Origin of the sequence: Corynebacterium sp. ACRPS, assembly GCF_022346005.1 — a bacterium.
Lineage (GTDB): Bacteria > Actinomycetota > Actinomycetes > Mycobacteriales > Mycobacteriaceae > Corynebacterium.
Genome location: NZ_JAKRMY010000002.1, coordinates 57,004 through 172,346, shown reverse-complemented (window position 1 = coordinate 172,346; position 115,343 = coordinate 57,004). Strand labels below are relative to the sequence as shown.

General features: G+C 59.6%; 107 protein-coding genes and 1 tRNA gene (2 of these 108 only partly in view). 82 read left to right on the top strand and 26 right to left on the bottom strand.

Annotated elements, in window-relative coordinates:
• The 8 genes from aroC to MHX65_RS02000 all read left to right on the top strand — a co-directional run.
• On the top strand, positions 1-293 hold the final stretch of the coding sequence (gene aroC / locus MHX65_RS02035) for a chorismate synthase (protein ID WP_239268236.1). 919 nt of this gene lie to the left of the window's left edge; only the last 293 of its 1,212 coding nucleotides appear in the window; its start codon lies beyond the left edge, outside the window; it ends in the stop codon at positions 291-293.
• Entirely contained in the window at positions 294-833 is a 540-nt protein-coding gene (locus MHX65_RS02030) for a shikimate kinase (protein WP_237799516.1), read from the top strand. It abuts the gene before it with no gap.
• A gap of 63 nt (positions 834-896) precedes the next feature.
• On the top strand, positions 897-1,967 hold the full coding sequence (aroB, locus tag MHX65_RS02025) for a 3-dehydroquinate synthase (protein WP_239268234.1): 1,071 nt from the start codon (positions 897-899) through the stop codon (positions 1,965-1,967).
• Between the two features lie 2 nt (positions 1,968-1,969).
• Positions 1,970-2,398, top strand: a complete 429-nt coding sequence (gene aroQ, locus MHX65_RS02020) for a type II 3-dehydroquinate dehydratase (protein ID WP_237791867.1) — start codon at positions 1,970-1,972, stop codon at positions 2,396-2,398.
• Positions 2,399-2,533: 135 nt separating this feature from the next.
• Positions 2,534-3,640 (top strand): aminopeptidase P family protein, encoded by a 1,107-nt coding sequence (locus tag MHX65_RS02015; RefSeq protein ID WP_239268232.1) that lies wholly within the window; start codon positions 2,534-2,536, stop codon positions 3,638-3,640.
• A 140-nt stretch (positions 3,641-3,780) separates the two neighbouring features.
• The gene (gene efp / locus MHX65_RS02010; protein ID WP_023017433.1) at positions 3,781-4,344 is read left to right on the top strand and encodes an elongation factor P; all 564 of its coding nucleotides are present in this window, start codon (positions 3,781-3,783) and stop codon (positions 4,342-4,344) included.
• A gap of 36 nt (positions 4,345-4,380) precedes the next feature.
• The gene (gene nusB, locus MHX65_RS02005; protein WP_370657778.1) at positions 4,381-4,992 is read left to right on the top strand and encodes a transcription antitermination factor NusB; all 612 of its coding nucleotides are present in this window, start codon (positions 4,381-4,383) and stop codon (positions 4,990-4,992) included.
• Positions 4,993-5,082: 90 nt separating this feature from the next.
• Complete coding sequence (locus MHX65_RS02000) at positions 5,083-5,937, top strand: PPK2 family polyphosphate kinase (protein WP_239268228.1); 855 nt, start codon at positions 5,083-5,085, stop codon at positions 5,935-5,937.
• A 100-nt stretch (positions 5,938-6,037) separates the two neighbouring features.
• Here MHX65_RS02000 and MHX65_RS01995 read toward each other — a convergent pair whose 3' ends face one another.
• The 3 genes from MHX65_RS01995 to MHX65_RS01985 form a co-directional block, all read right to left on the bottom strand.
• Positions 6,038-6,559 carry a YbjN domain-containing protein gene (locus MHX65_RS01995; protein ID WP_005283188.1) on the bottom strand — a complete coding sequence of 174 codons (522 nt, stop codon included), beginning with the start codon at positions 6,557-6,559 and terminating at the stop codon, positions 6,038-6,040.
• On the bottom strand, positions 6,552-7,043 hold the full coding sequence (locus MHX65_RS01990) for a YbjN domain-containing protein (RefSeq protein WP_005279056.1): 492 nt from the start codon (positions 7,041-7,043) through the stop codon (positions 6,552-6,554). Before MHX65_RS01990 ends, MHX65_RS01995 begins: the two co-directional genes overlap by 8 nt.
• Positions 7,044-7,117: 74 nt before the next feature.
• Positions 7,118-8,470: a TIGR01777 family oxidoreductase gene (locus MHX65_RS01985; RefSeq protein WP_239268226.1), complete on the bottom strand. Its 1,353-nt coding sequence runs from the start codon at positions 8,468-8,470 to the stop codon at positions 7,118-7,120.
• A 144-nt stretch (positions 8,471-8,614) separates the two neighbouring features.
• Here MHX65_RS01985 and pyrR point away from each other — a divergent pair, with 144 nt between their 5' ends.
• The 25 genes from pyrR (at position 8,615) to whiA (ending at position 36,258) form a co-directional block, all read left to right on the top strand.
• On the top strand, positions 8,615-9,223 hold the full coding sequence (gene pyrR / locus MHX65_RS01980; RefSeq protein ID WP_239268224.1) for a bifunctional pyr operon transcriptional regulator/uracil phosphoribosyltransferase PyrR: 609 nt from the start codon (positions 8,615-8,617) through the stop codon (positions 9,221-9,223).
• Positions 9,220-10,176, top strand: coding sequence for an aspartate carbamoyltransferase catalytic subunit (locus MHX65_RS01975; RefSeq protein WP_239268222.1), 957 nt, complete (start codon positions 9,220-9,222; stop codon positions 10,174-10,176). The genes pyrR and MHX65_RS01975 overlap by 4 nt, the downstream gene beginning before the upstream one ends.
• A 37-nt stretch (positions 10,177-10,213) precedes the next feature.
• Complete coding sequence (locus MHX65_RS01970) at positions 10,214-11,551, top strand: dihydroorotase (protein WP_237800885.1); 1,338 nt, start codon at positions 10,214-10,216, stop codon at positions 11,549-11,551.
• 42 nt (positions 11,552-11,593) lie between these two features.
• Positions 11,594-12,754, top strand: a complete 1,161-nt coding sequence (gene carA / locus MHX65_RS01965) for a glutamine-hydrolyzing carbamoyl-phosphate synthase small subunit (RefSeq protein ID WP_239268220.1) — start codon at positions 11,594-11,596, stop codon at positions 12,752-12,754.
• Positions 12,755-12,779: 25 nt separating this feature from the next.
• On the top strand, positions 12,780-16,121 hold the full coding sequence (carB, locus tag MHX65_RS01960) for a carbamoyl-phosphate synthase large subunit (RefSeq protein ID WP_239268218.1): 3,342 nt from the start codon (positions 12,780-12,782) through the stop codon (positions 16,119-16,121).
• On the top strand, positions 16,105-16,944 hold the full coding sequence (gene pyrF, locus MHX65_RS01955; RefSeq protein WP_239268216.1) for an orotidine-5'-phosphate decarboxylase: 840 nt from the start codon (positions 16,105-16,107) through the stop codon (positions 16,942-16,944). Before carB ends, pyrF begins: the two co-directional genes overlap by 17 nt.
• A 259-nt stretch (positions 16,945-17,203) precedes the next feature.
• Positions 17,204-17,527: an integration host factor, actinobacterial type gene (mihF, locus tag MHX65_RS01950; protein WP_023017443.1), complete on the top strand. Its 324-nt coding sequence runs from the start codon at positions 17,204-17,206 to the stop codon at positions 17,525-17,527.
• 8 nt (positions 17,528-17,535) lie between these two features.
• Complete coding sequence (gene gmk, locus MHX65_RS01945; protein WP_005283138.1) at positions 17,536-18,105, top strand: guanylate kinase; 570 nt, start codon at positions 17,536-17,538, stop codon at positions 18,103-18,105.
• Positions 18,106-18,145: 40 nt separating this feature from the next.
• Complete coding sequence (gene rpoZ / locus MHX65_RS01940) at positions 18,146-18,448, top strand: DNA-directed RNA polymerase subunit omega (RefSeq protein WP_005279075.1); 303 nt, start codon at positions 18,146-18,148, stop codon at positions 18,446-18,448.
• A gap of 138 nt (positions 18,449-18,586) precedes the next feature.
• On the top strand, positions 18,587-19,840 hold the full coding sequence (coaBC, locus tag MHX65_RS01935; protein ID WP_239268214.1) for a bifunctional phosphopantothenoylcysteine decarboxylase/phosphopantothenate--cysteine ligase CoaBC: 1,254 nt from the start codon (positions 18,587-18,589) through the stop codon (positions 19,838-19,840).
• Positions 19,841-19,938: 98 nt separating this feature from the next.
• Positions 19,939-21,171, top strand: coding sequence for a methionine adenosyltransferase (gene metK / locus MHX65_RS01930; protein ID WP_023017445.1), 1,233 nt, complete (start codon positions 19,939-19,941; stop codon positions 21,169-21,171).
• 11 nt (positions 21,172-21,182) lie between these two features.
• A complete protein-coding gene (locus MHX65_RS01925) occupies positions 21,183-23,213 on the top strand; it encodes a primosomal protein N' (RefSeq protein ID WP_239268212.1) in 2,031 nt (676 codons plus the stop codon).
• A gap of 52 nt (positions 23,214-23,265) precedes the next feature.
• On the top strand, positions 23,266-23,781 hold the full coding sequence (gene def / locus MHX65_RS01920) for a peptide deformylase (protein ID WP_023017447.1): 516 nt from the start codon (positions 23,266-23,268) through the stop codon (positions 23,779-23,781).
• A 75-nt stretch (positions 23,782-23,856) separates the two neighbouring features.
• The gene (gene fmt, locus MHX65_RS01915) at positions 23,857-24,798 is read left to right on the top strand and encodes a methionyl-tRNA formyltransferase (protein ID WP_023017448.1); all 942 of its coding nucleotides are present in this window, start codon (positions 23,857-23,859) and stop codon (positions 24,796-24,798) included.
• Positions 24,795-26,420: an RsmB/NOP family class I SAM-dependent RNA methyltransferase gene (locus tag MHX65_RS01910; protein ID WP_239268210.1), complete on the top strand. Its 1,626-nt coding sequence runs from the start codon at positions 24,795-24,797 to the stop codon at positions 26,418-26,420. Before fmt ends, MHX65_RS01910 begins: the two co-directional genes overlap by 4 nt.
• Positions 26,421-26,430: 10 nt before the next feature.
• Entirely contained in the window at positions 26,431-27,099 is a 669-nt protein-coding gene (gene rpe / locus MHX65_RS01905; RefSeq protein WP_239268208.1) for a ribulose-phosphate 3-epimerase, read from the top strand.
• 11 nt (positions 27,100-27,110) lie between these two features.
• Entirely contained in the window at positions 27,111-28,133 is a 1,023-nt protein-coding gene (gene ribD, locus MHX65_RS01900; RefSeq protein WP_370657777.1) for a bifunctional diaminohydroxyphosphoribosylaminopyrimidine deaminase/5-amino-6-(5-phosphoribosylamino)uracil reductase RibD, read from the top strand.
• A gap of 38 nt (positions 28,134-28,171) precedes the next feature.
• Positions 28,172-28,786: a riboflavin synthase gene (locus tag MHX65_RS01895; RefSeq protein WP_239268204.1), complete on the top strand. Its 615-nt coding sequence runs from the start codon at positions 28,172-28,174 to the stop codon at positions 28,784-28,786.
• A gap of 11 nt (positions 28,787-28,797) precedes the next feature.
• Positions 28,798-30,075 (top strand): bifunctional 3,4-dihydroxy-2-butanone-4-phosphate synthase/GTP cyclohydrolase II, encoded by a 1,278-nt coding sequence (locus MHX65_RS01890; RefSeq protein ID WP_126319096.1) that lies wholly within the window; start codon positions 28,798-28,800, stop codon positions 30,073-30,075.
• Positions 30,072-30,545, top strand: a complete 474-nt coding sequence (ribH, locus tag MHX65_RS01885) for a 6,7-dimethyl-8-ribityllumazine synthase (RefSeq protein WP_023030700.1) — start codon at positions 30,072-30,074, stop codon at positions 30,543-30,545. The genes MHX65_RS01890 and ribH overlap by 4 nt, the downstream gene beginning before the upstream one ends.
• 31 nt (positions 30,546-30,576) lie before the next feature.
• Positions 30,577-31,125, top strand: a complete 549-nt coding sequence (locus tag MHX65_RS01880; protein ID WP_005279101.1) for a PH domain-containing protein — start codon at positions 30,577-30,579, stop codon at positions 31,123-31,125.
• A gap of 3 nt (positions 31,126-31,128) precedes the next feature.
• Positions 31,129-33,198, top strand: a complete 2,070-nt coding sequence (gene uvrC, locus MHX65_RS01875; protein WP_005279102.1) for an excinuclease ABC subunit UvrC — start codon at positions 31,129-31,131, stop codon at positions 33,196-33,198.
• Between the two features lie 44 nt (positions 33,199-33,242).
• The gene (gene rapZ, locus MHX65_RS01870) at positions 33,243-34,124 is read left to right on the top strand and encodes an RNase adapter RapZ (protein ID WP_172596749.1); all 882 of its coding nucleotides are present in this window, start codon (positions 33,243-33,245) and stop codon (positions 34,122-34,124) included.
• A 23-nt stretch (positions 34,125-34,147) separates the two neighbouring features.
• Entirely contained in the window at positions 34,148-35,125 is a 978-nt protein-coding gene (locus MHX65_RS01865; RefSeq protein WP_023030703.1) for a gluconeogenesis factor YvcK family protein, read from the top strand.
• A gap of 155 nt (positions 35,126-35,280) precedes the next feature.
• Positions 35,281-36,258 (top strand): DNA-binding protein WhiA, encoded by a 978-nt coding sequence (whiA, locus tag MHX65_RS01860; RefSeq protein ID WP_084538544.1) that lies wholly within the window; start codon positions 35,281-35,283, stop codon positions 36,256-36,258.
• Between the two features lie 176 nt (positions 36,259-36,434).
• Here whiA and MHX65_RS01855 read toward each other — a convergent pair whose 3' ends face one another.
• On the bottom strand, positions 36,435-38,081 hold the full coding sequence (locus tag MHX65_RS01855) for an L-lactate permease (protein ID WP_239268202.1): 1,647 nt from the start codon (positions 38,079-38,081) through the stop codon (positions 36,435-36,437).
• Between the two features lie 545 nt (positions 38,082-38,626).
• On the opposite strand from MHX65_RS01855, the gene gap reads away from it, so the two are divergent.
• The 4 genes from gap (at position 38,627) to secG (ending at position 42,244) form a co-directional block, all read left to right on the top strand.
• Positions 38,627-39,634 (top strand): type I glyceraldehyde-3-phosphate dehydrogenase, encoded by a 1,008-nt coding sequence (gene gap, locus MHX65_RS01850; RefSeq protein WP_239268200.1) that lies wholly within the window; start codon positions 38,627-38,629, stop codon positions 39,632-39,634.
• Positions 39,635-39,762: 128 nt separating this feature from the next.
• Entirely contained in the window at positions 39,763-40,980 is a 1,218-nt protein-coding gene (locus tag MHX65_RS01845) for a phosphoglycerate kinase (protein ID WP_239268198.1), read from the top strand.
• Positions 40,981-41,026: 46 nt separating this feature from the next.
• A complete protein-coding gene (tpiA, locus tag MHX65_RS01840; RefSeq protein ID WP_239268196.1) occupies positions 41,027-41,809 on the top strand; it encodes a triose-phosphate isomerase in 783 nt (260 codons plus the stop codon).
• A gap of 198 nt (positions 41,810-42,007) precedes the next feature.
• Positions 42,008-42,244, top strand: coding sequence for a preprotein translocase subunit SecG (secG, locus tag MHX65_RS01835; protein WP_005279116.1), 237 nt, complete (start codon positions 42,008-42,010; stop codon positions 42,242-42,244).
• A gap of 145 nt (positions 42,245-42,389) precedes the next feature.
• On the opposite strand, the gene pgl is transcribed toward secG, so the two are convergent.
• The 5 genes from pgl to tkt all read right to left on the bottom strand — a co-directional run bounded on the left by pgl (position 42,390) and on the right by tkt (position 48,971).
• Positions 42,390-43,151 carry a 6-phosphogluconolactonase gene (gene pgl, locus MHX65_RS01830; RefSeq protein WP_239268194.1) on the bottom strand — a complete coding sequence of 254 codons (762 nt, stop codon included), beginning with the start codon at positions 43,149-43,151 and terminating at the stop codon, positions 42,390-42,392.
• A 47-nt stretch (positions 43,152-43,198) separates the two neighbouring features.
• Positions 43,199-44,134, bottom strand: coding sequence for a glucose-6-phosphate dehydrogenase assembly protein OpcA (locus MHX65_RS01825; protein ID WP_239268192.1), 936 nt, complete (start codon positions 44,132-44,134; stop codon positions 43,199-43,201).
• Positions 44,135-44,148: 14 nt separating this feature from the next.
• Positions 44,149-45,681: a glucose-6-phosphate dehydrogenase gene (gene zwf / locus MHX65_RS01820; RefSeq protein ID WP_237800863.1), complete on the bottom strand. Its 1,533-nt coding sequence runs from the start codon at positions 45,679-45,681 to the stop codon at positions 44,149-44,151.
• Between the two features lie 99 nt (positions 45,682-45,780).
• Positions 45,781-46,866, bottom strand: coding sequence for a transaldolase (tal, locus tag MHX65_RS01815; protein WP_239268190.1), 1,086 nt, complete (start codon positions 46,864-46,866; stop codon positions 45,781-45,783).
• A gap of 32 nt (positions 46,867-46,898) precedes the next feature.
• Complete coding sequence (tkt, locus tag MHX65_RS01810; RefSeq protein WP_239268305.1) at positions 46,899-48,971, bottom strand: transketolase; 2,073 nt, start codon at positions 48,969-48,971, stop codon at positions 46,899-46,901.
• A gap of 364 nt (positions 48,972-49,335) precedes the next feature.
• Between tkt and MHX65_RS01805 the strand changes: the two genes are divergently transcribed.
• A complete protein-coding gene (locus MHX65_RS01805) occupies positions 49,336-50,280 on the top strand; it encodes a heme o synthase (RefSeq protein ID WP_239268188.1) in 945 nt (314 codons plus the stop codon).
• A 53-nt stretch (positions 50,281-50,333) separates the two neighbouring features.
• Here MHX65_RS01805 and MHX65_RS01800 read toward each other — a convergent pair whose 3' ends face one another.
• The 5 genes from MHX65_RS01800 to mptB all read right to left on the bottom strand — a co-directional run bounded on the left by MHX65_RS01800 (position 50,334) and on the right by mptB (position 55,967).
• Positions 50,334-51,302: a quinone oxidoreductase family protein gene (locus MHX65_RS01800; protein ID WP_239268186.1), complete on the bottom strand. Its 969-nt coding sequence runs from the start codon at positions 51,300-51,302 to the stop codon at positions 50,334-50,336.
• Between the two features lie 57 nt (positions 51,303-51,359).
• Positions 51,360-52,388: a COX15/CtaA family protein gene (locus MHX65_RS01795; RefSeq protein WP_239268184.1), complete on the bottom strand. Its 1,029-nt coding sequence runs from the start codon at positions 52,386-52,388 to the stop codon at positions 51,360-51,362.
• 70 nt (positions 52,389-52,458) lie between these two features.
• On the bottom strand, positions 52,459-53,223 hold the full coding sequence (locus tag MHX65_RS01790) for an ABC transporter permease (protein WP_239268182.1): 765 nt from the start codon (positions 53,221-53,223) through the stop codon (positions 52,459-52,461).
• Between the two features lie 83 nt (positions 53,224-53,306).
• A complete protein-coding gene (locus MHX65_RS01785; RefSeq protein WP_239268180.1) occupies positions 53,307-54,236 on the bottom strand; it encodes an ABC transporter ATP-binding protein in 930 nt (309 codons plus the stop codon).
• 6 nt (positions 54,237-54,242) lie between these two features.
• Positions 54,243-55,967 (bottom strand): polyprenol phosphomannose-dependent alpha 1,6 mannosyltransferase MptB, encoded by a 1,725-nt coding sequence (gene mptB / locus MHX65_RS01780; protein WP_239268178.1) that lies wholly within the window; start codon positions 55,965-55,967, stop codon positions 54,243-54,245.
• A 215-nt stretch (positions 55,968-56,182) separates the two neighbouring features.
• On the opposite strand from mptB, the gene MHX65_RS01775 reads away from it, so the two are divergent.
• The 9 genes from MHX65_RS01775 (at position 56,183) to MHX65_RS01735 (ending at position 65,513) form a co-directional block, all read left to right on the top strand.
• Positions 56,183-56,920, top strand: a complete 738-nt coding sequence (locus MHX65_RS01775; RefSeq protein WP_239268176.1) for a helix-turn-helix transcriptional regulator — start codon at positions 56,183-56,185, stop codon at positions 56,918-56,920.
• Complete coding sequence (gene sufB, locus MHX65_RS01770) at positions 56,917-58,356, top strand: Fe-S cluster assembly protein SufB (protein ID WP_005283048.1); 1,440 nt, start codon at positions 56,917-56,919, stop codon at positions 58,354-58,356. Before MHX65_RS01775 ends, sufB begins: the two co-directional genes overlap by 4 nt.
• Positions 58,357-58,360: 4 nt before the next feature.
• The gene (gene sufD / locus MHX65_RS01765; protein ID WP_239268174.1) at positions 58,361-59,515 is read left to right on the top strand and encodes a Fe-S cluster assembly protein SufD; all 1,155 of its coding nucleotides are present in this window, start codon (positions 58,361-58,363) and stop codon (positions 59,513-59,515) included.
• A 28-nt stretch (positions 59,516-59,543) separates the two neighbouring features.
• Positions 59,544-60,302: a Fe-S cluster assembly ATPase SufC gene (gene sufC, locus MHX65_RS01760; protein WP_005279139.1), complete on the top strand. Its 759-nt coding sequence runs from the start codon at positions 59,544-59,546 to the stop codon at positions 60,300-60,302.
• Positions 60,303-60,348: 46 nt separating this feature from the next.
• Positions 60,349-61,593 (top strand): cysteine desulfurase, encoded by a 1,245-nt coding sequence (locus MHX65_RS01755; protein WP_239268172.1) that lies wholly within the window; start codon positions 60,349-60,351, stop codon positions 61,591-61,593.
• On the top strand, positions 61,593-62,045 hold the full coding sequence (sufU, locus tag MHX65_RS01750; RefSeq protein ID WP_005279143.1) for a Fe-S cluster assembly sulfur transfer protein SufU: 453 nt from the start codon (positions 61,593-61,595) through the stop codon (positions 62,043-62,045). The genes MHX65_RS01755 and sufU overlap by 1 nt, the downstream gene beginning before the upstream one ends.
• Positions 62,046-62,453 carry a metal-sulfur cluster assembly factor gene (locus tag MHX65_RS01745; protein WP_239268170.1) on the top strand — a complete coding sequence of 136 codons (408 nt, stop codon included), beginning with the start codon at positions 62,046-62,048 and terminating at the stop codon, positions 62,451-62,453.
• 94 nt (positions 62,454-62,547) lie between these two features.
• The gene (locus MHX65_RS01740; protein WP_239268168.1) at positions 62,548-64,179 is read left to right on the top strand and encodes an ABC-F family ATP-binding cassette domain-containing protein; all 1,632 of its coding nucleotides are present in this window, start codon (positions 62,548-62,550) and stop codon (positions 64,177-64,179) included.
• A gap of 5 nt (positions 64,180-64,184) precedes the next feature.
• Complete coding sequence (locus MHX65_RS01735; protein ID WP_239268166.1) at positions 64,185-65,513, top strand: DUF2254 domain-containing protein; 1,329 nt, start codon at positions 64,185-64,187, stop codon at positions 65,511-65,513.
• A 59-nt stretch (positions 65,514-65,572) separates the two neighbouring features.
• Here MHX65_RS01735 and MHX65_RS01730 read toward each other — a convergent pair whose 3' ends face one another.
• Positions 65,573-66,937 carry a PFL family protein gene (locus tag MHX65_RS01730; protein WP_239268164.1) on the bottom strand — a complete coding sequence of 455 codons (1,365 nt, stop codon included), beginning with the start codon at positions 66,935-66,937 and terminating at the stop codon, positions 65,573-65,575.
• Position 66,938: 1 nt separating this feature from the next.
• A complete protein-coding gene (locus MHX65_RS01725) occupies positions 66,939-67,208 on the bottom strand; it encodes an ACT domain-containing protein (protein WP_239268162.1) in 270 nt (89 codons plus the stop codon).
• Between the two features lie 115 nt (positions 67,209-67,323).
• Here MHX65_RS01725 and MHX65_RS01720 point away from each other — a divergent pair, with 115 nt between their 5' ends.
• The 5 genes from MHX65_RS01720 (at position 67,324) to MHX65_RS01700 (ending at position 71,695) form a co-directional block, all read left to right on the top strand.
• On the top strand, positions 67,324-67,992 hold the full coding sequence (locus MHX65_RS01720; RefSeq protein WP_239268160.1) for an NAD(P)H-binding protein: 669 nt from the start codon (positions 67,324-67,326) through the stop codon (positions 67,990-67,992).
• Positions 67,993-68,010: 18 nt separating this feature from the next.
• Complete coding sequence (locus MHX65_RS01715) at positions 68,011-68,988, top strand: nucleoside hydrolase (protein ID WP_239268158.1); 978 nt, start codon at positions 68,011-68,013, stop codon at positions 68,986-68,988.
• A 123-nt stretch (positions 68,989-69,111) separates the two neighbouring features.
• On the top strand, positions 69,112-69,858 hold the full coding sequence (locus MHX65_RS01710; protein WP_126319066.1) for an ECF transporter S component: 747 nt from the start codon (positions 69,112-69,114) through the stop codon (positions 69,856-69,858).
• Complete coding sequence (locus tag MHX65_RS01705) at positions 69,858-70,550, top strand: energy-coupling factor transporter transmembrane component T family protein (protein WP_239268156.1); 693 nt, start codon at positions 69,858-69,860, stop codon at positions 70,548-70,550. The genes MHX65_RS01710 and MHX65_RS01705 overlap by 1 nt, the downstream gene beginning before the upstream one ends.
• Entirely contained in the window at positions 70,541-71,695 is a 1,155-nt protein-coding gene (locus MHX65_RS01700) for an ATP-binding cassette domain-containing protein (RefSeq protein ID WP_239268154.1), read from the top strand. The genes MHX65_RS01705 and MHX65_RS01700 overlap by 10 nt, the downstream gene beginning before the upstream one ends.
• Positions 71,696-71,769: 74 nt before the next feature.
• Here the strand turns inward: MHX65_RS01700 and MHX65_RS01695 are convergent, their stop codons facing one another.
• Together MHX65_RS01695 and can are read right to left on the bottom strand one after the other, a co-directional pair.
• Positions 71,770-72,345 carry a TetR/AcrR family transcriptional regulator gene (locus MHX65_RS01695; RefSeq protein ID WP_239268152.1) on the bottom strand — a complete coding sequence of 192 codons (576 nt, stop codon included), beginning with the start codon at positions 72,343-72,345 and terminating at the stop codon, positions 71,770-71,772.
• Positions 72,346-72,539: 194 nt separating this feature from the next.
• A complete protein-coding gene (gene can, locus MHX65_RS01690; protein WP_239268150.1) occupies positions 72,540-75,356 on the bottom strand; it encodes an aconitate hydratase in 2,817 nt (938 codons plus the stop codon).
• Between the two features lie 374 nt (positions 75,357-75,730).
• Between can and MHX65_RS01685 the strand changes: the two genes are divergently transcribed.
• From MHX65_RS01685 to MHX65_RS01675, 3 genes are all read left to right on the top strand, one after another.
• On the top strand, positions 75,731-76,204 hold the full coding sequence (locus tag MHX65_RS01685; protein ID WP_239268148.1) for an Rv1476 family membrane protein: 474 nt from the start codon (positions 75,731-75,733) through the stop codon (positions 76,202-76,204).
• Between the two features lie 1,687 nt (positions 76,205-77,891).
• Entirely contained in the window at positions 77,892-79,274 is a 1,383-nt protein-coding gene (locus MHX65_RS11585) for an NlpC/P60 family protein (RefSeq protein ID WP_239268146.1), read from the top strand.
• A 32-nt stretch (positions 79,275-79,306) separates the two neighbouring features.
• The gene (locus MHX65_RS01675) at positions 79,307-80,380 is read left to right on the top strand and encodes a ferrochelatase (RefSeq protein ID WP_239268144.1); all 1,074 of its coding nucleotides are present in this window, start codon (positions 79,307-79,309) and stop codon (positions 80,378-80,380) included.
• A gap of 19 nt (positions 80,381-80,399) precedes the next feature.
• On the opposite strand, the gene MHX65_RS01670 is transcribed toward MHX65_RS01675, so the two are convergent.
• The gene (locus tag MHX65_RS01670) at positions 80,400-81,173 is read right to left on the bottom strand and encodes a hypothetical protein (protein WP_239268142.1); all 774 of its coding nucleotides are present in this window, start codon (positions 81,171-81,173) and stop codon (positions 80,400-80,402) included.
• Positions 81,174-81,206: 33 nt separating this feature from the next.
• Here MHX65_RS01670 and MHX65_RS01665 point away from each other — a divergent pair, with 33 nt between their 5' ends.
• Positions 81,207-82,046 (top strand): DUF3097 domain-containing protein, encoded by an 840-nt coding sequence (locus tag MHX65_RS01665; protein ID WP_023017483.1) that lies wholly within the window; start codon positions 81,207-81,209, stop codon positions 82,044-82,046.
• 26 nt (positions 82,047-82,072) lie between these two features.
• Here the strand turns inward: MHX65_RS01665 and MHX65_RS01660 are convergent, their stop codons facing one another.
• From MHX65_RS01660 to MHX65_RS01650, 3 genes are all read right to left on the bottom strand, one after another.
• Complete coding sequence (locus tag MHX65_RS01660) at positions 82,073-82,645, bottom strand: hypothetical protein (RefSeq protein WP_005282991.1); 573 nt, start codon at positions 82,643-82,645, stop codon at positions 82,073-82,075.
• A 29-nt stretch (positions 82,646-82,674) separates the two neighbouring features.
• A complete protein-coding gene (locus tag MHX65_RS01655) occupies positions 82,675-83,415 on the bottom strand; it encodes a TVP38/TMEM64 family protein (RefSeq protein ID WP_239268140.1) in 741 nt (246 codons plus the stop codon).
• 102 nt (positions 83,416-83,517) lie between these two features.
• Positions 83,518-83,603, bottom strand: a tRNA-Leu gene (locus tag MHX65_RS01650).
• A 238-nt stretch (positions 83,604-83,841) separates the two neighbouring features.
• Here MHX65_RS01650 and MHX65_RS01645 point away from each other — a divergent pair.
• Complete coding sequence (locus MHX65_RS01645; RefSeq protein ID WP_239268138.1) at positions 83,842-84,381, top strand: YbhB/YbcL family Raf kinase inhibitor-like protein; 540 nt, start codon at positions 83,842-83,844, stop codon at positions 84,379-84,381.
• Positions 84,381-84,773: a hypothetical protein gene (locus MHX65_RS01640; protein ID WP_023022374.1), complete on the top strand. Its 393-nt coding sequence runs from the start codon at positions 84,381-84,383 to the stop codon at positions 84,771-84,773. Before MHX65_RS01645 ends, MHX65_RS01640 begins: the two co-directional genes overlap by 1 nt.
• Before the next feature lie 65 nt (positions 84,774-84,838).
• On the opposite strand, the gene MHX65_RS01635 is transcribed toward MHX65_RS01640, so the two are convergent.
• Complete coding sequence (locus tag MHX65_RS01635) at positions 84,839-85,954, bottom strand: quinone-dependent dihydroorotate dehydrogenase (RefSeq protein WP_239268136.1); 1,116 nt, start codon at positions 85,952-85,954, stop codon at positions 84,839-84,841.
• Positions 85,955-85,957: 3 nt separating this feature from the next.
• Positions 85,958-87,010: a hypothetical protein gene (locus MHX65_RS01630; RefSeq protein ID WP_239268134.1), complete on the bottom strand. Its 1,053-nt coding sequence runs from the start codon at positions 87,008-87,010 to the stop codon at positions 85,958-85,960.
• A 66-nt stretch (positions 87,011-87,076) separates the two neighbouring features.
• Between MHX65_RS01630 and MHX65_RS01625 the strand changes: the two genes are divergently transcribed.
• The 9 genes from MHX65_RS01625 to MHX65_RS01585 all read left to right on the top strand — a co-directional run bounded on the left by MHX65_RS01625 (position 87,077) and on the right by MHX65_RS01585 (position 96,809).
• Positions 87,077-87,931 carry an undecaprenyl-diphosphate phosphatase gene (locus MHX65_RS01625; RefSeq protein ID WP_239268132.1) on the top strand — a complete coding sequence of 285 codons (855 nt, stop codon included), beginning with the start codon at positions 87,077-87,079 and terminating at the stop codon, positions 87,929-87,931.
• 33 nt (positions 87,932-87,964) lie between these two features.
• Positions 87,965-89,203, top strand: coding sequence for a cysteine--1-D-myo-inosityl 2-amino-2-deoxy-alpha-D-glucopyranoside ligase (gene mshC / locus MHX65_RS01620; RefSeq protein ID WP_239268130.1), 1,239 nt, complete (start codon positions 87,965-87,967; stop codon positions 89,201-89,203).
• 24 nt (positions 89,204-89,227) lie between these two features.
• Positions 89,228-89,611: a hypothetical protein gene (locus MHX65_RS01615; RefSeq protein WP_023022364.1), complete on the top strand. Its 384-nt coding sequence runs from the start codon at positions 89,228-89,230 to the stop codon at positions 89,609-89,611.
• A gap of 124 nt (positions 89,612-89,735) precedes the next feature.
• Entirely contained in the window at positions 89,736-90,458 is a 723-nt protein-coding gene (locus tag MHX65_RS01610) for an HAD family hydrolase (RefSeq protein WP_239268128.1), read from the top strand.
• A 43-nt stretch (positions 90,459-90,501) separates the two neighbouring features.
• Complete coding sequence (locus MHX65_RS01605) at positions 90,502-90,765, top strand: phosphoribosyl-ATP diphosphatase (protein WP_023022360.1); 264 nt, start codon at positions 90,502-90,504, stop codon at positions 90,763-90,765.
• Positions 90,766-90,808: 43 nt separating this feature from the next.
• The gene (hisG, locus tag MHX65_RS01600) at positions 90,809-91,654 is read left to right on the top strand and encodes an ATP phosphoribosyltransferase (RefSeq protein ID WP_023022358.1); all 846 of its coding nucleotides are present in this window, start codon (positions 90,809-90,811) and stop codon (positions 91,652-91,654) included.
• A gap of 111 nt (positions 91,655-91,765) precedes the next feature.
• A complete protein-coding gene (gene aspA, locus MHX65_RS01595; protein ID WP_023022356.1) occupies positions 91,766-93,325 on the top strand; it encodes an aspartate ammonia-lyase in 1,560 nt (519 codons plus the stop codon).
• A 359-nt stretch (positions 93,326-93,684) separates the two neighbouring features.
• Positions 93,685-94,992, top strand: coding sequence for an anaerobic C4-dicarboxylate transporter (locus MHX65_RS01590; RefSeq protein ID WP_239268126.1), 1,308 nt, complete (start codon positions 93,685-93,687; stop codon positions 94,990-94,992).
• A gap of 149 nt (positions 94,993-95,141) precedes the next feature.
• Positions 95,142-96,809, top strand: coding sequence for a formate--tetrahydrofolate ligase (locus MHX65_RS01585; protein WP_239268124.1), 1,668 nt, complete (start codon positions 95,142-95,144; stop codon positions 96,807-96,809).
• A gap of 6 nt (positions 96,810-96,815) precedes the next feature.
• Here the strand turns inward: MHX65_RS01585 and MHX65_RS01580 are convergent, their stop codons facing one another.
• Positions 96,816-97,643 carry a RecB family exonuclease gene (locus tag MHX65_RS01580; protein WP_023022351.1) on the bottom strand — a complete coding sequence of 276 codons (828 nt, stop codon included), beginning with the start codon at positions 97,641-97,643 and terminating at the stop codon, positions 96,816-96,818.
• Positions 97,644-97,689: 46 nt separating this feature from the next.
• Between MHX65_RS01580 and MHX65_RS01575 the strand changes: the two genes are divergently transcribed.
• From MHX65_RS01575 to MHX65_RS01515, 13 genes are all read left to right on the top strand, one after another.
• Positions 97,690-98,943 (top strand): M18 family aminopeptidase, encoded by a 1,254-nt coding sequence (locus MHX65_RS01575; protein WP_239268122.1) that lies wholly within the window; start codon positions 97,690-97,692, stop codon positions 98,941-98,943.
• Positions 98,944-98,971: 28 nt separating this feature from the next.
• Positions 98,972-99,808 carry a tRNA (adenine-N1)-methyltransferase gene (locus tag MHX65_RS01570; RefSeq protein ID WP_239268120.1) on the top strand — a complete coding sequence of 279 codons (837 nt, stop codon included), beginning with the start codon at positions 98,972-98,974 and terminating at the stop codon, positions 99,806-99,808.
• A gap of 82 nt (positions 99,809-99,890) precedes the next feature.
• Positions 99,891-101,471, top strand: a complete 1,581-nt coding sequence (gene arc, locus MHX65_RS01565) for a proteasome ATPase (protein ID WP_239268118.1) — start codon at positions 99,891-99,893, stop codon at positions 101,469-101,471.
• Complete coding sequence (gene dop / locus MHX65_RS01560) at positions 101,456-103,000, top strand: depupylase/deamidase Dop (RefSeq protein ID WP_239268116.1); 1,545 nt, start codon at positions 101,456-101,458, stop codon at positions 102,998-103,000. Before arc ends, dop begins: the two co-directional genes overlap by 16 nt.
• A gap of 31 nt (positions 103,001-103,031) precedes the next feature.
• The gene (locus MHX65_RS01555) at positions 103,032-103,223 is read left to right on the top strand and encodes a ubiquitin-like protein Pup (protein ID WP_005279201.1); all 192 of its coding nucleotides are present in this window, start codon (positions 103,032-103,034) and stop codon (positions 103,221-103,223) included.
• A gap of 38 nt (positions 103,224-103,261) precedes the next feature.
• Complete coding sequence (gene pafA / locus MHX65_RS01550; protein ID WP_239268303.1) at positions 103,262-104,641, top strand: Pup--protein ligase; 1,380 nt, start codon at positions 103,262-103,264, stop codon at positions 104,639-104,641.
• Positions 104,642-104,676: 35 nt separating this feature from the next.
• The gene (locus tag MHX65_RS01545) at positions 104,677-105,663 is read left to right on the top strand and encodes a helix-turn-helix transcriptional regulator (RefSeq protein WP_239268113.1); all 987 of its coding nucleotides are present in this window, start codon (positions 104,677-104,679) and stop codon (positions 105,661-105,663) included.
• Between the two features lie 4 nt (positions 105,664-105,667).
• The gene (locus MHX65_RS01540) at positions 105,668-106,621 is read left to right on the top strand and encodes a helix-turn-helix transcriptional regulator (protein WP_239268111.1); all 954 of its coding nucleotides are present in this window, start codon (positions 105,668-105,670) and stop codon (positions 106,619-106,621) included.
• Between the two features lie 114 nt (positions 106,622-106,735).
• Positions 106,736-107,005, top strand: coding sequence for a Sec-independent protein translocase subunit TatA (gene tatA / locus MHX65_RS01535; RefSeq protein ID WP_023022332.1), 270 nt, complete (start codon positions 106,736-106,738; stop codon positions 107,003-107,005).
• 127 nt (positions 107,006-107,132) lie between these two features.
• Positions 107,133-108,242, top strand: a complete 1,110-nt coding sequence (gene tatC, locus MHX65_RS01530) for a twin-arginine translocase subunit TatC (RefSeq protein WP_232208515.1) — start codon at positions 107,133-107,135, stop codon at positions 108,240-108,242.
• 21 nt (positions 108,243-108,263) lie between these two features.
• Positions 108,264-111,080: a DEAD/DEAH box helicase gene (locus MHX65_RS01525; protein ID WP_239268109.1), complete on the top strand. Its 2,817-nt coding sequence runs from the start codon at positions 108,264-108,266 to the stop codon at positions 111,078-111,080.
• A 35-nt stretch (positions 111,081-111,115) separates the two neighbouring features.
• Positions 111,116-112,237 (top strand): M24 family metallopeptidase, encoded by a 1,122-nt coding sequence (locus tag MHX65_RS01520; RefSeq protein WP_239268107.1) that lies wholly within the window; start codon positions 111,116-111,118, stop codon positions 112,235-112,237.
• Positions 112,238-112,984 (top strand): SDR family oxidoreductase, encoded by a 747-nt coding sequence (locus MHX65_RS01515; RefSeq protein ID WP_239268105.1) that lies wholly within the window; start codon positions 112,238-112,240, stop codon positions 112,982-112,984.
• On the opposite strand, the gene MHX65_RS01510 is transcribed toward MHX65_RS01515, so the two are convergent.
• Positions 112,981-113,793 (bottom strand): precorrin-3B synthase, encoded by an 813-nt coding sequence (locus MHX65_RS01510; RefSeq protein ID WP_239268103.1) that lies wholly within the window; start codon positions 113,791-113,793, stop codon positions 112,981-112,983. The genes MHX65_RS01515 and MHX65_RS01510 overlap by 4 nt on opposite strands.
• A gap of 64 nt (positions 113,794-113,857) precedes the next feature.
• On the opposite strand from MHX65_RS01510, the gene MHX65_RS01505 reads away from it, so the two are divergent.
• Both MHX65_RS01505 and lnt read left to right on the top strand, forming a co-directional pair.
• Positions 113,858-114,460 carry an FxsA family protein gene (locus MHX65_RS01505; RefSeq protein ID WP_239268101.1) on the top strand — a complete coding sequence of 201 codons (603 nt, stop codon included), beginning with the start codon at positions 113,858-113,860 and terminating at the stop codon, positions 114,458-114,460.
• Positions 114,461-115,343, top strand: partial view of an apolipoprotein N-acyltransferase gene (gene lnt, locus MHX65_RS01500; protein WP_239268099.1) — the 5' portion only. Its footprint extends 635 nt past the window's final position; 883 of the gene's 1,518 nt are visible here — the first part of the coding sequence; the start codon lies at positions 114,461-114,463; its stop codon lies off the right edge, out of view.

The following is a 115,343-nucleotide window of genomic DNA, read 5'->3' as shown; positions in this document are numbered from 1 at the left end:
TGACTAACGGGCAGCAATTGCGGGTCCGGGCCGCCATGAAACCGATTTCCACGGTGCCGCGCGCTTTGCAGACGATCGATATGGAATCGGGTGCCGATGCCACCGCAATTCACCAGCGTTCAGATGTTTGCGCCGTGCCGGCAGCAGGAGTTGTGGCGGAGGCCATGGTCTCCCTCGTGCTAGCGCGCGCAGTTTTAGATAAATTTGGCGGGGATAGCTTGAGCGAGACTTCCCGCGCCATTGCTGCGTATGAAGAATACGTTTCGCAGCGCCTCGCCTTTAACCAGGAGTAAATGATGACAACGCCCACCGATGTAACGGGACAACCGCATCCTTGCGTCGTATTGATTGGCCCGCCCGGGGCGGGAAAGTCCACGATTGGCCGCCGGCTTTCGCACGCGCTGAATTGCGATCTGGTGGATTCGGATCACCTGATCGAAATGGCCGAGGGAAAACCCTGCGGCGAGGTCTTTAGTGAGAAAGGCGAACCGGCGTTTCGCGAGCTCGAGGCCGAACATGTCGCTGAAGCCCTGCAGAAGGGCGGGGTAGTAAGCCTGGGCGGCGGGGCGGTGATGACGGCCTCCACGCGCGAGCTTCTAGAGCGCCACACCGTCGTATTTCTCGATATTTCCGCAGAAGAAGGCGCGCGCCGCACGGCCGGCGATCGCAACCGTCCGGTATTAGCGGCGGATAATCCGGTTGAACATTATCGTTCCATCGTGGAAACGCGCAGGCCCTTCTACCTGGAGGTAGCCGATTTTCGCGTGCGCACGGATGCTCGCTCCCCGCAGCAGGTCGTGGGCGATATCCTGGGCTTTTTAGAAACCCTCTAGGCGGGGCAGTTACACCTATCCGCGCAATCCTGCAGGCTGAAGCTCCGTAGAAAGGACACCATCATGCCTACCATCGCCGTTAACGGACCGAGCCCGTATGAGGTCCGCATTGGAGCGGGTCTTAGCGAAGATATCGCGCGGCGCTGCGCGGACACGGGGGCTGATAAGGCAGCAATCATCTTCCAGCCTGCCCTGCGCACCGCCGCAGAAGAACTCGCGAAATCCGTAGAACTACAGGGCGTCGCCCCCGTCTTGTGCGAGGTGCCGGATGCTGAGGCGGCCAAGCAACTGAGCGTGGTGGGAGGCGTATGGGACCGCCTTGGTGAGGCCGGCTTTAGCCGCAGCGATATCGTCATTGGTGTAGGCGGCGGGGCAACCACGGACATGGCAGGCTTTGTCGCCGCCGGATGGATGCGCGGCATTAAGGTCATTCAGGTTCCTACGACCCTTCTCGCCATGGTTGATGCCGCGGTGGGCGGGAAAACCGGAATCAATACTAAGGCCGGGAAGAACCTCGTCGGCGCCTTCCACGAGCCGGATTCTGTATTCGTCGATCTGGAGCGCCTAGAGACCCTCCCGCAGGCGGAGATCGTGGCTGGTTCCGCTGAGATCATCAAGACCGGGTTCATTCATGATCCGGTCATCGTGCAGCGCTACGTGGAGAATCCAGCGGCTTGCCTTGACCCAGGCGGTGTCCTGCCCGAATTGATTGAGCATTCCATCGCGGTGAAGGCAGCTGTGGTGGGAGAGGATCTTAAGGAAGCCGGGCTGCGCGAGACCCTCAATTATGGGCATACCTTTGGCCACGCCATAGAAAGGCAGGAAAACTATGCGTGGCGCCACGGCAATGCGGTAGCCGTAGGCATGATGTTCATTGCCCATCTTTCCCATCAGCGGGGCCTGATAGATGCGGAACTCGTGGAATTGCACCGCAGCATCCTGACCAATATCGGCCTGCCTACGACGTATCAATTCGGGAAATTCGCGGAACTATATGAGGCGATGACCCACGATAAGAAAAACCGCGACGGCAAGATCCGCTTCGTGGCGCTAACCGGAATCGGCGCGACGACGCGGATAGAGGGTCCGACGCGCGAAGAACTAGAAGCGGCATATGCCGCTATCACGGAGTAGATATGAAAATCGTTGTTCTCAATGGCCCGAACCTCAATAGGTTGGGCAAGCGCCAACCAGACGTATACGGTTCTACGACGTTAAGCGATGTTGAAAAGCTCGTGTCCGAGCGTGCGGCGAAGCACGGGGCAGAGGTCGAGTTTTTCCAGTCTAATTTTGAAGGCGAGCTCATTGAGAAGGTCCATGCGGCCGCCGATGCTGGAAGTGCCGTCATCATTAACCCAGGTGGGCTGACGCATACCTCCGTTGTCCTGCGTGATGCCCTGGCGGAAATTGCCGATGGCGCCGGTTTCGTGGAGGTGCATATCTCCAACGTGCATGCCCGGGAAGAATTCCGCCATCATTCTTATCTAAGCCCCATTGCCCGCGGCGTCATCGCCGGCCTAGGGGTTTTTGGATACTGCGCCGCGGTGGACTATCTGTGCCAATAAGTACCGGCCAGATCCATGCCCCTCGGGCGCGGATGGAAAGAAGGCATCGAACCTAGCCACCTGCGCCGCGGAAATAGTTATAGTGGAAGAATAAATTTTTCTAAGCTTCACTACGTTCCCGCAAAGGATGATTTTATGGCACTTGCAGATACCCGTTTCAGCGACCGCCGCCGGAAGCTAGCCGCGGAATTAGCCGGTCAGCGCATTGATGCGGTATTGGTAACCCACTTGATCCACGTCCGGTACCTGTCCGGATTCTCCGGCTCCAACGGTGGGCTTTTGCTGCGCAAGGATCTCTCCGCGCTCATGGCTACCGATGGCCGCTATACCACCCAGATTGCCCAGGAAGTCCCGGATCTTGAGGCGGTCGAGGGCCGCGCTGTGGGTAAGGTGCTCCTGCAGCAATTCGACAAGGATGAGACACCGGTTCGCGTCGGCTTCGAAGCCGACTACATGTCCGTATCGGAACTGGAAGATCTGAAGGATTCCGCACCGGATGGGGTCACCTTGGTGCCGATTTCTGGAATCATCGAGGACATCCGCATCACGAAGGATCCGGTAGAGCTAGAAAAGCTCGAGGAGGTTGCGGCGCTTGCTAACCAGGCGTTGGAAGACCTCATTTCCGCCGGCGAGTTGCGGGCGGGCCGTACGGAGCGCGAAGTTGCCGCCGATCTGGAATTCCGCATGCGCATCCTAGGTTCCGAGCGGGTGAGCTTCGATACCATCGTGGCCTCTGGCCCGAACTCTGCCATGCCACACCACGGCGCGGACGATCGTGTGATCGAGGATGGGGACTTGGTTACCATCGATTTTGGCGCTCACCTGCGCGGATTTAACTCTGACTGCACCCGCACCTATGTCGTGGGTACGGCAAACGACTTTGCCAAGGAGATCTACGATGTGGTGCTGCGCGCCCAGCAGGCCGGCGTCGAGGCTGCGGTAGCGGGCACGTCGCTTTCCGATGTCGATGCCGCCTGCCGCAACGTTATCGCCGATGCCGGATACGGCGACTACTTCGTCCACTCCACCGGGCACGGCGTGGGCTTGGACGTGCATGAAGCACCCTTTGCCGCCACGACCGGTAAGGGCGAGCTGGCGCCAGGGATGACGCTGACCATCGAACCGGGCGTGTATGTGCCGGGCAAGGGCGGCGTGCGCATCGAAGATACGCTGATTATCACCGATGGAGCCCCGAAGATCATTACCGCCGCCTCCAAGGACTTTACTGAGCTGCCCGCATAGGTAGGCTTGGCCCCTGCGGCTCCTCCCTTTCCTGGGAAGAGATTTTAGGGGGTACCGGTGGGCCAGCGGGTGCGGGCTATCCGGTAGGCTTATACTTTGCTTTCAACCTTTCAACCACAATATTCGGGAGTTTAACCGCAATGGCTGATACTACTGATTTCAAGAACGGACTCGTTCTCAAGATTGACAATAAGCTGATGCAGATCACCGAGTTTCAGCATGTTAAGCCGGGCAAGGGCCCAGCATTCGTGCGCACCAAGCTGAAGGACGTCGTCTCCGGAAAGACCGTGGACAAGACCTGGAACTCGGGTGTCAAGGTAGAAACCGCCACGGTGGACCGCCGCGACATGACCTACCTGTACAACGACGGCACCAGCTATGTCGTCATGGATGAAAAGACCTTCGAGCAGTTTGAGCTTTCGCCGGATAAGTTCGGCGATGCCGCACGTTTCCTGCTGGAAAACATGCGCGTGCAGGTCTCCTTCTACGAGGATGAGGCATTGTTCGCGGAGCTTCCTATCTCCGTCGACCTCAAGGTAGAGCACACCGAGCCAGGCCTGCAGGGTGACCGTTCCTCCGGCGGCACCAAGCCCGCCACGCTCGAGACCGGCGCCGAGATCCAGGTCCCGCTGTTCATTGAAATCGGCAATGTACTAAAGATCGATACCCGCACCGGCGAGTACCTGTCCCGCGTCAACAACTAGGGCCTTATCTTGTCTGATAACACTGCTAAGCGGGATATCAATCATAAACGGCATACCGCGCGCTACCGGGCGCGCCGGCGCGCAGCGGATATCCTCTATGAAGCGGAGAACCGGGACGTCGATCCCGTCGCCATTGTTGAGGATCGCGTTGCTTTGGCGCGCGAGGAACGCCACGCTGTAGCGCCCATCGCGGACTACACCAAGGTCATCGTCCAAGGCGTAGCAGAAGAGCTAGACGCTATCGATGACACGATCTCGCGTTACCTTTCCCAGAATTGGGAGTTGCACCGCATCCCCGCCGTCGACCGCGCTATCCTGCGCCTTTCGGTCTGGGAGCTATTGTTTAATCCGGATGTTCCCACCGCGACGGCCGTCGTGGAGGGCGTGGAGCTGGCCTCGCAGTATTCTCACGATCAAGCCGCACCGTATATCCACGCGGTCTTGGATGACGTCGCGCAATCTCGTTCCGAGCTAAGCCCGATGAATAACGACGGCGATGAGGAAGAAAGCGACGCCGCGGAAGCCGAGAATTCCCAAGAGGACTCTGCGGCCTCGACGCGCGCAGCGGCGCCAGGGGAGACAGAGGAGCCCGAAGAGTCGGCCCCGGCTGCGGAAGCGGAAGCAGACGCGGAAGAGGAAAACTCCTAAATCAAACCGTTCCCCGTCTCCCGCTGCGCTATGCCGCGGGAGACAGCCGGTTCGCACGGCCCCAACCGTGGCGTTTGTACAATAATTGCCATGGGTAAATTTAAGATCAAAGATGCGCTCGACCTGCGCGCCGGAAAAACCTTTCGGCTTGCGGATGTCGATCCCACGGCGACTCCAGGATTCGATGGCTCAAAGTCTGACTTAGAGGACCGCTTTAAACGCTATGACGATGAGCTTTATGACTTGCAGGAGCGCCTATTTGCTAACGGCAGGGCGCATAGTGATGACGCACCTTCGCTCTTAGTGGTCCTGCAAGGAATGGATACCTCCGGCAAAGGCGGGGCTATTCGCCATGTCTTTTCTGTCTTTGATCCGCAGGGCACGAAGACCGTGGGCTTTGGCAAGCCGACGGAAGAGGAAATGAAACACGATTTCCTGTGGCGCATCCGCAAACACGATCCGGTTCCTGGCCAAGTAGTGGCCTTTGATCGTTCCCACTATGAAGACGTCTTGATCCAACGCGTGCACGAGTGGGTAGATGAGGAAGAGATCGATCGCCGCTTCGAGGCGATTCGTGAGTATGAGCAAGAGCTCGCCGGAAAGCGGGTAAAGATCTTGAAGGTCTTTTTGCACATCTCGCCGGATTTCCAAAAGGAAAACCTCATCGAGCGGACCGAGCGCGAGGACAAGTACTGGAAGTACGACCCTTCAGATCTTGAAGAGCGCGGCTATTGGGATAAATACATGGCCGCCTATGAAGATGCCATCCGCCGGACGGATGAGCTCTGGGCACCGTGGTTTGTTATCCCCACGGATAATAAGAAGTACGCGCGCATGGCCTTGAAATATCTCATCGTCGATGCACTGCGGCACCTGAACCTGTCGTGGCCCGCGCCCGAATTCGATCCGGAGGCAGAAAAGCAGCGCATTCTAGATGCGGACTAGGCACTAGCCGCCCAAAAACCCGCACCGTCGCCGCGCCATAGCACGCGAGTGCGCGAGGCGGGCGAAACAAGTGCGGGGAGGCGCTTAGAGAAAAGGCAGGCTAGGCGTTTCCAGACGGCGTGGAGTTGTCCTCGCCGTTATTGCCAGCCTTCGCCGCGGTTTCAGAACCGAGCTTGGCCATTTCTTCGGCGGCAGAAACCATGGCGTCCTGGCCGTTGATGACGGCATCGACGGCCTTCTTCAAAGCGGTGGTGAGCTGCTCATCGGTCATTCCGGCGGCGGCGGGAATATCGCGCTCGGTGCGGACGACGAGCATATCGTCGTGCTCAGAAATAACTGCTCGCGCGCCGAATGCTACAGAGTTGATCTGGTTGGCGGCGAGGAAGAGTCCGGCATCGGCCTTGGAGAACGAGGCATCGGTTGGCACATCGCAGCGCACGATGACAACGGAATCCAGGACCGCAAACATGGTGGGCAGGCCATTGAGGTTGGCGGTGGCGGCGTCAATTTCGCCTTCCACCTTGGTCAGCTCAATGTCGAAGGTGCCCATGGCAGCTACGACGCGGTCTAGATCGACCTCAGGCAAATTGTTTTCGGTAGATGCGGTGGATGCATTAGTCATGGTTATGCTCCTCCCAGGTGACAAGCTGTGGGTAGTGCTCTTCAACAAAAGCCATGGACTGCAGCATGGAGTCCAAGGTGGACATCACGAAGGCACCGATCTGGTTGCGGGACAGGCCATGGGAAATGTTGATTTCGCGCACGCCGGAGACAGCCAGATTATTTTCGGCCGATTCAAAAAAGCGCAGGGTGGGCGCGAAGTGCTGCTGGTTCCACTTATTGAGGACCATGAGCAGTTGCGGGCCTTCCGAGGCTGGGGCGTTGCCGCGCCAGACGGAGTCTGCCACGAGGACATCGTCACGCACTTGCAGGGCAATGGCGATATTGGAAAAGCCGGTGCGCAGGATCTTTACCGTCTCGCCTTCGCCGACGGTCTGTTCTTCTACGCGGTACTCGAGCTTTTCGGAGTCAAAAATTTCACCGATGCGCTCGAGGGTGACATCCTCAATGGGCGTATCGGGATACAGGGTTGGTTCTTCAGACACGTAAGTAGTCTCAATCCATGTACTAATCGGGGATAATGGTCAACCCTGCCTAGTTTACCTAACTCATAGCGCTCCTACGGCGACTCCCACAGGCTTTCGCCGCCGAGTTCGTGCGCCAAGGCTGCGTCGATGGTGGGGTAGCGGAAGGTATGGCCTATATCTTCCAGCACCTGTGGCTTGACGCGCTGGTCGGCCAAGGCGAGTTCTTGCGCGCCTTGCTTGCCCAGGAGCAAAGCGGGTCCGAATTGGGGGATCGGCAGGATGGTGGGTCGGTGCAATTCGGATCCCAAGGCGGATACGAAGTCCTTATTGAGCACCGGGTTTGGTGATACCCCATTGACCGGACCCTTAAGGTTCTCATCCACGATGGCGCGTATATAGGAGTCGGTGAGATCGTCTAAGGCGACCCAGCTGTACCAAAAGTTGCCGTCACCAAAGGCGCCGCCAAGCCCTGTGGAAAACAGCGCGCGCAACAGCGGTAGCAGGCCGGAATTGCCGGACATCACGATGCCGGTGCGGATATTGACCACGCGCTTCCCGGCCTCGCGGGCGGGGTCGCAGGCTTTCTCCCAGTCCGCTGCGACATCGGCAAGAAAGCCCTCGCCGCGCTCGGCGTCCTCGGTTAGCAGCTCATCGCCGCGCTCAGACCCGTAGAAGCCGATGGCAGAGGCACACACCATGGCCTGCACGGAATCGGTGGCGGCCACTAGGCGGGCGAGGTTTTCGGTGGGGCCCACGCGGGAGTCGCGGATATCGGACTTGTGGCTGTCATTAAAGCGCCCAAAGATGGGCTCGCCGGCTAGGTGTACGAGCACGTCGACGCCCTCGAGGAGATCGGGCCGCGGGTGGTGCGGGCGCCACTCGCGCTGGCCGGATTGCGCGGTGCCGCGCACGAGCTGGATCACGGTGTGGCCCAGGGTCTGTAGCTGTGCGGTCAGGGCGCTGCCCACGCTGCCGCGTGAGCCGGTCATCGCGATGGTTAACGGTTTTTGGCCGAGCTGGGCTTCGCGCAGGCGGTTTTCAAAGGCAATATCCTGGATGAGCTGGTGCTGCCGGTAGGCGAATACCGAGGTGAGGGCCGCAGCGGGAATGCGGGTATCTACCTCGTCCGTAATCAGCGTCCCGTCTGGGTGATCGGCAAAGCGATGCGTATGACGCCACTTGGCAAATTTGCGGATCGGCGCGTTGATGCAGACATCGCTGAAGCTATAGCCGGCCTGGTAGCGCGATAGATCGTGCTGGGCCGTCCACTGCAAACCGCCCGGCAGGGAAAGCAGGGAGGTGCCATCGCCCAGATCGGTGGCCTGTTGCACGGGCTTCATGAATGCGAAAGGTGGGTTTAGGCGTGCGAGCGACCCTGGCCGGGAATGCCACTGCCAGACGCGTTCGCGGGAAGCTGGGACTACGTGTTGCGCGGAGAAACTCACTGCGTGATGCACCTCTTTCGGCTAAGCCTCACCCACGGGTGGGTAAGGTGCTAAGGTAATACGTGTCTATCAGCATAGACGTCTACAAGTTCATTGACAGGCATCCTTTAATGACCGCACCGTGAGGCGGGGAAGGAGGTCACGATGAGTGGAACTGACGTGAACGCGAACGAATTGGAGCTTTTAAGCGCCGATGATGTCTCGCGTACCGTTGCACGCATCGCGCACCAGATTATTGAAAAGACGGCGCTCGATTCCGCGGAGGCCCCGCGGGTCATTTTGCTGGGCATCCCCTCAGGCGGAGTGCCCCTAGCGCAGCGCCTCGCGCAGAAAATACACGAGTTTTCCGGGGTCCCCGTTCCATGGGGCTCGCTCGACATCACGTTGTACAGGGACGATTTGCGCAATTTCCCGCACCGCGCCCTGCAACCGACCTCCATCCCAGATGGCGGCATCGATAATGCCACGGTCATCTTGGTCGATGATGTCCTTTATTCCGGCCGCACCATCCGCGCCGCCCTCGATGCGGTGGGTGATGTTGGCCGGCCTTCGATTATCCAGTTGGCCGTATTGGTCGACCGCGGGCACCGCGAAGTCCCCATCCGCGCCGATTATGTGGGCAAGAACCTGCCCACGGCGCGGGAAGAAGATGTCTCCGTATATATCCAAGACATTGATGGCCGCGATGCCGTTGTTCTCACCCGCTCTACGTCCGCGGGCGATCCCGCGCAGATAAGGGGAACGCACTCATGAAACACCTCATTGATAGCGCGGAACTATCCCGCGCAGAAATCATCGGCCTGCTGGATGAGGCCGATCGCTTCCGCGAGGCGCTCGATGGCCGCGAGGTCAAAAAACTGCCGACGCTGCGCGGGCGCACGATTTATACGCTCTTTTATGAAAACTCCACGCGCACGCGCTCGTCCTTTGAAACCGCCGGCAAGTGGATGTCCGCTGACATTATCAACCTCTCGGCGTCGACCTCGTCCGTGAAAAAGGGCGAGTCCCTCAAAGATACGGGCCTGACCCTGGCGGCCATCGGTGCCGATGCCATCATCATGCGCCACCCGTCCTCCGGTGCGCCGCAACAGCTGGCCCAGTGGGTGGACCCGGATGGGCATGGTCCCGCCGTTATCAACGCCGGTGACGGTGCGCACCAGCACCCGACGCAGGCCTTGCTCGATGCCGTCACGATGCGCCAGCGCCTAGGTCTGCGCGGCGATAATGGCTTCGAGGGCCTGAAGGTAAAGATTGTGGGCGATTGCCTGCACTCGCGCGTCGTGCGCTCCAACGTGGATCTCCTGCACACCCTAGGCGCGGAGGTCACCCTCGTGGGCCCTGCGACCTTGATGCCGTGGGGCGTGGACAAGTGGCCGGTCCGCGTGTCCTATGACTTTGATGCAGAGCTTGCAGATGCCGATGTCGTAATGATGCTGCGCGTGCAGCAAGAGCGCATGGACGGCGGCTTCTTCCCCTCCCACCGCGAGTACGCGCAGCTCTTTGGGCTCTCGCAGCAGCGCGCCGCGGCGCTGCACAAGGACGCCATCGTCATGCACCCAGGTCCCATGCTGCGCGGCATGGAGATCAACTACGCCGTGGCCGATATGGATAAAAACACGGTATTGCAGCAGGTCAACAACGGTGTCCACATGCGCATGGCAGTGCTTTTTACGCTGCTGACCAATGGCGATAACGCCGGGATTTAAATCGGGCAGAGCATAAGCCACGTAAAAGGGAGAGAAAATGACTACGTACCCAGCTACCGGCCGGCTGTCCGCACCGGCCGAAAACCCACTACTGATTAAAAATATTCGCCTGTACGGGGAAGGCGAGCCCACCAACGTCCTCATCCGCGGTGGCGTTATTGACTCCATCGGGCCCGAGGTGCAGGCAGAGGGTGCCGAGACCATCGAGGGCGACGGCAACGTGCTGCTGCCTGGCCTGGTTGATATGCACGTGCACCTGCGCGAGCCAGGCCGCGAGGATACCGAGACCATCGAGTCCGGTTCCAAGGCCGCGGCCAAGGGCGGGTTTACCGCGGTCTTTACCATGGCCAATACCACTCCGGTCACGGATCAGCCCATTATCGCCGAATCCGTATGGGCAAAGTCCCAGGCACTGGGGCTTTGCGATGTCCACCCGGTCGGCTCCATCACCAAGGGCCTAGAAGGCAAATCCTTAACGGAGTTCGGCATGATGGCGCGCAGCGATGCCAAGGTGCGCATGTTCTCTGATGACGGCAAGTGCGTGCAGAACCCACAGCTGATGCGCCGCGCGCTGGAATACGCCAAGGGCATGGACGTGCTACTGGCCCAGCACGCCGAGGATGACCGCATGACCGGTGGATCGTCTGCCCACGAGGGCGAAAACGCCGCACGGTTGGGCCTGCGCGGCTGGCCGCGCGTGGCGGAGGAATCCATCGTTGCCCGCGACGCCCTGCTCGCCCGCGATTACGGCAACCGCGTTCACATCTGCCACGCCTCCACGCAGGGCACGGTGGAACTGCTGCAGTGGGCAAAGGAACACGACATCCCGCTGACCGCAGAGGTCACCCCGCACCACCTGTTGATGACCGATGACAAACTGCGCACCTATGACGGCCTCTTCCGCGTGAACCCGCCGCTGCGCGAACAGCGCGATACGGAGGCGCTGCGCCAGGCGCTTCTTGATGGCACCATTGACTGCGTCGCCACCGACCACGCGCCGCACGGCTCCGAAGACAAGTGCGTGGAATTCGAAAATGCGCGCCCCGGCATGCTGGGGCTGGAGTCCTCGCTGGCGGTCATCGCCAAGCTCTTTGTGGAAACCGGCCTGGCGGACTGGCGCTTTATCGCGCGCGTCATGTCCGAGCGCCCCGCTGAGATCACGCGCCTCCCAGGCCACGGTCGCCCCTTGGAAGTGGGGGAGCCTGCCAACCTGACCATCGTTGACCCACAACACCACTGGGTATCCGATTCCGCGCAGCTCGCATCCAAGTCCCAAAACAACCCCTATGCGGGCGAGGAATTCGGCGCGCGAGTTACCCACACCATCTTGCGCGGCTCGGTAACGTTCGATCTGAACGCCGCTACCCATGACTAACCTTGCACACAGCACCCAATCAAGGCACAGAAAGGCCACGACGTGACTGATAAACCCCCAGCAATCCTCGTCCTTGCGAATGGGCGTACCTTCCGTGGCTACGGCTTCGGCGCTACCGGCACCACCCTCGGTGAGGCCGTATTTACCACCGCGATGACCGGGTACCAGGAAACGATGACGGATCCGTCCTACCACCGCCAGATCGTCGTCTCCGCAGCCCCGCACATTGGCAATACTGGCTGGAACGATGAGGACAACGAGTCCCACGGCAATAATATCTGGGTCGCAGGCCTGGTTATCCGCGATCTGTCCCGCCGCGTATCCAGCTGGCGTGCAGAACGCAGCTTGAGCGAAGAAATGCAGGCCCAAGGCGTCATCGGTATCCGCGGGATCGATACCCGCACCTTGGTGCGCCACCTGCGCAACTACGGTTCTATTTCCGCGGGCCTCTTCTCCGGCGAGGCTGCCACCCGGCCCGTCGAGGAACTCCTCGAGGAGGTAAAGAGCCAATCCTCCATGGAAGGCGCGGACCTTGCCGCCGAGGTATCCACCGATAAGCCCTATGTTGTTGAGGCCCAAGGAGAAAAGAAGCACACCATCGTCGCCTTTGATATGGGCGTGAAGTCCGCAACGCCGCGCTACCTTTCCCAGCGCGGCATTGAGACCATCGTGGTGCCGTCTACCACCACCTTTGCAGAAGTTCAGTCCTATAACCCGGATGGCGTCTTCGTCTCCAACGGTCCGGGTGACCCGGCTACCGCCGATGACACCGTTGCGACCATCAAAAAGGTGCTCGAGGCGAAAATCCCGTTCTTTGGCATCTGCTTTGGCAACCAGCTGCTCGGGCGGGCGCTTGGCCTATCCACCTACAAGATGAAGTTTGGCCACCGCGGCATCAACGTCCCGGTACGCAACCTGCTGACCGGCAAGATCGATATCACCTCCCAAAACCACGGCTTCGCGCTGCAAGCCCCAGATAATTACGACCTGACCGATAAGGACGCCGAATTCGCCTCCGATTTCGGCCCGGCCCACATCACGCATATCTGCTTGAACGATGACACGGTCGAGGGCGTCGCCCTGCGCAATGGCATGGCCTTTTCGGTGCAGTACCACCCGGAATCCGCCGCCGGCCCGCACGATGCCAATCCGCTCTTTGATCAATTCTTAGAGCTCATGGCCAACCACACCCCGAAAAAGTAGTCACCCAGGAAAAGGAAGAAATATTATGCCAAAGCGCACTGACATTAATCACGTCCTGGTCATCGGGTCCGGGCCCATCGTCATCGGCCAGGCCTGCGAGTTCGACTACTCCGGAACCCAGGCTTGCCGCGTCCTCAAGGACGAGGGCCTGCGCGTGACCCTGGTGAACTCGAACCCGGCCACCATCATGACCGACCCCGAGTTCGCCGACCACACCTACGTCGAGCCTATCGAGCCGGAATACATCGAAAAGATCCTGGTCAAGGAGGCAGAGGAAGGCCACCCCATCGACGCCGTGCTGGCTACCTTGGGTGGGCAAACCGCGCTGAACGCCGCGGTGCAGCTGGACCGCCAGGGCATTTTGGATAAGTACGATATCGAGCTCATCGGCGCCGATATCGATGCCATCGAGCGCGGCGAGGACCGCCAGAAGTTCAAGGACATCGTGGCCTCGGTAGGCGGAGAATCCGCCCGTTCGGCCGTGTGCCACAACATGGATGAGGTCCACGAGACCGTCGACAAGCTGGGCCTGCCCGTCGTGGTGCGCCCGTCCTTTACCATGGGTGGCCTGGGTTCCGGCCTGGCCTTTAATAACGAGGACCTAGATCGCATCGCCGGCGGCGGGCTTGCGGCCTCGCCTGAGGCTAATGTGCTCATCGAGGAGTCCATCCTCGGCTGGAAAGAATTCGAGCTCGAGCTCATGCGCGATGGCGATGACAACGTGGTCGTCGTCGCCTCCATCGAAAACGTCGATGCCCTAGGCGTGCACACCGGTGACTCCGTGACCGTGGCGCCGGCGCTGACGCTGACGGACCGCGAGTTCCAGAAGATGCGCGATCTGGGCATCGACATCATTCGCGAGGTGGGTGTTGATACCGGCGGCTGCAATATCCAGTTCGCCTTGAACCCGGATGATGGCCGCATCATCGTCATCGAGATGAACCCGCGCGTCTCCCGCTCTTCGGCGCTGGCATCCAAGGCCACGGGTTTTCCCATTGCCAAGCTGGCCGCGAAATTGGCCATCGGCTACACCTTGGACGAGGTGCAAAATGACATCACCGGCGAAACCCAGGCGGCATTCGAGCCGACCTTGGACTATGTCATTGTCAAGGCGCCCCGCTTTGCCTTCGAGAAATTCCCCGGCGCCGATGACACCTTGACCACCACGATGAAATCGGTGGGCGAGGCCATGGGTATCGGCCGCAACTACATCTCCGGCCTGAATAAGGTCATGCGCTCGCTGGAAAACAAGCCCAACGGGTTCTGGACCAAGCCGGATGAGTACTTTGCGGGCGAGCGCGCCACCGACGTGCAGGCGGTGCTCAAGGATCTCGAGCGCCCCACCGAGGGCCGTATGTACGATATCGAGCTGGCGCTGCGCCTCGGCGCTACGGTCGACGAGGTCCACGAGGCCTCCGGCGTGGACCCATGGTTCATCGCGGAGCTTGAGGGCTTGGTGGAATTCCGCCAGGAGCTTGTCGATGCCCCCGTGCTCACCGAGCAGCTTCTGCGCGAGGCCAAGGTCTTTGGGCTTTCCGATGCCCAAATTGCCGCCCTGCGTCCCGAGTTCAACGGCGAAGACGGCGTGCGCAGCCTGCGCTGGCGCATGGGCATTCGGCCCGTCTTCAAGACCGTCGATACGTGCGCCGGCGAGTTCGAGGCGCAAACGCCGTACCACTACAGCTCTTATGAGCTGGATCCTGATGCCGAAACCGAGGTGCACCCAGCACCGGAAGGCTCGAAGGGCAAGGTCATCATCTTGGGCTCTGGCCCGAACCGCATTGGTCAGGGCATCGAATTCGATTACTCCTGCGTGCACGCGGCCCTCGAGCTGTCCCGCAAGGGCTATGAGACCGTGATGGTCAACTGCAACCCAGAGACGGTATCGACGGACTATGACACCGCTGACCGCCTGTACTTCGAGCCGCTGACCTTCGAAGACGTCATGGAGGTCTACCACGCGGAGGCAGCCTCCGGCGAGGTCGCCGGCGTGCTGGTGCAGCTGGGCGGCCAGACCCCGCTGGGCCTGGCAGAGCGCCTCGACGCCGCCGGCGTGCCCGTGGTGGGCACCAGCCCCGCGGCCATCGACTCCGCCGAGGACCGCGGCGAATTCGGCAAGGTCCTCGATGAGGCAGAGCTGGCAGCGCCATCGTATGGCACCGCAACCTCCTTCGAGGAAGCCCGGAAGGTCGCGGCCTCCATCGGCTACCCGGTTCTGGTTCGCCCTTCCTACGTATTGGGTGGCAGCGGCATGGAAATCGTCTACGATGAGCAGTCGCTGGAGAACTATATCGAGCGCGCCACCGAGCTCTCCCCAGACCACCCGGTCTTGGTGGACCGCTTCTTGGACTCGGCCATCGAGATCGATGTCGACGCCCTGTGCGACGGCAACGAGGTCTACTTGGGCGGCGTGATGGAGCACATCGAGGAAGCCGGCGTTCACTCCGGCGACTCCTCGTGCGCCCTGCCGCCGATGACGCTGGGACCAGAGGACATCGACAAGGTGCGCGAGTCCACGCGCCGCTTGGCCGAGGGCATTGGCGTGAAGGGCCTGATGAACGTCCAGTTCGCCTTGAAGGACGATATCCTTTATGTCATCGAGGCCAACCCGCGCGCCTCGCGCACCGTTCCGTTCGTGTCCAAGGCGACCGGTGTGCCGCTGGCTAAGGCTGCTGCCCGCATCATGATGGGATCCACCATCGCGGAACTGCGAGAAGAAGGACTTATCCCATCGGCCTACGATGGTGGTTCCTTGCCGCTCGACCACCCGATTGCGGTCAAGGAAGCGGTCCTGCCCTTCGAGCGCTTCCGCCGGCCAGACGGTAGCCTGCTGGATACCCTGTTGTCGCCAGAGATGAAGTCCACCGGCGAGGTTATGGGGCTGGCCACCAACTTTGGTGCGGCCTATGCCAAGGGCGAAATCGCCGCCTTCGCCGTGCCGCCCACGGAAGGAACCATCTTCGTCTCCGTGGCCAACCGGGATAAGCGCACCCTGATTTTCCCCATCCAGCGCTTGGCGCGCATGGGATACAACATCGTCGCCACCGCCGGTACCGCGCAGATGCTGCGCCGCAACGGCATCGAGTGCGAGGTTGCCGTCAAGGTCTCTGAGGCCAAGGAGGGCGAAGAGTCCATCGTGGACAAGATTTTCAACGGCGAGATTGACTGGATTCTCAATACCCCAGCAGGCTCTGCCGGTGCGCGCCACGATGGCTACGATATCCGCGCCGCAGCGGTGCACATGGGCCTGCCGCTCGTCACGGTGGTCCAGGGCATTACGGCGGCGGTGCAGGGCATCGAGGCCCTGCGCCAGGGTGATTTGCAGGTTCGCGCACTTCAGGAGCTTGAGCATGGACCACGCAACTAAATCCTTTGGCCAGCGCCTGGAAGACGCCGGCCGCGAACGCGGGCGGCTTTGCGTAGGCATCGACCCGCACCCGTACCTCTTAGAGCACTGGGGGCTGGATAATACCGCGGAGGGCCTGCGTACCTTCAGCTTGCGCTGCGTCGAGGCCTTTGCAGATACCGCCGCCTTGGTAAAACCTCAGGTGGCCTTCTTCGAACGCTTCGGTGCCGCAGGCTTTGCGGTCTTGGAAGAAACGCTGGCCGGCCTCCGCGAGGCAGGGTGCCTGACGGTGGCCGATGCCAAGCGCGGCGATATCGGCTCCACAATGGAAGGCTATGGCGATGCCTGGCTAGGCGATACCTCGCCGCTGCGCGCTGACTCGGTGACCTTATCGCCGTACCTCGGCGTTGGGGCGCTGGGCGCGGCCATTGCCACGGCACAAGAAAACAACCGCGGCGTCTTCGTCTTGGCGGCAACCTCTAATCCAGAGGCGCGCGCCATTCAGGCGGTGCCCGCGGGGACTGCGGACTCGATTGCCCAGGCGGTCATCGATGAGTGCGCCGCCTTTAATGCCTCAGCGCTTGAGGCCGGCGTGGCTGGAAGCGTGGGCGTTGTGGTGGGCGCGACCGTCGAGAACCCACCCCGCTTGGACGCGCTTAATGGCCCGGTGCTGCTTCCCGGCGTCGGCGCCCAGGGGGCGGGTCCCGCGCAGGTGCACTCCATTGTGTCTGCGTGCCCGCAGCTTGGGTTCGCCAATGTCTCGCGCGCCGTTTTGCAACGCGGCCCCCAGGTCGATGACCTGCGCAAAGCGGTGATCGATACCGCAGACCAATTCCGGGATTAGAACACGCGGCGGGGCCAATTAACGGCCGCGCCGTTTACCTGGTATTTTGGTCTAGGCATGTGCGTTGACGTGCTAAAACGAGAGGCCCATCTGGGTCGCCTATCGTCATCGTGTCACTAGCGGTGCTAGGATAATCAGAAGTCGGTGTGCTCGAAGGTTCAGGGTAACTTTCCGCGGTATTTCCATCGCGTTTGGCAACCGGAATCTGGTACCAAGTATCAGAAGTAATAGAAGCAATCTAATGAATCGGAGGAAACTCGTGGCCCTTCCAAAGTTGACTGATGAGCAGCGTAAGGAAGCTCTCGCAAAGGCCGCTGAGGCCCGCAAGGCTCGCGCTGAGCTCAAGGCTGCGCTTAAGCGCGGCGAGACCGACCTGAAGGACGTGCTGGAAAAGGCTGAGACCGATGAGATCATCGGCAAGACCAAGGTTTCCGCACTCCTCGAGGCTCTGCCTAAGGTTGGCAAGGTCAAGGCCAAGGAAATCATGGAAGATCTGGAGATTGCGCAGACCCGTCGCCTGCGCGGTCTGGGTGAGCGCCAGCGTCGTGCTCTGCTTGAGCGCTTCGGTTACGACGACGAATAATCACGTCTATGGCTGACGCAACTGCTCGCGGTCGCCTCGTCGTGTTGGCGGGTCCTTCCGCAGTGGGGAAATCCACCGTAGTCTCGCGTCTACGGCATGACGTCGAGGGGCTGTATTTCAGCGTGTCTATGACAACGCGCCAGCCCCGCCCCGGGGAGCAAGATGGCGTGGATTATTTCTTCGTCACCCCTGAGGCCTTTCAGGAACGCATTGATGCCGGTGAGATGCTCGAATGGGCAGATATTCACGGCGGATTGCAGCGTTCCGGAACACCCGCCCGGCCCGTAGAAGAGGCCTTGGACGCCGGTCGCCCGGTTCTCGTCGAGGTCGATTTGGCCGGTGCGCGCAGCGTTCGCAAGGCCTTGCCGGAAGCGGATTTGGTCTTCTTGGCACCGCCTTCGTGGGAGGTGTTAGTAGAGCGCCTGACCGGTCGCGGTACCGAACCGCAAGACGTCATTGATCGTAGGTTGCACACTGCGTACGAGGAACTAGCTGCACAGGATGAGTTTGATCACGTTGTGGTCAATGAAAACCTAGATGAGGCAGTGGCCGCCATTAGTGATATCCTGCGTGGATAGACTCTTCTTTTGACCATCTTCAACCAATGTAAAGGTGCATGTGACTAACGTGACCACCCCTTCTAACACTGAATCCGCGAAGTCGGAACCGGTATTTGATGACCCGATTGGCATTACGGACCCGCCAATCGATGAGCTGTTGGACAAGGTTTCTTCCAAGTACGCCTTGGTAATTTTCGCTGCCAAGCGTGCGCGCCAGATCAATAGCTACTACCAAGAGCAAGATGAAGGCGTCTTTGAGTTCGTCGGCCCACTGGTTAACCCAGAGCCCGGCGAGAAGCCACTGTCCATCGCGCTGCGCGAAATCGACGCAGGTCTGTTGGACCACGAGGAAGGCAAGTAAGTAGCGCGCGCTTTCGCGTTCGCACCTTGTGCCTCATTTTAGCCCCGTCCGGCCAAGCCCACTTGGTTGCACTACTGTGGAACTAACGTGGTGGCCGGGCGGGGCTCTTGTCATGCCTGCACGGTACGATTGTGCGATGTGACTGTTTCAAAATCTCCTCGCAATATCGTGTTGGGCGTTGCCGGTGGCATCGCCGCGTATAAGGCCTGCCACTTGGTGCGCAATTTCAAAGAACATGGCGATAACGTCCGCGTCGTTCCTACAGAAAGCGCATTGAACTTCGTGGGCGCAGCTACCTTTGAGGCATTATCTGGAAACCCTGTCTCAACAAGTGTTTTTGAGGCCGTAGAGGACGTGCAACATGTAGCGGTAGGCCAGGAGGCCGATGCCGTGGTCATCGCCCCTGCCACGGCTGACCTCATTGCGCGCTTGGCTGCGGGACGCGCCGATGACTTGTTGACCGCGACCGTGCTGGTGGCAACGTGTCCCATCATCGTGGCGCCCGCCATGCACACCGAAATGTGGAATAACCCAGCGACACAAGACAACGTAAAGACCCTGCGCCGGCGCGGAATTACCGTCATGGAACCAGCGCACGGGCGCCTTACGGGTAAGGATACGGGCGCAGGCAGGCTGCCGGATCCAGAACAGATTGCGGCCATCGCGCGCACCGAGCTCGCTGGCTTTCATATCGATCACAGCTGGGCGGGGCTGAAGGTGGTCATTTCTGCCGGTGGCACCCAAGAGGAATTGGACCCGGTTCGCTATTTAGGAAACCGTTCCTCCGGCAGGCAGGGGTATGCGCTGGCAGAGGTGGCCGCACACAAGGGCGCGGATGCCACGATTGTGGCCGGCAATACCGCGGAGTTGCCGGTGCCGAGCGGGGCTACGATCCGGAATATCGTTTCTGCCCAAGACTTGGAGGCCGCGATGCGCGAGGAATCCCGCGATGCCGATATCGTCATCATGGCCGCTGCAGTCGCGGATTACCGGCCCGCGAACGTGGCCGAGTCCAAAATGAAAAAGGGCAAGGCCGATGATGCGCTCGCGACGCTAGAGATGGTGGAAAACCCAGATATTTTGAAGTCTCTCGTGGCAGCCCGCGAGGAAGGCGAGGTGCCGCAGAAGTGCGTCATCGTCGGTTTCGCGGCCGAGACTGGAGATGGCGATTCTTCGGCGCTGGATTACGCGAAAGAAAAGTTTGCGCGCAAGGGGTGCGACGTACTGATGGCCAATGAGGTCGGCCGCGGCGTGACCTTTGGCCAGGAAAACAGCGAGGGGTGGATCCTGCGGCGAAACGAGGAACCACAGCGCGTAGAGCATGGATCCAAGCAGGTCGTCGCGGCGCAGATTCTCGGCGTCGTGAATGAAATGATTGAACCGGGAAATTAAATATTGCGTTTATAGACCGCTTGGTCTAGGGTTGCCTTGTAATGGGTTGGGGCAGAATGCCTCGGTATCGAATACGTAAATAATCTAAGGAAGTTTTTGTGACTGATAACGCTGCAGTGGAAGCTCGTCTTTTTACAAGCGAGTCCGTTACTGAGGGGCACCCGGATAAAATCTGTGACGCCATCTCGGATGCCATCTTGGATGCACTTTTAGAAAAGGATCCGGAGTCTCGCGTCGCCGTGGAAACGCTGGTTACCACCGGCCAGGTACACGTCGTGGGCGAGGTCCGCACCAACGCCTACGTGGAAATCCCGGCCCTTGTGCGCGAGACCCTAAAGTCCATCGGCTTTACCTCTTCCGATGTGGGCTTTGATGGCAATACCTGTGGCGTCAACATCGCCATCGGCGAGCAGTCGCAGGAAATCGGTGCCGGCGTGGATACCTCCACCGAGGCGCGCGACCAGGGCGCGGATTATGACGAGGAAAATGACACCGCCGGCGCCGGCGACCAGGGCCTGATGTTTGGCTACGCGTCGAATGAAACCGCGGAGTACATGCCGTTGCCAATCGCCTTGGCGCACCGCCTGTCCCGCCGCCTGACCCAGGTGCGCAAAGAGGGCATTGTGGACCACCTGCGCCCGGACGGCAAGACCCAGGTGACCTTTGCATATAACGAGAATAATGAGCCTTCTCACCTGGATACGGTCGTTATTTCTACCCAGCACGATCCTGAGGTTGATAGCCAGTGGCTAGAAACCCACCTGCGCAGCGAGGTGCTGGACTGGGTCATTAAGGATGCCGGCCTTGATAAGTACTACACCGATGAGACCAACCTCTTGGTCAATCCTTCCGGCTCCTTCATCTTGGGCGGCCCAATGGGCGATGCAGGCCTTACCGGCCGCAAGATCATCGTGGATACCTACGGTGGCATGGCCCGCCACGGCGGCGGTGCCTTCTCCGGCAAGGACCCCAGTAAGGTGGACCGCTCTGCGGCCTACGCCATGCGCTGGGTGGCCAAGAATATCGTCGCCGCGGGCCTGGCGGATCGCGCAGAGGTGCAGGTGGCCTACGCCATCGGTCGCGCCAAGCCGGTTGGCCTCTACGTCGAGACCTTCGGAACCGCGAAGCAGAACTTGACCGATGAGCAGATCCAGGCTGCCGTCAATAAGGTCTTTGACCTTCGCCCGGCCGCCATCATCCGCGAATTGGATCTGCTGCGTCCTATCTACGGCCAGACCGCCGCCTACGGCCACTTTGGACGTACCGACGTTGACCTGCCGTGGGAGCAGTTGGACCGAGTGGAGGAATTGCGCGCTGCCGCTGGTCTGTAGAATGTGGGCTTATGCCTAAGAAAACACCCGCCGCCCGGAAACCGGTCGCGCGGGTGTTGCCTCTTCTAGGGGTTGCCCACCTCGATCGGGGCTTTGATTACCTGGTAGATGAGGCCGAATCTGATAGCGCCCAAGCCGGGGTGAAGGTGCGCATTCGGTTCAATGGGCGCTTGGTGGATGCGATCATCGTCGAGCGCAAGCATGAGTCCGACTTCGGCGGGCAGCTGCGCTTTATCGAGCGGGTCATCTCCCCATTCCACGTTTATCCACCGCAGCTGTCCCGGCTGGTGGAAGCCCTTGCGGATCGCTATGGCGGAATTTGCTCCGATATCATTCGCTCCGCCATTCCGCCGCGGCACGCAAAGGCAGAAGAAGCGGATTTGGATACGCCGTGGGAAGAACTCGGCGCCGCCAGCGAGCCCGATTTATCCGGGTGGTCTGCCTATCAACATGGGGAAACCTTTGTTGATTCCATCCTGGGCGGGAAATTAGCACGTGCCGCGTGGCAAATCGCTCCCGGCGATGAATGGGAAGATGCACTCGCGGCCTTAGCGGTCAAGGTTGCCCTGGGTGGGGGAGGCGTCCTTATCGTGGTCCCAGACCAAAAGGTAGTGGACGCCCTTGAAAACGCCCTGCGCGGTGTTGTGGGGCCGAAACAAATCACGGTGCTCACCAATAGCATGGGCCCGCAAGCGCGCTATCGCCGCTATCTTTCGGCCTTGGTGGGGCAGGCGCGAATCGTCATTGGAACGCGCTCGGCGGCTTTTACCCCCGTGGACAACCTGCAGCTGGCCGTCATTTTTGATGATGGTAACGATAACTTGGTGGATAATATTAAGCCCTACGTCCACGCCCGGGAGGTGCTTACCACCCGCTCTGCCTTTGAAAATTGCAGCTTCATTGCGGCGAACCACTCGCGCACGGCGGAAACCCAGTTATTGGTGGACTCTGGGTGGGCACACAACCTCATCCCGAGCGCCTCAACCATAGAGGCGCGCCGGCCCGATATTTTGGCCATTGGTGCCTACGGGCTATCCATTTCTAGGGACTTGGAGGGCGGTACGACCTCTGTGCAAGCCCCAGCCTTTCAAGCGGCGCAGCAAGCCCTCGACCGCGGCGAACCAGTGCTAGTGCAGGTCCCGCGCAAGGGGTATGCGCCTATTTTGGCCTGTGGAAAGTGCCATTCTCCCGCGCGGTGCCGCCACTGTAACGGGCCATTGGGGTTGCCTCCGAGCTCGGAGCGCTCAAGCGAGGAAGCCGTCATGCCTACCTGCCGTTGGTGCGGGCGCATTGCCACCAATCATCGCTGTACCGAGTGCGGTTCGCCGCGCCTGCGCGCCATCGTTTTAGGCTCTGAACGCACCGCGGAGGAATTGGGGCGCGCCTTTCCCAATACGTCCGTCGTGGTTTCTGGCGGCAATAAGGTCGTGGGCTCAATTGAAAATGCCCCGGCATTAGTGATTGCTACCCCTGGCGCCGAGCCGCGGGTGAATGGCGGCGCCTATGGCGCGGCGCTGCTATTGGACGCGGGCACCTTATTAAACCGGCAAGACTTGCGCGCCACCGAGGACTGCCTGGCCAAATGGGCGCAGGCGGCCACCATGGTCAGGCCGCATTTTAAGGGCGGGCGCGTCATCATTGCCGCGGATCCGGAACTTCCCGTCGTCCGCCACTTCATGAGCTGGGACATGGTCGCGGCCGCGGTAGAGGAATTGCGGGCCCGGCGCGAGGTGCGCTTTCCGCCGGCCGTGCACTTCGCCGCCATCGATGGGGCGGACGCGGCTCTGGATTCCTTCGAACAGTTGGTGGACCTGCCAGAGCACGCCGAGGTCTTAGGCCCGGTTCCGCTCCCGCCAGGGGACAGCCTCCCCGGGGAATACGATGCGGACCGCTTTGGCCCACCGCAACGCCTGGTGGTGCGCGCCCCGCTGGGGCCGCGATCGCAGCTCGGGCGCGCCTTGCGCAAGGCAAATGCGGCGCGCAGCGCGCGCAAGGATGAATTGCCACTACGCATCATGGTCGATCCCATTCACGTGGGTTAGAAGTGCGCATAAACTTAGGCGAATAGGCAGTACATGAGAAAGGGAAGATTCAGTGGCGGAATTAGACATCAGGCTCTACGGGGATCCCGTACTGAGCACGCGGGCCGAAGAGATTACGACCTTTGACTCCAGCCTGCGCACGCTGGCGCAGAACATGTTGGAGACCATGGATGCCGCCGGCGGGGTGGGACTCGCGGCGAACCAAGTGGGCATTCTCAAGCGCATCTTTGTCTATGATTGTTCGCCTATCCAGGCCGGATTGCGCGGGGTTCTCATCAACCCCGTGTGGACGCCGCTGGGAGAAGACATGCAGGTTGGCCCGGAAGGATGCCTATCCATCCCGGGGATTAGCGCCGATACACCGCGGCACAACCGGGTATTTGTCTCTGGGCGCGATGTAGAAGGCAGGCCGGTGGGGATGGTCGCCTCGGGGCTTTTGGCTCGGTGCATTCAGCATGAAACCGATCACCTTGATGGAGTGTTATTCCTGCGCCGGCTTGGCGATGCCGACCGCAAGGCCGCCATGCGTACCATCCGCGAAGCCGATTGGTTTAATAGCGCGGGGTAGGCGAGCTTCGGCAACGCAGGCAGGCTCGTTGTACCCTAGAATTTTCACCCGAGACCTCGAGGAGACTCATCCAGTATGCGGATTATTTTTGCCGGCACCCCAGAGCCGGCGGTGGTGGCATTGGAGAAATTGCTTGCCTCCAGCCACGAAGTGGTAGCGGTCATTACCCGGCCCGATGCGAAGAAGGGCAGGGGCCGCAGCCTTCACCCGAGCCCGGTAAAGGCGCTGGCGCAAGAACACGGCATCGAGGTGTTGACCCCGACCACGCTGCGGCCTGGCACGGAGGATGGCGATAACCTGCGTGAGCGCCTGGCGGAGCTGCAGCCCGAGGCCATTCCGGTGGTGGCCTATGGCAATCTCATTAGCAAGGATCTCTTGGATGTCGCGCGCCATGGCTGGGTCAACCTGCACTTTTCCCTTCTTCCCGCCTGGCGCGGCGCGGCGCCGGTGCAGGCGGCTATCGCGGCGGGCGATGATATTACCGGTGCGTCCACCTTCCGGATTGAAGAAGGCCTGGATACGGGCCCGGTATTCGGCACGGTTACAGAAGACATCACCGGAACCGATACCGCGGACGATCTGCTCACACGGCTGGCGTATTCCGGGGCGGATCTCCTGGTCGCCACCATGGATGGGCTGGAGGCCGGCACGCTGGAGCCGCAGGCCCAAAGCGGCGAAGCCACCTATGCGCCGAAGATCTCTACCGCGGCAGCCCGCATTGACTGGGCGCAGCCTGCCTTCGCCATCGACCGGCATATCCGCGCCCACACCCCAGGCCCGGGCGCGTGGACGCTGCTTGACGATGCCCGCCTCAAGCTCGGCCCGGTGAGTCTCACCGAGGGCATCGGCAAGCAGCTGCATCCGGGCGAGGCGCTGATTAGCAAGGACGCGGTGTACATCGGGACCGCGACGCAACCGGTGCAGCTGGATAGGATTCAGCCGCCGGGCAAAAAGATGATGAATGCGGCCGATTGGGCGCGTGGATTAGGAAAGAACGCAGAGGTGAGGTTCCAGTGACTGGTGGATTCCGCTCCCGCAGCAAGTCCGGCGACAAGGCGCCGGAGGCTAAACAACACGGCAAGAACGGCGCGCCCCAACGCGGCAATGCGCAGCGCGGTAGTGCGCAGCGTGGCCAAGACAATCGCGGCCAAGCTCAGCGTGGATCCGCACAGCGTGGTCGCGGCATGCAGGACCAGCGCAACCGCGACCACCGGGATAACCGAGGAAACCGAGGTAATCGGAATGCGGGCACAAAGAACACGGGCGCGGGGAAAACACTGGTGCAGGCCGCCATCGACCAGGGCGTGGATCCGGCCCGCGCCATTGCCTTTGATGTGGTGCGCCGGGTAAGCGAAGAGGATGCGTTTGCCAACCTTGTCCTGCCCAAGGCGCTGCGCAAGCAGAAACTTTCTGGCCGCGATGCCGCATTCGCCACGGAGATTACCTATGGCACCCTCCGCACCCTGGGCGTGCTCGATGCGGTGATCGCGCAGTGTTCTTCGCGCGAGTTGGAGGCAATCTCGCCGGTGGTCATCGATGCCCTGCGCTTGGGCACCTACCAGGTGCTGTATACGCGCGTGGAACCCCACGCTGCGGTAGATACCTCCGTCCGGCTCGTCGTGGCGGGTGGGGAAGAAAAAGCCAAAGGGTTTGCCAATGGCATCTTGCGCACCATTACCCGCACGCCGCCGAATGAGTGGCTCAAGCGCCTTGCCCCAGAAGGCGAGATTGCGGGCCTGGCCTTTAGGCATGCGCACCCAACGTGGATCGCGGAGTCTTTTGCCCGCGTTGTGGACCCCGAGGAATTGCCGGCTGCCTTAGCGGCGGATTCCGAGCGCCCGAGCGTGCACCTGGTGGCGCGGCCGGGCGAGATTTCCGCCGAGGAATTGGCGCTGATTACCGGAAACGAAGAAGGTACCTATTCGCCCTACGCGGTGTATATGGATTCTGGGGACCCAGGCCAATTGGAACCGGTCCAGCAGGGCATGGCCGCGGTGCAGGATGAAGGCTCGCAGCTTATCGCCCGCGCGGTGTGCGAGGTGCCCGTCAGCGGTACCGACCAGGGCCGCTGGCTCGACCTGTGCGCGGGCCCAGGTGGCAAGGCGGCCCTGATGGGGGCCTTGGCGCGCATCGAATCCGCGCACGTTGATGCGGTGGAAGTATCGGCGCATCGTGCAAAACTGATTGAAAAGACGGTGCAGGGGTTGCCGGTGACCGTCCATGTGGCCGATGGCCGCAACCCGCAGGTCGGCTCGGGATTCGATCGCATCTTGGTGGACGCGCCGTGTTCGGGGCTGGGCGCATTGCGGCGCCGACCGGAGGCGCGGTGGCGGAAATCGGAGGACGATATTGCCGAGCTTTCGACACTCCAATTCGAGCTCTTGTCCTCTGCTTTAAAGCTCGTGCGGCCGGGCGGGGTCGTGGTGTATTCCACGTGTTCGCCGGACCTGCGCGAAACCCGCGCCATCGTGGACCAGGCGGTAGAAAAGCTGGGTGCGCAGGAATTGGACGCACGGGATTTTATCCCGGATATGGGCAATGTAGGGAAAGAAAAATCCGTCCAAATGTGGCCGCACAGGCACGGCACCGATGCCATGTTCATGGCGGTATTGCGGCGCGGCGATGAGGAAGGGCGCTAGGATTAACGGTATGCCTGCACCACTTATTTCTCCGTCAATTTTGGCTGCTGACTTCGCGCGGCTGGGCGAACAACTAGAGGCCATCTCGAATGCCGATTGGATCCATGTAGACATCATGGACGGGCACTTTGTGCCCAACCTTTCCTTCGGTCCGGATATTACGGCCACGGTGAAAAGGTCCACGGATAAGCCGCTTGACGTGCACCTGATGATTGAGTCGCCGGCGAAATGGGTGGAGACCTATATCAAGGCCGGTGCCAACACCATCATTTTCCACGTGGAAGCGGTTGAGGGTGAAGCAGCCGCGGTGGAATTGGCAGAAAAGATTCGGGACTTGGGCGCGCGTGCGGCCTTTTCCATCAAGCCGGATACGCCCATTGAGCCGTGGCTGGATAAGCTGCATCACTTCGATGAGGTGCTGGTCATGTCCGTGGAACCGGGTTTTGGCGGGCAGAAATTTATGCCCGCCATGCTGGATAAGGTCTGCGCCCTGCGCGAAAGCATTGACCAGCAGAACCTGGATACCATCATTGAAATAGATGGCGGCATCGATCCGGAAACCATTGGCTTGGCCGCGGAGGCCGGGTGCGATTCCTTCGTGGCGGGATCGGCCGTATTCAAAAGCGACGATCCAGCGCAGGCGGTGGAAGAACTGCGCGCGCTTGCGGCGCGGTCATAATGGCCGGCGCGATGGATGAAACCAACGTTTCCGGAGCATTGCTTCAGGCCATGCAGGCCGGCGCGGCGGTGCGCGGCACCACAAGCCCCAATCCTCCTGTAGGCGCGGTGATTTTATCCGCAACCGGTGACATTGTGGGGCGCGGTGCGACCCAGCCGGTGGGTGGCGCCCACGCGGAAGTCATGGCGCTGCGCGCGGCCGGCGAGAAGGCCCGCGGCGGCACGGCCGTGGTTACCCTGGAGCCCTGCGCGCATACGGGCAGGACGGGTCCTTGCGCCACGGCGCTTATCGATGCCGGAATTGCCCGCGTATTCTACCTGCATCCCGATCCCACGCCCCAAGCAGGCGGGGGAGCGCAGGCATTGGCCGCAGCCGGGGTAGAGGTGGGCCGGCTCACCGCGCCGGATGGCGTCGAGGACGCGGTGCGTGCCTGGTTGCGCGCGGTAAAGCTGCAGCGCCCGCACGTCACCCTGAAATTCGCGCAGACCTTGGACGGGTTTACCGCTGCGGCCGATGGCACGAGCCAGTGGATCACCGGGTCTAAGGCCCGCGAGTGGGTCCATGCCGATAGGGCGCGGCGCGATGCCATCATTATCGGCACCGGCACCGCGCTTGCCGATAACCCCTCGCTTACCGCACGCTGTAGCGATGGGAGTCTGCGGGAGCACCAGCCGCGCCGCGTGGTCATCGGCAAGCGCGATCTTCGTGCCGCGGGGGAGAAGGCCTCTCACCTGCGGCAGCTGGGATTTGAGCAATATGACAGCATCGCGGGCGCGCTCGACGAGCTGTATGCCAGCGGCGCCCGCGACGTCTTGGTGGAAGGCGGGGCGGGACTGGCCCAGAGCTTTATCGAGGCCGGTGCCGTGGATGCGCTGGCGGCGTATATTGCCCCCATCCTGCTCGGCCAAGGGCGCGGGGTCCTGGCGAATTCGGTGGCGCACACGCTTGCCGATGCCCCACGTTTTACCACCGTGCGCACCACCACCCTCGGGCCCGATGTCCTCGTCGAATACGAGGCGCGGAATGAGCGTTAAAAGATGAGAAACCTTAGATACACATACAAGGGGATTAATTGTTTACAGGGCTAGTACAAGAACTCGGCACGGTAGCCGCGCTCGAGCAACAGGCGGATGCGCTGCGGCTGAGCATCCGCGCGCCGCAGACGGTGAGTGACGCGCGCCTAGGGGATTCCATCGCCATCAATGGCGTGTGCCTTACCATCGCGGAATTGGATGGGGACATCTTCTTTGCCGATGTGATGCAAGAATCGTTGGATCGGACGGGACTCGGGCAGCTGGTAGAAGGCGCGCGGGTGAATGTTGAGCCGGCATTGCTGCCGACCACGCGGCTAGGTGGACACATGATGCAGGGCCATGTGGATGGCACGGCGCGCTTGGTCTCGCGCGAGCGTTCGCAGCACTGGGACGTGCTGCGCTTTAGCTTGCCCCGCGATCTTGCTCGGTACGTCGTGGAAAAGGGCTCTATTGCGGTCAACGGTACGTCGTTGACGGTCAGCGCCGTAGGTAAGGACTGGTTTGAGGTCTCCCTTATTCCCACCACCTTGCGGGAGACGACGCACGGTGAATCCAAGGTTGGCGATATCGTAAACCTCGAGGTGGATGTGCTGGCGAAGTATGTAGAAAAGATGCTTCACCCCGAATCCGGAAGTGCTCAAGCAAAGGACTAGACTGCTAGGTTATGTTCGCGACTGAAGAGAGCATCCATTTTGATGCCATCGACCACGCCATTGCGGAGATTGCCGCCGGCAAGCCGGTCATCGTCATGGATGATGAAGGACGGGAAAACGAAGGGGATCTGATCTTTGCCGCGGAGCTGGCAACCCCGGAACTGGTCGCGTTTATGGTGCGGTATTCCTCCGGATACGTGTGCGCCTCGCTATTGCCGGAAGATTGCCAGCGGCTCGATTTGCCGCCGATGATGGCGCAGAACCAGGATGTGCGCCAGACCGCCTATACGGTCACCGTGGATGCGGCGACGGGCTCTACCGGAATTTCTGCGGCCTCCCGCGCGGAAACCATCCGCCGCTTGGCGGATCCTTCGACCCGGTCCAGCGACTTTACCCGGCCAGGCCACGTGGTTCCCCTGCGCGCACGGCCCGGGGGGGTGCTGGAGCGCGATGGTCATACGGAAGCCGCCGTCGATTTGGCGCGCCTTGCTGGCCTTCGCCCCGCCGGCGTGCTGTGTGAGGTCGTCTCCGAAGAAGACCCAACGGACATGGCCCGCGGACCGGAGCTGCGCCGTTTTGCCGATAAGCACGGCCTCGCCTTGATCTCCATCGCGCAGCTTATTGAGTGGCGCCGCCACCATGAGGTGCAAACCCAGCGGGCGGTGGAAACCCGCCTGCCCACCGAGTATGGCGAATTCACCGCGATTGGTTACAGACATGACCTCGATGGCCAAGAACATATTGCCTTAATCGCCGGCGATCCCGCGCAGCTTCGCGGGGCCCGCGATGTTGTGGTGCGCGTGCATTCTGAGTGCCTGACCGGAGACGTCTTTGGCTCGCGCCGCTGCGATTGCGGCCCCCAATTGCAGGAATCCCTGCGCAAGGTGCAGGAAGCCGGCAGCGGGGTAGTCATTTACCTGCGCGGCCACGAGGGCCGCGGGATCGGGTTGGTGCACAAGCTGCAGGCGTACAGGCTCCAGGACGAGGGCTGGGATACAGTCGATGCCAACCTGGAACAAGGGCTGCCCGAAGACGCCCGCGAGTATTCCGTGGCCGGCCAGATCCTGAAGGACCTTGGGGTGGAATCGGCGCAGCTGTTGACCAATAACCCACACAAGGGCGAAGGCCTTGCCGGCTTTGGCATCGAGGTCAGCCGGCACACCCCGCTGACCATCGCGGCAAATGCCGATAATATTCGGTATTTGCGCACCAAACGCGACCGCATGGGCCACAATCTTCCGCAGGTGGCACAGTGGGACGCGCAGCACGAAGGAGAATTAGGTAAATGAGTAAAGAAGGATTACCGGCTATCGCCCAGGTAGATGCGCGCGGCCTCCGCGTCGCGGTGGTGACCGCGACGTGGAACGAAGAGGTCTGCGATCAGTTGCACCAACAAGCGGTGGACACTGCGCGTGCTAATGGGGCAGAGGTCGCGGAGTTCCGCGTCGTCGGCTCCCTGGAACTGGGCGTGGTTGTCCAAGCAGCCGCGCGGAAATTCGATGCCGTCGTTGCCTTGGGCTGCGTCATCCGTGGCGGTACTCCGCACTTCGATTATGTCTGCGATTCCGTCACCCAAGCCCTCACGCGCATCTCCTTGGATGAATCGACGCCGATTGGCAATGGGGTATTGACGGTCAATGACCAGCAGCAGGCCATCGATCGCGCAGGTTTTCCTGACTCGGCGGAAAACAAGGGCGCAGAATCCATGATTGCGGCTTTAGATACCGCGCTGCAATTGCGTAGACTAAACGCAGATTAAAGGCAGGCAGGACTTCCGGAGGAGTAAGCACATGAATGAGGCCGCAGCCTCGAATGAATCCCACCCGCGCCGCTCTCTCAGCGATGCAGAGGTATTGGCCTATACCAGCGCGGATCCCTTCGCACGGACCACGTCGAAGCCGTGGGAATATACCGCCAAGTCCCCGTTCTTGCGCAAGATTGCCATCGGCTGGGTCATCCTAGTTATGGCCATCCATATTTTCATGGGTGTCACGCTCGATATCTCCTTTACCGGCGCGCACGTGACCACCATCGATAAATTCGCTTTCCCCGGTGTGGGCGTAGTTATTTCCATCTTGTCCTGGATTGCGCTGAACCGGCCGCGGCTGCAGGCCAATGAGGATGGGGTAGAGGTCCGCAATATCATCGGCACGCGCTTTTACCCGTGGCAGGTGGTCTACGGGCTATCCTTCCCCGTCGGCCAGCGCATGGCCCGCCTCGAGCTGCCTGAATTTGAGGCCGTGCCCGTGTGGGCGCTGCAGTCCGGCGATAAAGATACCGTGATCACAAAAGTCCGTGACTTCCGCGATCTGGAAGCCAAATACATGCCGCAGGATTAAGCATTGGCAGATCCAACCACCTATCGCCCCGCCCCAGGAACCATTCCGACGGAGCCGGGCGTTTATAAGTTCCGCGATGAAAACAAGCGCGTCATCTACGTAGGCAAGGCCAAAAACCTGCGGGCGCGCCTGTCCAATTATTTCCAAGACATCACGCAGCTGCACCCGCGCACGCGGCAAATGGTGTTGACCGCCAGCTCCGTGGAGTGGACGGTTGTTGCCAGCGAAGTTGAAGCCCTGCAGCTGGAATATACCTGGATTAAGCGGTTTGACCCGCACTTCAACGTCATGTACCGCGATGACAAGACGTATCCCATGCTTGCCGTCTCGGTGGGAGAGGTTGTCCCGCGCGCCTTTTTCTACCGCGGCCCCCGGCGTAAGGGGGTGCGCTACTTCGGGCCCTATTCCCATGCATGGGCGGTGCGCGAAAGCCTGGATCTGCTCACCCGCGTCTTTCCCATGCGCACCTGTTCAAAGGGTGTATATAACCGGCATGAGCGGCTGGGGCGGCCGTGCCTTTTGGGCTACATCGGCAAGTGCGATGCGCCCTGTATCGGGCGGGTAAGCAAGGAAGAACACCGCGAGACCGTCAATGAGTTGGTCTCGTTCATGAACGGCAATACGGCTGGTGTTAGGCGCAAGCTGGTCAAAGACATGGAGGCCGCCGCCGAAAACTTGGAATTTGAGCGCGCGGCGCGGTTGCGCGATGACCTTGGGGCCATCGATAAGATTATGGAGCAACAAGCGGTTGTCTTCGCCGATGGCACCGATGCCGATCTGATTGCGTTTAATTCCGACGAATTGGAAGCCGCCGTCCAAATCTTTCACGTCCGCGGCGGCAGGATCCGCGGCCAGCGCGGCTGGGTCGTTGAACGCGCCGGCGACCAGGCAACCTCTGAGCCCATTGAGGAGGGCCAACCCGATCCCGCCTTGCCCGCCCTGGTGCAAAACTTCCTCATCCAATTTTACTCGGATGCCGTGGAGCGAGAAGAGCAAGAAGCTCGTGAGGATGCGGCTCTAGCCGCGGATGTGCCGCGGCGCGGGGTGGACCAGGAATCGCACATGGAACAGCGCCACGTCCACGTCATCCCGCGCGAGATTCTGGTCCAGGCCATGCCGGAGGAGTCCGAACAAGTGGTGTCCCTCTTGGAAGACCTGCGTGGTGCGCGCGTCGATCTGCGCGTTCCCCAACGCGGCGATAAACGCTCCCTTATGGATACCGTGGAGAAGAACGCCAAGGAGCAGCTGCGCCAGCACAAGCTGAAGCGCGTGGGCGACCTCACCGCGCGGTCTGCGGCGCTGCAGGATATCCAGGATGCTTTGGGAATGGACCAAGCGCCGCTGCGCATTGAGTGCACCGATATTTCGCATATCCAAGGCACCGATGTCGTCGCCTCCCTGGTGGTTTTTGAAGACGGTATCCCGAAGAAATCCGATTACCGGCGCTACCGCATCAAGGAAGCCGCCGGCGACGGGCATTCCAATGACGTCGGCTCCATTGCAGAAATCACGCGGCGCCGGTTTAAGCGCCACAACCAAGATAAGTTGGCGAACCCGGACGAGGAAAAGGAAGAATCCTCCTTCGCGGAAGAGAAGGTGGCGGAAGAATCCGCCGAGGCAGGCCGCCGCTTTGCCTATCCTCCTCAGCTTTTTATCGTCGACGGTGGCGCACCGCAGGTAGCCGCGGCGCAAGAGGTATTCGATGAACTGGGCATTGTCGATGTCACCCTCGTGGGGCTGGCCAAGCGCTTGGAAGAAATCTGGGTGCCAGGCGATGATGAACCGGTGATTTTGCCGCGCAATTCCCAGGCCCTGTTCTTGCTGCAGCAGATTCGCGATGAGGCGCACCGCTTTGCCATTACCTACCACCGGCAACAACGGTCTAAGCGCATGCGCTCTTCGGCGCTCGATGCAATTCCTGGTCTCGGTCCACAGCGCCGGACGGATTTGGTCAAGCATTTTGGCTCCGTCAAAAAGCTCAAGGCTGCTTCGGTGGATGAGATCTGCGAGGTCAACGGCTTCGGGCCGAAGCTGGCCCAGACCGTCTACGATAAGTTGCACGACGCACAGTAAATAAGCAGCATTCTGGCAGAAGTGTAGAGCGCGAAAACGCTAGACTGGTGTGCATGACGCACTTCGAGACTCCGCCCATCTTGATTACCGGCATGTCCGGCGGCGGGTTGAGTTCCGCCGCCAAGGTTTTTGAGGATAAGGGCTACTACGTGGCGCATAATATCCCGCCGCGCGCCATCGTGGACCTGTGGAAATTGTGCAACCAGGAAGAAACACCCGTTGAAAAGGTTGCGGCGGTAACGGACGTGCGCTCCCGCATGTTTCCGGGATCCCTCATGGAAACCATTGATGAGTTAACGGCGCTGGGCATGAAGCCCACCGTGCTCTTCCTCGATGCCCGCGATGATGTGCTCATTCGTCGCTTCGATTCTGTGCGGCGCACCCACCCCTTGCAGGGCGAAGATACCTTGAAGGTGGGCATTCAACGCGAACGCCAAGCGGTGGCGGAGATTCGGGATCGCTCCGATATCATCATCGATTCCACGAACCTCTCGATTCATGACTTGCGCCGGGCCATCGAAGCTGCATTTGGCGAATTTCAGAATACGAACCAGCACGTCACGGTGGAATCCTTCGGATTTAAAAACGGTTCCCCGCGCGATGCCGACATCGTTGTCGACGTACGCTTTTTGCCCAATCCCTACTGGATTCCGGAGCTGCGCGGCTGCCGCGGTACGGATGCGCCTGTGGCCGATTATGTCCTGTCGCAACCGGCCGCCCAGAAATTTGTGGATAATTTTGTCGCCATGTTTTCCACCATGCTGGAGGGATACCGGCACGAGGGCAAGAACTTCATCACCGTGGGCGTCGGCTGTACCGGCGGGCATCACCGCTCTGTGGCGGTAGCTGAGGACATCGCCAAGCGTCTGCGCGCCAATGACACCCTTGACGTCAGTATTTTGCACCGGGATATCGCCCGCAATTAGGGCTGAGGAGCACTAAAAACTGTATGGAACACCCTTCTCATATGGTCTGCCTTGGCGGCGGCCATGGTCTTTATCAAACCCTTTTATCCGCCAGGCGCAGCAATGCAGCGGATATTTCTGCCATCGTGACGGTTGCCGATGATGGCGGATCTTCGGGGCGCCTGCGCCGGGAATTGGACATCATTCCACCCGGTGACCTGCGCATGGCTTTGGCGGCGCTAGCCGATGACAATCGGATAGGCGAGCTGTGGGGCAAGACCCTTCAACACCGCTTCGGCGGCAATGGCGCTATGGCAGGCCATGCCGTGGGCAACCTCATGATCGCAGGGTTGACCGGGGTTTTGGGCGATTACCAGGCCGCCTTGGACGCGGTGGCGGAGCTTACCCACTCGCACGGGCGGGTCATCCCCGTGGTCCCGCATCCCTTAGAGATTGAGGCCGATGTCTCAGGGCTTGACGATGACCCCCGAGTCATGCGCCAGGTCCGCGGCCAGGTCGCGGTGGCATCGACGCCGGGCCATGTGCGGCGCGTGCGCATCTTGCCTGAAGCACCCCAAGCGAGCCCGGCTGCGCTGGAGGCCATTAGACAGGCCGATCTTATTACCATTGGTCCAGGATCCTGGTTTAGCTCCGTGCTGCCACATACGTTGGTGCCAGAGATCGTGCAGGCCATTTCTGAATCCAATGCCTTGCGCGTCGTCATGCTCAACCTGTCGGCCGAACCGGGAGAAACCCAAGGCTTTTCTGCGGAGCGCCACGTGCACGTTCTTGCCCGTCACGCACCGAATTTGCGCATCGATCGCATCGTGGTGGATGCGGCAGCGCTGCCGAATGAGAGCGAACGGGTTTATGTGCAGCGCGCCGCGCAAGCCTTGGGGGCGCGCGCGGTATTTGCGGATGTCAGCATTCAGGATGACAATGGACAGCGATTGATGAAACACGATCCAGACAAACTTTCTTCTGTCATCGTGGATCTTTATAACGAGTACCGGCGGGCCTAGTTAAAATCAGGCCAGCCAGTCCTCAATGCGCGGGGCACGGTAAAATAAGAAAATTCAGTTTCCCACGCAGTAGTTGGTGTGCGTGGGGCCGTGCATTGCACAAGCGTCATTCGTGACTGTGACAGAGAAATGGGGCGAACTAGGTGACCACACCGTTGACCGAACAGGTCAAAGAAGAACTAGCGGCGGTAGGCGTAACCCGTCAGTCCGCGCGCGCAGCGGAGCTCGCATCGATTCTGCGCTTTGCCGGAGAGGTAGACGTCTCTGGGGACAGCATGGCCTATGAGCTCGAGCTCGATAACCAGGCTATTGCGCAGCGCATCCTCGTGGCTTTAGACGAGCTCTACGGCATCGAAGCGGAAAGCCACGTTGTTGGCCCTGCGGGGACGGCGAAGAAATCCCGCGTCATCGTGCGCATCACTAAAGGTGCAAAGGAGCTTACCCGCCGGCTGGGCCTGATTACCCGCTCCGGTCACGCCGTGGTGGGGCTTCCCCCGCAGGTCATTTCCGGCACGGTGGCAGATAGCGAGGCCGCGTGGAGGGGTGCCTTCCTTGCCCACGGCAGCCTGACGGAGCCAGGGCGTTCTTCGGCGCTGGAAGTAACCTGCCCCTGCCAGGAGGCCGCGTTGGCACTCGTGGGCTGCGCGCGGCGCCTGGGGATTTCCGCGAAGACTAAAGAGACCCGCGGCGAAGATCGCGTGGTCGTCCGCGACGGCGATGCCATCGGCGCGTTGCTTACCCGCATGGGCGCGCAAGTGACCCGCCTGTCGTGGGAAAAGAAGCGGGTAAAGCGCGAAGCGCACGATACATCGCGCCGGTTGGATAACTTTGATGATGCCAACCTGCGCCGTTCCGCACGGGCCGCCGTGACCGCCGCGGCGCGCGTGGATAGGGCGATGGAAATCTTGGGTGATGACGTTCCCGAGCACCTGGCCGATGCCGGCCGCCTGCGCGTGCAGCACCGCGAGGCCTCCTTGGAAGAGCTCGGCCGGCTGGCGGATCCGCCCATGACCAAGGATGCGGTAGCCGGGCGCATTCGGCGCCTGTTGTCCATGGCGGATAAGCGGGCCGAAGAACTGGATATCCCCGATACCAATGAATCCATCTCGGACGATCTTTTTGGTGACTCTTAGGCGCTGGGCACGATTGGCTCCTGCTCTTTGAACCACGAAAGGCGGGAAGGAGACAGCACTGAGGTGCTTGTCCTTCCCGCCTTGTGTTGTGCCGCGGCCCAGCACCGAGGATGATTTGGTGCTAGGCGGGGGCAGGGGCTTAAAGCCGGTGGTGGCCTAAGCTTTATGGGACCGCCTTATGGGACCAAGAAGCCCAAGACGTTGGTCATCAAGAAGACGATGACGCAGACAACGGCCAAGAACGCGATGGAGTAGCCCACGACGTTCTTCAAGATGACGGATTCCTTGCCCTCCATGGATACGGCGGTTGCCGCAATAGCCAGGGACTGTGGCGAAATCATCTTACCCACAACACCACCGGAGGTATTGGCGGCCAGCATGAGGTCAGGGTTGACGCCAATGCGGTCAGCGGCGGCGACCTGGAGGTTACCAAAGAGCGCGTTCGCGGAGGTATCGGAGCCGGTAACCGCGGTACCAATCCAGCCCAGCACGGGAGCGAAGAGCGCGAAGATGGAACCGGCGGAAGATACGAATTCACCGATGGCGATGGTCTGGCCCGAGTAGTTCATCGTGTAGGCCAAAGCGAGGACCAAGACAATGGTCAGCCCGGAGAACTTCATGCGGTTGGCAACTTCACCGAAGGCCTGCACGGGTTGGGCGAAGCTGAGCTTGTAGCGGCCATTTTCGTTCCAGAAGTGGTAAACAATGGCCACGATAATGCCGGAGAGCAAGAGCAAGGTACCGGGGTTGCCAAAGACATTGAAGCTAAAGCTGGTGTCCATGGCTTCGCCGTTGGTGCCGATGACGGTGCCATCCAGCAGCGGCCACGCGAACTTCAGCTTCCAGAAGCCGAAGATGGCTGGGGCTGCGGTTGCGATGGCAAATACTGCGGTAACGACGGCGTAGGGCAGCAGGGCCATCCAGATGCGGCGGCCATTGAGGTCGGTCGACGTTTCTGCGGCGGGCAGCTCCATGCGCTCGCGCAGCTGCGCGACGCCGCGTGGCTTCCACACGCGGAGGAAGATGAAGGCGGCACCCAAAGATACGATGCAGGCAATAACGTTGGTGAGCTGGTAAGCAAAGAAGGTTGCGGTCAGCCACTGTGCGGCGGCAAAGGAAATGCCGATGACCGCGGCGGCGGGCGCCGTTTCCTTCACGCCGCGCATGCCGTCGAGGATGAATGCGATAAGGAACGGGACGATCGCGGCGATGACCAACACCTGCAGGGCAATAAGGCCTGCGATATCTTGGGTTTGCTCAGCGGTACGTCCGCCAACTTCACCGGCGGTGGTGACCGGAATGCCGACCGCGCCGAATGCCACTGGGGCGGTATTAGCAATGAGGACCACCGTCGCTGCGCGCAGCGGCTTGACGCCGAGCGCCATAATCATCGTGGCGGTGATAGCAACGGGTGCGCCGAAACCCGCAAGGGCTTCAAGGAGGCCACCGAAACAGAAGGCGATGAGCATCGACTGGATGCGGATATCTCCATCGCCTAAGAGGTCGAAGGTCTTACGCAAATCCTCGAAACGGCCCGAGGCGACCGTGATCTCGTAAAACCAAATCGCGGTGATGATAACCCAGACAATGGGCAAGAGGCCAAAGAGTCCACCGCGGACCGCGGAGGACAGTGCCATATCCACGGGCATCGCAAAGGCGACTATGGCAAGGATGATGGAGGTCGCAAGGGCGACGGCTCCTGAAGTATGTGCACGGGCTTTAAAGCCCATCAACATAATGAAGAAAGCCACGAGGGGGAGAATCGCCACGAGCGCGGTGAGCCCAAGACTGTCTCCCACAACAGAGGTATTTATCTCAAACATTGAGTATCCTCGATTCTAACGGGGGTACTATCGCAGGCGCATTCGGTCTGCGGGGGACTTAAATTAGTTGCCCACGCGTTTCAGGCGAGAGCTAGCGCCGAGCGAATGCCCGAGTGCTACCTGGAACACAGTGAGTTAGCGTAAGCATATCGCGTCATAAACGCGGTCGTGTGATTTGGCCCAAGTTAATTTATGTCACCGTCTCTGTGGGGAGTCAGTGTGCGAGCAGGCAGCGGAATACTCCGTACAGTGATATATCACACATTAACGGTGTAAAGTCCACAAGAACCAACTTAAACGGGCTTGAACTGCCGGATAATTCGGGAGAAACAAAAATGCTCGGGAAGATTGTACGCCTAGATCGGAAAACTTTCAGATACTTTTCTGGCAGCCTTGCAGCCCACTGCACGCGCTATAAAGGCTCTGTAGTATTGCGGTTGTTGGGCAAAGCCTCGGGCACCTTACTCACCCAGAGCAGTAAAGTACTCGAAGGACCCGCGGTAGGCCCATAGAAATTATTACTCGACTTTTTGAGGAGATTTACAGTGACTACCCGCGTAGGCATTAACGGCTTTGGCCGCATTGGTCGTAACTTCTTCCACGCAGTTAACCGGACCGACAACGACCTTGAGATCGTTGCCGTCAACGACCTGACCGATAACCAGACTCTCTCTAACCTGTTGAAGTACGACTCCGTACTGGGGTGCTTCGACGGCGAGATTACCTACGATGATGACTCCATCACCGTCAACGGCAACCGCATCCAGGTCTTCAACGAGAAGGACCCAAAGAACCTGAAGTGGGGCGAGCTGGACGTGGACCTCGTTATCGAGTCCACCGGCCTGTTCACCAACGGCAACGACGCAAAGGCTCACATTGAGGCCGGCGCCAAGAAGGTCATCATCTCTGCTCCTGGCAAGGAAGTTGACGCAACTTTCGTCTACGGTGTTAACTCCGACACTTACGACCCAGCTAACCACGACGTTATTTCCGCAGCTTCCTGCACCACCAACTGCTTGGCTCCTATGGCCAAGGTCTTGAATGATAAGTTCGGTGTGGAAAAGGGCCTGATGACCACCGTTCACGCTTATACCGGTGACCAGCGCCTGCAGGACGCTCCTCACAAGGACCTGCGCCGCGCCCGCGCCGCAGCCGTCAACCTGGTACCTACCTCCACCGGTGCAGCTAAGGCCGTCTCCTTGGTCCTGCCTGAGCTGGAAGGCAAGCTGGACGGCTACGCAATGCGCGTTCCGGTCATCACCGGTTCCGCAACGGACCTGACCTTCACCGCTTCCCGCGACGTCACCGTTGAGGAGATCAACGCCGCACTCAAGGAAGCAGCTGAAGGCGAGCTGAAGGACACCCTCGCATACACCGAGGATCCGCTGGTTTCCACCGACATCGTCACCTCCCCGCACGGCTGCATCTTCGATGCCGGCATGACCAAGGTCTCCAACGGCAACCTGGTCAAGGTGCTGGGTTGGTACGACAACGAGTGGGGCTACACCTCCCAGCTCGTCCGCATGACCAACCTGGTTGCAGACAAGCTCTAAAGTCCTGAAACCGAGCACCCTTTAATGCGATACCGGCCACAACGAACGCCCTGACGGCACGACGTTGTGGCCGGTATCATTTTATGTAGGAACCTCGATTGCAGAACCCACTTTAAAAGGAGTAACACATGGCTTTTAAGACCCTAGATAACCTGCTTGAAGAAGGCGTAGAGGACCGCCACATCTTGGTGCGTTCTGACTTCAACGTGCCGCTCGATGATGACGGAAATATCACCGACCCGGGCCGCATTACCGCTTCTCTTCCGACCATTAAGGCGCTTGTCGATGGCGGCGCGAAGGTCATCCTTTCCGCCCACCTCGGCCGCCCCAAGGGTGAGGTAAATTCCAAGTACTCCTTGGCCCCAGTCGCAGAGGCGCTGTCCGAGGCCCTGGATCAATATGTTGCCTTGGCCAACGACGTCACCGGTGAAGACGCCCACGAGCGCGCAAACGGGCTAAACAGCGGCGATGTCATGCTGGTAGAAAATGTCCGCTTTGACCCGCGCGAGACCTCCAAGGATGAGGCAGAGCGCGGCGAATTTGCTGAAGAGCTCGTCGCCTTGGCCGCCGATAATGGTGCATTCGTTTCCGACGGCTTCGGCGTTGTTCACCGCGCACAGACGTCTGTGTATGACGTCGCCAAGCGCCTGCCCGCCTACGCCGGCAAGCTGGTGGAAAAGGAATTGGACGTATTGTCCACCGTGGCCAAGGATCCAGCGCACCCTTACGTCGTCGTTCTGGGCGGCGCAAAGGTATCCGACAAGCTCGGCGTTATTGAAGCCCTTGCCGGAAAGGCCGACAAGATCATCATCGGCGGGGGCATGTGCTACACCCTGCTGGCCGCTAAGGGCTACGACGTTCAGGAGTCCTTGCTGCAAGAGGACCAGATTGAAAACTGCAAGAGCCTGCTGGAGCGCTTCGGCGACAAGATCGTCCTTCCGGTAGATCTCACCGCCGCCAGCGAGTTCGCCGCAGACGCTGAGACCAAGGTTGTTGAGCTCGATGGCATCCCTGAGGGCTGGATGTCGCTGGACATTGGCCCCAAGTCCGTCGAGAAATTTGCCGCCGTACTGGCAGATTCCAAGACCGTATTCTGGAACGGCCCCATGGGCGTATTCGAAATGGAAGCCTTCTCCAAGGGCACCGCTGGGGTGGCGCAGGCGATTATCGATGCCACCTCCTCCAACGGTTCCTTCTCCGTCGTCGGCGGCGGCGACTCCGCAGCCTCCGTGCGCACCCTGGGCCTCGATGAGGATGGCTTCAGCCACATCTCCACCGGCGGCGGCGCATCCCTTGAATACCTCGAGGGCAAGGAGCTGCCGGGCGTTTCCGTGCTCGAGGCATAAACCGCCTGAAATAGCTCAATATAGGCGTACACAGAAAGGATTAATCATGGCACGTACACCACTTATTGCTGGCAACTGGAAGATGAACCTCGATCACATTGAGGCCATCGGCTCCGTTCAAAAGTTTGCTTTCTCCCTGCCGGAGGATTACTACGACAAGGTTGATGTAGCCTACATGGTTCCATTTACCGATATCCGCACCATTCAGACCCTCGTTGAGGGCGATAAGCTGAAGATCACCTACGGTGCGCAGGACATCTCCAAGCACGAGTCCGGCGCCTACACCGGTGAGGTATCCGGTCAGATGCTGAGCAAGCTGGGCTGCAGCTGGGCAGTCGTCGGCCACTCCGAGCGCCGCGAATACCACGGCGAAACCGACCAGCTGGTCGCTGAAAAGGCCGCAGCGGCCCTGGACTATGGCATCAGCCCGATCGTCTGCGTGGGCGAGCCACTCGATGTGCGCGAAGCCGGCACCCACGTTGACTACGTGGTGAACCAGACCCGCGATTCCCTGCAGGGACTGAGCGCCGAGCAGCTATCCAAGACGGTTATCGCCTACGAGCCCGTGTGGGCCATCGGCACCGGCAAGGTTGCCTCCGCTGATGACGCGCAGGAAGTATGTGCTGCAATCCGCGGCTTGGTCAAGGAGCTTGCAGGCGACGAGGTCGCCGAGGGCATCCGCATCCTGTACGGCGGTTCCGTGAAGGTCGATTCCGTTGCTGATATCGTCAGCAAGCCGGACGTGGACGGTGGCCTGATTGGCGGTGCTTCCTTGGTAGGAGAGGACTTTGCCAAGTTGGCCGCCAATGCCGCTAATGCCGTTAGTTAACATGCGTTAACAACCATCACAAGGTAACTGTTGTGCCGCGGGTTGGGGTGAGTCCCGCCCGCGGCATGGTGTACAGTAGGCCCTTGTGATTGCTTTGCGTAGGCAAAGCCGGTAAGTACTTCGCGCCGGTGGCTAGCGTGACTTTCGGTAGTACATCGAAGGTGCCACTGGGCGCACGTTGAGAAAAGGAAGAACCTCATGGTCTTAGCACTGGAAATCATTTTGCTAATTTCAGCTATTTTGATGTCCATCTTTGTGCTTTTACACAAGGGCAAAGGCGGCGGCCTGTCTAGCCTTTTCGGCGGCGGCGTGCAATCGAACCTGTCCGGTTCGACCGTGGTGGAAAAGAACCTAGACCGCTATACCGTCGTCATGGTGATTATCTGGTTGGCCTGCATCGTTGGCCTTAACCTTATCCAGGCCTACGCTTCCTAGGAAGCACGCAGCAGGCCCCCGCTAACCGCTAGCGGCGGCCAACCGCGCAAAACAGCGCCGGTACGTCAGTCCCTTAACCTTTCGCAAGAAGGGACCGAGGTACCGGCGCTGTATGCGTTAAGCGGCGGTGCCGGCGCTGCTGGCTTTACAGCTCCTGCGCGGCATCGTCTGCAAGGAAGAGGATCGTTTCCTTCGTCCCTTGCGCACCAGCGGCCGGGCACTCTTCAGCGTCGACGCCGTCAACGATGTTCTTTGCGGCAGCGGCCTTTTCCTCCCCGGCAACCAAGAGCCAGACGCGCTCAGACCTGTTGACCGCCGGCAGCGTCAGGGTGATGCGCTCGCTGGGCGGCTTCGGCGAATCGTGTACCGGTACCGCGAGTTCTTCCTGCTCACGGATGGCAGGAGAGTGGGGGAACATGGAGTTAATGTGGCCTTCTGCGCCCATGCCCAAAAGGTGTAGATCGAAGCCTAAAGGTGCGAAGTCCTTCAACTCTGGCTCGTAGGCATTTGCGGCCGCCTCCATGGAGACCGCACCGAGGTCGAAACCGTGGATATTCTGATCCGGGATATCCACGTGATCGAGCAGCGCGGAACGCGCTTGGCCTTCGTTGGAATCTGGGTCGCTGACCGGGACATTGCGCTCATCGCCAAAGAAGATGTGCACGCGGGACCAATCGATGCGCAGGGCAGGGTAGTTCTCGCCTTGCTGCTGGGCGGCGAAGTCCAAGCGCGCGAGCTCGTGCAGGAGCCCAATTCCTGCGCCCCCGCCAGTTAGTACGACTCTTGCCACGCCGTCACCATGGAGGCCACCATTGCCGGCCTGAATACCGGCGATGGTCTCAATAAATTTGAGTGCGGCTTGGGAAATAAGGTCATCTACATCGCTGACGCGGTGAAGCGTTACCATTCGGTATCAGAATCCTTTGCAAAGAATCGGTATGAGCAAGTGCGCTATTAAAGCTTACTGTAGTCTACTTCTCCCAGAGCACGCAGCGCCTGAGCATAAGTTTTATCGGCGTCGAGGTGCCGCAATTCCTCGGAGAGGATTTCGGTTTGCGTGCGCGGGCTCAAGCTGACCAGCGAGTCTGGCGTACCAGGCACGCGCACCCGCACGGTGCGCTCATCCACGACATCCACATCGACGTGGGTCGTCTCCCGGTTAAAGCGCAGGTGGGTAACCGGGAAATAGTCACTATTAGCTTCCTCGGCCATGCGCTGTACCGGGACGCTCAGGCGGTCAAGCAGCCACCCCGCAGCGAAGTTTGGCGCGGGATGCCCGGCGGGGCCGGCGACCTCTACCGATAGCACCTTTTCATGGGGATGGTGGTCGAGTGCCGATGCGACGACGCCGCGCCACAAGGTAATGGAGGCCCAGGACATATCGGAATCGCCGGGGGAGTAGCCATTAGAAAGCGCGCGCAGATCCTGCTCGCCCACGGTGCCTTTATGCGCCACGTTGGTGATGCGGCGCTGCGCCAACTTGCCCACGGGGCTTTCGGAGGGAACCTGCGGGCACAGGTTCGGCCACCACGCAACCAGCGGGGTATCCGGCAGCAAGAGCGGGGTGAGCACGGACTCGGCTTGATCCGCCAGCGCCCCGTGCAATTGCATGACGACGGTCTCGGACGCACCGGCCTCGCCACCGACGCGGAGCTGGGCATCGAGCTGGGTATCAGTATTTGGATCGCCGGGGACCACGACGAGCACGCGGGAGGGGTGCTCATGAGAGGCATCGCGCACAGAGGCAAGGATTTGCTCGAGATCGTCGCCTTCTTGTGCCTCAACGATGAGGGTGAGCACCCGGCCCGTGGTGCGGGTGTAATGCTCCTGGGCATCGACAAGCTTCTTGGCAATTTCACCGGTGGTGGTATTAGGCAATGGGATAATCATTGACTACGTCCCTTCTATGGGCGGCGCCAGGAATGGCCCCGGCGGCGCAGCATCTTATCGGCTGAAGTGGGCCCCCAGGTGCCCGCCTTATAATCTTCGGGCTCACCATGCTTGGACCAATAATCGAGGATCGGATCCAAAATGGACCACGATAGCTCGACTTCCTCATTAGTGGGAAACAGGGATGATTCATCGAGGAGCGCATCCAAGATGAGGCGCTCATAGGCCTCCGGGGACTCCTCGGTGAAGGCCTCGGCGTAGGCGAAGTCCATATTCACATCGCGGACTTCCATGGTGGAGCCCGGGACCTTTGAGCCAAAGCGCATGGTCACGCCCTCATCGGGCTGAACGCGGATGACCACGGCATTTTGGCCGAGGGCATCGGTTTCGCCATCGACAAAGGGCTGGTTCGGTGCGGCCTTGAAGACCAAGGCGATCTCGGTGACTCGACGCCCCAAGCGCTTTCCGGTGCGCAGGTAGAAAGGCACGCCTCCCCAGCGCCGAGAGTTGACCTCCAACGTGCACGCCGCATAGGTCTCAGTAGTGGAGGCGGGATCGAAGCCCTCCTCCTCACGCAAGCCCTTCACGTATTCCGAGCCCTGCCAGCCAGCGGTGTACTGGCCACGGGCGGTGGTTTTATTGAGCGGATGGACCGGCTGCGTAGCGCGCAGCACCTTGACCTTTTCAGCGCGCAGCGCCTCCGGTTCAAAGGAGGAAGGCTCTTCCATTGCCACGAGGGCGAGCAGCTGCAGGAGGTGGTTCTGAATGACGTCTCGGGCCGCGCCGATTCCGTCATAATAGCCAGCGCGGCCGCCAAGCCCAATATCTTCGGCCATGGTGATTTGCACGTGGTCGATATAGTGCGCGTTCCACATCGGCTCAAAAATCTGGTTAGCAAACCGCAGCGCCATGATGTTTTGCACGGTCTCTTTACCCAGGTAGTGATCGATGCGGAAGACAGCAGATTCTGGGAAGACCGCGTTGACGATCTCATTGAGCTCGCGCGCAGATTCCTGGTCGTGGCCAAACGGCTTTTCGATGATCACTCGGCGCCACGAGTCCTCCATGGAATTGGCCATGCCCACGCGTTCCAATTGGTGGCAGATATCGGAGAAAAACTCTGGCGGCACCGAAAGGTAGTATGCCCAGTTGCTTCCCGTGCCGCGGGCTTTATCCAGCTCGGCCAACCGCGCAGAAAGCTTGTCGAAGCCCTCATCGTCGAAGGAGCCTTGCACGAACTCGATTCCTTGGGATAAGTGCTCCCACACGTCGTGGTTAAAGTCAGTGCGGGCACCGGCTTCTACCGCGCTGCGGAAATAATCGCAGAAGTCCGCGTTATCCCAGTCCCTGCGGCCATAGCCGACGAGCGTGAAGCCAGCGGGCAAGAGACCGCGGCTGGCAAGGTCATAGATGGCCGGCAGGAGCTTTTTGAAAGCTAAATCGCCGGTCACACCAAAGATGACCATGCCCGCGGGGCCCGCGATGCGTGGCAATCGTTTATCGGCGGCATTACGCAAGGGATTGACCCAAGCGGCTGAGTCCGTCACGGATTATCCTTCCTGGAGGGAAAAGCTAAGTAGTCTTTCAACTAGTGGCGGCATAATGCCCCGCCGGCTATCCGGCGGGGCTAGGACCACGGTCGTAGTTTACGCGAGTCGTTGTTTGAGGGAATCAAGGAGGTCATTCCACGCGGCGACGAACTTATCCACGCCCTCGCGCTCGAGGACCGCGAAGACATCTTCTAGGTCAATGCCCACCGATTCGAGCTGGGAGAAGACCTTCTCGGCTTCTTCGCCGGCGGTGGAGAGGGTATCGCCGTGGAATCCACCCTCCTGCAGTACCGCATCAATGGTCTTTTCCGGCATGGTATTTACCGTGTGCGGGCCAGCCAGCTCGGTCACGTACAGCGTTGCTGGGTAGTCGGGGTTTTTCACGCCGGTGGAAGCCCACAGTGGACGCTGTACGGGCGCGCCTTCGGGGAGGCCGTTATCACCGAGCAATTCCTCTTGGAAGAGGGCGTAGGCACGCTGCGCGTTGGCAACACCGGCCTTGCCGCGGAGGGACAGGGCCTCATCGGAACCGATAGCCTCCAAGCGCTTATCAACTTCCGTATCTAGGCGGGAGACGAAGAACGATGCGACCGAGTGAATCTTGGTAACGTCTTTGCCATTATCAGCCGCGCGCTTGAGCCCGGCCCGGAATGCGGCGATGACCTCGCGGTAGCGAGACACCGAGAAGATCAGGGTGACATTGACGCTGATTCCCTCTGCCAAGGCATCCTCGATAGCGGGGAGGGAGCCCTTGGTAGCCGGAATCTTGATCATCGCATTGGGGCGGGCCACCTGGTCCCACAGTTCGCGGGCCTGCTTGAGAGTTGCCGCGGCATCGTCGGAGATGCGCGGATCCACCTCGATGGATACGCGGCCATCCTGGCCGTCGGTCTCAGCATAGATATCGGCAAAAAGGTCACAGGCGTTTTGTACGTCCGTAATGGCCAGGGAGTAGACGGCTTCATCGGCCGAAGCGTTCTTCTCCTTCAAGGCCGCCAGGTCTTCGTCATAGGCCGTGCCGCTGGTCATGGCGGTGGCGAAGATGGCCGGGTTGGTGGTTACGCCCACGATGGACTTGGAGGAAATAATCTCCTTCAAGTTTCCGGATTCCAAGCGCTGGCGCGAGAGATCATCGAGCCACGTGGAGGTGCCCAATTGGGCAAGTTCAGAAATGTTGTTCATAGTCATTCCTTTTAGCGTCGGTGAGGTGGGGCTTAGCTTTGGGCTTCGGCGATGCTCTCGCGTGCGGCATCGGCCACCGCAGCAGAGGTAAAGCCAAACTTTTCGAAGAGCTCATCGCCGGGAGCGGAGGCCCCGTAGTGCTCTAGGGAGACGTTGCGGCCGAAAGTACCAGTGTACTTGTGCCAGGACTGAGCGAGGCCGGCCTCGACGGAAACGCGGGCCCTCACGCTGCTGGGCAGAACCGATTCGCGGTACTCTGCGTCCTGCTCGTCGAACCACTCCAGGCACGGCGCGGATACCACGCGAGCGGCCGTGCCTTCGCTTTCGAGCTGCTGGGCGGCCTCGACGGCTAGCTGTACCTCCGAGCCGGTGGCCAGCAAGATGACATCGGGCTCATCCTTGGAGCCTGCGACCAAGGTGTAGGCACCGCGGCGAACGCCATCGTGTGCCTTTTCCTTGGTGCCTTCCAAGATGGGGAGGTTCTGGCGGCTGAGCGCAAGGCCCTTCGGGGCTGCCTTGTATTCCATCGCTGCGGCCCAAGCTTGCGCGGTTTCATTGGCATCGGCAGGCCGGATGACGGACAAATTCGGAATGGCGCGCAAGGCTGACAGGGTTTCTACCGGCTGGTGGGTAGGGCCGTCTTCGCCCAAACCAATGGAATCGTGCGTCCACACGTAGTAGGTATCGGTAGACATCAGCGAGCCGAGGCGCACGGCAGGGTACTGATACTCGGAGAAGATCAGGAATGTACCGCCATATACGCGGGTATTTCCGTGGAGGGCGATGCCGTTCATGATGGCGGACATCGCGTGCTCGCGGATGCCAAAGTGAAGGTTGCGGCCATAAGGCTGTGCGGACCACTTATTGGTGGTGATGTTTTCAGGGCCGAAGGAATCCGCGCCCTTAATCACGGTGTTATTGGACCCCGCCAGGTCGGCCGATCCGCCCCACATTTCGGGCAAAGCGGCGGCCAGCGCCTGAATGGTCGCCTCAGAGGCCTTACGGGTGGCAATCGCATCCCCTGGCTCCCATGCGGGGAGCTCGGCATCGAAGTTCTCCGGCAATTCGCGGGCGCTCATGCGGTCAAAGAGCGCCTTATTTTCGGCGTTGTCCGCTGCCCACGCGTCGAACTTCTCTTGCCACTGCGCGTGCTTTTCAGCGCCACGATCGCGCAGCTTGCGGGTGTGGGCCAAGACCTCATCATCAATGTGGAAGGTCTTTTCTGGGTCGAAGCCGAGGACTTCCTTGGTGGCGGCAACTTCGTCATCGCCAAGCGCGGCGCCGTGGACGCCGCCGGTGTTCATCTTGGTCGGGGCAGGGTAGCCAATGACTGTCTTCACGCGGATGAAGGAGGGGCGCTCTGTTTCCTGCTGTGCATTGCGCACTGCCTCTTCAATGGCAACGACGTCCTCGCCGGACTCAACGGTCTGGACGTGCCAGCCGTATGCCTCATAGCGCGCAGCGACGTCCTCATTGAAGGCGATATTGGTGTCATCCTCGATGGAAATGCGGTTGTCATCCCAGAAGACAATCAGGTTGCCCAGCTTCTGGGTACCAGCCAAAGACGATGCCTCAGCGGTTACGCCTTCCTGCAGGTCGCCGTCGGAGGCAATGGTGTAGACGTAATGATCGAAGGGGGATTGGCCGACTGGTGCCTCAGGATCGAAGAGGCCGCGCTCTTTGCGGGCGGCCATCGCCATACCTACCGAAGATGCCAGACCCTGGCCGAGTGGGCCGGTGGTGATCTCCACGCCATCGGTGTGGTGCACCTCAGGGTGGCCAGGGGTAAGGGAGCCCCAGGTGCGGAGCTGCTCGAGATCTTTCATCTCCAAACCGAATCCACCCAAGAAGAGCTGGATGTAAAGGGTCAGGGAAGAGTGGCCGACAGACAATACGAAGCGGTCGCGGCCTGCCCAATTCACGTCATTGGGGTCGTGATTGATAACGCGCTGGTAGAGCGTATAGGCGAGGGGAGCCAGCGACATCGCCGTGCCCGGGTGTCCGGAGCCGCAGTTTTGGACGGCATCGGCAGCAAGCACGCGCACAGTGTCGACCGCGCGAGTATCAGTGTCTGTCCAGTCGTCCGGATAACGGCGCTCGACCATAGCTTGCAGGTCTGGGGACAAATTATCTTTCGACACGGTATAAGGCCTCGCTTAAATCTAGGCGTTAATTACTGAACTCCACACAGTCTAGTTACTTTTTTGACGGCGGTGCGGAATTATTGAAAGCCGCGGGGAACCGGTAAGCTGGCATGGCTAAGCGGTGTACGGCACAGCATTAGTTACTCTCTGCATTTCCGCTGCATTGATACGATCCATGTGTAGCGCATTTTAAATGTAAGCCATAGTGTGAATTAATTCTCCGGAACTTTTGTGCCGGGGTGTGCGACCACTACACCGTGGGCATACCGCACTGTGTAGCGTGTGTGCTGTAGATCAACGTCTGTTCAGATAGTGGAGGAATTCCTTGGAGACCATCAAGGCCTATTTTGCGCTAACGAAGCCGAGGATTATTGAACTCCTCCTCGTGGCCGCAATTCCGGCGATGCTCCAAGCACAACGGGGCGTTGAGGCGGTTTCTGAAAATATCTGGCTCATCATTTCCACCATTTTCGGCGGATGGATGGGCGCTGCGGCCGCCCATACCTTTAATAACGTGGTCGATTATGAAATTGACCAGAAGATGCAACGCACCCGCGCGCGGCCGCTAGTGCGCGCCACGATTTCGAAGCGGAATGCGGCGATTTTCGCCTGGATCATGCTCGTGGTTTCGGTGCTTTGGCTGGGAATCCTGGCCAATTCTTGGTTGGCGGCGTTCTTCGTCATTCTGACGAACTTTTTCTACGTCTTCGTCTACACCAAGTTTTTGAAGATGCGCAATGCCCAAAACATCGTGTGGGGCGGTTTAGCGGGGTGCATGCCGGCCATGGTGGGCTGGGCAGTCATCCGCGATAACGCGCCAGCAGGCGAGCCCGACCGCTGGTGGCAGGCAATAGTCCTATTCCTTATTATCTTTTTCTGGACCCCGCCACACACTTGGGCCTTGGCCATGAAATACAAGGAAGATTACCGCAAGGCTGGGGTGCCGATGCTGCCGGTAGTGGCAACGGAACAAGAGGTAACCCGCCAGATTGTGTGGTATTCCGTCGGCACGGTCATCGTCACGCTGCTTATCGTTCCCGCGGCATCGTGGATTTACCTCATCGCCGCCGTAACTTCTGGCGCGGTCTTCTTATGGCTAGCCATCCGCCTGCACCAAGGCGTAAAGAAAGGCGCAAAGGTAAAACCCATGCGCCTGTTTATCTATTCAAATAACTACCTATCGGTACTCTTTATTGGCCTGTCCATCGATGCCGTCTTGGGCTGGGAGCCAATCGGCCGGATGCTTGGTTGGTCCGCCACCCTGTTTTAGATCCCAGTAGCATGCTGAAGCGCGAGCCTTCGTGGCTCGCGCTTCTTTCTGCATTAGTCCTGCTTTACCCGCAGAACAATAGAACCGGTGGTGCTGCGCGATTGTAGATCGCGGTGGGCCTGCTCTGCTTCCTTCAAGGGATAGGAGGCCGATACGTTGAACTTGAGGTCTCCGTCCATGACGGCCTGGACGACTGCTTGCGCGCGCATCTGGAATTCGCCCTCTTGCGCCGTCCACGCGCCGAGCGAAGGCCGGGTCAAGAAGATGGAGCCATGCTTATTGAGCAGCTGGGGATCGATGGGCTCAACCGGGCCAGAAGCGGCGCCAAAGAGTGCGACGGTGCCGCGCGGGCGAACGGCCTCGAGCGATTCGAAGAAGGTGGATTGCCCCACGCCGTCATAGACCACATCGACGCCGCGGCCGCCATTAAACCGGCGAACCTGCTCGCCCAGACAATCGTTGTAGCGGAAGACGTGGTCGGCGCCGCACTTGTACGAGATCTCTTCCTTTTCATCGGTGGAGACGACCGTGTAGACCGTAGCGCCCAAAGAGGAAGCCATTTGGGTCAACAGCTGGCCCACGCCGCCCGCACCAGCGGTGATGAGACACGTGGCGCCTTCGCCAAGCTCATACACGCCGTGGGAAAGGAAGTGGGCGGTCATGCCCTGTAGCAGCATGGAGGCAGCGATCTCGGTGGGGAAATCATCCGGTACGGCGACAAGGCCATTCCGGGGGACGCAGACCTGCTCGGCATAGGAACCAAAGGCGTGGTGCCATGCCACCAAGGTGCCTTCCGCAATTTCCCCCTTGGGATCGTGGACAACGCGCCCCGTTCCCTCAAAGCCAGGGATAAAGGGCGTCTGGGCGTTATAGATACCCTCGCGGTAGTAGGTGTCGATATAGTTCACGCCCGCTACGGTGACATCGACTAAGACCTCGTCCTCAGCGGGCGTGGGCGCAGGAACCTCGGCGTAGCGCAGGACTTCCGGCCCGCCCGTTTCTGTGATCTGGATAGCATGCATAAGGCCATGCTATCCCACAAAGCCCAGAAGCTGCAGAAAAATGGTGCTGCCTAAATCCTAAACGGCGGCGCGTTCCTCATTTAATGATTGCTGGCGAACGGCGTATTTATCGTCGCCGGCGGGAGAGCCTGAGATGAGGTCCGGCGTGCCGCCGACGCGGTGGCGCCCGTGTGCCCAGAGCAGGGCGGTAAAGCCGGTGACCACGGCGGACATACCGATGTGGAAGGGGACCGTCCACCGCGGCACGCCCAGGTAGAACTGCAAGACGCCGACGGCCCACTGGATGAGGATGCAGACGATAAGGACCCACCCGGTCTTCTTGGTCTCCTGCGGGGTGCGGTGCTTGTACAGCAGGAAGACGGTGATGGCGGTAAAGATGAGGTAAACGTACATGCACATCGCGTGGGCGATGGCCATGGATTCGGTATCCACATCCAAGCGGCCGTCCATTCCCACGCCGGAGTCGCCGGAGTGGACGCCGGAACCGGTCACCATCGTCCCGGTGATCAGGACGATGGAGAGGGCGATGGTCGCGATGACGGCGAGGATGCGAATAGCTTGTGGGAACCGCGGCTGTGCGGTGCCATCATCGGGTTCTTTGATGCGGGCGTACAACATGCAGGCAAGCCACACCAGCACCATGGAGGGCAGGAAGTGAAGCGCCACGGACCACCAGCGCAGATCTAGGTGCACGGAGATGCCGCCGATGACGGCCTGCAGGACGATGCCGGCCACGTTAAGCCATGCATAGACCCTGAGCTCAGGGCGGCGGCAGGCCATATACATGGCGATGACTGCCGCGCCGGCGGCGGCGGAATCAACAAAGGTGAGCAGGCGGTTACCAAATTCAATGATCTGGTGGATTGCCGGGGCTGCGCCTTCGACCGGCACCAAGGAACCAGGCTGGCATTGGGGCCAGGTGGGGCAGCCAAGGCCGGAACCGGTGACGCGGACGATGGAACCAGATACGGTGATGCCGCCTTGGCAGAAGATCAGGATCAGCGCGATAAGTCGCTGTTGCTCCACGGTAGGGACGGCTTCTTTAAAAAAGCGTTTAGTTCTGGTCCAGTAATTCACAAGGTGCATCTTACTAGGGGGTGTGTAGCGAGCCGAAACCTTTGGCTCTATTTCGCGGGGAACTGGGTATAACTCACATTTAGCCGTCGAAGCGGAACCAACGAACGGCCGCATACGACGCCACTGCCAGCCACGCGGTCAAGGAAATGAGCTCGATGCCGGGGAAGGTGGAATTGGAGGCATCGGCAAGCGCGCCCGCTAGCGCCACCGTAGGAACGATATTGAGCAGGCCATTATCGCCCAAGCCCTGGGAATACAGGGCCCAGCCGACGATCGCCAGAAGGATAAACCAAATGAGGTTAGCCAGCGCGAGTACGGCCTCAGAGCTAAGGGTCCCGCCAAGCACCAAACCCATAGCGGTAAAGGCGGCGACGCCGAAAATGAGCGAGACGATCATGAGCAGAATGCCGGGCGCACTGATGCGCAGGCCCAAGGCAAAGGCCGTGGCACCGAGCACGAGAATCTGGAATACCACCATCGTCAACACGCCGATGATTTTGCCGCCGATAATCGCCCATGCCGGTACGCCGGAGGCGCCGGTGCGCTTTAAGGCCCCGTAGCGGCGGTCAAAGGCCAGGGAAATGGCTTGTCCGGTAAAGCCAGCCGATGTCGCCGCCACCGCAAGCACCATGGGAAAAACCTCGTGCAGACCATGGCCGGTGGTGGATTCCAAGTGTGCGGTCCCAATCAGGATGGCGAGCGGGATAATGATGCTGAGCAATTGTTGCTCGCCGTGGCGCAGCATGAGCTTGGCTTCCATGCCGCCTTGGGCAAGGATGATGGCGCCTGCACTCGCTCGTTTGGGTGCCGGGCGGAAGGTGCCGGGGGAAAACGTTGCGCTCATATTCGGGGCCTATTCCTTGAGAATTTAAAGTGGTGGTTGTAGGTACTGGTGATTCTAGGATGAAGACAGGACACAGGGCTTCATCAACTGCGCAAGTGCCTGCCTGTGAGATCGAGGAATACTTCCTCGAGGTTCCGGTGGTGGGATTCCAGGCTTCGCAAAAGCACGCCTTGCCGGGCGAGATCGGCGGCGAGGGCGGAAATCAGTTCCGGCGAACTGGGCTGGCTCACCCTGTAGTGCAGCGGCCGCGAGGCGGTCGTGGGGATCCCAATTCGCTGCAAGGCGTCCAAGTCAACTGCGGAGTTGGCGCTAAAACTAAAACCGGCGCCCTCGCCCTGGGAGGTAAGTTCTGCCGGGGTTCCCTGCGCCACGAGCGCGCCGTGATCCATGATGGCGATATGATCTGCCAGCGATTCAGCCTCATCCATCAGGTGGGTGGTTAATATAACGGTGGCCCCGTCGCGCTTGAGGGCGCGGATGAGATCCCATACGGCGAGCCGGGATTGGGCGTCCATGCCCGCGGTGGGTTCATCGAGGAAAACCAGCTCTGGCCTGCCGATGACCGCGAGTGCGAGCGATAGCCGCTGTTGTTGCCCGCCGGAAAGGCGCCGGTAGGACGTGCGCGCAACGCCTTGCAAGCCGAGGGTCTCGAGCAACCACTGCGGTGACAGTGGATTGGCGTTATAGCGAGCAGTCAATTCCAACATCTCTAGAACGCGGATGCCTGAGTAGGATCCGCCGCCTTGTAGCATGATCCCCACTTTTTCGCGCACCTTATCTGGTGCGGTGCTGGGGTTAAGGCCCAATACCTTAATGGAACCTGCGGTGGGGTGTATAAAGCCTTCAGACATTTCGATGGTGGTGGATTTGCCAGCACCATTGGGCCCCAGCAGGCAGAATATTTCGCCATGTGCAACGCTCAGGCTGAGCCCATTGACGGCTGCCGTGGGGCCAAATTTCTTTACCACACCATCCAAGGACAGGGCGGGGCTATCGGCTGGAATTACATTCACGGGTGCCTAGTTTAAGACACGGATTCCATTTCGGCGCATAGCAACCCACCACACTCCGGTCACTACGGCGAATGTGCAGGCAGCGGCGATATAAATGGAAAGCACCGTTCCCGCAGGTAGGCCTAAGCCACGCGGCAGGACGAAAAAGCTCATCGCACCGGTATAGGCAACGACGCTAAACCGGAAGATGTGCCGGTTCGCCCACGCCGCCAACGGCAAAACGGCCCACAGGATGTACCAGGGGTGGACCACCGGGAAGAAAATGACGAGTACCAGGGTAGAAATTCCCAAGCCGCCGACGGGGTGGATATATCCGCGCAGGGTGGCATACAGCATGCGGGCCATAAAAGCGACTGCGACCAAGACACCGAAACTGCGGGTGATGGTCAATATGGCGTCTGTATGGTCCCCAAGCCCTAAAAACATCCCGAGGAAACCCGCACCCACTCCCACAGCCGTAGATAGGGAAAGCCAAGAGCGAATCGTGGCGGCGCCGCCTTGCCCGGTAATCCACCCGAGGTTAATGCCTGTGATGAGACTGATGAGCGCAATGGTGGCTATGAGCACCGCAGTCTGCACGGCGATGGCCGTGAATAAGGCCTGCCAGCGCGGCACGCGTGTCTCCACATGTAGGTGGCGGGCATACGCCATGCCGATAAATCCGAGCCCAATAAAGCCGGTGACCTTGACCATTCCGGCGCTGGATAGGAAAATTCCCGAGGCTATCAGCGTTAAGTAGGCCCCTCTTTTATCCTGCCCCAGCTTATCGATGCCCCTTAATCCAAGCTCCATGCCCAGCAACGACAATCCAAGCATGATGGATTCATTATGAATACCGCCGACGAGGTGAAGGACGGTCAGCGGGTTCAAGATGCCGAGCCATAGTGCGGAGGCGGGGGAGACGCGGCATCGCTGAGCAAGCTGTGTGATGGCCCAGCCGGCCACGATGATTCCTACGATGGAAAGTAGGCGGTGGGCAATGACGCCTAAGACAATGGAATTTCCGGTGACGATGCTGACTATGGCCGCCAGCCCCAGGGCAACAGGTCCATACGGTGACGGTGAATTTGCCCAGATAAACGGCACGGAACGCGCGAGCTCGTTGCCAGCGCCCAAGAGCTGCACAGGGCCGGCGGAATAGGGATCCATCCCTTGGGCCACGATGGAGCCATTGGCCAAATAAGAATAGATGTCTTGGGTAAATAAGGGTGCGGTGAAAATGAGGGGGATAACCCACCCAGCCCACGTGATCCACAGCTGGCGTGGGGAGACCAGCCGGCGGGAGCGATCGCTGGCGGGCTCGCCGGGTCGCGCCTGGCGCAGCGGGGTGCCCACGAAGGGGGCGAGGAAAATCCAGGCCGTAACTAAAAGCCCCACGCCCACCATGACGAGCGCAGACGAGGTCTGGAGCATACGCGACATGAGGGAGCCAAAGGGCACATTGTCATAAGGATTGCCCACTACAGGCAGCGCGCCTGCTCCCAAAGCGCCAAAGGCAATGAGGAGGGATCCGACGGTTCCGGCCCACCGCAGGATGAAAAAGGTGCGCTTTTGGGAGACCGTGGTGTGCTGCAGTTCCTCTGGCGCCTGGGCGATGAAATCGTAGCGAGTATCCCCGGCTTGCGCGCCGGTGCCTTCGGCATGCAGCTGCGCGGAACGAGAACCTGCGGTGCCCAAGCGTGGCAATTCCGCCTTTACGCTCTCGAGCACTCCCCGTAGTTTCCCTTTCATGGCTTAAGACCTTACGCGAGGACCGTGGGGTGGGAAATTCACCCCCGCCGCCACGCCCGGTGACTGCAATGGTGGCATTCCGGAATGAATTAAGGAACACTAGTGTTGTCTAATGATGAAAGCGCAGTTATGGCGCTTGCGTAGCGACGGCAATTCCGGCGCGACGGAGCACGGTGGCTGCAGGCAACTGACCTAAGGAAGGGAGGTTTTAGGGCATGGGTAACTCACAGCGCGCGGCAGCGGCGCATGTGGCGGTGAAAGAATCGCGGTCCACGGATGGTGATACCCGCCGCCAGGTACTGCTGCTATTGCTTAAAGATGGCCCTGTAACCGCCTCTTACCTGGGTGAGCGCCTTGGTCTTTCGACCGCCGGGATCCGCCGGCATTTAGACATTCTGGTGGAAGAAGAACTAACGGAAGTTGTCGAGCGCCGTCCAGTTTCTCGTTCGCGGATGCACTCCGGAGCGGGTCGTGGGCGACCGGCAAAGCACTTCCGCCTGACGGATCGTGGGCGTGCGCAATTTGGCCACGCCTATGATGAATTAGCTTCTGAAGCGTTGACCGCGCTGCGCTCTGCGGGCGGTTCAGAGGCTGTAAAGAACTTCGCTAAGGCTCGGTTTGAGCGCATCATCGCCGATGTGCGTCCCTTCGTGGACGCGGAAGAATCGGTCGAGGAAGTAGCGCGCAAACTGGCTGAAACCCTGGATAAGCACGGGTACGCCGCAACCGTGGACCGCGCTGGCCAGGGAGTGCAAATCTGTCAACACCACTGCCCGGTTGCCCATGTGGCGGCGGAGCATCCCGAACTGTGCGAGGCAGAGCAGGAAGTCTTTTCCGCCCTCTTAGGCAAACACGTACAACCTTTGGCGTCTATCGCAGATGGCCACGGAATTTGTACCACGAATATCCCCTTGACACCTGTCAAAACTAATACTGAAAGGAGCGAGTCATGACCCAAGCACAATCGGCACCTGACAATAAGATGACCGATGATGAGATCATCGATTCCATTGGTGCGTATGAGTACGGCTGGCACGACTCGGACTCGGCCGGCGCTTCTGCCGCCCGTGGCCTGAACGAGGACGTTGTCCGCGATATTTCCGCAAAGAAGGGCGAGCCCGAGTGGATGCTGAACCAGCGTCTCAAGGCTCTGAATATCTTTGATAAGAAGCCTATTCCCTCTTGGGGCGCAGATCTCTCCGGCATCGACTTTGACCAGATCAAGTACTACGTCAAGTCCACCGAAGAGCAGGCGCAGACCTGGGACGACCTCCCGGATGATATTAAGGCCACCTACGATAAGCTGGGCATCCCTGAGGCGGAAAAGCAGCGCTTGGTTGCCGGCGTGGCCGCACAGTACGAGTCTGAGGTTGTCTACCACCAGATTCGCGAGGACCTGGAAAGCCAGGGCGTTATCTTCGTCGATACTGATACCGCGCTGCGCGATTACCCGGAGCTTTTTAAGGAACACTTCGGCACCGTTATTCCTGCCGGTGACAATAAGTTCTCCGCGCTCAACTCCGCAGTGTGGTCCGGTGGCTCCTTCATTTACGTGCCGAAAGGCGTGCACGTTGATATCCCGCTGCAGGCCTACTTCCGTATTAATACCGAGAACATGGGCCAGTTCGAGCGCACCCTCATCATCGTGGATGAGGATGCCTACGTTCACTACGTGGAAGGCTGCACTGCGCCCATCTACAAGTCTGACTCCCTGCACTCCGCGGTAGTTGAGATCATCGTGAAGAAGGGCGGCCGCTGCCGCTATACGACGATTCAGAACTGGTCCAGCAACGTCTACAACCTGGTGACCAAGCGTACCAAGGTGGAAGAAGGCGGCACCATGGAATGGGTCGATGGCAACATCGGCTCCAAGGTCACCATGAAGTACCCGGCCGTGTGGATGACCGGACCGCACGCTAAGGGCGAGGTACTTTCCGTCGCCTTCGCTGGCGAGGGACAGTTCCAGGACACCGGTGCGAAGATGACGCACATGGCGCCCTACACCTCCTCCAATATCGTCTCCAAGTCCGTTGCCCGCGCCGGCGGCCGCGCTGCTTACCGCGGCTTGGTGCAGGTCAACCAGAATGCGCACCACTCCACGTCCAACGTGGAATGCGATGCCTTGCTCGTGGACAATATCTCGCGTTCGGACACATACCCGTATAACGACATCCGCAACGAGTACGTCACGTTGGGCCACGAGGCAACCGTTTCACAGGTTTCTGAAGAGCAGCTGTTCTACCTCATGTCCCGCGGCATTGCGGAAGAAGAAGCAATGGCAATGATCGTGCGTGGCTTCGTTGAGCCGATTGCTAAGGAGCTGCCGATGGAGTACGCCCTCGAGCTCAACCGCCTCATCGAACTGCAAATGGAAGGATCGGTCGGCTAAAGAAATGGTCGCTTCGAACGAATTCAATCCGGATAAGATCACCAAGGGTGACGTCTTTACCTCTACCAACGTGGAGGATTTCCCGGTACCGCACGGCCGCGATGAGGTCTGGCGCTTTGTTTCCCTGCGCAAGCTGCGGGGCCTGCACAACGGGGAGTTTGCTCAAGCGGTTGCCCAGGACGTCAAGGTAAGCGAGCACCCAGGCGTTTCTGCGGAGACTGTAGACCGTGACGATGAGCGTCTTGGCCGCGTGGGCAAGCCTTCTGACCGCGTGGCCGCCCAGGCATGGACCTCCATGCCCGAGGGTCAAGTGGTAGCCATTGACCCTGAGGTGCAGGTGGAAGATCCCATCACCATTACCTATACGGGCAAGGGCGAGGACGTGACCTCTTTCGGTGCCACCTCCATCGAGGTCGGTCACCATGCAGAAGCCACCGTTGTGCTGAAGTACGTTGGTTCCGGCACCCACGCGGATAACGTGGAGTTCATCCTTGGCGATGGCGCACACCTGACCGTCATCGTGGACGTCGACTGGGAAAACGATGCTGTCCACTTGTCTAACCAGGTAGCACAGGTGGGGCGCGATGCCGTGCTGCGCCATAACTGCGCCATCTTCGGCGGCGAGGTCGTGCGCATTGTCCCGCGCGTGAACTTCACCGCTCCCGGCGGCGACGCTGAGTTGCTGGGCGTGTACTTCGCCGATTCTGGTCAGTACTTCGAAAACCGCATGCTCGTGGATCACTCGGTTCCGAATTGCCGCTCCAATGTCCTGTACAAAGGCGCATTGCAGGGTGAGAAGAAAAACGAGGCTCGTACCTGCTGGGTAGGAGACGTGCTTATCCGCTCCAACGCACAGGGCACCGATACCTATGAGACGAATAATAACCTCATCCTTACGGACGGTGCGCGCGCTGACGCTATCCCGAACCTGGAGATTGAGACCGGTGAAATCACCGGCGCCGGCCACGCCGCAACGGTTGGACGCTTTGACGATATTGAGCTGTTCTACCTGATGTCGCGCGGCATTCCGGAGGCAGAGGCTCGTCGCCTCATCATTCGTGGCTTCTTCAATGAGGTCATCCACCGCATCCCGGTGCAATCCCTGTCCGAGGAACTGGAAAACCGCATTTCCGAAGAACTGGAAAAGATCTCCGCTTAACGCACTTACAGAAGGAAACCCACACACTATGTCTACTCTGGAAATTAAGAATCTCCACGCCCAGGTTCTGCCGAACGAAGAAAACGGCGAGCCCAAGGAAATCCTCAAGGGCGTCAACCTCACCATTAACTCCGGCGAGATCCACGCCATCATGGGTCCTAACGGCTCCGGCAAGTCCACCTTGTCCTACACCATTGCTGGTCACCCGAAGTACGAGGTCACCGAGGGCGAGGTGCTTCTCGATGGCGAAAACCTCCTCGACATGCCCGTCGACGAGCGCGCTCGCGCCGGCCTATTTTTGGCCATGCAGTACCCAACCGAGGTGCCGGGCGTAAAGGTATCGCAGTTCATGCGCTCCGCCGTGACCTCCATCCGCGGCGAGGCCCCCAAGCTGCGCGAGTGGAATAAGGAACTTACTGAGGCTCGCGAGAACCTGAAGATTGATAAGTCCTTCATCTCCCGCTCCGTCAACGAGGGCTTTTCCGGTGGCGAGAAGAAGCGCCACGAGGTCATGCAGCTGGACATCCTAAAGCCCAAGTTCGCGGTCATGGATGAGACCGACTCCGGCTTGGACGTTGACGCGCTGCGCATCGTTTCTGATGGCATCAACCGCTACCAGGATGACACCAATGGCGGCATCTTGATGATTACCCACTACAAGCGCATCCTGAACTACGTGCAGCCGGATTTCGTGCACGTATTCGCTAACGGCCAGGTTGTGAAGACCGGCGGGGCCGAGCTGGCAGACCAGCTTGAGTCTGACGGCTACGACCAGTTCCTGCAGTAAAGACCAGCCCAGTGCTGGTTCATCCTCGATGAATCGAAGAAGTTTTATGTCTGGATTTGATGTAAACGCAATTAGGGAGCAGTTCCCAATCCTGCAGCGCACCGTGCGCGGCGATAAGCCGCTGGTGTACTTGGATTCGGGGGCTACCTCCCAGCGCCCGTTGCCGGTGTGGAAGGCAGAGGAGGAGTTCGTTCTCCATACCAACGCCCCCGTCCACCGCGGCTCTTACCAGTTGGCTGAAGAGGCGGATAACGCTTATGAGTCGGCCCGGCAGGCCATCGCGGCCTTCGTTGGTGCGGACCGCGATGAGATTGCCTTTACCAAAAACGCCACCGAGGCGCTCAATGAGGTTGCCTATACGCTTTCCGATGAGCGCGCGGGCGAGCTGTACGTAGGAGAAGGCGATACCGTCGTCATCACGGAGCTTGAGCACCACGCCAACCTCGTGCCTTGGCAACAGCTCTGTGAGCGCACCGGTGCCACCTTGAAGTGGTACTCGTTGACTGACGATGGCCGCATCGACTTGGATTCGCTCGAGCTTGATGAATCCGTCAAGGTTGTTGCGTTTACTCATCAGTCCAATGTGACTGGCGCTGTATCCGATGTCGAGGAAATGGTGCGCCGTGCCCGTGCGGTCGATGCCATGGTGGTGCTCGATGCCTGCCAGTCCGTCCCGCACATGCCGGTAGATTTCCATGCCTTGGATGTGGATTTCGCCGCATTCTCGGGCCACAAGATGTGTGGCCCGAATGGCGTGGGCGTGCTCTACGGCAAGGACGAATTGCTGCGCAAGCTTCCCCCGTTCCTCACGGGTGGCTCCATGATCGAGGTAGTGAAGATGGAAGGAACCACCTTCGCGGAACCGCCCACGCGATTTGAGGCGGGAACGCAGATGACCAGCCAGGTCGTCGGCCTCGGCGCCGCGGTGAAGTTCCTCGAGGAGGTGGGGATGGATAATATCCATGCCCACGAGCAAAAGCTCACCGCTTATGCCTTGGAACAGCTTCGTGAGATTCCGGGCCTGCGCATCATCGGCCCAGAAACGGCCGAGAACCGCGGCGCGGCCATCTCCTTTACCGTGGAGGGCGTGCACCCGCACGATCTGGGTCAGGTTCTGGATGACCAAGGCGTTTCCATTCGAGTAGGCCACCACTGCGCGTGGCCGCTGCACCGCGCCTGCGGTGCGCAATCGACCGCGCGCGCTAGCTTTTACCTGTACAACACGGAAGCCGAAGTAGATAAGCTGGTAGAAGCCATTAAGGCCGCCCGCGATTTCTTTGGAGTTGCCTAATGAATCTAGATTCGATGTACCAAGACGTGATCTTGGATCACTATAAAAATCCGCAACACGCGGGGTTGCGCGAGCCGTTCCAGGCAGAGGTTCACCACGTGAACCCCTCGTGCGGCGATGAGCTCACGTTGCGCGTCAACCTTTCCGCGGACGGCAAGACCGTTGAAGATGTGTCCTACGACGCCGAAGGTTGTTCCATCTCGCAGGCATCGACGTCCGTCATGGCGGAAGAGATCGTCGGCTTGCCCTTGGAGGAAGCCAATAAAAAGCTTGCCGAGTTTGAAAAGATGGTCACCTCCCGTGGCCAGGACGAGGGCGATGAGGACATCATCGGCGATGGTGTTGCCTTTGCAGGTGTTTCTCAATACCCGGCACGAGTTAAATGCGCGCTGCTAGGGTGGAAGGCTTTTCAGGCCGCCACCGCAGATGCGCTCAATGAAGTGGAGAAGTAAATGACCGATCCCGTAGATCCTTACCAGAACGAGAATTCGTCCTTCAGCGCAGGCGGTGAGCGGCCAGAGCAGACGGAAGAACAGCTGTCGAAGGCCTTTGACATCACCGAGTTCATGCGCGATGTCATCGACCCGGAGCTCGGCATCAACGTCGTTGACTTGGGCTTGGTCTATGACCTGTGGCTGGAAGAAAAGGACGGCAAAGAGCTTGCCATGATCAACATGACGTTGACCTCGCCGGCCTGCCCTTTGACCGACGTCATTGCGGAACAGGTTGAGGACATTGTTACCGGCAAGAAGCTTGCCGATGGCGTGCGTATCAACTGGGTCTGGATGCCACCGTGGGGCCCACACATGATTTCCGAAGAAGGCCGTGAGCAGCTCCAAGCTCTGGGCTTTGCGGTTTAATCACCACGGAATGTCTAAAAGGCGGCGGTAGTTTTACCGCCGCCTTTTTTGCGCGAATTAGTGCCTTGGCCTTTGGTTGCTAGACTGGCTTGTCGTGATTGTGACCAATGATTTTGAGGTACGCGTAGGCGCCCGCACGCTTCTCGATGCCCCCGGACAGCACCTCCGCGTCCAGCCCGGCGACCGCATCGGGCTAGTGGGCCGCAATGGTGCGGGAAAGACCACGACCATGCGCATCCTGGCAGGCGAGACCGAGCCTTATGGCGGTACTGTCTCTCGTTTGGGCCCGATTGGTTACCTTCCGCAGGATTCGCGCGAAGGCAATATCGAGCAAACCGCGCGCGAGCGCGTGCTTTCTGCCCGCGGGCTGGATGATATTAAGCGGCGGATGGCCAAGCAACAAGAGCTGATGGAAACGGCCACGGATGAGAAGTTCCGCGATAAGGCCATCCGTAAATACTCCCGGTTGGAAGAGCAATTCGACTCCTTGGGCGGCTATGAGGCTGATTCCGAGTGCGCCCAAATCTGCGATAACCTAGGCTTGCCTCAGCGCGTTTTGGATCAAAAACTCAAGACGCTATCGGGTGGCCAACGCCGCCGCGTGGAGCTGGCACAGATCCTTTTTGCAGCCAGCGAAGGCTCGGGTAAATCCCAGACCACGTTGCTCCTCGATGAGCCGACCAACCACCTAGATGCGGATTCCATCGTCTGGCTCCGCCAGTTCCTGTCCAAGCATGAGGGCGGACTGGTCATGATTTCCCACGACGTCGAGTTGCTCGAGGCCGTGTGTAATAAGGTCTGGTTCCTCGACGCGGTGCGCGGCGAGGCGGATGTCTACAACATGGGTTATAAGAAGTATCTCGATGCCCGTGCTACAGATGAGGCACGCCGGCGCCGCGAGCGCGCGAATGCCGAAAAGAAGGCCTCCGCGCTGCAAAAGCAGGCCGCCAAATTGGGTGCTAAGGCCACCAAGGCATCTGCGGCGAAGCAGATGCTGAACCGCGCCGAGCGCATGATGAATGACCTCGATGAGGTGCGCGTTGCGGATAAGGTAGCCAATATTAAATTCCCCGAGCCCGCCCCGTGCGGCAAGACGCCCATGAACGCCAAAGGCTTGACCAAGATGTACGGTTCGTTGGAGGTGTTCGCGGGTGTGGACCTGGCCATCGATAAGGGCTCCAGGGTCGTTGTCCTGGGGTATAACGGTGCCGGTAAGACGACCTTGCTCAAGCTCTTGGCGGGGGAGGAGCGCACCGATGGTGAGGGTGGCATCGTCAGTGGCCACGGATTGCGCATTGGCTACTTTGCGCAGGAGCACGACAGTATCCACCCGGATAAGAGCGTATGGGAAAACACCATTGAGGCCTGCCCCAATGCGGACCAGCAAGAGCTGCGCGGGCTGCTGGGAGCGTTTATGTTTTCCGGCGATAAACTGCAACAGCCTGCCGGAACTCTGTCTGGCGGTGAGAAAACCCGCCTGTCCCTGGCTACGTTGGTCTCCAGCCGCGCGAACGTGCTGCTTCTCGATGAGCCGACCAACAACCTCGACCCCATCTCTCGCGAGCAGGTGCTCGACGCGCTTAATACCTACACGGGCGCGGTGGTCTTGGTTACCCACGATCCGGGCGCGGTGAAGGCGCTCGACCCTGAGCGGGTGATCATCATGCCAGATGGCGATGAAGACCTGTGGTCCGATGAGTACATGGAAATCGTCGAGCTGGCTTAAGCCTGATGAAAACGCTGATCGAGAGGATGCCCGCCTGGCGGGATAAGTTTTGGGTCATTCCCGCGGTTGCAGTGGCGGTGGCCGTCGTGGCGGCCGAAGGCATGCTCGCACTCGATCGCAACTTCGACCTGGCGCTCTCTCGGCTCTATGACGGTAGCGCGGAAAGCGCCCAAGGCCTGCTCACCGCCGTGGCCACCGCCACGCTGTCCCTGGCCGGAACCCTGTTCTTTATCACCCTGACCGCGCTTTCCGGAGTGGTGACGGTGATGGGGCCGCGCCTATTGCACGAATTTTTGAAGGACCGCTCCATCCAGTCCACGCTGGGGATCTACCTGGCGACCTTTACCTATTCGCTGCTCTCTCTGCGTGCCGTGCGCGCCGGTGGTGAAGGCAAGCAAGAACACGTTCCCTCGCTGAATGTCGCAGTCGACATTGCCTTGGCGCTAATTTGCGTGGTCTTTTTGATTTATTTCATCGTCCACATCGCGCAGTCCATCAGCATGTCTCACGTGGTGCACGTGGTGGCCCAAGACGTGGAAGAGCACATGCGGCGCCTCATTGAGCGTGGCGAGGAAGAGAAGGTCTCCAAGGCACCAGGTTCGGATTTCTATGAATCCGCTGACGCAACCCGCAGCTCTCAAACGGGCTACCTGAAATTCGTGGACTACGAGTCCATTGCCCAAGCGGCGGCCGAAGAAGATTGCGCGGTTCACTTAGGTGTGGCCCCCGGCGATCTCGTGCTTGAAGGAGAGGTCATCGCCCACGGCGTGCCGCACATGCCGGAAAACATTGAAAAGCACATCGTGGTCACGCAGCACCGTGAGGATGCCTCCGCGCACGACCCGCGGTTTACGGCCCGGCACCTCGCGGAGATTGCCGCCCGCGCTTTAAGCACCGGCGTCAATGACCCTTATACGGTCATCGACATCATTGACCGCTTCACGCAAATCTTGGTGGTCATTGGGGACAAGCGCTTGCCGCAAGGGATCATGCATATCGATGGCGAGTTCCGCTTGGACTATCAAACCTTTAGCTACGAACAGATCATTGAGGCGATGTTCACCCAAATCCGCCGCGATGCGGCCGATAACGCCGAAATCTACCTCAGCCTGCTCAACAACCTAGCCAAGGCGGTCGCGCTGCTGCGCACCGTGGAGCGCCGCAATGTCCTAGATGAAGCAGCGGAGGCCATCTACTCCGATGCCGGCCGCCAGGTCGGCGGCGAGGTGGAATTGCGCCAGTTAGAAGATTCTTTTCAGCACTTCAAAGCAAACCTCGCCCGGTGGGAAGAATCCGAGAAGCCGGGCGAAGAGAATGAAGACTCCGAGTCCTAAGAGGAGCTTGGCGCGCTTGTCCTAGGCGCGCTTCCCCCTAGGCGTGGAGTACTCGACACCTAGTTGCGGAAACCGTGTACCGGTGCAGGGATGAAGCCGCCGCGGTTGATGAACTGCGAATTGCCCACCTGATTGACCGGGATGATCGGTGCATAGCCCAAAAGCCCACCGAAGCTGACCTCGTCGCCCACCTTGGCACCAGGTACCGGAATGACGCGCACGGCGGTGGTCTTATGGTTCATCACGCCGATTGCGGCTTCATCCGCAATCATGCCGGAAATCGTGGCCGCAGAGGTATCGCCGGGGAGTGCGATCATGTCAAAGCCTACCGAGCAGATGGCGGTCATGGCCTCCAACTTGTCCATGGAAATGGAGCCGGACTTTACGGCATCGATCATGCCCCTGTCCTCAGAGACGGGGATGAAAGAACCGGACAAGCCGCCCACGCGCGAGCATGCCATCATGCCGCCCTTCTTGACGGCATCGTTAAGCAGCGCCAATGCCGCCGTCGTGCCGTGCGTGCCCACCTGATCGAGGCCCATGTGCTCGAGGATGTGCGCCACGGAGTCGCCGAGTTCTGCCGTGGGGGCCAAGGAGAGGTCAATGATGCCGAAGGGAACGCCGAGGCGCTCGGAGGCCATATTGCCCACGAGCTGCCCGGCGCGGGTGATCTTGAAGGCTGCCTTCTTCACTTCCTCAGCCACCTGATCCAGGCTTGCGCCTTCCAAGGAGCCGAGGGCGCGGTCCACCACGCCGGGGCCGGAGACGCCAACGGAGACGACGCAGTCAGGCTCCTCGATGCCGTGGAAGGCACCGGCCATAAACGGGTTATCGCCCACGGAGTTGGCAAAGACGACGAGCTTGGCGCAGGCGATTGCGGAATCATCCTTGGTCAGCTCAGCGGCTTCCTTGATGACCTCGCCCATTTGCTTCGTCGCATCCATGTTGATGCCGGCGCGGGAGCTGGCGATATTGACCGAGGAGCACACTACGTCTGTCTCGGCCAAGGCTTCGGGGATGGAGGAAATGAGTTTTTGCTCTGCGCTCGTCGCGCCCTTTTCTACCAGCGCAGAGTAGCCGCCGACGAAGTTAACGCCCACCTCCTTCGCGGCCTTATCCAGCGCCTGCGCGGCATCGACGGGGTTGCCGTCCAAGCCTGCTACAACGAGGGAAATGGGGGTGACGGAGATGCGCTTGTTGACGATCGGGATGCCGAGCTCACCTTCGATGCCCTCGCATACCTCAACCAAGCGGCCTGCTTGCTGCGTTACGCGGTCATAGATGGCCTGGCAGGTTGCCTCCATGGTCGAGCGCGTACATCCCAGCAGGGAAATGCCCATCGTCACGGTACGGATATCGAGACGATAGTTTTCGATCATCTCGATGGTGTCCAAGATATTGGTGGTATTAAAACGCGTGCTCATGTTAAATCTCGTTCATGGCGGTAAAGAGGTCTTCGGACTGAATGCGGATGGATTGCTGCTTTTCCTCCGCAACCGGGCGCATCCGCTCCTTGATGGTCTGGATGGATACGGCATCCGCATCGAATTCGACGCGGAGGATCATGGTGAAGTAGTCACCCATCAAGGTCTGCGAGACGTCAACGACGTTGATGTCCAGTTCAGCAAGGGTCGTGGTCACTGCGGCAATGATTCCGGTGCTATCGGCACCGGTAACGGTCATAATGGCATACATAGTCAGTATTCTATCTGGTTCGGTGTGTAACGCTCGCACCGCGGTCGCGGCATGTTCTGGCACCGCTGAAAAGAACCGCTGCAGCATAAAAATCGCGCTGTTACCATTGGGCGCTATGGCTGATACTAAGAAAAAGGTTTTGTACATCGGTGGACACGGCAAGGTTGGCCTGCTGGCGGCTCCAAAATTAGCGGAAGCTGGCCACGAGGTTCACTCGCTTATCCGTAACCCAGAGCAAAAGGCCGATATCGAGCAGGCCAACGCTACGCCGGTTATTGCAGATATTACCGAGCAGTCCGTTGACCAATGGGCCGAACTATTCGCAGATTATGACGCAGTTGTATGGGGTGCCGGAAACGGCGGCCGTGGCGGCGCGGAACTGACGTGGGCCGTCGACCGCGACGGTGCTTTGGCCGCCATCGAGGCCCTAGAAAAGCTGGGCAAAGACGTTCCTCAGTTCGTCATGATTTCTTATGTCGGCTCCCAGGTTGCGACGACCGATCCAGCCGATGAAAAGTGGTACGCCTACGTGGAATCCAAGAAGGAAGTGGACAACCGCTTAGCCGATAGCTCTATCCCGCACATCATCCTGAAGCCCGCTGGCCTGACGGAGGAGCCTGCGCAGGGGCTGGAATTTGTTGAGGACAAGATGCTGCAAGAAGGTCAGACCTCGTCTCGTGACCTGGTGGCAGACGTCATCGTAGAGGTACTGGGCCGCGAGGAGCTTCCGGGCTCTCCAGTCGTATTCGTTGACGGCGACAAGCCAGTAAGCTCCATTAATTAATAGTCAGCCAGACTATCAATGAGTGTTTCGCGCCCAGCCGTCTTGCTCGACTGCGATCCAGGGATTGATGACTGTCTCGCCCTAATGTACTTAGCGGGGCTGCATCACGCGGGCGAGATCGAATTAGTGGGCGTGAGCACGACTGCTGGAAACGTCGCGGTCCAACAGACAGCCGCCAATGCACGGTGGATTTTGGACCTTTGTGGATTGCCGGAGGTTCCCGTCGCCTCAGGGCGGCCGGCTCCGCTCGAAGTAGAGCTGACCACGACACCTGAAACCCACGGTGAGTCCGGCTTGGGTTATCTTTCCGCGCCCGATCACGATTTCGCCGATATTCAGTGGCAGGAGTTGTGGTCGAGCGCCATTGCCCGCAACCCGGGGCTACACCTCATCGTCACCGGGCCGGTAACTAATTTGGCAGACTTCGAGCGGGAGCATGGCGATGCCGTTGCGCAGTGCGGCTCGATTACCATCATGGGCGGTGCCGTTAATTACCGCGGCAATACGACCCCGACCGCGGAGTGGAATTTCTGGGTAGATCCCCACGCGGCAGCACGTCATTTTTCAGCCTCAGCAGAATTGCACAGTACGCTGTGCTCGCTCGAGGTCACCGAGCAATTTCTTATCACCCCAGAGCGCTTGGCAGAAATTCAGGGGCTTCTTGGTACACACCCGATGACGGAAAAATTGCCGGAGATCCTGCGGTTTTACTTCGAGTTCCATCAAGTGCAAGAAGAAGGCTACCAAGCCCAGATCCATGACCTTCTGACCTGCATCATTGCGCTTAAGAAGGTGCCGTTTGAGGCTGTGGATACGACCATAGACGTGGAAGCGGATTCTGCGCTGATGCGCGGTACCAGCGTCGCGGACCTCCGCAACCATTGGGGCCGGCCAACTAATGCCTCTCTGGTGACCAGCGCGGATATTCCAGCTGCTCACCGCGAGTTCGACAGGGCGCTGCGCATCTTGGGCGCGCGTGTTGCTCTAGGCGAATAAATCTTTTACCCTAATCCGCAGCGCATACGCCACATTTTTCCTACGCTGAGGTGACATAGGCTGGGACTACAAGAGCAGTGTGCCCCAATCTCTTTTTCACATTGATGGATTAGGAATACCTCTATGCCTCAGCTTTCTCTTACCCCTGCCCGCCGGGGGATGGTCATCGCGGGCGCCGCGCTCGTCGTCGCCACGTGGATCTACTTGGTGCTTTTCCGCCCAACTGATTGGGAGTCCGTAGCGGGCTCCGCCGAAGCCTTGATCACCCTGGCCGGCTACCTCATCGGTGCGGCCTTGTTGCTCGCCGGCACCGTGCCGTCCCTGCCGGCTCGTACCATCGCCATTATTCCCATCGCGTTGGTTCTCAACATCGTGGTGGGCCAAATCATCGGTTCGAGCGGTATTCCACTGTATATCGACTCCGTGGGAACCATCCTGGTGGCGGCACTGGCAGGCCCCATTGCCGGGCTTGCTACCGGTACACTGTCTTCAGTGGTCTGGGGATTGCTCAACCCGATGGCACTCCCATTCGCCGCCGTTTCCGCGGCTACCGGCTTCCTTTCCGGCTGGGCCATCCAAAAGGGCGCTTTTAGCAAGATCTGGAAGGTCATCGTCAGCGGTGCCATCATCGGCATCATCTGCGGCATGCTCGCCGCACCCGTGGCCGCGTTCGTCTACGGCGGTACGGCTGGTGTCGGTACCGGCGCGCTCACGTCCCTCTTCCGCGAACTCGGCAACTCCTTGATTGCGTCCGTCACGATGCAATCACTTATCTCCGACCCACTGGATAAGGCAGTCGTCTTCCTCATCGTGTGGGCTGCCGTGAAATCCTTGCCTAAGCGCACCCGGGAATCCTTGCAGCCTCGCTAATGTATCGCCTTCACCCGTCGACGGTCCTCACCATTGCTGCGTGCGGTTGGCTACTTATCCTCGCTCTCAATAGCCCACTAGTCTCTGCAGTGGTAGCTGGCGCAATGCTTGCCTATGGCGTGTGGGCCACGAGATCCCTTGCGATCGTCTTGGCCTCTGCAGCGCTCTGTGTTCCGGTGGCCTTATCGATGTTGGTGATCCACGCCCCCTATGGCGATAACCAGCTGATTCCGCTTATTACAAGCGATGGCCTGCTCATCGCCGCCACACTAGCCCTGCGCTTTTTCGCGCTCATGGTGTGCTTCATCGTGGCGATGTCCGTGCTGCGGATATCCGATATTGCGAAATGGCTACAAGTCTCGCGCGCTGGGCACAAAATTGCCTATATCGTTGGTGCTTCACTGCAGTCTTTACCGCAAGGTGCGCAAGCCTGGCGGACCGTCCGCGATGCCAATCAGCTGGCAGGAATCAAGGTGACGTGGCGGAATACCATTTCCCGGGTGGTCATCCCAGTAATTTCGCGCCTCCTGATCCAAGGCACCGAGCGCGGCCACGCCCTTGCCGCCGTGGGCTTTGATGAAGAGGGAACTAGGACCCTTTTGCGGCCGGTACCGGATTCAGCAGTGTCCCGCGTGCTACGCTACATCGTTCCCATTGGAACCATAGGAGTCATGGTCTTTGTATGGATATAGACGATATTCAGCCGAGTAAGGGACGCATCATCCAAGTACTTGTTCCTTCGGATGCCATCGCCGAAAACGTGGCGCAAGAGCTGGGCGAAAAATTCTCATCATCCGCCATCATTGGTACTGACTCCTCCGCGCAGATCAGCTACCTGCGCGATACCTGCATCGAAGAAGTGGTCCTAGGATTAGAAAACCAGGGTGAGGACCCAGCCCGCATGCAGATACGCGGAGAGGAAATGCTCGCGGCGGTGGGCCTAAGCGATTACGCGGAGAAAAACCCCACCCAGCTTTCTGGCGGTCAGACGCGGAGGCTCGCTGCTGCGTGCGTTGCGATCCGCGAGCCCGAGGTGCTCATTATGTGCGAGCCGAGCGCGGGGCTTGACCCCACATCGTTGGCGATGATGGTGCAGCTATTGCATTCGCTGCGAAATACCTGCGTTCTTGCCGTGTCATCCATGCACTGGCCCGAATTGGGCGGGGAGGTCGTAGGAGAGATCCCACAACCTGCCCCAGTAAGCTTAGACGCGATTTCTTCTTATGGGTCCCGGGGATCTCTCGGTCCGCTTACTGCGCGCCGCGGACAAGAAAAGAAGCGGTGGTGGCAATCGGCGAAGCCTTCCGGCAATACCTTTAGCGTCGGACCGGTAACCATCCCCATTCGCGGCGGGGGCGTGACCTGGTTGCGCGGGGCAAACGGTACTGGAAAAACGTCGCTCCTGCGCGCCGCAGCCGGCCTCGACGGGGCACAGCGCCCAGCTGAGCCCCGGGGATTGGTCCTCCAATCTCCTTATGACCAGGTAATATATTCCACTTTGGGGGATTTTGTTCCCGATACCGCGTTACGGCAGCTGCTGGAACTTGATGCCGATGAGCACCCATTGGATCTGTCCGCTTCCCGGCTCAGGCTGGCTCAAACGGCACATGTGGTGGGGATGGGCCACGCAATCCTACTCATGGATGAGCCGGATAGCTTGCTGTCACTAACGGATCGAGCGCTGATGCATCAACTGATTCATAAGGCGCTGGACTCAGGAACGGCAATCGTCCTTACGTGCCATGATCCAGGGTTCGTTGCAGAGATCGCGCAGTATGTCAGCGTCCAGGAAGTAGAACTTTCCAATACCGGCGGCTTGGCAGAAGGTACCAACTAACCGAGTCTGCGTTCAGCTGGCGCCTTCGCCTCCGGCTCCGGCTAAAGATAAGAGAGACGAAGGCTGGTGCGTGGTTAGCGCTGTGGAGACCTAGAACTCCGAATGGATTGCTCCACCAGATCGAGGACACGCTCCAGGCCATCCGTATCCCCTAAGGCGAGCCTATTAATAAACCCATCCATGAAGGTTTCCAAATAGCTCACCAGGGTATCTATATCGACATCGTCTCGCAGGCGGCCTTGTTCCGCGTTGGAAGCGAGGCGGGCGCGGATAGCCTCGTCACGAATGGACTGGTGTTCTTTCCACCGAGCAGCAAACGATGGGTCCGTGCGCAAGAGGGAAGTGATCTCCAGACGCGTGGCAAGCCAATCGTGGCGTTCTGGGTGACGCAACATCTCCCGCATAACCTCGACGAGGCCGTTATTGGCCACCACTTCTGCCTGGCGTGCGGCATCTTCGCGGGCTAAAGAGAGGAATAAGGACTCCTTGTCCCCAAAGTGGTGGAATATGGCGCCGCGTGATTTCCCGGTGGCTTGTTCTAAGAGGCGGACAGTCGCGCCCTCATAGCCATGTTCGGCAAAGCACCGGCGAGCCCCGACGAGAATTTCGTGCCTGCGCCGATTTAACTCAGATTCACTCACGATTGGCATGGTGAGGTCGTCTCCTTTTAGGAATGATTAATGCTTCAAGTTAAGTATGTTCTGAAACGAACATAGAACGACAATGAAAAAACGCGGGGCCGCAGAGCCCTCTACGGGAGAGAGCGGTGCGACCCCGCGTCATCAAGCTCAGCGACGAGCACTAAGCCCAAAAAGCTTAGTACTTTTCCGTCGCATTAAGTGGCTTAGTTCTTCACCATCTGGCGCAGCACGTACTGCAGGATACCGCCGTGGCGGAAGTACTCTGCCTCACCCGGGGTGTCGATACGTACGTTAGCGTCGAACTCGACAGCGTCGTCGGAGTCCTGCTTGGTAGCGGTGACGTGAACGGTCTTCGGGATGGAGCCGTCGTTGAATCCGGTGATGCCTTCGATGTCGAAGGTCTCCGTGCCATCCAGGCCCAGGGACTCGTGGGACTCGCCCTCAGGGAACTGCAGCGGGATAACGCCCATACCGATGAGGTTCGAGCGGTGGATGCGCTCGAAGGACTCGGTGATGACTGCCTTAACACCCAGGAGGTTGGTGCCCTTTGCAGCCCAGTCACGGGAAGAACCGGTGCCGTATTCCTTACCAGCGATAACGACCAGTGGAATGCCGGCTTCCTTGTAGTTCTCGCATGCATCGTAGATGTATGCCTGCGGTGCGCCCTCTTGGGTGAAGTCGCGGGTGTAACCACCGGTCTCATCCACCAGCTGGTTAGCCAGGCGAATGTTGGCGAAGGTACCGCGCATCATGACCTCGTGGTTACCGCGGCGGGAACCCAAGGAGTTGTAATCAGAGCGGGACACGCCGTTCTCATCCAGGTACTGCGCGGCCGGGGTGCCCGGCTTGATGGCAGAAGCAGGGGAGATGTGGTCGGTGGTGACGGAATCGCCCAGCTTCGCAAGAACGCGAGCGCCCTTGATGTCCTCAACCAGGTCTGGTTCGGTCGGCATGCCCTCGAAGTACGGAGCCTTGCGGATGTAGGTGGAGTCCTCATCCCACTCGAAGGTCTCGCCCTCTGGAACATCCAGGTTGCGCCATGCATCGTCGCCCTTGAAGACGTCGGCGTAGTCGGCCTCGTACATCTCGCGGGAGATGGCGGACTGGATGGTGTCCTCGATCTCCTGCGGGGTAGGCCAGATGTCCTTCAGGAAGACATCGTTGCCGTCTTCGTCCTGACCCAGCGGCTGGTTGTCGAAGTCGAAGTCCATGGTGCCGGCAATAGCGTAGGCGATAACCATGATTGGGGATGCCAAGTAGTTCATCTTGACGTCCGGGGAGATACGACCCTCGAAGTTGCGGTTACCGGACAGAACTGCGGTAGCTGCCAAGTCGTTCTCGTTGATGGCTGCAGAAACTTCCTCTGGCAGCGGGCCGGAGTTACCAATGCAGGTGGTGCAGCCGAAGCCGGACAGGTAGAAGCCCATAGCCTCGAGGTCCTTCCAGAGGTCTGCACGCTGGAAGTAGCCATCGACAACCTGGGAACCAGGCGCACAAATGGTCTTGACCCATGGCTTGGAGCGCAGGCCCTTTTCGGCGGCCTTACGTGCAATCAGACCAGCACCCACCATCACGGATGGGTTAGAGGTGTTGGTGCACGAGGTGATGGAGGCAATGGCCACCATGCCGTGGTCAAGGGTGTACTCGCCGCCGTTGTCAGGTTCAACGGTGATCGGGTTGGAGTGACGTCCCTTAGCGCCAACCGCGGCGGATTCGCCGTGGCCCTCGCGAGACTTGTTCAAGCCACCGGTGACATCATCGTCGCCAGGCGCGCCGCCCTCACCGGACATGCGCTTAGCCTCAACGGAGGAGTCGTCGACGCATACTTCGTCGGTGGTGTAGTTGGACAGGTCCTTACGGAACTGCTCCTTGGCCTCCGAAAGAAGGATGCGGTCCTGCGGGCGCTTCGGGCCGGCGATGGACGGCTCAACGGTGGACAGGTCGAGTTCGATGTACTCGGAGTACTCCGGCTCCGGAGTGTCCTCTGCTAGCCACATGCCCTGGGCCTTGGCGTACTGCTCGACGCGGTCGATCTGCTCTTGCGGGCGACCGGTGAGCTCGAGGTACTTGGTGGTCTCTTCGTCGATGGGGAAGATGGCCGCGGTGGAACCGAACTCTGGCGACATGTTGCCGATGGTGGCGCGGTTAGCCAGCGGGACGGACTTGACGCCGTTGCCGTAGAACTCTACAAACTTCTGGACAACGCCGTGCTCACGCAGCATCTCCGTAATGGTCAAGACGACGTCGGTTGCGGTAACGCCGGTCGGGATTTCGCCGGTGAGCTTGAAGCCGACGACCTTCGGGATGAGCATCGATACCGGCTGGCCAAGCATGGCAGCCTCTGCCTCGATGCCGCCAACACCCCAGCCCAGGATGCCCAGGCCGTTTTCCATGGTGGTGTGGGAGTCGGTACCGATACAGGTATCCGGGTATGCCAAGCCCTCGTTGTCAAAGACAACGCGGGACAGGTACTCAATGTTGACCTGGTGGACAATACCGGTTCCCGGAGGAACAACGCGGAAGTTGGAGAAGTTCTCAGCACCCCAACGCAGGAACTGGTAGCGCTCTTCGTTGCGCTGGTACTCGATTTCAACGTTCTTCTCAAGAGCGTCGGTGGAGCCAAAGGCCTCAACGATGACGGAGTGGTCAATAACCATCTCGGCCGGGTTTAGCGGGTTAACCTGGTCTGGCGTACCGCCAAGAGCGGAAACGGCCTCACGCATGGTTGCGAGGTCGACGACACAGGGAACACCGGTGAAGTCCTGCATGAGGACGCGGGCTGGGGTGAACTGGATTTCAGTATCCGGTTCGGACTTTGGGTCCCAATTGGCGAGGGCCTTGATGTGGTCCTCGTTTACATTCTTGCCGTCCTCATTGCGCAGCAGGTTTTCTGCCAGCACCTTGAGGGAGTACGGCAACTTCTCCATGCCAGGAACCGTGTTGATGTCAAAGTAGTCGTAAGACTTACCGTTGACATCAAGGGTCTTCTTGGCGTCGAAGGAGTTCAAGCTTTCAGTCACAGGGAGCTCCATTCCTTGTTGATAAACAGTCTGTTCTGTTTTGTACTCGCCGCCTACTGGAGTTGCGGGATAAGCAAAAGGTGCGCGACCACATAGTGGTCGAGACGAAGCCATGGGGCCCGCAGTGCCAAAGACGGCAAAGAACGCGATGGTTCACCTATTTATTGTAGAGGCAAAAACCTTCCGTTGCGTCAATTGTAACGGGACAAGCGTTCTGTTTAAAGCTTTTAGTCGCACTCGGCGCGTTTACTGTGTAGGCGGCGGCGGTAACCATTATCTTTAATGAAGAACGACTGAGGAATATGCGCAGTGCATAACCCCCGATCTCGGGTGCACGAGTCTCCGTGATAGGGAAATAGAGGGAAGAGGATTGAATGGTTCCGGGTGATGTGGACGTCCCGCGGCTGGCTCAGCAGCTCAAGCAGGATGGCGTGGCTTATTCCGCACCCTCCCTGGAATCGGATACTCAGCTGAACGCACACGTCGCAGAGCAACTGCGTGAGGGTGACGGGGTTGCCGTGGTCGATGTCTTTGTCTCCAAGGCCGCCGACGCGCGCGACATTGCACAAGAGCTCTATGATGCTACCGATCTGCACACTGTCATCGTGCAGACCCCGCGCCATGTCTCCTCGGTTAGCGAGAACTATAGCCGTGCGGATATTGAATCTTCCCAGGCGCAATTAAAACCGGGACTTAACCAAGTCGATCTTGTGCAGCAGTACTATGCAGGGCTTGAGCAAAGTAGCTTTCCAATGGTCGCCGTCGTCGCAGTCGTCGCCATACTCGCCCTACTTTTCGGCGGTTTAAGTTATTGGCGCGCCTCCCTTCACCGCGAACTTCGGGGATAAGTAGCTGCCATTCAGGAGGGCGCGGGTCCGGGGAGAGTGGACGTATCAAGGCGTCCAAACGTATCCAACTTCTAGCTATGTTTGTTCGAAAAAGTAGAAGAAAAATTCCATTTTTTCAGCGCTCGGCGCGCCCCAGAACCATCCGCCGAATCGAGCTAAATTTTGCGGCCGCATGAGCGTCGTGGCGTACCACACCGAAGGGACTCGCGGTGCCCGCCCTGAGATTTATAGAAAATGATGTTCAGGAATTGGCGTGATTCATCGGCCTCCTTACGGGCACCCCTCGGGTGACTCCGGGTCGCTGCGGATGAAGAAAACTGTGGTTGCCTAAAAGGTCAGGGGAGCGGGGGAGGGGTCAAAGTAAAGGTTTAGTGGTTGACTTGAGTTGGGGGAGTGGTTCTAGAGCTGCGAAATGGCTCCGAATTGGTTACAGCTCGGGGCGCAAGACCCTCGAAATACGAAAACCAAAGTGATGAACATCACAATAACGGGATGGTAACAAAATTATTGCAGGTTAGGTACGACTGTTGCGTCATGTGGTTTAACTTGACTCCACGTAATTAAGTGGAATGTGTGCGAAAAGGGCGTGTCGTGACGTATGGTTCGAGTGTCGACTCAAGGGACATGAATATCTTCTTGAGTTCATGGGCTTAGCCTTGACGGTCAATTGAAGATTCGCACGGGTATGTGGGGAAGCACGCCTCGCGGGAATCGAGGAATTGGCGGTTCTTGGAAGTCAATGAACCACGGAGCGAACTCTCGAACGGGAGAGTAGAAAATCTTTCACTTGAGCGATGACAATGTTCGAAAAATAAACATCAACCCACCTTCCTTAAAAGTGGTGAGACGAGTTCGCTAGAGTTCCGTTGTGTGGGTATGCGGGTGTTGTTCTTTGTCGAGCCCTTCGATATTGGATTCCCGGAGAAGCGGAATCCAGGCACGAGGTTCGCGAGGAGCGCAGTCGGGTACGTGCAGAATGAGAGAATGAGGGAACCGGAATCACACTAGGGCCAGCATCGTGTGGCCTGTTCATGGTTTGTGGCCGCTTGCCCTCGCACGGAAGAGTACGCGAATAAAGCTGTACATCCACTGCGCCGCGGCGAGTTGCGCCAAGGATCATAGGGCAGTTCTCACTGTGCCAAGCGCAGCGTGCGAAGGGGCTTGGACTCTTCCAGCAACCCAAATTCACCGCACGCCACAACTGGAGCTCTATGAAGATGCGCCAATCCTAGATTGGAACTGCAATGGGTGAGTAGTAGATGCTCCCTGCAGTGCTAAAGCGCTCACGCTCACAGTAAACCGCGTAGGACACGTGGAGAAAGTGCACCATACATGTCGCTGGTATGGGGAAATAGTAGCGATTGTTGGGCATTGAGTCGTGAGGCTACTGAGCTCAAGCATCAGTGCATAGAGCTTTAATAGACGTGCGCAATCCCTAGGTGAAGTCTCTACTTTTCGGGCTCATGTGCCGCTTACCTCCTGGAGCTAAGGGCTGGCAGGGCGATAACGCATACCCATAAGCCTTTGGGTGTGCGGCTATCGGATTCGGAATATCGCAACGAAGACTCTGAGCTTGCTGCTGTGCGAAAATGCGCAAGCTTCAGTGTCTCGGGCATTCCTATGCCCAAGTGCGGTTCATGGTGTCCCAATCTTTAACAGGAAGGTGGTCCAAACAAGGAGAATTCCAGTGGCCACCATTCGTCTACCGCGCATCCGACATGTTCGCGCAACTATAGCTGCAGTCGCAGGTGCCGCAGCGCTATCGCCCCTGATGTCCATCGCTCCCGCGGGAGCAGATGAGCACCCCGATCCCGCCCAAGCCGGCGCGGTTGAAAAAATTCCAAGCGCCGGTGCAGATGACTCCATTGCCCGCGCTGTATCAAACGTTGATGCTCAGCAGCGGGACGTAGAACAGCTGCGGCGGCTCCTCGCCCAGGCGGAGGAGCAAGCGGCGGCCGCGACGGAGCGCATCGCCCAGCTTTCGGACGATCCTGAGCTTGCGGACGATGCGGCAGAGCTTGACCAAGCTTATGCCGATAAGCGCGCAGCCGAATCGGCAATGGTAGAGCACCGCCGTAACTTGGCCCAGCGGGAAGCTCAAATGAATGCCACCCGTAACTTCGCCGAGGCGTCTTTTGCTCACCAGCAGCAGGCGGTGGAGGTATCCCAACAAGACGACCTTCCAAAGGTGCAAAATCAAGATAATAACCTTGATTTTAAGGTAAATGGGGATGCGTTTGCCGATGCTCCCGTCAAGTCGAAAGACTTGAATAAAGACAAGGCTCAAAACTTTACCGACGAAATCGTTCCCGACGAGACTCCGCTACCTGAGGCGACTAATAACGACGTCGGTTCGGACGAGCAGGCGGATCCGGCGCCCCCGAAGGCGGAGTTCGGCACCGCGCTTAACCAGGGGGCAACCCCGTCCTTTAACACGGTGGACTTTGGCACCGGATCCTCGGCATCGGACGTTATGGACGTCGCCGGGGAGCTCGCCGCATCCGTCGACCAAGACGATGTGCGAGCACTGATGGAGGGATCTGCAGACTTGTTGGGGATTGGCAGCCCGAATACGGCGCCATCGGCAAGCACTGATCCTTCCGCCACCGGTCAAGGGTCCGGAGCGCCATCCACCCCTGCTCCGGGCAATAGCAGCCAGATTGAGGCTGTGATCGCTCGCGCAGAATCCGTCATCGGCACCCCATACGTGTGGGGCGGTGGCGACAACAATGGTCCAACTGGCGGCCTCCGGGACGGCGGCATCGCCGATAGCTTTGGCGACTACGGCCGGAGCGGTTTTGATTGCTCTGGATTGACTAAGTACGCGTTCGCCGCAGCGGGCCTGGACCTTCCGCACTACACCGGCGCGCAGTACCAGATGGGCAATAAGGTTTCGCGCGACAATTTGCAGCGCGGCGATCTCATCTTCTACGGCGCTGGCGGTAGCCAGCACGTTGCGATCTACTTGGGCAATGACCAAATGATTGAGGCCCCGCAGTCTGGGCAGAACGTACAGGTCTCCCCTGTGCGCTGGGCTGGTGCGACCCCGGATGTTGTGCGCCTTCTCTAATTCTTAGCCTTGTGGTTGCTACTATTTAGGGCATGATTGACGCACAGCATCCTGCCCAAAAATTCGACGCCCTCCTCGTTCTTTCTTTCGGTGGCCCGGAAGGAAACGAGGAGGTCGTTCCGTTTTTAGAGAACGTTACGCGGGGCCGCGGAATTCCGCGCGAGCGCTTAGAAGTAGTGGGCGAGCATTATTTCCACTTTGACGGAGTAAGCCCGATCAACGGCCTGAACCGGGAAATTATCCATAACGTCGAAGGCGAGCTGAAAAAACGCGGACATAATCTACCGGTTTATTTTGGCAATCGAAACTGGCACCCCTTTGCCACAGCTACCGCAGAGAAAATGGCGGAAGAGGGGATCCGCTCGGTGGCTGTCTTCGCCACCTCCGCTTGGGGCGGCTACTCGGCGTGCAGGCAATACGATGAAGACATTGCTGCGATGCGGCAACACCTTGAAGATAAGGGTCTGGCAGAAATCGAGTTCACCAAGATTCGGCAATTTTATGATCACCCCAAGTTCATCGCGGAGATGGTCGATGCCGTCGCCGAGGCCTGGCAGCGTATCCCCGCTGAGAAGATGGACAGCGCGCGCATGCTGTTTACAGCGCACTCCGTGCCGAATGCACACGATAATGTCGGTGGCGCCGACGGGGACAAGAACCTCTACTCCCGGCAAGTAGCCGAAGCCTCCCGCTTGGTGGCCGAGCGCGCCGGAATCTCGGATTACGATTTGGTGTGGCAATCGCGCTCCGGCAATCCGAAGACGCCGTGGTTGGAACCAGACATCGTGGACCACACCACCGCAATTCATGACCGCGACGGGGTAGACGCCGTCGTTGTATGCCCCATCGGTTTTATCTCCGATCACATGGAGGTCATCTGGGACTTGGATTCTGAGCTGCAAGCCGCTGCCGATGAAATGGGCGTACAGGTCGAACGCGCCCGTACCGCTGGCCCCTCCCAGCGTTTTGCCGGCATGATCGTGGATCTGGTGGAAGAACTCGAACAAGGGCAACCGTGGGAGACCAGCGGGAATGTCACCGTCCAGGGGTGTACCACCAACGGCGCGCCCTGCGCTGCCGGCTGCTGCGATATCCGCGCTCACTAAGGAGCCGGCGAGCCCCGCTCTAGCGGGCGAATTCCGCTGCCGAATAAGCCACTCCCGTCATCCGCGCCTGCCGGATATGGCGCCACAGCCGGAGAAGCTCCGGGTCGAGGCTATGATCGTTGATCCTATCCATGACGGTTTCGATGATCGCGGCAACGCGGTCCGCGCGCGCAAAGAGCTTTGCAGCCCGTGGCGGGGTGGCCGGTGGCAGGCCGGGCGTGTCATAGAAATCGCTCAAGGTACCCACCGTGAGCCGGGGATTATTAAGAGCGGTGGACTGGTAGCCGGTGGCCGTAATGAGATCGGCGGATTCATCCGTTGCCTTAGTCAACAATGCGTCCGCCTCGCCGGGGCTCAGCCAGGCCGGCGAGGGCAGCGGCTGGTCCTCGCGGATCACCTGCCATGCCGTGTGGGCTCGACGGGGATGGGGGATGAGAACGAGCGAGACTTCCGGATCATTGGTGCGCACCACAATGGCGCCCGCTGAACTTTGCGCGGCCGCACGGGCAGACTCTGAGCCCGCGGGAAGCGCTGGCGCTTCACCCGGCCCGGATAAAATGAGCCGGAGGAGGGGCTCCCCGCCCGCGACTGGCTGAGAGGTGAGCTCTTGCGTTTCGGCGCGCAGCAGGGCGAGGAAGTCGATGAAGGGGGATTCATCGAGGCATTCGGGGCGCCCGCCCAGCTCCGTCAGGGCGTCGAGCAGCTCATCTGTTGTCTCATGTCCCCACAACCACGCAGCGAGCCAGATGGCGGAGTTTTGGAGAGGGGACCACACTTCGGCGCGCATATCCATGGCGAGCAAGTGTAGTAGATAGACTATCGGGCCATGAGTTTAGATCCTTATGGCGGAGATATTTTTGCTGGGCACCGACGCAGCAAGCCCACCCAGTATCCAGAAGTGCCGGCAGAGCCGGGCATGGTGGTAGAAGTGCGCGGTGATGATTTCGTGGGCGCCGTTTTAGGCGTAGATAAGACCGTCTTTGGTGAGGTCGTGCGGTTAGAGGACCGCCACGGCGTCGAGCGAGTATTTAACCTCATTAAGGGCGGATTCTTAGTAGAAGGTCAGCCGGTGACGCTTACGAGGTATGTGCCCAAGCAAGCACCCCGCAAATCGAATTCAGGCTCTAGGCGGGTAGAAAACGTGGAGGCCAAGGTGGCAGCGCCATCGCGCATTTGGGTCGAAGGCGTCCACGATGCCGCCATCGTGGAAAAGGTGTGGGGGCACGATCTGCGCGTCGAAGGCGTGGTCGTGGAATACCTAGAAGGCTTGGACAATCTCGAAGAAAGGCTGGCCGAGTTTCAGCCTGGCCCCGGCCGCCGGGTCGGCGTGCTCGCGGATCACCTGGTCAAGGGGTCGAAAGAAACGCGAATGACTGAGTCAGTGGGGGAGCACGTTCTAGTCACCGGCCATCCCTTTGTGGATATTTGGGCGGCAGTAAAACCGCAACGGGTAGGCCTGCAAGCATGGCCGGAGGTACCGCGCGGTGAAGACTGGAAGACCGGAATCTGCCGCCGCGTGGGGTGGTCCGATCCCTCCGATGGGTGGCGCCACGTTTATAACGCGGTCCATTCGTTCCGAGACTTAGACTCGAGCCTTATCGGGGCGGTCGAGCGGCTGGTGGATTTTGTGACCACGCCGGAGCTGCACAAATCAGACCTTGTCTAAGCCGCCGCGGGCCGAGTTTTCTGGGCCTAGGCTAGATTGGCGCGTTCAATGAGGTTGACCGCTAATTGCCACCCGGCCATCTCGGCGCTCCAGCCCGCAGCCTGTAGCCTTTGGGACATCGCCTGCTTGGAAATGCCCAATTCTTCCGCGGCCTCATTTTGATTAAGCCCCGCCCGTACGAGCGAGGTCGCCTCGCGGCCCTCGATGGTGCGCTTATTCAGCACGTATCCAATAAGCGCGAAGGCGGCGGCGATATCGCTTGCCTCCGCGGAACGACCGCGCTTATTGAGTTTGGTGTAGACCTGTCCCATGCGGGCGGAATTTTTCAGCGCCGCGGTGGCCACGTGGCGTGCGCTGTCCTCGTCTGCCTGGTTGCCGGGGCTGATGCCGATGCCGATGGCCCAGTCGCCATCGGCAAGCAAGGCCATGACGACCTCACACACTGCGGTGGCGGAATCGACAACGGCGCAAATATCCTCCACGCCAAGGACGTGAAACTCGCCGACGCCCTCGAGGGTGGATAGCGCGGCCGCCGAGCGCTGTACGAGCTCAGCGCGGCGCACGGAACGCCCACGGTAGCGGGCATGGACAGCGAGCACGAGGATCCTCCTTTATAGCGAGCAGTTCGTTACAGTCTACCGCTTAACCTTGACTGGACGGGAGTCGGCAGGCGCGAATCGAGCACAAGCCCGCCGATGCCGGCGAGGGCAAAGACGATAAAGGCAGCGATGATCCCAGGGCTGGCTGTACCGGTAAGCGCATCGCCGAAAAAGACGCCGATGACCGTGGTGGGAATTGAACCTACCAACGTAGCGACCGTAAAGTGCGAAACGCTGATGGGGGTAAGCGCAGCGACATAGTTGAGGAGGCTAAAGGGCACTCCCGCGACCATGCGCAGGGAAGCGATGGCCAGCCAACCGCGCCGCTCCAAGTGGGCATTGATGGTATAAACCGCGGGGTGGGCAAGGTGTGGCCTGATCCATTCTCCGAGCAGGCTGCGCACAATCAGCAGCGATAATACGGCCGATATTGTGAGCGCGAATAGCGAAATGGCAAGACCCTGCCAGGGACCGAAAAGGATGCCTGCTGCAACCGTCCAGATGGTCCGAGGCAGGGGAAATTGCGTAAATATGACATAACCTAGCGTGAAGGTAACCGGAAACCACGCGCCAAGACGGGTAGCGGCGGCCCGCATCTGGGAGAGATCGGGAATGTCGAGCCAGACAAAAAGCGCAACTCCAACAAGCGCGAGCGCGATGATAAGCGCCCAGCGTCGCGGTGACCACGTGCGGACTGAGCCCCACGCAGAGTGGGCGAGTTGAACGCAGAAGCTGCCAAAGCTGCGTATCCAATCCCGGAAAGTGGTCATGCGTTCGTATCGTAGTCGGCGCGGCCGTGCTTTTAGAAAAGAGCAGTACTTATAGAAAAATCTCGAGGCACCGTAGGAACGATGTCTCGAGACTTCACAGTGTGCCCGGAGGGGGACTTGAACCCCCACGTCCGTTAATAGGACACTAGCACCTCAAGCTAGCGCGTCTGCCATTCCGCCACCCGGGCAGGGTGTTTGCAACCTCTCGGTTGGTCACCTCGAAACTTTATCGTGTTCGTCCTTTGGAATACAAATCGCCAGGTAAACGCTTATAAACCGAGCGATCACAAGGCGGGTAAATACATCCTTGTAACTTGGGTGGCCGCAGCGCCTACATAGGAGCACGGTAAGAAGGCGTCCGCAGAGTGGTGGGGTGAGTGGGAGGGGCATCGACAAGCGCGTGTGATCTGCGGTACAAAGGGGTACATGACTTCTTATGCAGATGACACTCGATTCCCCGGACCTGACCCCTACGCCCCGCTGCGCGATCTCCCCAGCTTCGGGCTGTCTTCTACCGACTTTGTAGAAGGCGATGAGATCCCAGAAAAGCACCGCGCGCCGGAAAGCGTGTCCCCACAGCTGGCATGGTCCGGGCTGCCGGAGGGAACCAAGTCTTTGGCGGTAACCTGCTTTGACCCGGACGCACCGACCGCTTCCGGTTTCTGGCACTGGGCCGCTTTTAATATCCCCACCGATGTCTCCGAGCTGCCCACCAATGCCGGCGCGGCAGAGGACCTTGGCATCGACGGTGTTATCAGCCTGCGCAATGACTCCGGCAACCGCACCCACTTTGGTGCCAACCCGCCGGCCGGCCACGCGCCGCACCGCTACCTCTACGCGGTCCACGCCGTAGACGTAGAAACCCTCGATATCGATCCGGATTCTTCCCCCACCGTCCTCGGCTTCAACTTGCACTTCCATGCACTAGGCCGGGCAATTCTCTGGGGTTGGTACGAGGCCAAGTAATGGCGAGTTCCGCTCCTAAAAATCCAGTGACCCCACCCGCAGCGCTGCGGGTGGGCGGCGCTTTTTTGGTCGTCGCTTTCGTGCTGGTCCTCTTTGCCCTGATTTCCGTCTTTAGCGATGGATGGGGCGCACCGTTTGTGTGGACCTACAGCAACCTCGCGATCATTATCGCGGCGGTGATGGTGGGTGCCTTCAGTACGATGAGCAAGGAGCATGCCGGCAGCCGCGCGCAGATTATTGCCCTAGCGGTGGCGGTGGCCTTGATCATCGCGAGCCGCTTTCTGCCGCAGCACGATCTCCTGATTCAACAGCAGTATTGGCTGCTCTTTTATGCCGGCATGTCCGCCATCTGCGCGTTGATCTTGCGGCGCAGCGTCATGGCGACCTCCTAAGCGGGCCTATAAATAAGCAATGCCACGTGTAGAAACACGTGGCATTTTCTTTATCTAATGAGCTGCTAGTTTATTGCCGTCCACGGCAGGTTGGAGCCTACTGCCTCAGAGATATTGCTTAGGCCATGGGTGCGAATCTGCTTGGCGATTCCCCTGTGAATGTCCCGAATCCAGTCCGGCCCGCCGTAGATGAGCCCGGTATAGCCCTGGAGGAGGCTGGCACCGGCGGCAATCCGCTCCCACGCTTGCTCCGGGGTGGTAATCCCGCCGACGGAAATCAGGACAAGCTGCGAGCCCACGCGCGCGTTCAGGCGGCGGAGTACTTCTAAGGAGCGCTCGGCCACGGGTGGGCCGGAAATGCCACCGGTGCCAAGGGCTTCTACCTCCGCGCGGGGAGTGTTAAGCCCCTCGCGGGAGATGGTGGTATTGGTGGCGACGATGCCGGTAAGGCCCAGTTCGACTGCGAGATCGGCGACGGCATCGACATCGGCATCCGAAAGGTCCGGCGCGATTTTTACCATGACGGGGACATCGGTGGATTCTTGCACGGCGCGCAGGATGGGGCGCAGCGATTCGACCGCCTGCAGGTCACGCAACCCCGGAGTATTGGGGGAGGAGACATTAACCACCAGGTAGTCCGCCAGACCGCCTAAGACGGAAGCGGAGCGGCGGTAATCATCCACGGCGCGTTCAGCCGGGGTGACCTTGGTTTTGCCGATATTAATCCCGATGACGTCGTTGTACCGGCGCTTGCGCAGGTTCTCTGCCACGGCGGCCGCACCCTCATTATTAAAACCCATCCGGTTTAAGATGGCGGCATCTTCTTTGAGGCGGAAGAGGCGGGGAGTCGGGTTTCCCGGCTGCGCCTGTGCCGTGACGGTGCCCAGTTCGGCGTAGCCGAAACCAAGGGGAGACCAGGCATCGGCGGCCGCGGCGTTCTTATCAAAACCGGCCGCAAGGCCGAGCGGGCGCGGGAAGGTGATCCCGCACACGTCTTGTTTCAAGATTGGATCGTTGACCGGCAGGACGCGGCCAAGCACCCGATTGGCGGGACCTGCCACGTGCAGGCCGTGCAGCCCGGAATTGATAATGCCGTGGATGCGCTCGGGGCTGAGGCGAAACATCCCGCGCAGCGCCAGCTGATAGGCGCCTTTGCGCAGCGAATCGAAGGTCGAAACCATGGATTAAGACTCCTTTGCCTTTGTCAGGTGTGGATCCGCCACGAACTGCAGCCCCTGGCCGGATGCGGAGGCAAGCACGATGGTGCCATTGGATAGGGCGGTTATATTTTGGGCATCGGCAAGCGTGGCAAAGTCACCGCGGGATTCGGGAACGCCTTTGTCAATGGAATAGGCGTGGGCGATGTTGTTATCGGTGGTGGTAACCCATGCGAGCCCGCGCGAATCATCCCAGGCCACCGCCCAGGGGGTGCCGTCTACCACGCCGTATTGGTGCAGGCGGATGACGTCATCGGAGGTATAGACCGCGATCCGGTCGCCCTCGGTATCGGAGGCGAGCACGACGCCGTTGTCACCTACCGCGATTTGGCCGACACCCTGGCCAGCGCGCAACCGCCCGCCGGCGCGATCGTTGGGCCAATCGATGTTTTGGATGGTGGAATCCGAACGTTGAATACGCACAATCCCGTCGTCGCCGTCCGCGTTGGGAACGGCGAGCATCTGGTCCGAGCCGGCCTCGACGGAGATTTCGCCGTCCCGCGTGCCATCCTTGTACCGGCCGACCACAGCGGAGTCGTCAGCGGTGACAAAGACCTCGCCGGTCGAAATCTGGGTAGCGGCGGTGACCTGGAAGTCCTCATCCATGTTGATTTCTTCCGGTGATTCCGGCGCAGAAGGATCGATGAGCAGGACCTTATCCGGGCAGGCCAAGACGAATCCAGATTCGGAGGAACTTAAATCGCCGCAGGTAGAATCGATATCGATGCTCTTGGCCTTCTTAGCAGCAAAGTCATCCTGGCTGCCAATGCGCACCTGGTCCGCGGTGCGAACAGCAATCGTATCTTTCACCGCGTCCAGATCCGTGATGTCTTCATCGAAGTCGATGACCGTGCCGGCAGGATCGGTGTCGCTCGGAGAAGCGGCCGGGGTGGCGTTGCCCTTCACTGCGGTTTCGGGATCACCGCCTACGCCCACGGTGGAATCGCAGGCGGCCAGCGCAGCAGTGGAGAGTGCTAGCAAACTGGATAGTACGAGTGTGGAGCGGGATCGTGATTTCACGGATACTTATCCTAACAGCGCGCGTTGCGATTTCCCGAAGCCGTGCGCGGCGGTAGTGTATGGCGGGTGATTTCTGATACCGCGACCGAAGCAGTTTCTTGGGCACAAGTTATCGTTTTATCCATTGTGCAGGGGCTTACGGAGTTTCTCCCGGTAAGCTCCTCGGGGCACCTGCGCATTGTTTCCGAGCTCTTTTGGGGCAACGATGCCGGTGCTTCCTTTACAGCCGTCATCCAGCTCGGCACCGAGCTTGCCGTGCTGGTCTATTTTGCTCCAATGATTTGGCAAATCCTCTCCGGATGGCTGCGCGGGTGGACCAACCCTGCCTCGCGCGGGCAGGACTGGCGCATGGGCTGGATGGTCATCGCCGGTTCCATTCCCATCGGCGTTATCGGGTTGGTTTTTGAAGACGCCATCCGCGGGGCGCTGCGCAACCTGTGGATCACCGCCGCGATGCTGATCCTTTTCTCCTTCGTCTTCATCGCCGCCGAGCGCGTGGGCTCCAAAAAGCGCGGTTATGACGAGCTCACGATGAAAGATGCCATCATCATGGGCCTGTGCCAGTGCCTGGCGCTGATCCCTGGCGTTTCGCGTTCGGGCGGCACCATTTCCGGTGGTCTTTTCTTGGGCCTCGACCGCGAGGTGGCCACGCGCTTTAGCTTCCTCCTGGCCATTCCGGCGGTGCTGGCGTCGGGGCTTTTTTCGCTTCCCGATGCCTTCGCGCCCGAAGCCGGCCAAGCCGCGTCCGGCATGCAGCTGCTCGTGGGCACCGGTATCGCTTTTGGCTTGGGCTACGCCTCGATTGCGTGGTTGTTGAACTTCGTGGGCAACCACTCCTTTGCATGGTTCGCGGCCTACCGCATCCCAGTGGGCATCCTCGTGATGATTCTGCTGGCCTTGGGGGTCCTACAGCCCATTTAAATCGCCCCATAAGTTCGCGTTAGGATAGGTGCCATGCATTCTTGGCCAACACCTACTTATAGTCGCGTCCCAGGCGATGCGGCGCAGCTCTATCTCTACGACTCCGCGAATCAAACCAAGGCCCCCGTGCAGGTAAAGGGGGATACCGCCACCATGTACGTGTGCGGCATTACCCCGTATGATTCGACCCACTTGGGCCACGCAGCCACCTACCTCACCTTCGACCTGATCTACCGGCAGTTCCTGGACGCTGGCAAGAAGGTCAATTACGCGCAAAATATCACCGACGTCGATGACCCACTCTTTGAGCGCGCGGAGCGCGACGGCGTTGATTGGCGCGAACTCGGCACCTCCCAGATCGACCTTTTCCGCTCCGATATGGAACTTTTATCGGTCATCCCGCCGCAGCACTTCATCGGCGCCATGGAAGCAGTCGATGAGATCGTGGACATGGTGCAAAAACTATTGGATAACGGCGCCGCTTACGTGGTCGATGACCCGGAGTACCCCGATGTGTATGCCTCCATCGATGCCACCGAGGAATTTGGCTACGAATCCAATTACTCGATGGAACAGATGCAGGAATTTTTTGCCGAGCGCGGCGGCGACCCCGACCGCCCGGGCAAGAAGCACCCCATGGATGCCCTGATTTGGCGCGCCCACCGCGAAGGCGAACCGGCGTGGGAGTCTCCCTTCGGTCCCGGACGCCCCGGCTGGCACATCGAGTGCTCTGCTATCGCCACCAATTACTTGGGCAGCACCTTTGATATCCAAGGCGGCGGCAGCGATCTGAAGTTCCCGCACCATGAATTCTCCGCCGCGCATGCAGAGGCCGCCTTGGGCGTAGACCGCATGGCGCAGTTCTACGTCCACACGGGAATGATCGGCCTCGACGGCGTGAAAATGTCCAAGTCCCTGGGCAACCTGGTCTTCGTCCACAAGCTCGTGGAGCAAGGCGAAGATCCCTCCGCCATCCGCCTTGGCGTATTCTCCGGCCACTACCGCGCTGAGCGGGACTGGTCCGATGAGGTGCTCGACCAAGCCAAGACCCGCCTGGCCATGTGGCGCTCTGCCCTGGAAAGCCCTGGGTCCCTGTCGGCTGCGGAAGGTGCGGTAGCGGGGCTTCGCCAAGCGCTTGCCGATGACCTCGATACCCCCACCGCGCTGCGCGTCATCGACGATTGGGCAGGCAGTAACCGGGGTGAAGACGAGGAAGGTGCTGCGGAGTTAGTGCGTACAGCACTTAATTCGCTGCTCGGCGTGCAGGCCTAGCCAACTTAGGGCAATATCGACAGCATGAGCATTCGCGCAGATTTCCAACCCACCGTTGATGAGTTCATTGCTGATCTTAAGTCCTTCGCCACCGGCGATTACCTCAAGGACGAGGAAAAAGAATTCTGGGAGGCACCGTTTAACGCGGCGGTCCTACCAGAACTCAAAGGCCACCTCGAGCAGATGTTGGATGGGTTGGACGGGCTGCCGGACGATCCTGATGGCGGCCAGCTCGCCGCGGTGCTGAATAAGACCGTGCAAAAACTCGCCACCTTCAATCGCAAGCAACACGATGCGGTGGTGGAGCCGGAGGAAAAGGAAGAAATCGCCGAGCTGATGTACAACGCCTCCGCGGCTACCGGCGCCGATGATGAGGCGCTGTCACAGATCCCAGAGTTGGACTTCTAGGCCCCTTTACGGCGCCAGCCCGCCGTGGATAGATTCCTAAGGTGAAGTTGATTGATCACCGCGCAGCGCGAATATCCCCCTCGTTGAGCCGTAGTTCTATGCCGGAATAGCCGGTGGAGTGTGTATGACCACAGTGAGTGATTCCCAGTCTTTGTCCCGTCCCGCGGCGATTTTCTGGGATATGGATGGCACCTTGACCAACTCGGAGCCCTTGTGGGGTGAGGCGACGTACTATCTTTCGGAAGTGCTGGGCAAGCGCCTGACAGCCAGACAACGCATGGATACGGTGGGGGCTACCTTTCCTACGGCGCTGCGCATTTGCGCTGATAATGCGGGAGTTTCCTTGGGCGAAGGCGACGTCGAAGCCTATCGGCACAAGATGTTTGATTATGTGAAGACACTTTTTGCTGGCCGCCTAGAAATCTTTCCCGGGATTCCTGAGCTTTTAACCTCGCTTCGCCAAGACGGCATGCCGATGATGGTCACGACGAACACGGATCGCGACGTCGCGGACGCTGCCATCGCGGTAATAGGCCGCGAACATTTCGTGGACACTATTTGCGGCGATGAAGTTCCCACTGGCAAGCCCGCCCCGGATATGTACTTGGAAGCAGCCCGGCGCCTGCAGCTTGATCCAGCTCAGTGCCTTGTGTTTGAGGATTCCCCGGCAGGTATGCGCGCTGCCGTGGCCGCGGGATGCACCGTTATCGGTTTGCCCGAGGATGAAGGCGTGGAAGTGCCGGAGGGGGTAGTGGAGATTTCCCGGCTGCGCGATTCTCGCCACCTCGCAGGCGCGCGCCATGTAGATGTCTACGAGTGGTTCCGAGCTATCCAGGAAATGAAATAAAACCCTTCGCATTGACTGCTTACCTGTGGAACAATAGGTAGTTGTGAAGGATTTTGAGACACTTTTTGCTGAGCTACTACACAAAGCAGACCAGAAGCCAGAGGGCTCTGGGACCGTCCAGGCGCTGGAAGAAGGCGCCCATCATATTGGCAAAAAGATCATCGAAGAGGCGGGCGAAGTATGGATTGCCGCCGAATACCAGTCCGATGAGGAACTGGCGGAAGAAATGTCGCAGCTTATCTATTGGACGCAGGTCATGATGATCAAGCGCGGCCTGCGGCCTGAAGATATTTATAAATACCTATAACTTGTTGCCCACCTGCGGTGGAGCAGACTTCCTGGAGAACAGCATGATCAAAATTGCAGTACCAAATAAAGGTTCCCTATCAGAAGCGGCTTTAGAAATCCTTGGTGAGGCCGGTTATAAGGGGCGCGGCCACTCCAAAACGCTGAACGTGGTGGATTTGGACAATGGGGTGGAGTTTTTCTTCCTCCGCCCGAAGGATATCGCAATCTATGTCGCCCGCGGTGTGCTTGATCTGGGGATTACGGGGCGCGATTTAGCGCTCGATTCCAACGCCCAATTTAAAGAGGTCCTCTCACTTGGCTTCGGTGACTCAACATTCCGCTACGCCGCACCCCAAGGAGAGGGGTGGGATATCTCTCACCTGGAGGGCAAGCGTGTGGCAACGTCGTACCCGAATTTGGTCCGACAAGACTTGGCGGAGAAGGGGATTTCCGCCGATGTGATCCGCCTCGACGGCGCGGTGGAAATATCCATCCACTTAGGCGTAGCCGATGTTATTGCTGATGTCGTGTCAACTGGTACTACGCTGCGGCAGCAGGGTTTGGCGCCCTTTGGTGAGCCCATTGTGAGCTCGGAAGCTGTTGTCATTAAACGCCACGATGCAGAGGTGACGCCGGAAGAGCAGGTTGTATTGGGCCGCATCCAAGGTATTCTGCACGCCCGCACCTACCTCATGATCGATTACAACATTGCAGAAGAAAATCTAGATAAAGCAGCTGGTGTTACTCCGGGCCTGACTGGCCCAACGGTTTCACCGTTGGCGCGTCAAGACTGGGTGGCGGTGCGTGCGATGGTTCCGCAAAAAGAAGCCAACCAGATTATGGATCGACTTTCCCAACTCGGTGCGGAGGCAATTTTGGCTTCCGATCTCCGCATTGCCCGCTTTTAGGGGGAGTATTAAATTCTTGGTCGTCCCAACTGGGGCGAAACGTGGCTACCATTGGCGCTTGAGATTATTCACTCGGACATCATTCTCGACAGGCAAAGGAGCCGCGCCATCATGGCAAAGTCGTCTAAGAAAGAAGAAAAAGACACTAAGTCTGCCGCAAAGCAAGCGGAGAATAAGCAGGAGGATAAGACCACTCATTCTGCACAGAAAAAGGTAGCTGAGCAGAAGCAGCCAAAGACGTCGAGCAAAAACACTCGTACGGAAACCGATCTGATCGGTGACTTGGAAATTCCCGCTGATGCTTACTTTGGTGTCCACACCGTCCGCGCGATGGATAACTTCCAGATTTCCTACGTGACCATTAACACCATTCCGCACTTCATCCGCGGCATGGTGAAGGTCAAAAAGGCTGCCGCGATGGCCAACCGTCGCTTGCACGTGCTGCCAAAGAAGAAGGCAGAGGCCATCATGTGGGCCTGTGACCAGATCCTGGATGAGGGTCGCTGCATGGACCAGTTCCCGCTCGATGTATTCCAGGGTGGTGCCGGCACCTCGTTGAACATGAACACCAATGAGGTCGTTGCCAACTTGGCCCTTGAGCACTTGGGGGAGGAGAAGGGCTCCTACGACATCATCAACCCCAACGACGATGTCAACATGTCCCAGTCCACCAACGATGCTTACCCAACCGGCTTCCGGTTGGGCCTGTACGCTGCCATCGATGACCTCATCGTGCGCATCGACAGCCTGCGTTCCGCATTCCAGGACAAGGGTAATGAGTTCCAAGACATCCTGAAGATGGGCCGTACCCAGCTGCAGGATGCCGTCCCCATGACCTTGGGCGACGAATTCAAGGGCTTTGCTAATAATCTGAACGAGGAACAGGCCGTTCTGCGCGATGCACAGAGCCGCTTGCTGCAGATCAACCTCGGCGCAACCGCCATCGGTACCGGTGTTAACACTCCAGCCGGCTACCGCCACCAGGTAACCGCCGCATTGTCGGAGGTCACTGGCCTGGAGATGAAGACTGCGAGCGACCTTATCGAGGCTACCTCTGACTGCGGTGCCTACGTATTCTTGCACTCCGCCATCAAGCGCGCTGCCATGAAGCTGTCCAAGATCTGTAACGACCTGCGCCTGCTGTCCTCTGGTCCGCGCGCTGGCCTTGGCGAGATCAACCTGCCAGCCCGCCAGGCAGGTTCCTCCATCATGCCGGGTAAGGTCAACCCAGTCATCCCAGAGGTTGTCAACCAGACCTGCTTCAAGATCTTCGGCAACGACCACGTCGTGACCATGGCTGCAGAGGCAGGCCAGTTGCAGCTCAACGTGATGGAGCCGGTCATCGGTGAGGCGCTGTTCCAGTCCATCCGCATCATGGGCAACGCGGTTGATGCCCTGCGTGAGAAGTGTGTTACCGGCATTACCGCTAACGCCGACGTGTGCCGCCAGTACGTGGAGAACTCCATTGGTATCGTCACCTACTTGAACCCATTCATTGGCCACCACAACGGTGACGAGATTGCCAAGGAATCCCTCAAGACCGGCAAGGGTGTCAAGGAACTCGTCCTGGAGAAGGGCCTTCTGGATGAGGCAACGCTGAACAAGGTTCTGTCGGTAGAAAACCTGATGCACCCAGAGTTTCGCGGTCAGCTTTTCCTCGATGACAACTAAGTAAAGTTCGCGAGCCGGAGTGCTGCATGAGGTGGGCGATGCCCATCCTCATGGTGGTGCCCACCATTCCGCACACACCGTGCTGTTTTTCCGTGGAAAGCGGAAAAGTACTCCATGGTGTGTGCGGTCTCTTTCGTGAATGCCTGAGCTAACGTCTCCCGTTTCCATAGTGCAGCGGCATGGAAATATACCGAACGGTTTATAACGCGAGGTAGAACACATGTGGGAAGCAACACAAACGGGCAGAATGCGTAAATAAAACAACATATTCAAGGCAAAATAGAAATGTAAGGGTGGTCCACGACCGGCATGCTGATGTGTGTCCACCACGTGTAGTTGAGAACGTGTGGAGTGTATCCATGGTTATTATTCATATTGTCATCGTTCTCGCGGCCATTATCTTAGGTGCGAGAATTGGGTCCATAGGCATCGGCATGGCCGGTGGCCTAGGCGTTCTCCTTTTGGGCGTTGCGGGAGTTCCCGTAACTAGGGAAGACATTCCGTTCGACGTCATCGCCATCATTATGACGGTGATCGCGGCCATCGCCGCGATGCAAAAGGCCGGCGGCATGGACTATTTGGTTCACGTGGCCGAGAAGTTCCTGCGCAAAAACCCCAAGAAGATTACGTTTTACGCACCCATCGTGACCTGGTTGATGACGGTCTTAGCTGGTACCGGGCACACCTCCTTTTCCACGCTGCCGGTCATCGTTGAGGTGGCCAAGGAAGGCAAGGTTCGCCCGTCGCGCCCGCTATCTATCGCGGTCGTCGCCGCGCAGATGGGTATTTGTGCCTCGCCGATTTCTGCTGCAGTTGTCATCCTGGCTGGTCTGCTTGAACCTATGGGGGTGGGGTACCTCCAAGTGCTCGGCGTGTTGATTCCAGCTACCTTTTTGTCCATCTTCCCCGCAGCTTGGCTGGCCAATAAGTTTGGTAAGGAGCTGGAAGATGACCCTGTGTACCAAGAGCGCAAGGCGCAGGGCCTGGTCAAAGAGCCGATTGGTGCTAGCAAATATGAGCCCAAGGAAGGCGCTAAGTCTTCCGTCGTTATCTTCCTTATCGCCATCGTTATCGTCATGGCATGGGCTACCATTTCTTCCGAACAAGTTGGGCTCATCACGGATCCAACGCTGCCGCGCAATGAGGCGATTATGACGGTCATGCTTTCGGCCGCGACGATCATCGTGCTCAAGACCAAGATCCCGGCCGCTGACGTCCTCAATACCCCGGTATTTAAATCGGGCATGTCCGCCTGCATCTGTGTGCTGGGTGTCGCGTGGTTGGGAACCACCCTTATCAACCACTACTTGGACGATATTCAAGCCTTGGCTGGTGACGTCATTGAAGCTTCGCCATGGTTGCTGGCAGTGGTGCTCTTCTTCGCCGCAGCCCTGCTGTACTCGCAGGCTGCTACCACCAAGGCGCTCATGCCCGCCGCGTTGGCGTTGGGAGTAAGCCCGGTTACCGCTGTGGCCGCATTCCCGGCAGTTTCTGCTCTGTTCATCCTGCCTACGTACCCCACGTTGCTGGCAGCAGTCGAAATGGATGATACGGGCACGACCAAGATCGGCAAGGCCGTATTCAACCACCCATTCCTCATCCCTGGCGTGGTCAGCATCGCCGGTTCCGTGCTCCTTGGCTACGCACTCGGCGCGGTAATCATTTAGCGAGTCCTCTAGCTTGCACTCCCAGTGGCGTCTTCTCCGCGGAGAGGGCGCCACTTTTATGTGGAAGCTCCACCATAAGAAATGTTCCGTCTCACACTTCATACCCCCATGCGACTTGGCTTATGCCAGAAATCGGTAGGGTAGGTGCCATGACTACGCAGCCATCCGATGTTGAAATCGCACAAGCCCATAACCTGCAGCCGATTGGGGAGATCGCAGCCAAAGCAGGCATCCCCGAAGATGCAGTAATTCCCTTTGGTTCCACGAAAGCCAAGGTGGATATCACCAAGGTGGACTACGCCAAAGACAAGCGCGGCAAGCTCGTGCTGGTGACAGGAGTCTCCCCAACACCTGCTGGCGAAGGTAAATCCACGGTGCTTATCGGCTTGACCGATGCGCTGGATCAGATCGGGAAGAAGGCTATCGTGGCCCTGCGCGAGCCATCCCAGGGCCCGGTCATGGGCATCAAGGGCGGCGCCGCGGGTGGCGGTTACGCCCAGATTGTGCCGATGGAGGATATCAACCTGCAATTCACCGGTGACTTCCACGCCATTGCCGCGGCAACGAATACGCTGGCGGCCATCATCGACAATCACATCCACCAGGGCAATCAGCTGGGCATCGACCCGCGCCGCGTCACTTGGCAGCGCTGCGTCGACGTGAACGACCGCGCACTGCGCAATGTGGTCACCGGGCTCGGCGGCTCTGCGCACGGCGTACCGGCAGAAACTGGCTTTACCATTACGGCCGCCTCCGAAATCATGGCCATTTTGTGCTTGGCGACGAGCCTCGAAGACCTCAAGCAGCGCCTAGGCGATATCACCGTCGGCTTTACCTATGACCAACGCCCAGTGACCGCGCGCGAGCTCGATGCGGAAGGCGCGCTGACCGCGCTGATGCGCGATGCTTTGAACCCAAACCTCGTTCAAACCCTCGGCGGGGTTCCCGCACTCGTGCACGGTGGTCCTTTCGCCAATATCGCGCACGGCTGCAACTCCTTGCTGGCGACGCAGACCGCGCTGCAGTTCGGCGATATCGTGCTGTCTGAAGCCGGCTTCGGCGCAGATCTTGGCGGCGAGAAGTTTATGGATATCAAGTCCCGGTTTGGTGACCTGGACGTGGCCGGCGCGGTGGTTGTGGCGACGATTCGCTCGCAGAAGTACAACGGGGGCGCTGCCAAGGATAAGCTCACCGAGGAAAACCTCGAGGCGCTGCAGAAGGGCATCGTCAATCTTGAGCGCCACGTAGAAAACCTGCGCAAGTTTGGGATCAAGCCCGTCGTCGCGCTGAACCTCTTCTGGTCCGATACCGAGGCGGAGCGCCAGTTCATGCGCGATTGGGCTAAGGACTTCGGCGTGGCCCTAGAAGAGGCCAATGTCTGGGCTGAAGGCGGCGCGGGAGCAACGAAGCTGGCCGAGGCCCTGTTGGAGAACCTCGAGGGCGGCGCGCAGCAACTCTACGATCCAGAAGAAGGCATCGAGGCCTCCATCGAGACCATCGCCCGCGAGATCTACCGCGCGGACCGCGTGGAATACGGCTCCAAGGCCGTGAAAGACTTGCAGTACATCAAGGACAATGGCTGGGATAAACTGCCCGTAGTCATTTCCAAGACGCAGTATTCCTTCTCCGATGAAGCAACGGCATTGGGTGCCCCGGAAGGACACACGCTGCACGTGCGCGAGCTGCTGCCGCGCACCGGTTCCGGGTTCATTGTGGTGCTGACCGGCAACGTGATGACCATGCCGGGCCTGCCTAAGAAGCCGGCGGCCAATAATATCGACGTCGCCGCCGATGGCACGGTATCCGGACTGTTCTAAAAGGAGCTAATCCGCCGCGGAGCCCGGCCACCCCGGGTACTCCGGCGGCGTGCCGCCAAATTCGGGGCAGATCGCCTGATGCGCGCACCAATTACAGAGCTTGGAGCGTTTCGGGCGAAAGTCCCCGGCGCGCCCATCGGCCTCAATCTTGGCCCACAGTTGGCCTAGATCGCGCTCGAAGTATTCGAGTTCTTCCTGGGTAGGAGCTAAAAACATCGAGTCCAGCACCTTGAGATACATCAGCCGCAGTTGGTGGGGGATGATGCCCAGCAGGCGCCAGTACACCAGGGCGTAAAAGCGCATCTGGAATTGGGCGCTCTGGGAAAACCGGGGTGCTGGTTTCTTTCCCGTCTTATAATCCACGACGCGCACCTCGCCGGTGGGGGCGCGGTCCACGCGGTCAATAAACCCGCGCACGGGCACGCCATTGGGCAAGACTGTATTGACATACATCTCGGTTTCTTGGCAGTCGAAGCCCTGCGGGTTTTCCATCTGAAAATAGCCCTTGAGCAGCTCGCGGGCGGCGACGAAGAAGTCATACGTTTCTTCTTCGGGCACGAGCTCGAGCAGTTCAGCGTCCTCTTCTGTCATCGCGGCCCAGCTCGGTTTGATCATCTTTACCGCTGCTGGGTAGGTGCGCTCTTCACGCGGGAGCTTATGCGTTTCTTCTAGGACCGCGTGGACCAGGGTTCCCTTAACTTGGGCGATGGTCTTGGGCTCGGGAATCTTGTCGATGGCCCGGAAACGGTAGAGCAGCGGGCACTGCTGGTAGTCGGAGGCGCGCGAGGGCGACAGGGCAAGGGGACGGGGGCGGGGAGTTGATGTAGTAGCCATGGTGTATCTAGCCTATCGCTGATCGTTTCGTGGCAAGCTAGAAGGCATGAGTTATACCGATAAGTTCCTTGATTTCTTGGCGGCCTCGCCGTCGTCGTACCACGCCGCGCATGAGGTAGCGCGCCAGCTGCAAGAATCTGGCTTCCAGGTTCAGGATGAGCGCGAGGACTGGTCGGCCGCACCAGGCGGGCACGTCATGGTCCGCGGCGGTGCGGTTGCCGCGTGGTACGTGCCGGAAGGCGCCGATAAGAACTCCGGTTTCCGCATCGTTGGCTCGCATACTGATTCGCCGGGGCTGGCGCTCAAGCCCACGCCCGATTTTTCGGCTGTAGGTTGGCAACAGGTCGCGGTGGAAATCTACGGCGGTGCCTTGCTGCACACGTGGTTTGATCGTGAACTTACCGTCGCCGGCCAGGTGGTGACCACGGATGGGCGCCAGCACCTCGTGAATACGGGTCCAGTCCTGCGCCTTCCTTCGCTGGCCATTCACTTGTACCGCAAGGATGAGTTCAAGCCGGACCGCCAAAAGCACATGCAGCCGGTGCTGACGGTCGGCGATGAAGAGGCGTCGATCCTGCAGGTGGTGGGGGAGCAGGCGGGCATCGCCAAGCAGGATATTGCTTCCTTCAACCTGATTACCGCCGATGCCGCCCGGGGTGCCGTCTTTGGCGCGGGCGAAAAGTTTATCGCGGCTGGCCGCATGGATAACCTATCTTCGGTGCACGCCTCGCTGGAGGCCATGCAAAGCGCTGCGCAGGACTATGACGGCTCCGATATTTTGGTCATGATGGCCTTTGACCACGAGGAAGTGGGCTCGAGTTCCCGCTATGGTGCCGCCGGACCGATCCTGCAGGACGTGCTAACCCGCACCGCCCGCGCGCTGGGGGCTAATGAGGAAGAGCGATTCCAGATGTTCGCTCGCTCCAGCTGCGTGTCTGCCGATGCCGCGCACTCGGTGCACCCCAATTACGCGGATAAGCACGACCCCACCCACCAGCCGATCATTGGGCAGGGCCCAGTGACCAAGATCAACGGCAACCAGCGCTACGCCTCAGATGCACAGACGATTGCTCTGTGGGAGACCGCGTGTGCCAAGGGTGGGGTTCCGGTGCAGCGTTTCGTGGGCAATAACGATGTGCCGTGCGGCTCGACCATCGGCCCGATTACCGCAACGCGGCTGGGTATCGACACCGTCGATGTGGGCGTGCCGATGCTGTCGATGCACTCCGCGCGCGAGATGGTGGGCGAGCAGGACCAAATATGGCTCTCGCGGGCTCTTGAGGCATACTTGAAGGGTTAGTACCCACAACCTCGAGGAGTTTTGCGGCATGGCTTATTCTGGCCCCTTTTCCTATGGCGACCGCGTGCAGCTGACGGACGCTAAGCGTCGCCACTACACGGTCATTTTGAAAGAAGGAGGCCAGTTCCATTCCCATAAAGGCATAATCAACCACGATGACATCATGGGGATGGATGAAGGTTCCGTCATCGAGTCCACCTTGGGCTCGTCCTTCCTGCTCTTCCGCCACCTCATGGTGGATCACGTCTTATCGATGCCGCGCGGTGCCGCCGTCATTTACCCCAAGGACGCCGCACAAATCTTGGTCGAGGGCGATATCTTCATGGGCGCCCGCGTGCTTGAGGCCGGTGCGGGCTCCGGCGCCTTGTCGATGTCCCTCCTGCGCGCCGTGGGCCCCGAAGGCCACGTCTATTCCTATGAAATCCGCGATGATCACCTGGAGTACGCGGTCGATAACGTCGAGGAATACTTTGGCGCTCGCCCCGAGTGGTGGTCGCCGCGCCTAGGCGATCTCGGTGATGTCACCGCTGAGGACCTCGGTGGCCCCGTCGACCGCATCATCTTGGACATGCTGGAGCCTTGGGAGAACCTGGAGACCGTGCGCGATCTGCTGATCCCTGGCGGCGTGTTCATGACCTATGTGGCAACGGTCCCGCAGCTGATGAAGGTCATGGAGGGCATCCGCGAGCTACAATGCTTTACCGAACCGAAGGCGTGGGAATCCCTCGTGCGCGAGTGGAAGGTAGAAGGCCTAGCCACCCGCCCGGAGCACCGCATGAATGCGCACACCGCATTCCTAATTTGGACCAGGCGGCTTGCCGATGGCGTCACCCCGCCGCGCCCCCAGCGCCGCGCCCGCAAATAAGGTGCACAATTTTAAGTACACGGGTGTAATTAAATACTAAAGTGGCCTCGCTCATACCTTGTCGCGCGTTAAAGTGGTGTGCATGGATGAAGCCACGGATAATAAGCGGCAACTCAGCCAGCTTGCTGCGCGCAATCAAAAGCTGGTGGAGCTACTACAGAAATCGCGCGCCGAGCTCGAGCAGTTATTTGCTGAGGTCAATGCGCTTGCAGAGCCAGCCTCTACCTATGGCGTCTTTTTGGCCTACTCCCCGCACCAAAGCGAGGTAGGCACCACCGCGGAGGTCTATACCAACGGCCGCGTCATGCAGCTCAAGGTCTCCCCCAACGTGGAGCCGGGCAGCCTGCAGGTGGGCCAACAGGTCCGGTTGGGCGATGGCTTCGTGGTCGTCGAAGGCTGCGCTCCTACGAGCACCGGCGAGCTTGCCACCGTGGTCGAGCGCTTGGACCAGCGCCGGGCCGTCGTGGCTAATTCCGCGGGGGATAACCGCGTCGTCCTGCTCGCACAGGCGCTGCAAGAAAGCGTACGCGCGGGCGAGGTGGTGCTGTTAGATACCAAGGCTTCCGTGGCCGTGGAAAAGGTGGATCAAGCAGAGGTATCCCAGCTCTCGCTGGAAGAAGTGCCCGATGTGCGCTACGAGGACATCGGCGGATTGGATGAGCAGATTTCGCAGATCCGCGATTCCGTCGAGCTGCCCTTTATCCATCCCGAGCTCTACCGGCAATATGGCCTGCAACCGCCCAAGGGCGTATTGCTTTATGGCCCACCCGGCTGCGGAAAGACGCTCATTGCTAAGGCCGTGGCTAATTCCCTGTCTACCCAAATGGGGGGAGACGGATCCAGCTACTTCCTCAATGTTAAGGGCCCAGAGCTGCTGAATAAGTACGTCGGCGAAACCGAGCGCCGCATCCGGCTAATTTTTGAGCGCGCCCGCGAGCTCGCCCAGGCCAGCGCGGATCGCCCCGTGGTCATCTTCTTTGATGAGATGGAATCCATTTTCCGCACCCGTGGATCTGGGGTCTCATCCGATATGGAAACCACCGTCGTTCCCCAGCTGCTGACGGAACTCGATGGCGTGGAGGGCCTCAGCAATGTGGTCATCATCGGCGCCACCAACCGGGAAGAGCTCATTGACCCCGCCATCATGCGCCCGGGCCGGCTGGATATGAAGGTGCGCATCAATCGGCCTACCAAGCGCGGCGCGCGCGAGATTTTCGCCCGCCACTTCGATCCATCCATTCCACACGAGGGCGATATTGACGAGCTCATCGGCGATGCCGTAGATGAGCTCTATAGCGATAGGCCTTTTGCCCAGCTGCACTTTAGCAATGGGCAGCGCCAGGTCCTGCACTACCGCGATTTCGTCTCTGGCGCGATGATTGCCAATATCTTGGCCCGGGCTAAGAAGCTAGCCATCAAGGAGGCTTTATCGGACCACGGTGCGCAGCGCGCCGCGGAGGAAGGCGATGGGGGCGTTAAAGGGGGCATCGGCAAGCAGCACCTGCGTGCCGCCATCGCCGCCGAGCAGGCGGAATCGGAATACATGCCCACCTCAACCAACCCCGAGGAATGGAGCAAGATTGTTTCCGCGGATCACGGCGGATCGCGTGTGACCAGTGTGGAACTTTTAAGCGGAAGGAGCTGTACGTGGCCCGCGTGCTAGGAACGGAAACGGAATACGGCATTTCTACGCCGGATTCGCCGGAGGAATCCCCAATCATCACCTCGACCCACGCGGTGGTGGCCTATGCAGCGCTGTACACGGGCGCGCGTTCGCGCTGGGATTTTGCGGAAGAACATCCCTTGCGAGATTCCCGCGGTTTTGACCTCAAGCGCTACGATACGGTTCCCGTGGTAGACCCCAATGCGGTTGGTGTGGCCAATGTTGTCACCCCGAGCGGGGCGCGGTTCTATGTGGACCATGCCCACCCCGAGTACTCGGCGCCGGAATGCACAAATGCTTGGGACGCGACGCTCTATGACGCCGCCGGCGATCACACGCTGCTGCAGGCCAGGGATGCCGTCGCGGAGCTGACGGAGCAGGGAAAGTCCGTCCTCGTGGATCGTCAACCGTGCCCGCCGCTGCGGTTTTATAAAAACAATGTCGATGGCAAGGGTGCCAGCTACGGTTCGCATGAAAATTATCAGTACGCACGGAGCACCGATTTTTCGGTCATGGCCCAGGCGCTGATTCCCTTCTTCGTTGCCCGGCAGGTCGTCATCGGTGCTGGGCGCATGGGCCGCGGGGAGTTTGGGGAGGAACCGGGGTTCCAGATTTCCCAGCGCGCGGACTATATCGAGCAGGAAATTTCCCTGGAAACCACCCTCAACCGCGGCATTATCAATACCCGCGACGAGCCCCATGCCATCCACGATGACTTCGGCCGCCTGCACGTCATTATCGGCGATGCGAATATGTCGCAGACCTCGACGCTGCTGAAATTGGGCATGACCTCGCTGGTGCTCGATGCCATTGAGGCCGGCACGGACTTTAGCGATTTGCGCCTTGCCGATGCCGTCGCGGAGGTGCCCCTGGTAAGCCGCGACCTCGAATTGCGCCACCGGCTCACGCTTGCCGATGGCCGCGAGCTCACCGCCCTCGAGCTGCTCGCCGAATACCGCCGCCGCCTGCAGCCGGAGACTTCCGCCGACCACAAGGTGCTGGCGGCCTGGAACGAGGCGGTAGGGCTACTTGCCGATGACCCCCTCAAGGCCTCCCACCTCCTAGATTGGGTGGCCAAGTACCGGTTGATCAAGAGCTACCTCGACCGCGGCATCGCCCCAGATGACCCCAAGCTGCGCCTTATCGACCTGCAATATGCCGAAATCGATCCGGCGAAGTCGCTGCACTATGCGCTGGTGCGCAAGGGCCAGATGCGCCAGCTCTTTAGCGCCGAGGACCTGCGACGGGCCGCGGCCGAGCCGCCTACCGACACCCGTGCATATTTCCGCGGGCGCATAACGCAGAAATTCGGCGAAGATATCATCGCCGCCAGTTGGCAAAGCCTCACCCTGCGCCGTGGTGCTACGGACGGGCGCTCCCGCAATGGCGTCTGGGCTACCGTGGCCATGGATGATACCCGTGGCCTCACCCGTGCGGACTGCGAAGGCATCATCGAGGGCGCCAGCAGCGTAGAGGAGTTACTTGAAGGGCTTGCTGCCATCGGCATCCAGCCCGAGTATCGTAAGTAATGATCACCTAATATGAGGAAAGGATGACACCATGTCCACTTCGAATCGCCAGGTCAGTAGCAATAATGGGGGAAATGGCCCCGAGTCAGAGGAAGAATTTACCGCTACCCAGCTCAATATCAACACCTCCGGCACCGATGATCTCTTGGATGAGATCGATGGCCTGCTAGAAAATAACGCGGAAGAATTCGTCCGCTCGTACGTCCAAAAGGGCGGACAGTAGGCGTGGAATCCACCCGTCCCGTTTTTGCTCGGCGGATCATGGGCATCGAAACCGAGTACGGCCTGTCCACGGCGACGCCGAAGAGCCAGCGGGCATTAAGCCCCGATGAGGTTGCGCGCGTGCTCTTCCGGCCGATCGTGGAAAAATACGCCTCGTCCAATATCTTTGCCACCAATGCCAGCCGCCTGTACCTCGACGTCGGCTCGCACCCTGAGGTAGCCACCGCCGAGTGCGATAGCCTCAGCCAGCTCATCGCCCATGAATGCGCCGGTGACCGCGTGATGAACCGCCTGGTCCTGCAGGCGGAAGACGCTTTGGCCGAAGAAGGAAACGAGCGCGCGGTCTACCTTTTTAAAAATAACGTCGATTCCGCCGGGCACTCCTTTGGCTGCCACGAGAATTACCTCATTAGCAGGCACATGGTGCTCAAAGACCTGGGCGTAGCGCTCTTGCCGTTCTTGATTACCCGCCAACTTATCTGCGGGGCGGGAATGGTGCAGCCTGCCAAGGGCGACCAACCCGCGCAATTCCTCTTATCCCAGCGCGCCGATCAGGTATGGGAGGGCGTATCGTCCGCGACCACCCGCTCCCGGCCCATTATCAATACCCGCGATGAGCCGCATGGGGATTCCAAGCGCTTCCGCCGCATGCACATCATCGTGGGCGATTCCAATATGGCAGAGCCCACCATCGCATTGAAGGTCGGCTCCACCCTGCTCATGTTAGAGATGCTGGAGGCGGGCTTCGAGCTGCCCGAACTCGAGATCGCAGATCCAATCCACCACATCCGCTCCATCGCACGCGATGTGACCGGCTCTACGCCGCTGCCGCTTGTTAGCGGGGGAACCATTACCGCCTTGGAGGTCCAGCAGCAGCTTTGCGCGCGGGCGCGCGATTGGCTCGCTCACCGCGAAGACGCCGGCACGCCCACGGCGGAATTAGAGCGCGTCGTTGACCTGTGGGAGCGCATCCTGCGCGCCATCGAGACCGGAAACTTTTCCGGAGTGAACCGCGAGATTGATTGGGTGATCAAGCTCGAGCTGCTCGAGCGCTACCGCTCCCGCTTGGGCGGTGACTGGGCGCATCCGAAGCTGACGCAGGTCGATATGACCTATCACGATATCCGGCCTGGGAGAGGCTTATATGACGTGCTGCTGCGCCGTGGGATGATCGAGCGCTGGATTGATGATGAGTCCATCGAGCGCGCGGTATCGGCCGCGCCGCCGACTACGCGCGCGGCTTTGCGCGGAAAGTTCCTAGCTGCGGCCGAAGAATGCGGCGCGCACGTGACCGTGGATTGGACGCGGCTGAAGGTTAACCGCCCAGAACCGCGCACCGAGGAACTGCTGGATCCCTTCGCGTCCACCGATCCGCGCGTTGAGGCATTGCTAGACTATATGCACGATAATCACGCCTAGGGCGTGCACATTGAGCACTGGGGAGAGTAGACAACGTGGTGGCATCACGATCCACGCCGAGCCGGCAGGATGCGGCGGTAGAAAGGCTCACCAACCTATCCTTTGCGCTGCAAGGAGCGGCGAATTCGGGTGGTTCACCTGACCGCTCCGCGGCCTGGATCCGCAGCCACGTCGCAGGTTATAGCGATAAGTCCGACGAGGCTTTCACCAAGGCACTGGGCCGCGATATCGCCACCTTGCAACGCGCCGGAGTCCCCATCGTGCACACCGGTGGGGAAGACGGTGTCTCGTACCGCCTCGACCAAAGCAATTACCAGCTCCCGCCGGTGGAATTTTCACCGGAAGAAGCGATGGTGCTTGGCATCGCAGGGGGAGTGGGAACCCCTGGTGGATTGAGCGATTTCTCCCTGTCCGGGTGGACCAAGATTGCCGCTTCGGGGGCCTCCCGCAACCTGGAGGGTGCCCCCGTATATACCGCGGTCAATGACATCACCCGGCTCGCCCCCGAAGTCATCACCTTCGTCCTCGCCGCCGTGCGAAATAAAGTGCGCATCACCTTTTCCTACCGCCCCCATCCGGCGGCTGAGACAGTGCGCCGGACCATGGATCCCTGGGGAGTGGTCAACCACCAAAGTCGCATTTATATTGTTGGCTTCGATGTTGACCGCGCAGCCCCGCGCGTCTTCCGGGCCTTAAGGCTTTCCGATATCAAGCGGTCCCACCAGCCGGCTGAGCACATCGAGCCGACGGTGGACATCGACAAGCTCGTCAAAGAGGCGCTACAACGCGGCGAAAAGGTGGATGCGACCCTGTATATTCCAGAGGGTCAAGCCCAAGAGCTAGAAAGCGTGGGCACGCGCACCGCCGATGGCACCGTAGTGCTTACCGGGGTCCAGAAGGATTGGTTGGTGCGCAGCGCAGCGGGCTATGCCCCAGAAGTAAAAGTGCTCGATCCCCCCGAGGTGCGCAATGACATCATTAATCTATTGCGCGCAGCCGCCAACCACAATGGAGCTGAGTAAACCTATGGCCGATGGATCTCATAAACTGCAAGCGCTCGTCCGGTCGCTCAACCTCATCCCGTATTTTCAAAACCATCCGGATAAAACCCCGATGGAGGCGGCCGCGGATTTGGGGATGGACCCAGGAGAGCTAAAAGATGCCGTGGACCGGCTATTTTGCTCTGGGACTGGCCGCAATACCGAAGAGCTCATCGATCTCTCTTTCAGCTACCGCGATGGTGTCACCATCTACAATGACCAAGGTCTGGGACAAGCATTGCGGCTTACCCCAACCGAGGCAGGCGCCCTCTTGCTTACCCTAGAATCCCTCGAGGCCATGCCCGGGCTGCTGGATGCCAGGGCGATTAAGTCGGCCGCGGAGAAATTGCGCTCCATTATGGATGAGCGCACGCTGAGTATCTATGACACGTTATCGACGGTGGACCCGCAAGAATCCGATATCCAGGCAACCTTAAACCGCGGGCTCAATGAAAAACGGCGCATCCGGATGCGCTATTGGAGTGCTTCATCTAATAAGGAAACCGAGCGCCTAGTTGATCCGGCCCGGATCTTCATCGTGGATGCCGAGCCTTATCTCGCGGCATGGGAAGAAGATAAGCAGGGGCATAGGACCTTCCGCATCGACCGCATCAAGCATGCCGAGTTGACCGAGGAAACTGCTCATCCGCGCCTCAAGGAGCTGGATTTCGACGCTGCAGCACCCTTTAATTTAGGTACGGCGGATTCCGTGGAATTAATCATTCATGAAGAATTCACTTGGCTTGCAGAATACTACGATATGCAACTAAGCAAACGCCTAAAAAACGGCACTGTAGCTGCAACGATGCAGGTAGGATCGGTGGATTGGCTGGTTCGTTTCGCCCTCGGGCAGGCCGATAGGTTACGCGTTATAGCCCCTCAATCTATTGTGAATCTCATTGCGGAACGCGGAAATGCCGCGTTGAAGGGCTATACTTAAAATTCAGTTACTGCACGCACATGCGTCTTAAAATTGCCTCGCGAATTCTCCCCGCGAAGGGAGAGAGCGCGGCGGCCATCTGGCGCAGGCAAAGAAGAACCGAAAGAGGATCTTATGACCTTAGGACCATTGGAAATCGGCCTGATTGTTCTCGTCATCATCTTGCTATTTGGCGCGAAGAAACTGCCCGATCTTGCTCGTTCCATGGGCCGCTCGATGCGCATTTTCAAATCTGAGGTCAATGAAATGCAATCGGAGGACACCAAGCGCTCTGAGGCTCAAGCTCAATTGAGCCAGAAGCGCCAGCAGTCCGATGAGGAGTTCTGGAACCGCCCAGATATGCAACCTGGCCACCAGCAGGGAAACACTTCTTCTCAGAATTAACGCCTTCTGCCTGCTAGAAACGCGAACACGCTTTGCTTATGTACTCGCCAGCCGTGCCGGCGCGCGGCATCCAGATACCGAGTGAGCAGGGTAGTGTTCGCTCTTGTGCGTTGAAAGAGCCAAATTGATGTCCTCACAGTCCCACCCTGTCGGTGAACAAGGATCCCGCGTGCGCCGCAAGCGGCGAGGTTTTTCACGCAAGCCCAAGAATCCAACGGGCGAGATGACCTTAGTGCAGCACCTGCAAGAGCTGCGGCGAAGGATCATTATTTCCTTGTTGGCCTTGGTTATCGGTGCGATCATCGGTTTCATTTGGTACCAGCAGGCGCCCTTCCGGATTCCGCCGCTGGGAGAAATTCTGCGCGAGCCTTATTGCTCATTGCCGGAAGATAAGCGGGCCAATTTCAATAACGATGGCGAATGCCGCTTGCTTGCCACCAGCCCCTTCGAGATGCTCATTTTGCGTCTGAAGGTCGGTGCTTTGGCCGGTACGGTGATTTCGTCCCCTGTCTGGCTCTACCAGGTGTGGGCATTCATCGTCCCAGGCCTGCATAAGAACGAGCGCCGCTATACCTTGAGCTTCGTCGTTGTGGCCGTCTCACTCTTCCTGGCGGGCGCCGTCTTGGCCTACTTCATCTTGTCCGTGGGCTTGGAATTCCTCATTGGTATCGGCGCTGAGTATCAAACCGCAGCATTAACCGGTGAGCGATATTTTTATTATCTTTTGGCGATGTTGCTCATCTTCGGCATCAGCTTCGAGGTTCCACTTTTGGTGGTCTCGCTCAATCTCATTGGTATCTTGGAATACAACCACGTCAAGGACAAGCGCCGCATTATCATCGTCGTGGTTATGATCTTCGCTGCTTTGGTGACGCCAGGCCAAGAACCGTTTAGCATGCTGGTCTTATCCGCCTGCCTCTTGCTGCTTATCGAGATTGCCTTCCAGTTCTGCCGCATTCACGATAAACGCCAGAACCGGCAGCGCCCTGAGTGGATGGATCTTGATGATGAATCCGCGTCCGCGCTTGATGAGGGCCCCACGGGCGTGGGTGGACCCGCGCCTGTCGATGCCCCATCGGGCGTGTATGCCTCCCCAAAGCCCACGGCACCTAGCGCGTCATCGCAGACTGTCCGCGCGGAAAAGCGGGCGGCGGATAGCACTTCGCAGCAGGCTGGGGATCGCAAGGGGCCGCCACGGCCTACCGATGAAGGCGGCTTTTTCGACGATGTGCTTTAAGCACGGGTAGCCTTGTGAGATATGACTGAAACTCACCTGGATACCTTCGCTGCCGGCCTCCCATACCCCTTGGATGAGTTCCAGGTGCAGGGGTGTGAGGCGGTAGAAAGTGGCCAAGGTGTGCTCGTCTGCGCCCCTACCGGCGCAGGTAAAACCGTCGTTGGCGAGTTTGCCGTTTCTTTGGCCTTAAGCCGCGGCACGAAGTGCTTTTATACCACCCCGATTAAGGCGCTGAGCAACCAGAAGTACCACGACCTCGTCGCTGAGCACGGCGAGGATGCCGTTGGTCTGCTTACTGGCGATGTCTCTATCAACTCGGACGCCGAAATCGTGGTGATGACCACTGAGGTGCTGCGCAATATGATCTACGCGGATTCGCCCGCGCTGGATAGGCTTACCCACGTGGTCATGGATGAAATCCACTTCCTTGCAGATGCCTCCCGCGGTGCGGTCTGGGAAGAAGTCATTTTGAACTTGGCGGATCACGTTTCCATCATTGGTCTATCTGCCACCGTGTCCAATTCCGAGGAATTCGGTGAATGGCTCGCTACCGTCCGCGGAGATACCTCTGTCATTGTGACCGAACACCGGCCGGTTCCGCTCGATCAATGGATGATGTTGGGCCGCAAGATTTATCCGCTCTTTGAACCGGAATCCGGCGGCCAGGTCAATTCTGAGTTAGAGCGCCGCATTCAGCGCTTGGAGGCGGGCGATAGCGATGATGCGCGCGCGGACTATAAATCCGGCAAGGGTTTTCGCGCGAGGGCGCGCCACAAGGGCGGCGGGCGCAGCGATTTTCATGGGAAGGCCGGCGGTCGTTCCGGTTCTTCTCGCCCGCAGGATCGCTACCGTCCCTTAGGGCGCCCGGAGGTGCTCAAGGTGCTGCAATCGCAAGATATGCTGCCCGCGATTACCTTTATTTTTTCCCGCGCCGGTTGCGACGGCGCGCTCTATCAGTGCCTGCGCAGCAGGATGGTGCTGACGACGCAAGAAGAAGCAGAAGAAATCAAGGCCATCGTCGATGCCGGCGTCGAGGGCATCCCAGAAGAAGACCTCCAGGTCCTAGACTTTCGGCGGTGGCGCGAAGCGCTCTCGCGTGGTTTTGCTGCCCACCACGCAGGGATGCTGCCGGCATTTCGCCACATCGTCGAAGAACTCTTTGTTCGCGGCTTGGTGCGCGCCGTATTCGCAACAGAGACCCTTGCCTTGGGCATTAATATGCCCGCCCGCACGGTGGTGCTCGAAAAGCTCATTAAGTTTAATGGCGAAGCGCACGTGGACCTCACGCCAGGCCAATACACGCAGCTGACCGGGCGTGCTGGCCGGCGCGGAATCGATACCCTGGGCAACGCGGTCGTGCAGTGGGCGCCTGCTATGGATCCGCGTTTTGTCGCAGGTTTGGCTTCGACGCGCACGTATCCGCTCATTTCTACGTTTGCGCCGGGCTATAACATGGCCATTAACCTGCTGGGCATGCTCGGTTTTGAAGACTCGCTGCGGCTGCTGGAAAAGTCCTTCGCACAGTTCCAAGCCGATGGCTCCGTGGTGGAAGAAACCCGCGAATTAGAACGCGCGGAGCATCGCGTGTGCGAGTTGCGGGAGCAGCTTGACGATGCCGTCGATGCCCTCGCACCACCGGCCAAGGACGGCGAGGATCCCGCCGAGGTGCTCATGGATTATATCCGGTTGCGCCGCGAGCTAACGGCAGAAGAAAAACAATCCAAGGTTGATAAGGAACACCAACGCACCCAGGAAGTAGTCGCGGTGCTAGCCCGCCTGCAATTGGGCGACGTCATCGCGATTGCCGGAAAGAAACGGCCCACCCTTGCCGCGGTGGTCACCCCGGCCAACCAGACTGAGGATCCACGTCCGTGGGTGACCACGGAATCTGGGTGGTCTGGGCGCATCGATGCCACCGGGATTAGCAATCCACCGATTCAGCTGGGCCGTATTAAGATCCCGAAGCCGGTGCGGAAGAATCCGCGGCGCAATACCAAGTACATCCAGGATGTCTTCCGCCGCGAAAAGTTTGATCGTCCGAAGCGGATGAAGTCGAAACCACGCCTGCGACCAAATAAGCGGGTGGGCGAGTTGCGCGATGCCATTCGCGAGCACCCTGCACACGAGTGGCCCGCCACCGATAGGGAGCAGCTAGCCGGCGTGGCGCAGAAGTTGGCGCGGCGCGAGCGCGACCTTGAAAAGCTGCAGGCCAAGGTGAATAAGGCGACCGATACATTGGGTCGCACCTTTGAACGCATCGTGGATCTGCTCGCGGAGATGGACTATGTCGAATTCTCTGGCGCGGGCAGCGATCGCACGCCGGTGATTACTGAGGAAGGTGAGCGCCTGGCCAAGATTCATAGCGAATCCGATCTGCTCGTTGCCCAATGCCTGAAGCGCGGCATTTGGGATGAGCTGGATCCGGCGGAATTGGCCGGCGTTGCTTCCCTGTGCTGCTTTGAAAATAGGAAGGCCACTGGGGGCCAGCCGGAGGCGGCAACGGACCGCATGGCCGATGCCATGAATGCGACCTGGCGCATCTATACCGAGCTCAGCGCAGATGAACGCCGCCACCGGCTGTCGCCAACGCGCGAACCCGAAGCCGGCTTTGCACTAGCCATTCACCAGTGGGCGGCGGGTGCGCCCTTGGGCTATTGCATGGCGGCGGCCAATGAGGCGGGCGCGGAGCTTACCCCCGGTGACTTCGTGCGGTGGTGCCGCCAGGTCGTGGACCTACTGCAGCAAATCGCCAAGACTGGCTACGATGGCCAGATCCAGCGCAACGCGCGCCGCGCGATCGATGCCATCCAGCGCGGGGTCGTCACGATCGGGGCCTAAGCTAGCCCAGGCCGCTGGCTAGTAGACTGTGGGGCATGACTACTCAGGCTTTTTCTCCCGAAGTGTATTCGCGTCGGCTCGCGGCCGCGCAAGAAGCAGCCGCCCAGCAGGGCATTGACCTTTTGCTGATTGGCACCGGCCCCGATTTCGCCTACCTGACCGGTTCGTGGGTATCGTCCCACGAGCGCCTGACGGTGCTGGCCGTTCCCCAAAGCGGCACGCCGTGGATTGTCTCGCCGAATACGGATATCACGGATATTAAATCGGCGCCCGTCGGCAAGCTCGACGTTGAGCTGCGCGGGTGGAATGACGGCGATAATCCCTACGAGCTCGCTCTCAAGGGCGCTGCGTCGATCACGAAGGTCGCGCTGGGCCAATCCCTAACGGCGGATCATATCCTGCAGTTCCAGGGGCTCGTATCTGATGCGGACTACGTCCTTGCCACCTACGCGCTGGCAGAGCTGTTTACCCGCAAGGACGAGGCGGAAATCGCGGAGCTGCGCAAAGCCGGTCAGGCCATCGACGCCGTGCACGCCAAGGTCCCCGAGCTCCTGCAGCCCGGCCGCACCGAGGCCGAGGTGGCCCATGAACTGGAAAAGCTCATTCTCGAAGAGCATTCCATCATTGACTTCGTCATCGTGGGCTCCGGCCCGAATGGCGCCAATCCGCACCACAGCTTCTCTGACCGGAAGCTGGCGGCGGGCGAGCCCGTTGTCGTGGATCTCGGCGGTACCTTGCCCTCCGGCTACCACTCCGATTGCACCCGCACCTACGTCGTAGGCGGCGATCTCAGCCAGGCGCCGCAGGACTTCCAGGACGCCTATGCCGTGCTTTACGATGCCCAGGCGGCCGCCCGCGCCGCCGCCAAGCCCGGCAGCACGGCCGAAGAAATCGACGGGGTTGCTAGGAAGGCCATTGCCGATGCCGGTTGGGGCGATAAATTCGTCCACCGCACCGGCCACGGTATTGGTCTCTCGACCCACGAGGAGCCCTTTATCATGGAGGGCAATGACCTAGCGCTGGAAGAGGGCATGGCCTTTTCCATCGAGCCGGGCATTTACCTGGAGGGAAAGTGGGGCATGCGCCTCGAGGATATCGTGGTACTTACCAAGGATGGCTACGAGTCCCTCAACGTCGTCGAACGCGAAGTGCGCTAAGTGGCTGGCGTACTGATCCTGGGCGGGCGCAGCGATATCGGCGGCGAAATCGCCCAGCGCGTGGCCCGCGGCAACGACATCGTCCTCGCCGCGCGCGGGACCCACGGGCTTGAGGAGATTACCTCCCGGTTAGAGGCCGCTGGTGCGCGCAGCGTCCACCAGCTGTCCTTTGACGCGGAGGACTTTTCCCAGCACCGCCAGATCTTTGCCGAGGCCAAGGAACGCGTCCGCGCGATTGAACTTACCGTGGTCGCCTTTGGCATTCTGGGGGATCAAGATAGGGCGGACACCGATCCTGCCCACGCGGCACAGATCGCCACCATCGACTACACCGCCCAGGTCTCCGTACTCACGGTGGCGGCTCAGTCGATGCCGCGCGGCCACATCGTGGCCTTTTCTTCCATCGCTGGGTGGCGGGCGCGGCGCGCCAATTATGTCTACGGTTCCACCAAAGCCGGGCTGGATGCCTTTTGCCAGGGCCTTGCGGACAGGCTGCACGGCAGCGGGCTTGGCCTGATTACCGCGCGCCCAGGGCTCGTCATCGGGTCCATGACCCAAGGAATGAAACCGGCCCCACTATCGGTGCGGCCAGGCGATGTCGCCGATGCCGTCGTCGCCTGCATAGATAACGATGACCGCCGCGGTCAGGCGCGCAGCCACACCCTGTGGATCCCAAGGGCGCTACAAGCCTTGGCATGGGTCATGCGGTTGGTGCCCCGACCCATCTGGCGGCACATGCCGCGCTAGTCGGCCTCGCCTTCCCGCAATAGGGGCGAGTTGATGTCGAAGATGAATCCGCGCGGGGCGAGCACGCGGAGGACGACCTCGGCATCGCCCTCCGCGATGTCGTGAAAGACTAAGCCACCCCACGGGGTGACCGTGATGTTCACCTCGAGCTGGCCGATAAGCTGCGCGAACTGCGCCGGGATGGCGCCTTGGTAGACCCCCGCGCCAAGGTCGACCACGCCTTCTGCCTGGTGCTCGTCCAACCAGCCAATGGGCCCAGGTTCTGCGTTAAGCTCCGCGTCACTTGTCACACCGCCCTTCGTCTCGGTGTTTTGTGCACCGAGGCGTTGGAGGTGGGCTGCGGCATCGGCAAGCGAGAGACCCGCGGTAGGGCTGTCGGCGGCGGGGGACTGGGTGATATTCAAGGTGGCATCGTCAAGCAGCCGCATGTTGACCTGCGTGGCAGAAGCCGGGAGATCGTCGTCGGTAGCGGTAATTGCGAGCGATTCCAAGCCGGGCTGTTCGGTATTCAGGTGCGTGGCCAGCTCGCGCGCGGCCTGCTTCGCCGCGGCAGAAAGGGGAGAGGCCAGCATAGGAATGTGGAAGCTCTGCAGCTCCAATTCATCCAGCTCCGCCGCCAGCTGCGCCTTGTCTGTAACTCCCCGCAACTCGATGGCGGAATTGGGGCGAATATAAACGCTGCCATCGGCCCAATGCGCCGCGCAATAACCCAAATGGATCCAATCATTGGGGCTGGTAAACCCGCCTACAACGTGTAGGCGCAGGCAAGTGCCGGACTCGGGGTGCTGGAAAAATTCGGGGTAATGCATAGCTTGCCAGTGTAGCCTGAGTGTTGCCAGCACATCGTCAGCATTGCTCGTTAAACTGGAAGCTATGCCGATTTTATATCTCGTCCTCTATATGCTGGCGGAAACCTTAGCGTTTTGGGCCGTCGCTGAGTGGATTGGCGTCTTTTGGGCGCTCATTGCCCTGTTCATCACGATGTTCTTTGGCATGTCCATCGCCGGCATTGAGGTGCGTCGGCTGATGGGTAAACAGGTAGAGCAGGCCGGTGACGGGACCTACTACGTGCGCGATGACAACGTAGGTAAAACCGCCGGCAACGTGGGCTTAACCTTGGCCGGTGGCATGTTGCTGTCCCTGCCCGGGTTCTTGACCAGTTTTCTGGGGCTCCTGCTCATCTTCGCCCCAACGCGGTCGCTGTTTCGAAAGTTTATGGCCGTATCCATCTACCGCAAAGTGGAGAAGATGGGTGTGCGCATTTACGAGGCATCGCCCATGGCGCAACAGCACGATAGCTATGGCAACTTTGGTTCCTTTGGGCAGGCCTCGGGGCAATCCTTTGGTCAGGCCTCGGGTCAGAGCGATTCCCACGAGGTAATCGATGAGGAAGAGCTGCGCAACTGGTCCGAGAACCTGGACCCTGATGACTTCGGTCCCCGCGGCGGCGATGATAATTCGCAGGGTGGAAAATAGGTGGCGGTATTTTTCGCCCGCCTGGTCATAGCGGGTATTTCTGGTGCGCTGACCTTTACCGCCGTTGAGCCTCGCGGCTGGTGGTGGGGCGCGATTATAGGCATCGCCCTGCTGTATGTGAGCCTGATGCCGTGGCGTGGGCGACAGGTGCGCGGGGCTACAGGTGCCCTCTTGGCGGTAACGCACGGCTTGGTCTTGTACCTGCTGAGCCTGCCGTGGATTGGCGAGTTGGTAGGGACCGTGCCCTATGCGGCGCTTTCTATCTGGCTTTCGGTCTATGCCATCCTTTTAGGCATCTTTGGGGCCGCGGTGGCGCGATGGCGATATGGATTTCTGGTCTTTCCCTTCGTATACCTCGCCGTTGAGGTCCTGCGTTCCTCTGTGCCCTTTGGCGGTTTCCCTTGGGTCAAACTGGCGTGGGGGCAAATTGAAGGGCCCTTAGCCAACCTAGCCCCGTGGGGTGGGACCTCGATGATCACGGTGGCAACGGCATTGTGCGCCTGCGGTCTGGCCGGCTTGTTGCTGCGCGGCGGGCGGGTAAAGATAGCCGCTGGCGCCGCGCTTATTCTCCCGCTCATTGCGGGACTCGCGGCTGGGCGCGGCATCGATCCCGCAGATACCAAGGTGGGCGATACCAAGGTGGCCGCGATCCAAGGCAACGTTCCGCGCAGTGGTTTGGATTTCGCCGGGCAACGGCGGGCGGTGCTGAATAACCACGTCCAAGAAACGGAGAAGCTAGCCCGCCGCGAAGACGATATAGATCTGGTGATCTGGCCGGAAAACTCTTCCGATATCGATCCTTTCCGTGACGGCGAGGCGGCCCAGGCCATTAGCGGGGCCGTCGATGCCATTGACGCTCCAGTGCTGGTTGGCACCGCCACCC

Excerpts from the sequence above, each read along its gene's own strand:
- MHX65_RS02030 (WP_237799516.1), top strand. The coding sequence starts at position 294 with ATGATGACAACGCCCACCGATGTAACGGGACAACCGCATCCTTGCGTC.
- aroB (WP_239268234.1), top strand. The coding sequence starts at position 897 with ATGCCTACCATCGCCGTTAACGGACCGAGCCCGTATGAGGTCCGCATT.
- aroQ (WP_237791867.1), top strand. The coding sequence starts at position 1,970 with ATGAAAATCGTTGTTCTCAATGGCCCGAACCTCAATAGGTTGGGCAAG.
- MHX65_RS02015 (WP_239268232.1), top strand. The coding sequence starts at position 2,534 with ATGGCACTTGCAGATACCCGTTTCAGCGACCGCCGCCGGAAGCTAGCC.
- efp (WP_023017433.1), top strand. The coding sequence starts at position 3,781 with ATGGCTGATACTACTGATTTCAAGAACGGACTCGTTCTCAAGATTGAC.
- MHX65_RS02000 (WP_239268228.1), top strand. The coding sequence starts at position 5,083 with ATGGGTAAATTTAAGATCAAAGATGCGCTCGACCTGCGCGCCGGAAAA.
- MHX65_RS01995 (WP_005283188.1), bottom strand. The coding sequence starts at position 6,559 with ATGACTAATGCATCCACCGCATCTACCGAAAACAATTTGCCTGAGGTC.
- pyrR (WP_239268224.1), top strand. The coding sequence starts at position 8,615 with ATGAGTGGAACTGACGTGAACGCGAACGAATTGGAGCTTTTAAGCGCC.
- MHX65_RS01975 (WP_239268222.1), top strand. The coding sequence starts at position 9,220 with ATGAAACACCTCATTGATAGCGCGGAACTATCCCGCGCAGAAATCATC.
- MHX65_RS01970 (WP_237800885.1), top strand. The coding sequence starts at position 10,214 with ATGACTACGTACCCAGCTACCGGCCGGCTGTCCGCACCGGCCGAAAAC.
- carB (WP_239268218.1), top strand. The coding sequence starts at position 12,780 with ATGCCAAAGCGCACTGACATTAATCACGTCCTGGTCATCGGGTCCGGG.
- pyrF (WP_239268216.1), top strand. The coding sequence starts at position 16,105 with ATGGACCACGCAACTAAATCCTTTGGCCAGCGCCTGGAAGACGCCGGC.
- gmk (WP_005283138.1), top strand. The coding sequence starts at position 17,536 with ATGGCTGACGCAACTGCTCGCGGTCGCCTCGTCGTGTTGGCGGGTCCT.
- MHX65_RS01925 (WP_239268212.1), top strand. The coding sequence starts at position 21,183 with ATGCCTAAGAAAACACCCGCCGCCCGGAAACCGGTCGCGCGGGTGTTG.
- fmt (WP_023017448.1), top strand. The coding sequence starts at position 23,857 with ATGCGGATTATTTTTGCCGGCACCCCAGAGCCGGCGGTGGTGGCATTG.
- rpe (WP_239268208.1), top strand. The coding sequence starts at position 26,431 with ATGCCTGCACCACTTATTTCTCCGTCAATTTTGGCTGCTGACTTCGCG.
- ribD (WP_370657777.1), top strand. The coding sequence starts at position 27,111 with ATGGATGAAACCAACGTTTCCGGAGCATTGCTTCAGGCCATGCAGGCC.
- MHX65_RS01890 (WP_126319096.1), top strand. The coding sequence starts at position 28,798 with ATGTTCGCGACTGAAGAGAGCATCCATTTTGATGCCATCGACCACGCC.
- ribH (WP_023030700.1), top strand. The coding sequence starts at position 30,072 with ATGAGTAAAGAAGGATTACCGGCTATCGCCCAGGTAGATGCGCGCGGC.
- MHX65_RS01880 (WP_005279101.1), top strand. The coding sequence starts at position 30,577 with ATGAATGAGGCCGCAGCCTCGAATGAATCCCACCCGCGCCGCTCTCTC.
- MHX65_RS01865 (WP_023030703.1), top strand. The coding sequence starts at position 34,148 with ATGGAACACCCTTCTCATATGGTCTGCCTTGGCGGCGGCCATGGTCTT.
- MHX65_RS01855 (WP_239268202.1), bottom strand. The coding sequence starts at position 38,081 with ATGTTTGAGATAAATACCTCTGTTGTGGGAGACAGTCTTGGGCTCACC.
- MHX65_RS01845 (WP_239268198.1), top strand. The coding sequence starts at position 39,763 with ATGGCTTTTAAGACCCTAGATAACCTGCTTGAAGAAGGCGTAGAGGAC.
- tpiA (WP_239268196.1), top strand. The coding sequence starts at position 41,027 with ATGGCACGTACACCACTTATTGCTGGCAACTGGAAGATGAACCTCGAT.
- secG (WP_005279116.1), top strand. The coding sequence starts at position 42,008 with ATGGTCTTAGCACTGGAAATCATTTTGCTAATTTCAGCTATTTTGATG.
- pgl (WP_239268194.1), bottom strand. The coding sequence starts at position 43,151 with ATGGTAACGCTTCACCGCGTCAGCGATGTAGATGACCTTATTTCCCAA.
- MHX65_RS01825 (WP_239268192.1), bottom strand. The coding sequence starts at position 44,134 with ATGATTATCCCATTGCCTAATACCACCACCGGTGAAATTGCCAAGAAG.
- tal (WP_239268190.1), bottom strand. The coding sequence starts at position 46,866 with ATGAACAACATTTCTGAACTTGCCCAATTGGGCACCTCCACGTGGCTC.
- tkt (WP_239268305.1), bottom strand. The coding sequence starts at position 48,971 with ATGGTCGAGCGCCGTTATCCGGACGACTGGACAGACACTGATACTCGC.
- MHX65_RS01800 (WP_239268186.1), bottom strand. The coding sequence starts at position 51,302 with ATGCATGCTATCCAGATCACAGAAACGGGCGGGCCGGAAGTCCTGCGC.
- MHX65_RS01795 (WP_239268184.1), bottom strand. The coding sequence starts at position 52,388 with ATGCACCTTGTGAATTACTGGACCAGAACTAAACGCTTTTTTAAAGAA.
- MHX65_RS01790 (WP_239268182.1), bottom strand. The coding sequence starts at position 53,223 with ATGAGCGCAACGTTTTCCCCCGGCACCTTCCGCCCGGCACCCAAACGA.
- mptB (WP_239268178.1), bottom strand. The coding sequence starts at position 55,967 with ATGAAAGGGAAACTACGGGGAGTGCTCGAGAGCGTAAAGGCGGAATTG.
- MHX65_RS01775 (WP_239268176.1), top strand. The coding sequence starts at position 56,183 with ATGGGTAACTCACAGCGCGCGGCAGCGGCGCATGTGGCGGTGAAAGAA.
- sufB (WP_005283048.1), top strand. The coding sequence starts at position 56,917 with ATGACCCAAGCACAATCGGCACCTGACAATAAGATGACCGATGATGAG.
- sufD (WP_239268174.1), top strand. The coding sequence starts at position 58,361 with ATGGTCGCTTCGAACGAATTCAATCCGGATAAGATCACCAAGGGTGAC.
- sufC (WP_005279139.1), top strand. The coding sequence starts at position 59,544 with ATGTCTACTCTGGAAATTAAGAATCTCCACGCCCAGGTTCTGCCGAAC.
- MHX65_RS01755 (WP_239268172.1), top strand. The coding sequence starts at position 60,349 with ATGTCTGGATTTGATGTAAACGCAATTAGGGAGCAGTTCCCAATCCTG.
- sufU (WP_005279143.1), top strand. The coding sequence starts at position 61,593 with ATGAATCTAGATTCGATGTACCAAGACGTGATCTTGGATCACTATAAA.
- MHX65_RS01745 (WP_239268170.1), top strand. The coding sequence starts at position 62,046 with ATGACCGATCCCGTAGATCCTTACCAGAACGAGAATTCGTCCTTCAGC.
- MHX65_RS01735 (WP_239268166.1), top strand. The coding sequence starts at position 64,185 with ATGAAAACGCTGATCGAGAGGATGCCCGCCTGGCGGGATAAGTTTTGG.
- MHX65_RS01730 (WP_239268164.1), bottom strand. The coding sequence starts at position 66,937 with ATGAGCACGCGTTTTAATACCACCAATATCTTGGACACCATCGAGATG.
- MHX65_RS01725 (WP_239268162.1), bottom strand. The coding sequence starts at position 67,208 with ATGTATGCCATTATGACCGTTACCGGTGCCGATAGCACCGGAATCATT.
- MHX65_RS01720 (WP_239268160.1), top strand. The coding sequence starts at position 67,324 with ATGGCTGATACTAAGAAAAAGGTTTTGTACATCGGTGGACACGGCAAG.
- MHX65_RS01715 (WP_239268158.1), top strand. The coding sequence starts at position 68,011 with ATGAGTGTTTCGCGCCCAGCCGTCTTGCTCGACTGCGATCCAGGGATT.
- MHX65_RS01710 (WP_126319066.1), top strand. The coding sequence starts at position 69,112 with ATGCCTCAGCTTTCTCTTACCCCTGCCCGCCGGGGGATGGTCATCGCG.
- MHX65_RS01705 (WP_239268156.1), top strand. The coding sequence starts at position 69,858 with ATGTATCGCCTTCACCCGTCGACGGTCCTCACCATTGCTGCGTGCGGT.
- MHX65_RS01700 (WP_239268154.1), top strand. The coding sequence starts at position 70,541 with ATGGATATAGACGATATTCAGCCGAGTAAGGGACGCATCATCCAAGTA.
- MHX65_RS01695 (WP_239268152.1), bottom strand. The coding sequence starts at position 72,345 with ATGCCAATCGTGAGTGAATCTGAGTTAAATCGGCGCAGGCACGAAATT.
- MHX65_RS01685 (WP_239268148.1), top strand. The coding sequence starts at position 75,731 with ATGGTTCCGGGTGATGTGGACGTCCCGCGGCTGGCTCAGCAGCTCAAG.
- MHX65_RS01675 (WP_239268144.1), top strand. The coding sequence starts at position 79,307 with ATGATTGACGCACAGCATCCTGCCCAAAAATTCGACGCCCTCCTCGTT.
- MHX65_RS01670 (WP_239268142.1), bottom strand. The coding sequence starts at position 81,173 with ATGGATATGCGCGCCGAAGTGTGGTCCCCTCTCCAAAACTCCGCCATC.
- MHX65_RS01665 (WP_023017483.1), top strand. The coding sequence starts at position 81,207 with ATGAGTTTAGATCCTTATGGCGGAGATATTTTTGCTGGGCACCGACGC.
- MHX65_RS01655 (WP_239268140.1), bottom strand. The coding sequence starts at position 83,415 with ATGACCACTTTCCGGGATTGGATACGCAGCTTTGGCAGCTTCTGCGTT.
- MHX65_RS01645 (WP_239268138.1), top strand. The coding sequence starts at position 83,842 with ATGACTTCTTATGCAGATGACACTCGATTCCCCGGACCTGACCCCTAC.
- MHX65_RS01640 (WP_023022374.1), top strand. The coding sequence starts at position 84,381 with ATGGCGAGTTCCGCTCCTAAAAATCCAGTGACCCCACCCGCAGCGCTG.
- MHX65_RS01635 (WP_239268136.1), bottom strand. The coding sequence starts at position 85,954 with ATGGTTTCGACCTTCGATTCGCTGCGCAAAGGCGCCTATCAGCTGGCG.
- mshC (WP_239268130.1), top strand. The coding sequence starts at position 87,965 with ATGCATTCTTGGCCAACACCTACTTATAGTCGCGTCCCAGGCGATGCG.
- MHX65_RS01615 (WP_023022364.1), top strand. The coding sequence starts at position 89,228 with ATGAGCATTCGCGCAGATTTCCAACCCACCGTTGATGAGTTCATTGCT.
- MHX65_RS01610 (WP_239268128.1), top strand. The coding sequence starts at position 89,736 with ATGACCACAGTGAGTGATTCCCAGTCTTTGTCCCGTCCCGCGGCGATT.
- hisG (WP_023022358.1), top strand. The coding sequence starts at position 90,809 with ATGATCAAAATTGCAGTACCAAATAAAGGTTCCCTATCAGAAGCGGCT.
- aspA (WP_023022356.1), top strand. The coding sequence starts at position 91,766 with ATGGCAAAGTCGTCTAAGAAAGAAGAAAAAGACACTAAGTCTGCCGCA.
- MHX65_RS01590 (WP_239268126.1), top strand. The coding sequence starts at position 93,685 with ATGGTTATTATTCATATTGTCATCGTTCTCGCGGCCATTATCTTAGGT.
- MHX65_RS01585 (WP_239268124.1), top strand. The coding sequence starts at position 95,142 with ATGACTACGCAGCCATCCGATGTTGAAATCGCACAAGCCCATAACCTG.
- MHX65_RS01580 (WP_023022351.1), bottom strand. The coding sequence starts at position 97,643 with ATGGCTACTACATCAACTCCCCGCCCCCGTCCCCTTGCCCTGTCGCCC.
- MHX65_RS01575 (WP_239268122.1), top strand. The coding sequence starts at position 97,690 with ATGAGTTATACCGATAAGTTCCTTGATTTCTTGGCGGCCTCGCCGTCG.
- MHX65_RS01570 (WP_239268120.1), top strand. The coding sequence starts at position 98,972 with ATGGCTTATTCTGGCCCCTTTTCCTATGGCGACCGCGTGCAGCTGACG.
- arc (WP_239268118.1), top strand. The coding sequence starts at position 99,891 with ATGGATGAAGCCACGGATAATAAGCGGCAACTCAGCCAGCTTGCTGCG.
- MHX65_RS01555 (WP_005279201.1), top strand. The coding sequence starts at position 103,032 with ATGTCCACTTCGAATCGCCAGGTCAGTAGCAATAATGGGGGAAATGGC.
- pafA (WP_239268303.1), top strand. The coding sequence starts at position 103,262 with ATGGGCATCGAAACCGAGTACGGCCTGTCCACGGCGACGCCGAAGAGC.
- MHX65_RS01540 (WP_239268111.1), top strand. The coding sequence starts at position 105,668 with ATGGCCGATGGATCTCATAAACTGCAAGCGCTCGTCCGGTCGCTCAAC.
- tatA (WP_023022332.1), top strand. The coding sequence starts at position 106,736 with ATGACCTTAGGACCATTGGAAATCGGCCTGATTGTTCTCGTCATCATC.
- tatC (WP_232208515.1), top strand. The coding sequence starts at position 107,133 with ATGTCCTCACAGTCCCACCCTGTCGGTGAACAAGGATCCCGCGTGCGC.
- MHX65_RS01525 (WP_239268109.1), top strand. The coding sequence starts at position 108,264 with ATGACTGAAACTCACCTGGATACCTTCGCTGCCGGCCTCCCATACCCC.
- MHX65_RS01520 (WP_239268107.1), top strand. The coding sequence starts at position 111,116 with ATGACTACTCAGGCTTTTTCTCCCGAAGTGTATTCGCGTCGGCTCGCG.
- MHX65_RS01510 (WP_239268103.1), bottom strand. The coding sequence starts at position 113,793 with ATGCATTACCCCGAATTTTTCCAGCACCCCGAGTCCGGCACTTGCCTG.
- MHX65_RS01505 (WP_239268101.1), top strand. The coding sequence starts at position 113,858 with ATGCCGATTTTATATCTCGTCCTCTATATGCTGGCGGAAACCTTAGCG.